This window comes from Pseudomonas sp. LLC-1 (assembly GCF_002992185.1).
Lineage (GTDB): Bacteria > Pseudomonadota > Gammaproteobacteria > Pseudomonadales > Pseudomonadaceae > Aquipseudomonas > Aquipseudomonas monteilii.
This window is the reverse complement of sequence record NZ_LUVY01000002.1, coordinates 169,862-285,204: the sequence shown is the minus strand read 5'-3', so window position 1 is coordinate 285,204 and position 115,343 is coordinate 169,862. Positions and strand designations below refer to the sequence as shown.

Below are 115,343 nucleotides of genomic sequence, written 5' to 3'. Positions count from 1 at the left end.
TTCGAGTCCCGTCCGCTGCGCCATCTTCGCCTCAAGGCCCCTTGAACGCCTTGAAGCACAAAAAAGCGACCTTCGGGTCGCTTTTTTCGTTTCTGCGGGCAAGCATTCCCGGCCTTTACCCACATTTACACCAACCTGACAGGTTCGTCACCGACCAGTGGTTCCTGTGCCTGCCTGCTGTGTTGCACAATAGGCACCTTCTCGACATACCCGGAATTCGCAATGACCAGATCTTCCGTCTTTGGTGCGCTCGGGCTGGCCCTGGTGCTGGCGGGCGTGACCGGTTGTTCCTCGAAAAAGGCCGCCATCTACGAGCACGAGAACTTCGACGACTCGGGCACCTTCTCGCGCAGCTTCCCTGTGAGCGATGCCGGCTCTTGCGAGGCCGCGCGGCGTGCCTTGCTCAGCCAGGGGTACATCATCACCAGCAGTGGCGCCAACCAGGTGGTGGGTAACAAAAGCTTCCAGCAGAACAGCGAGAACCACCTGCAAATCAGCTTCAACGTTACCTGTGCACCGGATGTGAGCGACGAGCAGCGCTCGACCATGTTCGCCAACGCGCTGCAGGACCGTTATGCGCTGAAAAAATCCAACACCTCTGCCAGCCTGGGGGTGGGCGTGCTGGGTTCGGTGTCGATGCCGATTGGCTCCAGTGACGATTCAATGGTCAAAGTGGCCAGCGAGACGGTAACGGCCGCGCAGTTCTATGACCGCTACTTCGCCCTGGTGGAGAGTTACCTGCCCAAGCCGAAAAAAGTTGCCAAGGCAAAGGCTGAGGCGCCCAAGGTCGAAAAGCCCGCAGTTGATCTGGGGCTGCCGGAACAGGCCGCCGCTAACCCTGTGGCCCCGACACCCGCACCGGCGACTGAGGTTGCGCCCGCGCCAGCGGCCGTTGCCCCGGCCAATGAGGCGGTGGCAGCGCCAGTGGTGAATGACAGCCAGGGCTCGCAGCCGGTGGCACCGCCGGTAGAGGCTGCGCCGATTCAGGTGCAGCAGGATGCGCAGCCTGCCGAAGCGGCGTCACCCTCTCTTTAATGGGCGCCTGTACCGGCCTATCGCCGGCAAGCCAGCTCCCACAGGTACAGCACAGATTTCGAAAACTGTGATCAACCTGTGGGAGCTGGCTTGCCGGCGATAGGGCCGGTACAGGTTAGACACATCCCCTGTTACAGAAGCCCTGCGATAACTTCCTGAACACCTGCTACGTTTACCACTCATACGCTTGTCATCATTCCTTCACCTCACCTGCTTAGGTTGAAGGCGACACCGACGAAGACATAATGAGTAAAGAGGACGCAGGGCTATGGATGAATACCAGGAAGAACTACTCGAAACCCAGGCTTACGAACTGGACACCCCGGAACCGGCTGACGACGCCACCGAGCTTTAGCCCACCCGCCGCTGGCTGCGGCGGAACTCTCCCGGTGTAAGGCCCGTCCAGCGCTTGAACGCGCGCTGGAAGGCCTCGGCCGATGCAAACCCCAACAGATAGGCAATCTCGCCAAAGGCCAGCGCTGTATCGCGGATATAGGTCTCGGCCAGGTCGCGCCGTGTTTCATTGAGCAAGTCACGAAAGCGTGTGCCTTCCTCGGCCAGCTTGCGGCGCAGTGTCCAGGTTGGCAGCTGCAGGTGCAGGGCCACTTCTTCCAGGTCGGGCTCACGGCCGCCATTGAGCAGCGGGCCCAGCAGGTGGGTGATGCGCTCACCCAGGCTGCGCACCCGCGTGCGCTGCAGCATTTCTGCTTCACACAGCTGCAGCAGGTGCTGCCAGGTGCTCGGGCAATGCCTGGGGTTGGCCAGTTGCAGCGTGGCGCGGCTCAGGCGCAGGCGGTTGCCGTCGGCGGCGAACTGCACGGGTGTGCTGCAAAGCGGTTGGTAGCGTGCGGCATACGCGGGTGCGGCAAATTCGATGTCCAGGCGTTCGGCCTGCACCGAGGTGCCTGCAAGGTCGGCTAGCTGGGCTAGCCAACCCGCGAGCAGCGAGTCGACCACAAAGCGGTTGTAGGCGTTATAGGGGCTGATGGAGTAGAAGCGCAGCCAGGCGCCCTGGGCGTCTTCGTGAAAGCTGGAGTGGCCACGGTAGTTGGCCGCGTACAGCGGTTCGAAGTGCAGCAGGGTGCGCGCTGCCTCGCCAAGGGTAGGGGCCTGGGCGGCGGTGACCCCGGCCAGGCCGGCATGAGCCAGGCGGCTCAGGCGCCCCATGTGCAGGCCCAGGGCGGGCTCGCCGCACAGTTCGATGGCGGCGTGGCCAAGGTGCATGTAGCGGGGGATCGACAAGCGCGCGCCGGCTTCAGCCAGGCGCGGCCCATCCAGGCCATAGCGCAGCAGCAGCGGTTCGGGGGCGTGGCCAAGTTCGCGCAGGGCCTCGCTCAGCGGTTGAACAAAGCCAACCGACAAGTCGCCCAGGCGCACGCGGGGGCGGGCCATGGTGTTACAGCCACAGGTTCAGCAGGCGGGCACCCGGGCTTGGGGTGCCCACCAGCAACTCACCCGCCTGGTGGGCGAAGCCTTGGCCATCACTGCCTTGCTCCCAGAACTGCCCACGCATGAACACGCTCATGCTGCTGACACTGGCCCCGGCCGCCTCGGTCAGGCGTTGCCAGGCGGTCTGTTCGCTGACTTCGCCGCGCTGCAGGGGCAGCCCGGCGGTGGCGTGCTGGTGGCGGTTGCCGCGCCATGGCGCTTCCCAGCTGCTCTTGCCGCTGAGAAACACCGGGTTGGCGACCAGTTGTACCGCTTGTTGTGCCAGTTGCCGATGGTTTTCCGGGTACCAGCTGTCACTGCCTATCAGCACACCCAGCCGCCCGGCAGGCGTTTGCACGACCTGCAACGGGTGCTTGCGGCCATTGTGGACGTAGCGGCGCATTTCGCTGTCAGGGAACTGCTGGTGTTGTGGCTCGCCCAGTAGCGAGCCATCGCCAGCAAACACCATGCTGCTATTGAACAGCGGGCCACTACCGGCGTGCAGCACGCCCTGTTTCACGTAGGGTGCAGGCAGCACGATGGAGCCGGCCACCAGGGTAACGCCGAATTCCTTGGCCAGGCCGCCGAACAACTGCTGATAGTCTGCGGCCATTTGCTCGGCCTTCATGCGCAAGTGCGCATCGGCGCGCCAGTCATCGCCGTCGGCGCCGAGCATGGCCAGGCCGTAGCGCAGCGGGTTGCTCAGCTCCAGCCATTGCAGGGCCTCGCGGCTCTGGGTCACCTGATACAGTTCGTTTTTCTCACCGCGCGCCCACAGCCAGGTGCCGATGTGCTCCGGCAGCACCACTACCGTGCGCGGGCTTATCAGTCCTTGTGCGCGAGCCTGCTCAAGGTAAGCCGCGAGCTTGCGGTGCAGGCGCTGCAGGTTCTGGTAGTCACCCGGGTACAGCAGCGGCTCGACGCCCAGCAGGTTGCCGTGTTCGCCTGGCACGCCGTGGTTCAGTGCCAGCTCGATGCGCAGGTCGGACAGGTAGTGGCCTTCCGGACGCTGTTGGGTCCAGAAGCCATAACCAAAGAGGGCGGCGAGGAAGACCAGCGCCAGGGCGCCAGCAAGCAGTTTTCGCATTGACCGTGTCTATCCAGTTGAAACTGTGACAAGGGTACGAGCAAACCGGCGCCCAGCGGAAGGTCAATTGTGCGATTTGGTTGTACCGGGGCCGCAAACGGCCCCGGCGGCGGCATCAGAACTTGCCGCTCAGGCTGACCAGGAAGCTGCGCGGCTCGCCATACAGGTTGCCATAGCCGGTGGAAGACACGGTGCTGTAGTAGGTCTTGTCGAACAGGTTGTTGGCGTTCAGGGCCAGGGTCCAGTGTTCGTCCAGATCATACGCGGCACGTGCCGAGTAGATGGCGTAGCCGCTTTCCACGAAGGAGTAGTCCAGCGATTCGCTACCGCCCAAAGGCACCACGGTGCCCGATTCACTGTGCTCGCTCTGGGCGATCACCCCGGCGCCAAGGCTCAGTGCCGGCAGGCGCTGGAAGCGGTAGTCGGTCCACAGTTTGAACAGGTGGCGCGGGGTATGGGTGCTGAAGCGGGCATCGCCTTTGCGCTTGTTCTCGTTGGCGTTGTAGGTATAGCCCAACGCCACTTGCAGCCCTGGCAGCACTTCGCCGTTCAGCTCAAGTTCGAAGCCCTGGCTCAGCTGGTAGCCATTGCCGACATAGCAGCATGAGGTGACAGACCCCCACTGACGTGGGTAGTCGGGATCGATCTGGCCTTCGCCCTTCTTCTCGATACGGTACAAGGCAAAGCTGGCCAGCAGCTTGCCGTCAGCCAGCTCCTGCTTGATGCCGACCTCGTAGTTGGTGCCGGTCAACGGCTCCAGGGCCTTGCTGCCCGGTGGTGGGCCTTGCAGCAGGGTAGCCTGCGACTTGTAGATTTCAGCGTGGCTGGCATACAGGCTGGTGGTTTCGCTGAGGTCGTAGACGATGCCGTAGTACGGCACGAACTGGCGGTCCTCATCGATAGAGTTGAGCTTCTGACCATTGGCACCGACATACTCGGTGTCTTCCATGAGCGTGTAGCGGCCACCGATGATCAGCGACAGGTTGTCCACCGGGCGGATGCGCAGCGAGGTGTAGGCGCCTGCCTTGCGCACATCGGTGCTGGTGTCCGGGAAATTCTCGGCCGTGGGGAAGCGGTCCGGCAGGGTTGGCGAGAAGATCAGGTCGTCGTAAAGGAAGTTCCAGTAGCTGCCGCCACGGCTCTTGAGCTTGCTGCCGTCCACCCCCACGGTCAGGTCGTGCATGTGGCCGAACGCGTCGAACGAACCTTGCAGGTTCAGGTCCAGGGTGGTGTTGGTGGTTTTGAAATCATGCTGGTTGTTCCACCACGAGCCCCCGGTGCCAGTGGCCGGGTCGATGGGGTTTTCCAGCTCCACCACATTCTGCGCGTTGCGGTTGATGTTGTGGCGCACGTTGGCCACGGCTTTCCAGTTGTCGCTCAGTTGCTGGTCGAGGCGGGCGAACACCGTGGTGTTCTCGATATCGTTCCAGCTCCAGGGCGTGGTCAGGTTGGTGCTGCGCGACAGGCCCAGATCGCTGCCGTCAGAGAAGCGGCCCAGGGTGTTGCGCACGCCATTGAGGTCGTCACGCTGGTGGCTGGCACCGAAGAACAGCAGGGTGTCGTCGCTGGCATCGAACTCGAACGACACATAATTGAGGTTGCGTTTCTTGTGGTCGTAGTCGACGAAGTTGTGTTTGTCTTCCAGCACGCCTACATAGCGCCCGCGCAGGCGCCCATCCATTGCCAAAGGGCCGGTTACATCGAATTCGCCACGGTAGTTGTCCCAGCTGCCGGCCGAGGTCAAGGTCTTGACCTGTGGCACTGCCAACGGGCGCTTGTAGCTGAAGTTGATCACGCCGCCCGGTTCACCTGCACCGTACAAACCGTCGGCACCGCGCAACAGGCCGACGCTGTCGAACTGGGCAAGGTCTTCGTAGCGGCTGCTGTCGAGCATGCTCGACGTGGCGCCACCTTCATAGCGCACATCGTTGATTTCGAAGCCACGGGACACATAGGTGTTCTTGGCCCATGCCTCCTTGCGGGTAACACCGGTCATCTGGTTCATCACCTGGTCCATGTTGCGCAGTTGCTGGTCCTGCAAGCGCTGATCGGTGATGACGGTTACCGATTGCGGAATTTCGCGCAGTTTCTGCGGCCCCTTGCCGCCCATGGTGGTGGTGCCCGGCGCATAGCTGCCGGTGTTTTCCGTGCTGGCGCCCAGCCATTGGCTTTCGACGTTGGTGGCTGACAGCTCCATGGGGGGGGATACGTGTTTGCCGCCATCCTTGGCAGCCTCCTGTGTCGTCGGGTCCAGTGTTTCGGCGCGCAGTACGCCGGTTGGCAGTGCAGCGGCGACGCCGAGGCACAGGTGCAGCGACAGGGGAGACAGCCGGGTGAGGCGGGTTTTGACCATGAAGGCAGCATCCAATTGGTAGTTATTATCGGATGAGAATTATTTACAATTGATTTACGTTTTCAATACGCTCATGAAAATATTTTTACAATTCATGACATAGCGTGAGGTCTTCCTGTTTGTTTTGATCATTAACTTGTCAGTTTCAATCATTGAGTCAATTCAAACGGCTGTTTAATGTCGCTGACAGACAAACGACAGGCCCCGCTGACCGGTGAGGTGCCTGCATACCGTGATCACGCCACCAGGGGACCTTTCCATGGCCGCCGACCGCTACCCGCACCTGCTTGCCCCGCTGGACCTGGGCTTCACCACCTTGCGCAACCGCACCCTGATGGGCTCGATGCACACCGGCCTCGAAGAGCGCCCCGGCGGTTTCGAGCGAATGGCGGCGTACTTTGCCGAGCGCGCCCGTGGTGGCGTTGGCCTGATGGTAACGGGCGGCATTGCGCCCAACGATGAAGGCGGGGTGTATTCCGGTGCGGCCAAGCTCAGCACCGAGGAGGAGGCCGACAAGCACCGTATCGTCACCGATGCGGTACATGCCGCGGGTGGCAAGATCTGCCTGCAGATCCTGCATGCCGGGCGCTATGCCTACAGCCCACGGCAAGTGGCACCCAGTGCGATCCAGGCGCCGATCAACCCGTTCAAGCCCAAAGAGCTGGATGAGGCGGGCATCGAGAAGCAGATTGCCGACTTCGTCAACTGCGCGGTGCTGGCCCAGCGTGCCGGTTACGACGGCGTCGAGATCATGGGTTCGGAAGGCTACTTCATCAACCAGTTCCTCGCTGCCCATACCAACCACCGTACCGACCGTTGGGGCGGTAGTTATGAAAACCGTATGCGCCTGGCGGTGGACATCGTCAGCCGGGTGCGTGGTGCGGTAGGGCCGAACTTCATCATCATCTTCCGCCTGTCGATGCTCGACCTGGTGGAAGGTGGCAGTACCTGGGACGAGATCGAGCTATTGGCCAAGGCCATCGAGCAGGCTGGCGCGACCTTGATCAACACCGGCATCGGCTGGCACGAAGCGCGTATCCCGACCATCGCCACCAAGGTGCCGCGTGCAGCCTTCAGCAAGGTCACCGCCAAGCTGCGTGGCGTGGTGAGCATTCCGCTGATCACCACCAACCGTATCAATACCCCGGAGGTGGCCGAGGCCGTATTGGCCGAGGGCGATGCCGACATGGTCTCGATGGCCCGGCCATTCCTGGCCGACCCGGATTTCGTCAACAAGGCGGCAGCCGGGCGTGCCGACGAGATCAACACCTGCATCGGCTGCAACCAGGCCTGCCTGGACCACACCTTCGGTGGCAAGCTGACCAGTTGCTTGGTCAACCCCCGTGCTTGCCACGAAACCGAGCTCAATTACCTGCCTGTACGGGCCGTGAAGCGCATTGCCGTGGTGGGGGCCGGCCCGGCGGGCCTGGCAGCGGCCACCGTGGCGGCTGAGCGTGGCCACGCGGTCACCCTGTTCGATGCCGCCAGCGACATTGGCGGGCAGTTCAACGTCGCCAAGCGGGTGCCGGGCAAGGAGGAGTTCTTTGAAACCCTGCGCTACTTCCGCAACAAGGTGAAAAGCACGGGCGTGGACCTGCGCCTGGATACCCGTGTCGATGTGCAGGCATTGGTGGACGGTGGCTACGACGACATCATCCTGGCCACCGGTATTGCCCCACGTACCCCGGCCATTCCCGGTGTCGAACATGCCAAGGTGCTCAGCTATCTCGACGTACTGCTTGAGCGCAAGCCGGTGGGCCAATCGGTTGCGGTGATTGGCGCGGGTGGCATCGGCTTCGATGTGTCCGAGTACCTGGTGCATCAGGGGGTGGCCACCAGCCAGGACCGTGAAGCGTTCTGGAAAGAATGGGGCATCGATACCCACCTGGAAGCACGCGGTGGTGTGGCCGGGGTCAAGGCTGAGCCGCTTGCCCCGGCGCGGCAGGTGTACCTGTTGCAGCGCAAGAAGTCCAAGGTGGGTGATGGCCTGGGCAAGACTACCGGCTGGATTCACCGCACCGGGCTGAAGAACAAGCGGGTGCAAATGCTCAATAGCGTTGAGTACCTGGGTATCGACGATGCCGGCCTGCACATTCGTGTGGCGGATGGCGAGCCGCAGGTGTTGCCGGTGGACAACGTGGTGATCTGCGCCGGACAGGATCCGCTGCGTGAATTGCAGGACGGGTTGGTGGCAGCGGGTCAATCGGTGCACCTGATTGGTGGCGCAGATGTGGCGGCTGAGCTGGATGCCAAGCGGGCGATCAACCAAGGCTCAAGATTGGCGGCTGAACTCTGAGATTGCCGGGGCCGCTGCGCGGCCCTTTCGCGACACAAGGCCGCTCCCACAGGGACCGCGCTAGGCATAAAGGTTATGCGGTCCTGTGGGAGCGGCCTTGTGTCGCGAAAGGGGTGCGAAGCGCCCCCAGGATTTCCCTGTAAACTGCGATCCATGCATGTATTCGACCTCCCCCAAGCCCCTCTGCAACCCCTGAACCTGCCTTGGCTGCAACAAGCCCAGGTCAAAGCCGCCATCCTGCGCCTGGACCTGATCGACCCACTGATCAGCGGCAACAAGTGGTTCAAGCTGCGCCATCACCTGCAGCAAGCCAGCACCAGCAACGCCCCGGGCCTTATCAGCCTGGGTGGCAACCATTCCAACCACCTGCATGCCCTGGCCGCCGCCGGCAAGCGCTTCGGCTTCGCCACCGCCGGCCTGCTACGGGGTCACGCCCAGGACACACCCACTGTGCGTGACGTGAAGGCATTGGGCATGGAACTGCACTGGCTGGGCTATGGTGGCTACCGCGCGCGCAACGAACCAGACTTCTGGACCCCGTGGCAGGCCCGCTATCCCGGCTGGCACTGCATTCCGGAAGGCGGCGGCGGGCTGGCCGGCGCACAAGGTTGTGCCCTGATCATGGAGCAGGCGCGCTCACAAATCGCGGTACTGGGCTGGTCGGATTACGACGCCTGGTGGCTGGCCGCTGGCACCGGTACCACGTTGGCCGGCCTGGTACTGGCCGAGGCGGGTGCACATGCCGTACATGGCGCATTGGCCGTACCCCGGGACCACGGTGTACCCGAGACGGTGGCAGCCTTTGCCGGCGGCCACGGCTACCAGCTTCACGACGCCTGCCGTGGCGGCTTCGGCAAGTTCGATGATGACCTGCTGGCCTTTATCGCCGAGTGCGAGCAACACAGCGGCGTACCGTTCGAAGCCCTGTACACCGGCAAGGCCCTGCTGGCCTTGCGTGAGCAGGTAGGGGCCGGGCTGTTCGCGCCCGGCACCCGCCTGATCGTCGTGCACACCGGTGGCCTGCAGGGCCGGCGCGGTTACTTGTAAGGCAGCATGCGCAGCAGCGTGTTGTCGCGCTGCACATAGTGGTGGTACAGCCCGGCCAGCGCGTGCAGGCCGATCAGCCAGTAACCCCAGCTGCCAACCCGTTCATGCCAGCCCTTGATGAACTTGGCCTGGTCCGGGTCCGGGCCGATCAGGTGTGGCAGTTCCAGGCCGAAGAACGGCACCGGTTTGTCGGCGGCGCTGAGGATCAGCCAGCCGGCCAGCGGCAGGCCGATCATCAGCAAGTACAGCGCCAGGTGCATCAGGTGCGCAAGCCCGGTTTGCCAGGCCGGCGGCTTGGGCACGATCGGCGGGGTCGGGCGGCTCAGGCGCACGGCCAGGCGCAGCCATACCAGCACGAACACACTGAGCCCGAGCATGAAGTGCAGGTCTTTCATCAGGTTGCGTTCAACGCTGTCTTTAGGGAACAGGCCGCGCAGTTCGATAAGGGCGTAGACAGCGGCCAGCAGCACCAGCATCAGCCAATGCAGGGCGATGGACAGGCGCGCGTAGTGGGTCGCGGGGGTGGATGAAACCATGATCGGTCCTCGTCATCAGGTCGGTTGTATGGCTTTATATTTTTTGTGCTTGTGAGATCGAGCGCCGCCTGCGCGGCGCATCGCGGATAAATCCGCTCCTACATTTGTTGCAACGTGCCGAGCCTGTTATGCCATGGTCGCCTGCCCTGGTGCATGACTTGAGTCGTGCAAACCGGCTGACAACCATGGCCTGACAGGCATGGCACGTTGCAACAAATGTAGGAGCGGATTTATCCGCGATGCGCCGCGCGGGCGGCGCTCGATCTTGAAACCTCCGCAAATCTTAAGATAAGCGCTAAGGCAAATGTGGCCAACTGTCAGCCACCAGAAACACCCGCTCCACCTCCTGCCAGGCACCATCAACCTCCTGCTCCAGCCTCACCAGCAACTGCGCCGGAGCCTGGCGCTCCAGCACATGCAACCACGCGGCAAACTGCTCCACCGCCCAGCATTCACCAGCCTCGACCCGCGCCGGTGCCAGCCAGGCATGCCGCTGCAATGGTTGCCAATGCTCACCCTCAGCCATGACCCAGTCCCGCCTCCGTACCCAGCGCCCACGCAAGTGCTGCGGGTTGGCGCCCGTCGGTGGCTCGGCATGCCCCGGCCACGGGTAGAACAGATAGCCCCCCAGCCATACATGGGCCTGTACCTGGCCAACCCCCAACCCGTTCAACAGCTCGCGGCTGTGGGCCCCGTTCGACATGGGCAACTGATGCCCCGCCAGGTGCGCAAGCTTGCTCCCCAGCCGGTCATGGCACCCAGGCCCCAGCCAGGCATGCGGGTCGTGCCCGGCGCCTTCCGGCCCCAGGTACAGCTTGATCGCCAGTTCCAAGTGGTGCACGCCGTCACGGTCGCGCAACACCATATCCAGTTCGCCCAGCGTGCGCCCGGCATCTCGGATCGCCAGGTTGGCTGCCAGCAGCTCGATGCCCGGCGCCTGACCCAGGGCGAATTGCCACAGGCGTTCGTAGTAATGCCCCAGCCGCCGGCTGCTCAGCTTCGCCAGCCAGTCTTGCAATGGCCGGTCATCTTCATCCAGCGCCCGTAACCACTGTTCAAGGTGCTGCGGCTGCTGCGCCCACAGGCTGCCCGCCAGCGGGTGGCGCTGGGGGCAGGGCGGGGCGCTGAGCAGGGGCGGCGACAGCATGGCCCAGGCCAGGTCGCGCACGGCGGGGCGCTGCAGTTGCCGGGGCAGGTCGTGAAGCTGGAGGAATGGCGTCATCCTGCGAGCATAGCCGGTTTGCCGCTACCCGGTGGTTTCGCCCATAATCGGCCCATCGTCACCCGCCGCAGAGCCTCGCAGGAGCCCCATGGAGCAATTTCGCAATATCGGTATCATCGGTCGCCTTGGCAGCTCGCAGGTGCTCGACACCATTCGCCGACTGAAAAAATTCCTCCTCGAGCGCCACCTGCATGTGATCCTCGAGGACACCATCGCCGAAGTACTGCCCGGGCATGGCCTGCAAACCTCCACCCGCAAGCTGCTGGGCGAAGTCTGCGACCTGGTCATCGTGGTCGGCGGCGACGGCAGCCTGCTGGGCGCTGCCCGCGCCCTGGCCCGTCACAACATTCCGGTGCTGGGCATCAACCGTGGCAACCTGGGCTTCCTCACCGACATCCGCCCCGACGAACTGGAAGAAAAAGTCGCCGAGGTGCTCGACGGCCACTACCTGGTGGAAAACCGCTTCTTGCTGCAGGCCGAAGTGCGCCGTCACCACGAAGCCATCGGCCAGGGCGATGCGCTGAACGACGTGGTGCTGCACCCGGGCAAGTCCACGCGCATGATCGAGTTCGAGATCTACATCGACGGCCAGTTCGTCTGCAGCCAGAAGGCCGACGGCCTGATCGTCGCCACCCCCACCGGCTCCACCGCCTATGCGCTGTCGGCCGGCGGCCCGATCATGCACCCCAAGCTGGACGCCATCGTCATCGTGCCGATGTACCCGCACACCCTGTCGGGCCGGCCGATCGTGGTCGACGGCAACAGCGAGCTGAAGATCGTGGTGTCGAAGGATCTGCAGATCTACCCACAAGTGTCCTGTGACGGCCAGAACCACTTCACCTGCGCCCCCGGCGACACCATTACGGTCAGCAAGAAGCCGCAGAAGCTGCGCCTGATCCACCCGCTGGACCACAACTACTACGAGGTCTGCCGCACCAAGCTCGGTTGGGGCAGCCGCCTGGGGAGCAGGGACGACTGATGTTCGATCCGGCGCGAAGTTTCGACATCATCGGTGACGTGCACGGTTGTGCGCTGACCCTTGAACGCCTGCTCGACGCCCTCGGTTACAAGCGCGTGGCCGGCGTGTGGCGCCACCCGCGGCGCATGGCGCTGTTCCTGGGCGATATCGTCGACCGTGGGCCACGCATTCGCGAGGCGCTGCATATCGTCCACGACATGGTCGAGGCCGGCCAGGCGTTGTGCATCATGGGCAACCACGAGTACAACGCCCTGGGCTGGGTGACCCCGGCGCTGCCCGGCAGCGGCAAGGCCTACGTGCGCGAGCACACGCCACGCCATGCCCGCCTTATCGATGAAACCCTGACCCAGTTCGCCCACCACCCCGGCGACTGGCACGACTTCGTCAACTGGTTCTACCAGATGCCGCTGTTCGTCGACGCCGGGCGCTTCCGCCTGGTGCACGCCTGCTGGGACCCGCGGTTGATCGAGCCGTTGCGCCAGCAGTACCCCGACGGGCGCATCGATGAACACTTCATCCAGGCCTCGGCGGTGAGCAACAGCTTTGCCGCTACCGTGTGCAACCGCCTGTTGCGCGGCACCGACATGCGCCTGCCGGACGGCCTGACCCTGACGGGCGGCGATGGCCTGACCCGCGCCTTCTTCCGCACCAAGTTCTGGGAAGAAGACCCGCAAACCTACGGTGACATCGTGTTCCAGCCCGATGCCCTGCCCGAAGAGGTGGCCAGCACCCCGCTCAGCCACAGCCAGAAGAACGCCTTGTTGCGCTACGACGAAGACGAGCCCTTGCTGTTCGTTGGCCATTACTGGCGCAGCGGCCGCCCGGCGCCGATCCGCGCCAACCTGGCCTGCCTGGACTACAGCGCCGTGCTCTACGGCAAGCTGGTCGCCTACCGGCTGGATGATGAAACCCGCATCGACCCGCACAAGTTCGTCTGGGTCGACGTCGACCGCCCACAGGCCAACCAATGAACATTATCGAAGTGATGCGCCTGCCGCTGTCGGTCGACCTCAGCGGCTTCGTCCACCTGTTGCAGCGCCTGCAAGTGCCGCACCGGGTGAGCGAGGAGGGCGATGCCCAGGTGCTCTGGGCCCCCGACACCCTCGCCGAAGACGTGCTGCAACTCTACCAGCGCTACCCCGACGGCAACGCAGATATCCAGGCAACAGAGGAACCTGTGGGAGCGGGCTTGTCGGGGCGCCGAACCGCCGCGAATGCCCCAACACAGCCCTCCCTGACTGAACAGGCCAAAGCTTGCAAAGTCACGACGCTCACCCTGCTGCTGTGCTTCGTCGTCGCCGGCCTCACCAGCCTGGGCGACAACTTCACGACCATCAGCTGGTTCACCTTCCTCGACTTCCGCGTCCAGGGCGACTACCTGTACTTCAGCCCGCTGGCGCAAACCCTGGACGCAGGCCAGTGGTGGCGCCTGGTCTCGCCCATGCTGCTGCACTTCGGCGTGCTGCACCTGGCCATGAACAGCCTGTGGTACTGGGAGCTGGGCAAACGCATCGAACTGCGCCAGGGCCCGTGGATGTTGCTGGGCCTGACCCTACTGTTCAGCCTGGTGTCCAACCTGGCCCAGCACTACACCAGCGGGCCGAGCCTGTTCGGCGGCCTGTCCGGCGTGCTGTATGGCCTGCTCGGGCATGTGTGGCTGTTCCAGTGGCTGGCGCCAAACCGTTACTTCAACCTGCCCAAGGGCGTGCTGGTGATGATGCTGATCTGGCTGGTGGTATGCCTCACCGGCGTGGTCGGCACCCTGGGCCTTGGCCAGATCGCCAACGCCGCCCACGTGGGCGGGCTGCTCATCGGATGCCTGACCGGGCTCTTGGGTGGGGCGCTGGCCCGGCGTAAACTGTCGGCTTGAATCAGGAGACACTATGTCCACTTTCGCGCAAATGATCGAAAACATTACCCCGGAAATCTACGAGAGCCTGAAACTGGCCGTGGAAATCGGCAAATGGTCGGATGGCCGCAAGCTCACCGCCGAGCAGAAAGAGCTGTCGCTGCAGGCCGTTATCGCCTGGGAGATCAAGAACCTGCCTGAAGACCAGCGCACCGGCTACATGGGCCCGCAGGAGTGTGCGTCCAAGTCCGCGCCGATCCCCAACATTCTGTTCAAGTCGGACTCGGTACATTGATCGAACTCGCTCGTGGCTCGTTGAGCAAAATGGCGGTAAGCCTGCAGGCACCGGTGGTGCAATACAGCTTCCGCCTGGATGACACGCAGGTGGCGGTCAACCCGTTGATCGGCCAGCGCCTGCGCCTGGAATACCTCGGCGCCATTCATTGCAGCCATTGCGGCAAGCGCACCAAGACCAGCTTCAGCCAGGGTTACTGCTACCCGTGCATGACCAAGCTGGCCCAGTGCGACGTGTGCATCATGGCCCCGGAAAAATGCCACTACGACGCCGGCACCTGCCGTGAGCCGTCGTGGGGCGAACAGTTCTGCATGACCGACCACGTGGTCTACCTGGCCAACTCGTCGGGGATCAAGGTCGGCATCACCCGCGCCACCCAGCTGCCTACCCGCTGGCTCGACCAGGGCGCCAGCCAGGCCCTGCCGATCATGCGCGTGGCCACCCGCCAGCAGTCCGGCCTGGTCGAAGACGTGCTGCGCAGCCAGGTGCCGGACCGCACCAACTGGCGTGCGCTGCTCAAGGGCGATGCCGAAGTGCTCGACCTGCCGGCCATTCGTGAGCAGATTTTCGATGCCTGTGCCGACGGTTTGAGTGAGCTGCAAGCGCGTTTCGGCTTGCAGGCGATTCAGCCGCTGCCCGACGCCGAAGTGGTACAGATGAATTACCCGGTCGAGGCCTACCCGAAAAAGATCGTCAGCTTCAACCTCGACAAAGACCCGGTGGCCGAAGGCACGCTGCTGGGTATCAAGGGCCAGTACCTGATCTTCGATACCGGTGTGATCAATATTCGCAAGTACACGGCCTATCAGCTGGCCGTGCTCCAGTAAAAGGACCTCTACATGCGTACCGAACAACCGCAAGTGATCTACCTGAAGGATTACCAGGCGCCCGAGTACCTGATCGACGAGACGCACCTGACCTTCGAGCTGTTCGAGGACCACACCCTGGTTCACGCGCAACTGGTGATGCGCCGCAACCCGGCGCGCGGTGCCGGGCTGCCGCCACTGGTGCTCGATGGCCAGCAACTGGAGTTGCTGCGCGCTTCGCTGGATGACCAGGAACTGCACGCGGCTGACTATCAGCTGGACGTCGACAGCCTGACCGTGCACCCCAAGGCCGAGCGCTTCACCCTCGACACCAGTGTGAAGATCCACCCCGAAAGCAACACCGCGCTGGAAGGCCTGTACAAGTCGGGCAAGATGTTCTGCACCCAGTGCGAGGCCGAGGGCTTCCGCAAGATCACCTACTACCTCGACCGCCCGGACGTCATGAGCACCTTCACCACCACGGTGATCGCCGAGCAGCATCGCTACCCGGTGCTGTTGTCCAACGGTAACCCGATCGGCAGCGGGCCGGCAGAAGATGGCCGCCACTGGGCGACCTGGGAAGACCCGTTCATGAAGCCGGCCTACCTGTTCGCGCTGGTGGCCGGTGACTTGTGGTGCGTCGAGGACACCTTCACCCGTCAGTCTGGCCGGGACGTGACCCTGCGCATCTACGTCGAGCCCGAGAACATCGACAAGTGCGACCACGCCATGGTCAGCCTGAAGAAGTCCATGCGCTGGGACGAAGAAGTCTATGGCCGCGAGTACGACCTGGACATCTTCATGATTGTTGCGGTCAACGACTTCAACATGGGCGCCATGGAAAACAAGGGCCTGAACATTTTCAACTCCAGCTGTGTGCTGGCCCGTGCCGAAACCGCTACCGATGCCGCGCACCAGCGCGTCGAAGGCGTGGTCGCCCACGAGTACTTCCACAACTGGTCGGGCAACCGCGTCACCTGCCGTGACTGGTTCCAGCTGTCGCTGAAAGAAGGCTTCACGGTGTTCCGCGATGCCGAGTTCAGTGCCGACATGAACTCGCGCACGGTCAAGCGTATCGAAGACGTCGCCTACCTGCGTACCCACCAGTTCGCCGAAGACGCCGGTCCCATGGCCCACCCGGTGCGCCCGGACAGCTTCATCGAAATCTCCAACTTCTACACCCTGACCGTGTACGAGAAGGGCGCCGAAGTGGTGCGCATGGTCCGCACCCTGCTGGGCGCCGAAGGTTTCCGCAAGGGCAGCGACCTGTACTTCGAACGCCATGATGGCCAGGCGGTGACCACCGACGACTTCATCAAGGCCATGGAAGACGCCAATGGTGTCGACTTCACCCAGTTCAAGCGCTGGTACAGCCAGGCCGGTACACCGCGCCTGGAAGTCAGCGAAGCCTATGACGCTGCTGCGCAGACCTACAGCCTGACCTTCCGCCAGAGCTGCCCGCAAACCCCGGACAAGGCCGAAAAACTGCCGTTCGTGATCCCGGTGGAACTGGGCCTGCTGGACGCCGAAGGCAATGACCTGCCGCTGCGCCTGGCCGGTGAAGCGGCTGCTGGCGGTACCAGTCGCGTACTGTCGGTGACCGAGGCCGAGCAAACCTTCACCTTCCAGGGTATCCAGGCCAAGCCGCTGCCATCGCTGCTGCGTGGCTTCAGCGCCCCGGTGAAACTGAGCTTCCCTTACGACCGCGACCAGCTGATGTTCCTGATGCAGCACGACAGCGACGGCTTCAACCGCTGGGAAGCGGGCCAGCAACTGTCGGTGCAGGTGCTGCAAGAGCTGATTGGCCAGCACCAGCGTGGCGAAGCGCTCAAGCTTGACCAGCGTCTGATCACCGCCCTGGGCACCGTGTTGGGCAACGAAGCGCTAGACCCGGCCATGGTGGCCGAAATGCTCTCGCTGCCGGGAGAGGCTTACCTCACCGAGATCAGCCAGGTGGCCGACGTGGATGCCATCCACGCCGCTCGCGAGTTCGCCCGCCAGCAGATCGCCGATCAGCTGTTCGACGCCCTGTGGGCGCGCTACAAGGCCAACCGCGAAGTGTCGCGCAAAACCGCCTACGTAGCCTCTGCCGAACACTTTGCACGCCGCAGCCTGCAGAACATCGCCCTGTCGTACCTGATGCAGAGTGGCAAGCCGCAAGTGCTGGAAGCGACCCTGGAGCAGTTCGACCAGTGCGACAACATGACCGAGCGCCTGACGGCGTTGGCGGTGCTGGTCAATTCGCCGTTCGAAGCCGAGCGGGCCAAGGCGCTGGAAACCTTTGCCGAGCACTTCAAGGACAACCCGCTGGTCATGGACCAGTGGTTCAGCGTCCAGGCGGCCAGTGCGCTGCCGGGCGGGCTGGCGCGGGTCAAGGCGCTGATGCAGCACCCGGCGTTCACCCTGAAGAACCCGAACAAGGTCCGTGCGTTGGTGGGTGCTTTTGCCGGGCAGAACCTGGTCAACTTCCATGCGGCGGATGGTTCGGGCTATCGCTTCCTGGCTGACCTGGTGATCCAGCTGAACGCGTTGAACCCGCAGATTGCCTCGCGCCAGCTGGCGCCGCTGACCCGCTGGCGCAAGTATGACGATGCGCGCCAGGCCCTGATGAAGGGCGAGCTGGAGCGGATTCTGGCTTCGGGTGAGCTGTCCAGTGATGTGTATGAAGTGGTGAGCAAGAGCCTAGCGTAAGCCTGGTAGATCTTGGGGCTGCTGTGCAGCCCATCGCCGGCAAGCCAGCTCCCACAGGTACTCCACTGCCTTCAAGGCCTGTGCAGTACCTGTGGGAGCTGGCTTGCCGGCGATGGGCCGCACAGCGGCCCCAGCTATACAAGGCCGACAACAAAACATAACACCCTGCCCGTTGTAATCCCGCAAACATCCCCGCTACGATCCCCTCAAGCTATTGCAGGCCTCTAGATCAGGCTTTTCGCAGTGCCTGCAGTGCATTGACCCACCAAGAAGAACACAACAGGGGGCAGTCATGAGGGAACAGCTACAGGCGCCAGCCAGGCGCGGTGCCTGGCCATGGGCAGCCAGCGCAGTGCTGGCACTGGCATTGGGGGTGTGGGCCGACAGCGCCCAGGCCGCCGCCGCCGACGAATACTCCACCGAATCCGCCAAGGCCAGCCAAAGCCTGCTGATCGGCGCCACCCATGCCGGCAAACGCCTGGTGGTGGTGGGCGATCGGGGTCACATCCTGTTCTCCGACGACCAGGGCAGCACCTGGACCCAGGCCCGCGTGCCCACCCGGCAACTGCTCACCGCCGTGTTCTTCCTCGACGACAAACGCGGCTGGGCCGTCGGCCACGATTCGCAAATCCTCGCCAGCAGCGACGGCGGGGCCACCTGGAACAAGCAGTTTGAAGACCTCGCCCGCGAAGCGCCCTTGCTCGATGTCGCTTTCCTCGACGCCCGGCACGGCTTTGCCGTGGGGGCCTACGGCGCCTTGCTGGAAACCACCGACGGCGGCCAGCACTGGCAGGACGTGGCCGAGCGCCTGGACAACCCCGACCAGCTTCACCTGAACGGCATTACCCGAGTGCGTGATGCCGGCCTGTTCATCGTGGGCGAGCAGGGCGGCATGTTCCGCTCCGCCGACAACGGCCAGACCTGGGCCAAGGTCGAAGGCCCGTACGAGGGCTCGCTGTTCGGCGTGATTGGCACCGCGCAGCCGCACACCTTGCTGGCTTACGGCCTGCGCGGCAACCTGTTCCGTTCCACCGATTTTGGTGACAGCTGGCAGCCGATCGAACTCAAGGCCGCGCGCGGCAACCTCGAATTCGGCCTGGCAAGCGCTACGCTTCTCGATGATGGCACCTTGGTGCTGGTCGGCAACGGCGGCAGCGTGCTGCGCAGTACCGATGGCGGCCAGACCTTCAGCGTGTACAACCGTGCCGACCGTATCGCCCTGGCCGGCGTCAGCGGCCTGGCCAACGGTGGCCTGCTGCTGGTAGGGCAGGGCGGTGTACACCTGGCGGATGCCCAAGGGGCCGAGGGGGCAAGCCGATGACCAGCAGGGAGAGCATTACCATGCACCCGCACCACCAGGACAAGGCCACGTTGCTCGAACGCCTGATCTTCAACAACCGCCCCGTGGTCATCGCCCTGTGCGTCCTGGTGAGCATTTTCCTGTTCTGGCAGGCCACGCAGATTCGTCCCTCTACCAGCTTCGAGAAGATGATCCCGCTGCAGCACCCCTTCATCGAGCAGATGATGGAGCACCGCAACGACCTGGCCAACCTCGGCAACACCGTGCGCATTTCGGTGGAAGCAGTGAACGGCGACATCTTCGACAAGGACTACATGGAGACCCTGCGCCAGGTCCATGACGAGGTGTTCTACATCCCGGGTGTCGACCGTGCCGGGCTCAAATCGCTGTGGAGCCCCAGCGTGCGCTGGAGTGAGGTCACCGAAGAGGGTTTTTCCGGTGGTGAGGTAATCCCCAACACCTACAACGGTTCGCAGGACAGCCTCGACACCCTGCGCGACAACGTGCTCAAGTCGGGCCAGGTAGGGCGGCTGGTGGGCAACAACTTCAAATCCAGCATCGTCGATGTGCCGCTGCTGGAGAGCTACCCCGACCCGCAAGACCCGGGCAAGCAGGTAAAGCTGGACTACCAGCAGTTCTCGCACCTGCTGGAAGAAAAGATCCGTGACAAGTTCCAGGCCCAGAACCCCAACGTGAAGGTACACATCGTCGGCTTCGCCAAGAAAGTTGGCGACCTGATCGACGGCCTGGTGATGGTGGCAATGTTCTTCGGCGTTGCTCTGGCGATCACCTGGGTGCTGTTGTACTGGTTCACCTGGTGCATCCGCAGCACCATCGCCGTGCTCATCACCACCCTGGTGGCAGTGGTGTGGCAGCTGGGGCTGATGCATGCGGTGGGCTTTGGCCTGGACCCGTACTCGATGCTGGTGCCGTTCCTGATCTTCGCCATCGGCATTTCCCACGGGGTGCAGAAGATCAATGGCATCGCCTTGCAGTCGAGCGACGCGGATAACGCCCTCACGGCGGCGCGGCGTACCTTCCGCCAGCTGTTCCTGCCGGGGATGATCGCCATCCTCGCCGACGCCGTAGGCTTCATCACCCTGTTGATCATCGACATTGGCGTGATCCGCGAGCTGGCCATCGGCGCCTCCATCGGCGTGGCGGTGATCGTGTTCACCAACCTGATCCTGCTGCCGGTGGCCATTTCCTACGTCGGTATCAGCAAGAAAGCCATCGAACGCAGCAAGAAGGACGCCACCCGCGAACACCCGTTCTGGCGCCTGCTGTCGAACTTTGCCAGTGCCAAGGTGGCGCCGGTGTCGGTGGTGCTGGCGCTGGTCGCCTTTGCCGGTGGCCTGTGGTACAGCCAGAACCTGAAAATCGGCGACCTCGACCAGGGCGCGCCAGAGCTGCGCCCCGATTCGCGCTACAACCAGGACAACAGCTTCATCATCAGCAACTACTCCACCAGCTCCGACGTGCTGGTGATCATGGTCAAGACCCCGCCGGAGCAGTGCTCGATCCACTCGACCATGGCGCCGATCGACGAGCTGATGTGGACCATGCAGAACACCCCGGGCGTGCAGTCGGCGATTTCCCTGGTGACTGTGTCCAAGCAGGTGATCAAGGGCATGAACGAGGGCAGCCTGAAATGGGAGACCCTGTCGCGTAACCCGGACATCCTCAACAACTCCATTGCCCGTGCCGATGGCCTCTACAACGGCGACTGCTCGCTGGCGCCGGTGCTGGTGTTCCTCAACGATCACAAGGCCGAGACCCTGGAGCGAGTCACTGCCGTGGCCAAGGCGTTTGCCGACAGCCACAACAAGGAAGGCCTGCAGTTCCTGCTGGCGGCGGGTAACGCCGGGATCGAGGCGGCGACCAACGAAGTGATCAAGTCGGCCGAGCTGACCATCCTGATTCTGGTGTACATCTGCGTGGCGGTAATGTGCCTGATCACCTTCCGCTCGTTTGCCGCCACCCTGTGCATTGTGCTGCCCTTGGTGTTGACCTCGGTGCTGGGCAACGCGCTGATGGCCTACATGGGTATCGGGGTGAAGGTGGCGACCCTGCCGGTGGTGGCGTTGGGTGTGGGTATTGGTGTGGACTACGGCATCTACATCTACAGCCGCCTGGAAAGCTTCTTGCGGGCCGGGCTGCCGTTGCAGGAGGCCTATTACCAGACCCTGCGCTCGACCGGTAAAGCAGTGTTGTTCACCGGCTTGTGCCTGGCCATTGGCGTGTGCACCTGGATCTTCTCGGCGATCAAGTTCCAGGCTGACATGGGGTTGATGCTGACCTTCATGCTGCTGTGGAACATGTTTGGTGCGTTGTGGCTGCTGCCGGCGCTGGCGCGGTTCCTGATCAAGCCGGAGAAGATGGTGGGTAAAGAGGGGGGATCCATTTTTGCCCATTGATTGAAGGGGGCCGCTTTGCGGCCCATCGCCGGCAAGCCAGCTCCCACAGGGACTGCACAGGCCTTGAGGTCGATGCGATCCCTGTGGGAGCTGGCTTGCCGGCGATGGGCTGCAAAGCAGCCCCAAGGCTATAATGCCGGCTCATTTCAACCTGGTACCCCCATGTCCCCCCTCGCCACCGCCCTGCAAACCTGCGACATGCTCCTGATCGACGGCCTGCACGCCTTCGACTTCACCGCCGATGAGTCCGGCCTCACCGTCGAATGCATGGACGGCCGCCAACTGCGCCGCTGGTCCTTCACTCCCGAGCAAGTCGCCGCCGCCATCGCCACGGGTGATGAATGGCAACTCAACGATGCTGATGGCGAGCATCGTCTAGTCTGTATGAGTGCCTTTCGTGCCCCGGACGATGACCAAGATGAACCGGACCTGGACGAGCCTGCTGACCGCTAGCCTGATGAGCCTGACCCTCCATGCCCACGCCGCTACCTTGCTGGTGGGCAGCTACACCGATGGCGCCAGCCAGGGCATCTACCGTTATCAGTTCGACGACAAGGCCGGCCATATCGACCCTACACCCCTGCAAGTGGTGAAAAGCGTCAGCCCTTCGTGGCTGGTGCTGTCGGCTGACCAGCGCCAGCTGTTCACGGTAAATGAAACCCCGCAGGGGCATGCCAGCAGTTTCAGCATCAGCACCAAAGGCGAAATCAAACCCCTCAACCAAGTGGCCAGCCAGGGCGACGAGCCTACCCACGCCAGTCTCAGCCGCGATCAGCGCTTCCTGTTCGTGGCCAATTACGCGGTCAACCCCGACCCCGGTGGCAGCCTGGTGGTGATCCCGGTGGCCAAGGACGGCAAGCTCAAGCCCGTGGTGCAACAGGCCCGGCACAAGCCGAGCGGGGTCAACCCCGAGCGACAGGCCGGTGCCCATGTGCATTCGCTGGTGCTGTCGCCGGATGGCCGGCACCTGTATGCCAGCGACCTGGGTGCCGACAAGGTGTTCATCTACCGCTACGACGGCGCCAGTGCGGACCACCCGCTGACCCCGGCGATACCCGCGTCGGTGGCGTTGCCGCCGGGCAGTGGGCCGCGTCACCTGCTGTTTGACGCCAAGGGCCTGCACGCCTATCTCACCCTGGAAATGAGTGCCGAGGTGGTGGTGTTCGATGTGCAGGATGGCAACCTCGTGGAACGCCAGCGCCTGCCACTGACCGAACGCCACGAGGCAGCAGCGAAGGCGGCGGGTGCTTTGCACTTGTCGGCGGACGGGCGCTTCTTGTACGTGAGCAACCGTGGCACGGCCAACGAGGTCGTGGCGTTCAGCGTGGGCAAGCAGGACGGCAAGCTGGCTTTTCTGCAGCGCCGCTCGGTGGAGGGCGATCACCCGCGTGAGTTTGCCCTGGACCCGAGTGACAACTTCCTGCTGGTGGCCAACCAGAAGAGCAACCAGATCGTGGTCATACGCCGCGATCCACGCAGCGGCAAGCTGCTGGAGACGGTGCAGACGTTGAAACAGGATGCCCCATCGGACCTGAAGTTCATCAAGTGATATCGATCGGCGTGATAATCGATACTGCCGCAATGAATTTTTGCGTTCGGCCTCGGCGGCGTAAGTTTGACCCAAGGCCCAAACGGGCCACCGTCAAACCACCGCCGTCGAGGTCAGCCCAGATGAACTTCAATCTCTTCCCGGTCATTGCCGCATCCGCCATTTCCGCTTCGGTCGTACTGCCGGCCCATGCCCATGCCGACAGCAGCGGCAAGGCTGCTGTCACTCACAGCTACACCGAGCAGTACCTGCGCCAGAGCGCGAACTTCCATGCGGCCTTGAGTGGCAAACAGCACCACTGAATCCTGTACTGGCCCTATCGCCGGCAAGCCAGCTCCCACAGGGATTGAGCATGCCTTAGGCCCAGTGCTGTACCTGTGGGAGCTGGCTTGCCGGCGATAGGGCCAGTACAGGAAACAGGTTTTACTTGGCCATGACCGATCTGAACAGCTCCGAAGCCAACCACCCCTCCAGCCAGCTCCGCACCCGCGGATAAGCCGCCTCGGCGAACCACTGCGGTTCGACCCCGGCAAACTGGCGCATCAGGGGCAGTAACGCGGCATCGGCAAGGCTCGGGTGATCAGCCAGCAGGTAAGGCCGGCCTTCAAGCAGGCCTTCGAGCTCCGCCAGCCAGGCTTCGGCCTGCTGACGGTAATGCTCGCGGGAATACTCCGGGTAACGCTCAGCATACTTGTACAGGTTCACCTGCGCCTTGAACGTGCTGTCGTTCCGCGCAATCAGCCCGTCAGCCACCTGCGCCGCCGCAGGGGCTGCCTGCAAGCGCCAGTCCTGCGGGTCGTTTTGCGCCAGCGCCCAGCGCATGATGTCCAGGCTCTCTTCCAGCACCCCGGCACCGGTATCCAGCACCGGCACCGTGCCCTTGGGCGACAAGGCCAGCAGCTCTGCCGGTTTGTTCTTCATCGCCACCTCGCAGATTTCTACCTCGCAGCCGGCATAGCGCAGGGCCAGGCGCGCACGCATGGCCCAGGGGCAGCGGCGGAATGAGTAGAGGATCACCCGCACACCTCCACGTCACTCAGGCCATTGCCCTGGCGACGCACCTGGATTTGTACCGGAATGCGTTCGTGCATTTCCTGCACGTGGGAGATCACTGCCACCTTGCGGCCTTGGGCCTGCAGGCCGTCGAGCGCGTCCATCGCCAGTTGCAGCGACTCGGGGTCCAGGCTGCCAAAGCCTTCGTCGATGAACAGCGATTCGATGCGCAGGGTGCTGGAGGCCATCGATGCCAGGCCCAGGGCCAGGGCCAGCGACACCAGGAAGGTTTCCCCGCCCGACAGCGAGTGTACCGAGCGCAGCTCATCGCCCATCTCGGTGTCCAGCACCAGCAGGCCAAGGGCGCTGCCGCCACGCTTGAGGCGGTAACGGCGGGCCAGCTGACGCAGCTGGGCGTTGGCGTGGTGCAGCAGCAAGTCGAGGTTGTAGCCTTGGGCGATCTTGCGGAACACATCGCCCGAGGCCGAACCGATCAACGCGTTCAGGCGGGCCCAGCGTTGCCACTGCTGGTGAGCCTGTTCGATTTCGGCCGCCAGTGCCTGATGGGCCTGCTGGCGACGCTGGTCGTCGGCCTGCTGGGCGCGCAGTTCGGCGCACTGCTGTTCGTGGTTGGCCAGGCGTTCGCGCAGCGCGGTCAGGGCTTGCTCCAGGGCTTCGGCCGAAGTGTCCACGGTCATGTGCGCGGCGTGCTGTTGCAGGCGTTGCTCACGTTCCTGCAGCAGTACGCGGCCTTGTTCGATGGCCTTTTCCGCGCCTTGCAGGCGTTGGCGCAATTCATGGACGTGCGTGTCATCCATGGCCAGCAAGCGATCCAGCCCGTCGTCATCCAGCTCCGGGTGCTCGCTGCGCCACTGGCTGATCTGGCCCTGCAACTGCTGGCACTCGGTGTCCAGTGCCTGTTGCTGCTGGATGTTGGCTTTGAGTTCGCTGGCCAGCTGCACGCCCTGGGTGCGCAGCGCTTGCAGGCGTTGGGCGGTATCGGCGTCGAGGGCGCGGGCCTGTTCCAGCGTGGTGTCCATGTGCTGCTGCCAGGCTTCGGCACTGGTGTGTTCGCCAAGCAGTTCGCCGAGGGAGGCCTGGGCCTGCTGGCGTTGCTCGTCGAGGGCGGTCAGTGTCTGCAGCAACTGCTGCTGGCCTTGTATACGTGCCTGTTGCTGGTCGCGCAGCTTGTCCAGTTGGGCCTGACGGGCTTGCTGTTCCTCCAGTTCGTCCTTGCGTTGCTCCAGTTGTTGCAGGCGCTGGGCGATCTGTTGGTCCAGGGCAAGGAAGGCATTGGCCGGGTCGTCGCTCAAGGCCTTGACGGCTTCGTCGGGCAATACGCCGGCCAGATCGTCGAGGCCTTGCTGCAGTTGCTGCTCGTCGTTGGCCAGGGCCTGGTGTTGTTGCTCCAGGTGGCGCTGGGCCTGCTGTTGCGCTTCGTGGGCGGCCTGCAGTTGCTGATTGAGGCGGGCTGCATCTTTTTGCAGGGCGAGCAGGGCGCTCTGACGCTTCTCGTCCTGGCCGATTTCTTCGTCCAGACGTCGCAACTGGCTGTCGAGCCAGGTGCTGCGGGCCTTGTCGTCCTGCGGGGCGAGAGCAGGCCACAGGCTATGCGCCTGCACCTCGGCTACTTGAGTCTGCAGTTGCTCGCCCAGTTGCAGTTGTTGCTGCTGATAGTCTTTGAGCTGGGCGTTGACCACACCCAACTGTGTGCGCAGCTCCACCAGTTTGCTGTTGAGGGTTTCCACCTGCTTCTGCGCGGCGTCCACCTCGGCCTGGTCGTGACGTCCCAGGCTTTGCAGCAGCGCTTCGGGTTGATGGAACGGGTGCTCGGCGCTGCCGCATACCGGGCAGGGTTCGCCATCGCGCAACTGGCCACGCAGTTCTTCAACGCTGGTATTGCGCGCCAGGCGCTGGCGCTCCAGCAGCTGGCGGGTCAGGTTCAGCGCCTGCTCGGCGGTTTCGAGTTCGGCCTTGGCAGCGGTACCCTCGGTAATCAGTTGCTGGCGCTGCTGCATGGCTTGCTGTTGCCGCTCGCGCACGGCATCCAGCTGCTGGCGCAGCTCCATTTCGCGGCCATGCAGGCGCGACAGCTGTTCAATGGCGCGTTGCTGCTTGCGGTTGTCCTGCAGCATGCCGCCCAGCAGGTCGATCTGTTCCGCCAGGGCGTGCGGTTCGGCCTTGGCTTCGCGGAACAGCAGGTCGTAGGTGTCGCGTTCGGCCTGCAAGTGCGCATTGGCCTGGCTGGCCAAAGCTTGCAGGCCAGGCAGTTCCTCGCGGCCCTTGGCCAGACGGCCGCCAATCAGCATCACCTGCTTTAGTTGCGGCAGGTAGGCATGCCAGGCATCGGCCAGGCCCGCCAGGTGCTGGCTGTCGGCGAGCGCGGTGTCGATCTGGGCCAGTTGCTGCACGCTGCGTTGCTGGTTGTGCTCCAACTGCTGCAACTGTTGCTGGCCGTCGGCAACGTGCTGTGCGGCCTGTTCGCTGCTGCTGCGCTGAGCGGCCAGTTCCTGGTCCAGGCGGGCCAGGTTGTCCTGTGCGGCAAAGGCCTGGCGCAGGCGCGGGGCGTTTTCACCGTGCCGGGCCTGGTTGTCGGCCAGCGCTTGGCGGGCATTGTCCAGTGCCTGTTCAAGTTCACGGGTACGCAGTTGCAACTCAGTTTGTTGCTGTTGCTGTTCCGCGATCGTCGCTGCGACTGGCGCCAGTTGAGCGGTTAGCGTTTGCTGGCGATGGAACTGGTGACGCTGCGGCGCCAAACGCTCCAGGCGAACGAGGTCCAGGCGAGGTTCGGCCAGTTGCTGCCAGTCCTGCTCGGCGGCCTGCAGCGCGGTGCCGGCTTCGGCGTGCTGGGCCTGCAGTTGGCGTTGTTCATTCAACCAGTTGCGCTGCTGCTCCAGCTGACGCTCGTCGGCCTGGTCGGCCTTGAACTGCTGCTGCGCTTGCACCAGGCGCTGGTCTAGCTCGGCGCGGGCTTCGGCGGCCATTGGCAGCAGGTGGCTGGCGCGGTCCTTCAGGGCGTTGTGGGCTTCACCGGCTTCACGGGCCTTGCTGAAGGCGCGTTGGCCCAAGCGGGTGTAGATGGCGGTGTTGGTGAGCTTTTCCAGCAGTTCGCTGCGCTCTTTGTCGTCAGCCTTGAGGAAGGCCCCGAACTCGCTCTGGGCCAGCATCACGGCGCGGGTGAACTGCTCGAAGTTCAGGCCGAGGCGGGCTTCGATGAGTTGCTTGTACTCGTTCTTGGCGCTAGCCAGCACTTGCTCGCTGTCCAGGTCATAGAAACTCTGGCGGCTCAGCTGAAGTTTGCCGTTGGCTTTGTCGCGGGCGCGGTTGGCTTCCCAGCGGGCGCGGTAGCGGCGGCCATCGATGCCGACGAAATCGACTTCGGCAAAGCCGCTGCCGGTGCCACGGCGCAGTAGGTTGCGCGGGTCGGACGTGGGGATTTCGCCGTCGGCGTCGGGCACCTTGGCTTCACGGCCGATGTCGTTCAGGCGTGGCACTGTGCCAAACAACGCCAGGCACAGGGCGTCGAGCAGGGTACTTTTGCCGGCCCCTGTGGGCCCGGTGATGGCGAACAGGCCAGCGCTGGCCAGCGGCTCGGCGGTGAAGTCGATTTCCACTGGGCCGGCCAGCGATGCCAGGTTTTTCAGGCGGATGGCGAGAATCTTCATGGCTGCTCTTCTTCCTGCTGCACGTCCTGCAACAGCAGGGCAAAGTCGGCCAGGGCCTGTTCGTCGGTGGGGTTGCCGTAGGCCTGTTCCCAGGCGCGGCTGAACAGGTCTTGCGGGGTCATCTGGGCCAGTTCGACAAAGGCCAGGTCATCGTCTTCGGCGTTGGTGCGGCCAGCGTATTCGGCGCTGATGCGGATCAGCCGCACGGCTTTGCCTTCCAGGGCGGTTTCGATCTGCTGGCGCAAGTCGGGTTGCGGCTCGTCCAGTATCACCCGCACCTCCAGCCAGGGCTGGCGGTTGGGGTCTTCGAGCAGGTCGACTACCGGCAGGTCAGCCAGTTGCTGCAGCAGTTCGCCCAACGGTGCCGGGCCAACCCGTTGCAGGGCCACGGCGCGCGGTACCGGGCGCGGTTCGACGCTGACCAGGCCGGTGCCGTCCAGCTCCACTTCCAGCACCTGGTGCGGGTAGTTGATTTCAGCGAACGACAGCGGGATCGGCGAGCCGCTGTAGCGGATACGTTCTTCGCGGTTGACCTTCTGCGGCTTGTGCAGGTGGCCCAGGGCAACGTAGCTGATGGCCTTGTCGAACAGCTTGGCCGGCAGCGCCTCGGCGTTGCCGATGATCAGGCTGCGCTCGGAGTCCTCCGACACCGCGCTCCCGGCCATGTGCGCATGGCTGATGGCAATCAGCGCCTGGTCTTTCTTGCGCTTTTTTTGCGCGGCGGCGATCAGTTGCTGGTGTACCTGAGTAATGCCTTGCAGGTAGTCGTCACCCAGGTGCGGGCCAGTCACTTCGGCCGGGCGCAGGAAGGGCAGGGCCAGGCACCAGGCGGCGACCTTGCCACGGCCATTGGTCAGCGGAATCAACAGGCGCTCGGCATCCAGCTGGCCTTCGTCCAGCCAATGCACACGGCCCAGCGCATGGGTACGCAGGCGGCGCATCAAGGCGGCGGGCAACTCGATGCGCGAGCCCGAGTCGTGGTTGCCGGCGATCATCACAATATCCAGCTTGGGCTGCTGCTCGTGGGCCTGGACGATGAAGTCGTAGAGACGTTCCTGGGCTTTGACCGGCGGGTTGACCGTGTCGAAGATATCGCCGGCGATCAGCAGCGCATCGGGTTGGCGCAGGCGCAGTTGGCCGAGCAACCAGTCGAGGAAGCAGGCGTGTTCGAAGTCGCGTTCCTGGCCGTGCAGGCTTTGGCCCAGGTGCCAGTCGGAGGTATGAAACAGACGCATGGATGACCTGTTGGTGTCGAGTCGGGCAAGCGGGGAAAGGGCGGTATGGTAACCCAAGCGCGGGGCTGCTGTGGGAGCGGGTTACTTGGTGCATGGCACCGGCTGCGCCGGTGTTCGCGGGCACGCCCGCTCCCACAGGTATTGCATGAAATTCAGGGTATGCGCGGTCACTGTGGGAGCGGGCTTGCCCGCGAAGAGGCCCGTGAAGGCGACAATTTACTTTGGATAGAGCGGCGGCAGCCCGCCATTCTCCCCGGCCGGCAACAACACTTGCTCGGCCGGCGGGATAGTGCCAATCGCCCGCCACAACTCCTCACCCTGCCAATACTGGCCACTCTCGCTGTACAGCGCCCCGTTCAACCCGTCCAGCGCATCCGACAACGGCACGAAGCGCGCCGCCATTTCGGCCAATGTCTCCGGCTGTTGCCGGGCCCAGGCGTCCAGCGCCTGGCGGGTGGCCTGAGGGTCGTTGGCCTGGCAGGCGCGCTTGAGGTCGTCCAGCAGGGTGCGTGGGCTTGGCCCGTTCTGCGCGGCGCGCAGCACCGCCGGTTGTGAGCGGGCGCGCCACCACAGGGCGAAGCCCAGCACGGTGGTGAGGGCGAACACCAAGGTGGCCAGCTGCCAGGGCCACAGCAGGGTACTGGCACTGCTGTTGTCACCTACCGGGGTGTCGGCGCTCAATGCCGGGTTGTCCTGCACGTTCAGGGTACGCGCTGGCAGGCTGGTGTGCTCCAGGTGGTCTTCGCGGGTGTTCCACCAGGCCACTTCCAGCGCCGGCAGGGCCAGCGTGCCGGCGTGGGTGGGCACCAAGGCTTCGCGCTCTTCGCGGTTAGCGGTCATGCCACGGTCGCTGATTTCGTTGCGTAGCAGCGGCTGGTCGGGGTAGCGGCGCAAACCGGTGATTTCGGTGGCCGGCAGTGGCGGCAGCTGGGTGCTGGACAAACCTTCGGCACGCAGGGTGATGTTGCGGGTCAGCGAGTCGCCAATCTGCACTTGCTGGTTGCCGGGGTCGGGGTTCCAGTGTTCTTCCAGCGTCAGGCTGCGCGCCGGCAACCAAGGTACGCCGGCGGGCCAGGTGGCCGGAATGGGGCGCACGGTCAGGCGCAGCGGCAGTGAACTCACCTGCACCTGGTGGCCGGCGCGGGCGGTGGCATTGGCCTGCGCGCTTTCGTCGCTGCTGGCGGCGGCTGTGGCGGTGAAGGTCAACGGCGGGATGTCGAGGGTGCCGCTTTGCTGGGCATACACGGCATAGCGGGTTTCGATCACGCCGTGGCGTACGCCGTTGATTTCCTTTTCATAGGTGCGCGATTCGCCCAGCGGCTCGACCTTGGCGTTATCCAGTTGCAACGGGCTCAGGCTGCTGTCGTCGTACAGCGCTACCGAGTGGTAGATGCGCAGGGTCAGCATGGCCTGGGCCTGGACATAGACGTCGGTACTGTCGAGGGTTGCCTCGATGAATACCTGAGAGGCGCTGTCGGGCCGGCTGGCATCGGCCTGCAGCACTTGCAGCTCGATGGCCTGGCTGTGCGACTGGCCCAGTTGCAGCTCAGGAATGCGCAGGCTGCCGCTGCGCCGTGGCAGCAGGGTAATGATCCAGCGGGTGCTGGCGCGGGTTTCGCCATCGAGGGTGTGCAGGCTGTTCAGCTGGCGCGTGCCGCGTACCTCGAAGTCACCTTCCAGGGCGCGCAGGTCGGGTTTGCCGAACTGGGTCACGTCCTGGCTTTCCAGGGTCAGCTCCAGGCTTTCGCCAGCTTCCAGGCGGGTACGGTCTACGCTGGCTTGCAGCAGCGGTTCGGCCTGGGCCAGCACGGCCCACAGCAGGGTGAGAAGCAAGACGCCGAAGCGACTCATCGTGGGGTTTCCTGATGCAATTGCTGTTCATACCAGAATTTGCGCCGCAGCAGCTCCGCCGGGTTGTCGGGGATCTCCCGCAGCCATTGTTCCAGGGCCTGGCGTTGCTCGGCATCGAGATTTGTCGATACCGGGCGCTGCGGCGGCTGGATCACGCTGTCGTCGCTGCCCGCTTGGTTACCCGGTGCAGCCTGGCTGTTGTTGCTGCCTTCGCCGGGTTGTTCGGCGCTGGCTTGTTCGTTGTTGCCGGGTGTGCCCTGGGCCGGGCTGCTGGCCGAGCTGCTGTTGCCCTCGGTTTCGCTGCCAGGTGTGCCTTGGGCATCGCTGCTGGCCGGTTGTTCCTCGGCTTTGGCCTCGCGCTGTTGCAGCAGTTGTTGCACCAGCGCCTGGTTGTCCAGCGCCGCTTGCAGGTCGGGCTGGCGCTCCAGGGCTTGCTCGTAGGCGTCCAGGGCAGCCTCCAGTTCACCGCTGCGGGCCAGGGCGTTGCCTCGATTGTAGTGGGCAGCTGCCGTGTCGCCTTGGGAAAACGCTTCGGCGGCACCGGCATAGTCGCCGGCCTGGTACAGCGCCATGCCGCGCCACTGTGGGTCTTGGAAGTGACGCGCGGCGCTGGCCGGGCGGCTTTGTTCCAGCAGGCGCTGGCCTTGCTGGTCGGGGCGCAGCCACAGGTCGTTGAACTCGAAGGCCTGGCTGGGCTGCGGCAAGGCCAGCAGCAGCGGCAGGCAGAACAGCCAGCCTCGTCGGCCAGCGCAGGCGGCCAGCAGCAACAGCGGGATCAGCAGCCAGTAGCCTTGGTCTGCCCAGCTGTCCAGCTGCAGGGTCTGGCCGTCGTTGCGCGCGGTGCGCGGGTTGTCGAACAGGCCCAGGCCGCGCAGGTCGAGGTCGTCGATGCGGGCATGCCGGTAGCGCCCGCCGGTACCGCTGATGAAGCCCTTGAGGCTGGCGCTGTCCAGGCGTGGCAGGAGGATGCCACCTTGGTTGTCTTTAAGGAATTCGCCGTTGGCCTGACGCACCGGGGCACCTTCGCGGCTGCCGATGCCCAACATCAACAGGCTGGGGCCCTGGCGGCCGAGGGCCTGGCTGATGCCCTGGCGCTCCGGCGCACTGAGCGACGAGCCGATCAGCAGCAGGCGGCCTTGGCCCAAACCACTCTGGGCGAGCAGCGCCAGGCCCTTTTGCACGGCCAGGTCGGCGCGCTGGCCCGCTTGCGGCATGATCGACGGGTCGATGGCCTCCAGCAGGTTGCGGGTGGTGGCCAGGTCATCGGACAACGGCACCAGCGTGTGCGCCGAACCGGCATACACCACCAGCGCTGTCTGGCTGTCGCGCCGGTGTTCGAGCAGGTCGAGGATTTTGCGCCGGGCCTGCTCCAGGCGGTTGGGCGGGCTGTCTTCGGCAAGCATCTGCGGGGTCAGTTCCAGCAGGATAACCAGCGGGTCGGCCGGGCGTTGGCGGTTTTCTTCGACGCGTTGCCAGCTGGGCCCGAGCAGGGCCAGGATCACCAGCGCCCAGGCCAGGCCCAGCGCCACCCAGGGCAGTTTGCTGGTGCTACCGCTGCCACCGCCCAGCAAGACGCCATGAAACGCTGGCGGCAGAATCATCTGCCAGCGCCCGGCGCGCTTGCGCCGGTGCCACAGCTTGTACAACAGCCAGCCGAGCAGGGGCACGGCCAGCAGCCAGAGCGGCCGTAGCCATTGGGGCCACAGGTCGATCATCGCCGCCTCCTTAAACGCAGGCGCTTCAGCCGCTGGCGCCATTCCGGGTGCGGTTGCAGAAAGCGCGGCTTGCGCAGCAGGCGTTGCAGCAGGTTGTCGGGCCATTGCACGGCCACCACCAGCAGCACGCTAAGCAGCAGCGCCAGCGCCAGGGGCCAGGCGTACAGGGCCTGGGCCGTGCGTGCCTGGGTCGGTTGCTGGGCCACCGGCTCCAGTTGGTCGAGGGTGTCGCCGATGGCGTCCAGTTCGGCGCCGTCATGGGCGCGGAAGTAGGCGCCGTGGGTGATGTCGGCAATTTCCTTGAGCGCAGCTTCGTCCAGGTCCAGGCTCGGGTTGAGGCCCAGCAGGCCAGGGGTGCCACTGGCTTCGGGGTTGGCGCCGATGCCGATGGTGTAGATGCGCACGCCTTCCTGGGCCGCCAGGCGGGCGGCGGTCAGAGGGTGGATCTGCCCACCGTTGTTGGCGCCGTCGGTAATCAGCACCAGCACCCGGCTTTGTGCCGGGCGTTGTCGCAGGCGCTTGACCGCCAGGCCAATGGCGTCACCGATGGCGGTGTTTTTACCGGCGATGCCGATTTGTGCTTCGTCGAGGAAGGTGCGCACGGTGCGCCGGTCGAAGGTGAGCGGCGCCTGCAGGTAGGCCTGGCTGCCGAACAGGATCAGGCCCACGCGGTCACCTTCGCGGTCCTGGAGAAAGTCGCCCATCAGCGCCTTGACCAGGTCGAGGCGGCTGATGTCTTCGTTCTTCCACTGCATGTCGGGGAAGTCCATCGACCCGGACACGTCCACCGCCACCAGCAGGTCGCGGCCGCTGGCGGCCACCGGCACCGGATCGCCCAGCCACTGCGGGCGGGCAGCCGCGCACAGCAGCAACAGCCAGATGACCACGAACGGTGCCTGCTGGCGCCAGGTCGGCAGGTTGAGCCGCGCGCGGCGCCCGGCCAGGCCTTCCAGTTCGTTGAGGAAGCCCACCTTGAGCACCGGCTCGCCGCTGTCGGCTGCAGGCAGCAGCAGGCGTGCCAGCCATGGCAGCGGTAGCAGCGCGAAGATCCACGGCCAGGCCAGTTCAAACATGCTTGCGGATCCAGGTTTCCACGGCCAGGCTGAGCCCGGCGATGGCTTTGTCGTCGAGCTTGCACTCGGGTTTGTAGGCGCCTTCGACCAGCACCATCCAGCGGGTCAGGCCGGCGGCCGGGCAGCGGTTGTCGAGAAACGCCAGCCATTGGCGGCCGTTGAGGGTGTGGCTGTTGGCGCCTGGATAGTGGTTGCGGCACAGGCGCTTGAGCAGGGCGTTGATCTGTTGCAGCCAGGCGCCGGCCGGTGCGCCATCGTAGGGGCGTGGCAGGAGGGCCAGTTCGGCCAGGGCGGCCACGCGCACCGGGTCGAGCGGTTGTTCGGCACGCACGATGCGGCGTTTGCCCGGGCGCCAGCGGCGCAGCCGCCACAGGCCCCAGCCCAGTAGCGGCAGTAGGGCCAGCAACAGCCACCAGCCCGGTGCCGGTGGCCATAAACCGATAGGTGCCGGGTCGATCAGCGGGTGCAACTGGTCGAGAGGGTTCATGACGCGCTCCGTGGCCGCTGAGCGTTCAGGTACTCGCGCAGTTGCTCGATCATTTCGCTTTGCGTGCTCAGTGGCATCAGGACCACACGCAGCTTCTGCGCCATCAGCTCCCAGCGCTCGATGCGGGCTTCGGCCTGCTGGCGGTAGGCCTGGCGGAGGTTGGCGTCGAGGGTGTCGAGCTCCAGCTGGGCGCTACGCTGGGCGAAGCGCAGCAGGCCGGCGGCCGGCAGGGCATGGTCGAGTGGATCGGACACCGGTAGCAACAGCAGGTCGCAATGGCGCGAGAGCATGGCCAGGTGCTGTTCCACCTGGGCGCTAAGCGAGCGTTCATCGCAAATCACGATGGCCAGGCTGCCGGGGCGCAGCACTTCGCGGGCGCGGCGCAGGGCCAGGCCTAGGCTGTCGGCCCCGGGCGTGGCTTCAGTGTGCAGTGCCTGGTTGACCTTGGCCAGGCGGTTGAGCAGTTGCAGCAGGCTTTGCTTGCTGCGCCGAGGTTTGATTTCGTGGTGTTCGTTGTCGCCGAACACCAACCCGCCGATGCGGTCGTTGTGGCCGAGCGCGGCCCAACCGAACAAGGCAGCGGCCTGGGCTGCCAACACCGACTTGAACATCAGCCCCGAGCCGAAAAACAGCCGCTGGCTTTGCTCGACGAGGATGAAGATCGGTCGTTCGCGCTCTTCGTGGAACAGCTTGGTGTGCGGCTCCTGGGTGCGCGCGGTCACCCGCCAGTCGATGTTGCGCACATCGTCGCCGGCCTGGTACACGCGCACCTGGTCGAAGTCCACCCCGCGCCCGCGCAGCTTGGAATGGTGCAGGCCCACCAGCGGGCTGCGCTGGCCGGGCTTGGAAAACAGCTGGATTTCGCGCACGCGGTGACGCATGTCGATCAGCTCGGCAAGGCCGATGCGGATGCCGGGCTCGGCCAGCTGCGCGGTGGGCATGGGCTCAGGCAACGGCGACGACGTCGAGGATGCGCTGGACCACGCGGTCCTGGTCGATCCCTGCCGCCTCGGCCTCGAACGAGAGGATGATGCGGTGGCGCAGCACGTCGAACAGCACCGCTTGGATGTCTTCAGGGCTGACGAAGTCGCGCCCGGCCAGCCAGGCATGGGCACGCGCGCAGCGGTCCAGCGAGATGGAACCGCGCGGGCTGGCGCCGTAGGCGATCCAGTCGGCCAGCTCGGCGTCGAACTTGGCCGGGGTGCGGGTGGCCATGACCAGCTGCACCAGGTATTCCTCCACCGCGTCGGCCATGTACAGGCCAAGGATTTCCTTGCGCGCGGCGAAGATGGCCTGCTGGCTGACCCGGCGCTCGGGCTTGGTCTCGCCGCCCAGGGCTTCACCACGGGCTTGCGCCAGGATGCGCCGCTCCACCGCCGCGTCGGGGAAGCCGATTTTTACATGCATCAGAAAGCGGTCGAGCTGGGCTTCGGGCAGCGGGTAGGTGCCTTCCTGCTCGATGGGGTTCTGCGTGGCCATGACCAGGAACAGCGGCGACAGGTCGTAGGTGCTGCGGCCCACGCTGACCTGGCGCTCGGCCATGGCTTCGAGCAGCGCCGATTGCACCTTGGCCGGGGCGCGGTTGATTTCGTCGGCCAGTACCAGGTTATGGAAGATCGGCCCCTGCTGGAACACGAAGCTGCCGGTTTCCGGGCGATAGATTTCGGTGCCGGTGATGTCGGCAGGGAGCAGGTCGGGGGTGAACTGGATGCGATGGAACTGCGCTTCGATGCCTTCGGCGAGTTCTTTGATGGCCTTGGTCTTGGCCAGGCCCGGTGCGCCTTCCACCAGCATGTGGCCGTCGGCCAGCAGCACGATCAACAGCCGCTCGACCAGTTTTTCCTGGCCTAGGATCTGGGAAGAAAGAAAGGTGCGCAGCGCGATCAGCGCTTCACGGTGTTCCATCGGCGACGGTTCCTGGTGTGGGGCCTGAGGCGGCTGACGGTAGCGGCCCTGGCAAGGGCTGATACTTTAATCTATCCGGGGGGGCGGCGACCAATGGCGGCGGGTAAATTTATCGTTACGGGGGGCTCGCCGGTACAGAAATGTCCCAGGTAGGGCTGGCCATTGTCTGATGGTCGGTGAAGGCGTGCTGGCGCCTGCTTGTGCTTTTCAGGCAAGCAGAAGGCACGATGATGAAAATGAGCAGCGGTAGCACGCCAATCCCCACACCCGCCACCCTGCGTTTTGGTGTGTTTTTCGATGGCACCGGTAACAACCGGCACAATGCCATGGCCGTGGATGAACCGCGCGGCAGCTATGGCAATGCCCTGAGCAATGTGGCCCTGTTGCATGCCCTGTATCCGGCGGGTGAGGCTGATGCCGATGGCACCCGGGTGTTTCTGAAACGCTACGTGGAAGGCGTGGGTACCCTGGCCGGTGAGGCGGACCATGCCTATGCCGCGGCCACCGGTTGTGGGCGCACGGGGGTTGAGGCGCGGGTCGCCGAGGCTTTGCAGGGGATGGCCGAACAACTTCAGGGCTGGTGCCGGGCACATCCGCAGGCAGCCGTGGCGCGGGTCGAGTTCGACCTGTTCGGTTTCAGCCGCGGGGCGGCGGCGGCAAGGCACCTGGCCAACCTGCTACAGGATGGCGCGGGCGGGTTGTTGCCGATAGCGTGCGACACTTCAATCAACTTTATCGGCCTTTTCGACACCGTGGCGGCGATCATCGCGCCGTTGCAGGGCGACTTCGACCCTGCCGATAGCCGCCAGGGCGGCCTGCGCCTGGGCCTTGGGGCAGGCATTGCCCGGCAGGTGGTGCAGCTGGTGGCGGGGGATGAGCAGCGGCATAACTTTCCGCTGGTGGGCAGTGGTCACGACATTGTGTTGCCGGGGGTGCATTCGAATATCGGGGGCGGTTACCCGGAAACCACGCTGGAGCAGGTGCTGCTGTGCAAGCCGCGGTCCCAGCGTGTACCGGTGGGCATGCGTGCCGAGCAAAGCCGTGTGTATGCCACGGTAAGCGCCTTGTTGGCGTCGGCGTATGCCGACAGGCGCGAGCCCAGGCCGCAGGTCGTGAGCTGGGAGGCGCCCCTTGCCGGCGGCCGGCCAAATGAGGCGCAAAAGCAGGTGTATGCGGCGTTGTACCGTGAACGGGAAGTGGCGGGGCAGTTGTCCCGGGTGTACTTGAGCGTGATGCGGGCGCTGGCGGTGCGGGCTGGCGTGCCATTCGCGCCGTTGGGCGAGCAGCCTGAGCACAGGCTGCCGGAGGATTTGCTGGAGATCAGCCGCAAGTTGCATGCGTATGCCTTGGGAGAAACGGACCAGCCCGGGTTGAGCGAGGCTGAACAGCGGCTGCTGTGCGAGAAGTACGTGCATGCCTCGGCAAACTGGAATGCGCTGAAGGGCTTGCGCAACAGTGTGCTGGATGTGCTGTTCGTCAATCGGCCGGGCGCAGGCGGGCGCGTGGTACATGCCAACCCGGCATCCTGAACGACCGAAATGACTGGCCAAGGCCGCACCTACACGGCGCGCGCCAGTCGCTCAGCGTTGCGGGCCCTGGCCAGGTACGCCTCTTGCGCCAGGGTCAGCAGCACCGTCAGCAGCATGAACACGACCGATGCAACGAAAATCCCGTTTGGCAGGCGCTGGTCGAGCATCCAGCCAAACGCCACCGGCCCGATGGCGCCACCAATGTTGAACCCGGTCGACACCAGCCCGAACGTTTTGCCCTCGGCGCCTTTTGGTGCAGCCGCCTTGACCAGCATGTCCCGCGATGGGGCGATGATCCCGGTCAGCAAGCCGATGGCACCCAGCACTATCACCAGTGCCCAGCCCTGCAGCAGCCCCAGGGCCACCAGCGCGGTCAACGCGGCCGCCGCCGCGAAAGCCAGTGCCGCCACCAGGCCATGGCGCCGGGTACGGTCGGCCAAGGCACCACCGCACAGCACGCCCGCTGCGCTGCACAGCAGAAAGGCGGTGAGCGCGGTGTTGGCCCAGGCCAGGGTCAGGCCTTGGCCTTGTACGAGTGCGGCGACGGAAAACTTTTCGATGGCGCTGGTGCTCAGGTTGAGCAGGATGAACAACACCGTCAGCACGCCGATCATGGGTGTGAACAAGCGCACGCGGCCTGTTGCTGCGACCGGGCCAGCGCCTGTTTGGTTGCCAGGCCCTGCGACCCGGTACACGCCACTGCCTGGTATCGAGATCAGCAGCAATGCCGCTACCCCGAATACCGCGCCCGCCGTCAGGGCCGCCCGCGTGCCGAACACGGCGGCGATACCGAGGAATACGGCCGGCGTGACCGCCGAGCCAAGAAACCCGGCAAAGGTATGAATCGAGAACGACCGCCCCAGGCGTGCGGGCTCGATGCCGTTGGCCAGCAGTGCGTAGTCGGCCGGGTGGTACACACCATTGGCCAGGCCAGCCATGGCCATCGCCACCAGCAATACCGCATACCCCGGGCTGGCCGCCAGCAGCAGGAAACTGAGGCTGCCCAGCAACAGCCCGGCCTTGAGCACGTTACGCGCCCCATAGTGGTCGACGGCGTAACCCAGCGGGGCTTGCACCAGGGCGGAGACGATGTTGAATACCGCCAAGGCAACGCCGAGCTCGACGAAGCCCACCCCCAGCAGGCCGGGAAGCACGGGCAATAACGCCGGGATCAGCATGATGTGCACATGGCTGACGAAGTGCACGGCAGCCACTTGGGTAAGCAACTTGGGGCCAGCTTGGGGCATGTCGATACCTGTTGTACGGCGTGCGCCGCTGGCGCACGGCAAGGTGAAGGGAAGCCCGCTCAGCGGGAGTTGCCGCTGAAAGCGGGGAGGCGGCCGTTCAGCGCGGCATGGGCCAGCAGGCCAATGACCAGGCCCCAGAAGGCCCCGCCAATGCCGAACAGGCTGATGTTGGCGGCTGCCGCCAGAAAGGTGATCAGTGCCGCCTCGCGGGCGCGGGCATCGGCCATTGCGCTGGCCAGGCTGGCACCGATGGTGCCCAGTAAGGCAAGGCCGGCCAGGGTGGTGATGAACGTGCCCGGGAGGGCCATGAACACACTCGCCAGGGTGACCCCGAACACCCCCACGAGGATGTAGCAGACACCGGCGGCGATCCCTGCCACCCAGCGTTTGCCTGGGTCTTCATGGGCTTCCTTGCCGGTGCAGATGGCTGCGGTGATGGCGGCGATGTTGAAGGCATGCGAACCGAACGGCGCCATCAGCAATGACCCCAGGCCCGTGACCGCGACGATCGGGTTGGCGCTGGTCGTGAAGCCATCGTTGCGCAGTACCAGCATGCCGGGCATGTACTGGCCGGTGAGGGTGATCAGGAACAATGGCAGGGCCACGCTGAGGGCAGCGTTGAGGGAGAAGGTGGGCGCGGTGAATACCGGAGATGCGAACTCCAGCTTGAGTGTGGTCAGGCCCACTTGCCCTTGCAGCAGTAAGTAGCCGAGGCCCAGTAGCAGAATGCCGACCACGGCGTAGCGGACGGTAAAACGCTTGAATGCCACATAGGCCGCAATCAGCAGCCCGGCCAGGGCCGGGTCCACCGACAGGCTGGCAAAGGCACCGATACCGAACTGCAACAGGATGCCGGCCAGAAGCCCGGCTGCAATACCGCCAGGGACGACCCGCACCAGGCGCTCGAAGCACCCGGTAATCCCCAGCACCACGAAGCCGGCGGCCGACAGCAGGTAGGCACCGATGGCTTCACTGTAGGGCACATTGGCCAAGGCGGTAACCAGGAACGCAGCGGCTGGCGTGGACCAGGCCGTGATCACCGGCGCGCGGCTGTACCAGGACAGCGCCAGGCCGCTGAGGCCGACGCCGATCGACACGGCCCAGACCCACGACGACGTCAGCTCGGGGCTCAGCCCGGCAACCTTGGCCGCCTGGAACACCAGGATGAAGGTGCCACCGTAGTTGACGATGACCGAAACGATCCCTGCCACAACGGGGTGAAGGATGTCTGCCAGCCGAAATGGGGTTGAAGAGCTTTGTACAGGCGCGTCCATGGTTGCCTCTGGTAAAGATCAGGTAGAGCAGCGCAAGGCTGCTTCTATAGAAATGCGCTGCCCGCCAGCGACAGGCTGACGGGCAGTTTTCAGGGTCAGCTGGCCAGCGCTACCAGCAGGTTTTTCAGGTAAGCGCTGCCTTGCGTATCCAGCTGCTGCAGGGGCAGGCGCGGGGCGCCGACATCCTGGCCGAGCAGTTTCAAACCGGCCTTGATGGTGGTGGGCAGGCCGCGGCGGGTGATGTACTCCAGCAGCTCGTACTGGCGGTAGAACAGCGTGCGGGCTTCGGCCAGCCGGCCTTGCTGCACGGCGTCCCACAGCGCCAGGTTCAGTGCCGGGATCAGGTTGGGGGCGGCGGTACACCAGCCGGTGGCGCCGGCCACCAGGGCTTCCAGGGTCAGCGGGTTGCAACCGTTATAGAACGCCACTTGGCCATCGGTAGCGGTGAACAGGCGGTGCATGCGCTGAATGTCACCGGTGCTTTCCTTGACCATGGTCACAGTGGGCACCTCGTCGAGGATGCGCAGGATCAGATCCACCGACAGGTCGGTGCCACTGGTGCCCGGGTTGTTGTAAAGCATGATCGGGATGTCGATGGCGGCGCCGACCGCCTTGTAGTGGGCGACCACTTCGGCTTCGGTGAGCTTCCAGTAAGAGATGGGCAGCACCATCACTGCCGTGGCGCCGCAGGCCTGTGCCAGGCGGGCACGCTGCACGGTGCGGGCAGTGGTCAGGTCAGAGACGCTGACCACGCTGGGCACACGCCCGGCGATGCGTGCCTGGCTGAAGCGCACCACGGTTTCCCATTCGCTGTCGGACAGGTAGGCCCCTTCGCCGGTGCTGCCCAGTGGTGCGATGGCGTGCACGCCGCCTGCAATCAGGCTGTCGATGGACGTGCCCAACGCATCCAGGTCGAGCGTGCCGTCTGCCGTGAAGGGAGTGATGGTGTAGCCGATAACGCCGCGAATTACAGGTGTAGACATGACCAGGCACCTTTGCCGTTGTTGAGGAAAGAGTACAGCTTCGATCAGCCCAGGCAGTCGCCATGGGCACGCAAGGCACGGCGTGCGTAGTAGCTGAACGCGGCGCCATGACGTTTGGGGGTGGAGATCCAGTCGTGGGCCTCTTTGCCCAGCGCTTCGGGGATGGGGCGTATGTCACCGGCGCCCATGGCCAGCAGTTGCATCTTTGCCGCGCGCTCGAACAGCAGGGCGAGCACGCAGGCTTCTTCAATCGAGCCACCGGCAATCAGCAGTCCGTGGTGGGAAAGCAGGATGGCGCGTTTGTCGCCAATCGCCTTCGCGATGATTTCGCCTTCTTCGTTGCCCACCGGCACGCCGGGCCATTCCTTGAGGAAGGCGCAGTCGTCGAACAGTGGGCACAGGTCCATGTGCGAGATGGCCAGCGGCACTTCCAGCATTGACAGCGCGGCGCTGTGCAGCGGGTGGGTGTGGATGATGCAGTTGACGTCGGGGCGCGCGCGGTACAGCCAGCTGTGGAAACGGTTGGCCGGGTTGGCCATGCCGCGGCCTTGTAGCACGGTGAGGTCCTCGTCCACCACCAGCAGGTTGGAGGCGGCGATTTCGTCGAAGCCCAGGCCCAGTTGTTGGGTGTAGTAGGTGCCGGGCTCCTGCGCGCGGGCGGTGATCTGCCCGGCCAGGCCTGAGTCGTGGCCGCCGTCGAAGAGGATGCGGCAGGTGAGGGCGAGCTTTTGCCGGGCGGTGTAGGTGTTGTCGGCCAGCGCGGTCAGCATTTGTTGCTGGGCGAGTTTGACCAACTGGTCCTTGGGAGCCTGCATGGTGGTCGTCATGGGCGGTACCTGCATGGGAAAGGGCAATGGGTTGCTGATGGACAGGTGGCTGTCATCAGGACACAGCGCGATACTAATGACACAAAGTGTCATATGCAAGCGATGTGTCATCGCTTTCCGGAAAAACAAGCATGCGCGAAAACCTGCTGCGTGGTGACGTTCGGGTTGGTGCTGGGGGCGTGGGGCAAAATGCGGATGGAGAAGGCGGCAGTCGAGGGTTTACAGGCGGGACAGGTTTCGGTGCGACGACAAGGCAGTCCAGAAGGATGAAGACCCGCAATTGCGGGTCTTATCACTCAATTTTCTAATGCCTTACCATCGCAAAAGCAATCAATAGCCAGGCCGAGCCAATGATGATGAGCCAACTCGAAGAAACCAGCTTGCGCTTTAACTTTGACGGAAAATTCTTAAGCTCATCAGGGCTCACCAGACCTATTCTTGAGTGAAGCCGAGGAAAAGTGAGTAGGCCGCAGGCAGCACAAGTCAGCATCCATCGTGCCCGATAGGTAGTAGTCCCCAGAAATAGCTTCATTTGCTCTAAATAGGCATTGCTTCGTATGGAGCTGTTGATAACGTCAAATTCACGAGACCAAGCCACATAACCACTAACTGCAAGGCCGGCAGAACTTAAGGCAAATGGCGCAACGAGGAAAATCAATTGAATTTTCAGTGGCCAGGTATTTATATCAATCAGCGATAGACTCATAGATCTTTTCTCCCACCATTTCCCCCACAGCCTCGCCAGCCACGCTTCCCGCCAGAGAGCCCGTTCCAACAACGGCAATACCACATATTGGTGCTCCAATTCCTGCGGTTCCAATAGCGAAAACACCGCAAATTGAAGTGGCCGCTAATCCTGTGATAAAGCCTCCCGCAGCCCCACCAACAACACCGCCACTGAAACTTCCAGCTTCCTTGAGGCGCACAGCCTTACAAGCTTCGGTTTCTCCTGCTTGACATGCCTCCTTTATTTTCAAATAGGAAGAAGTACCGCCGAGCCCAATCGCAGCATGCCCGCCATGTTTAAGATACCTGCCGAGCTTCGCCACCTTTTCCAGATGCGTCGCGTACCCCGGAATCTGCCCCGGTCCACCCGCTTTCGACCAATGATGCACCAGGCTCTTGGTCGAAATATTCAAGCTCTTCCTCAAGCGCTCATAATTCCCAAGGTTCAGTTGCTTGTTCAGAAATGCTGTTTTTAGCTGCCCATCCAGTTGCTGCAGAAGCCGCTGCCGTTCAGCGAAGAAACCTGGGCTGTTCAAGTGGCCGTGGCGCATGAACTCCCGCTGGTGCAGTTGCTCGATACTCGTCAATGTATGACTGACCTGTTTCAAGCCTTGATCCAGCATGTCCTTGCCCACGCCCATGGACAGGCTGGCGTTGCTGAGCAAGCCTGCGATTTCGGCCTGGTGCTCCATCATGAAATCCGCTTCGGCGTCGTCGAGCACTTCCAGCGCACGCCGCGCATGCTGCGCTGCGGCCATCAGTTCTCCCTCTTCGCGTGTGCAGGCGTCACCGTTGTCAGGATCACCGATGACGAAAATTTCCCCTGCTTTGAACCCTTGTTCAAACGTCGGATTGAGCCGCTGCAATCGGGAAATCGGTAACGTGGCATCATGCTCGGCCAAGTGCAGCAGCACCTCGGGGAACGACATGCGCCGGGGAACCACATAGAAGCCAGGCTCCAGCGTACCGGGCAGTGCACCTATTACAGGCTGGGAGAAACGCTCCGGGTAGGCCGCGTGTGACGGCTCGGCAAAGTGAGCATTGGCAAGCCCTGCTACGGGCTGCATGGGTGGCGGTGCTTGATACAGCGGTGCGACCACCCGATTGCTGCCCGGCGAACAGCCACAGACAACTAATGCACCATCCATGGCCACGCGCTGTCCATCGGAAATGAAGTGGTCCACACCTTCGGCGACCATTCCCACCTGCCCACAAAGAGGGCATGGCGTGGTCTGGTCGCCTTCACGGAGCACCATTCGGCCCTCGTCGAGATAGCCGGCCCCCGTCGCGATACAGATAGCTCCCGTTGTGGTCACATCGCCATCTACCGCCTGGCCTTTTCCCTCTAGACTGACGCGCATCCTCAAGCTCCCTGTGGGTGGATAGGGTTAGAAACCTAACACCCACGGGGCGGCCTCAAGCGCTTGGCACAGAGAATCAGAAGCGTCCTACAAGTCATCCGAATTTGTTCCATCTGAGCCGCCCTTGCGTGCGCCACGCTTGAGGCAAGGCGATGAAACCCCGTAATATTGCGAACGATTTGCAACTGCACTTTTCGGCAATATGGGATGAGGGATCACCGTGTCAGCACACGAGCCTGTCGATGCGCTTTACCGTGACCATCACGCTTGGCTGCTGAACTGGCTGCAACGGCGCCAGCCCCATGGCGACCAGGCATCCGATGTGGCCCACGACACCTTTCTGCAGGTGCTGTTGCGCCCTCAACTGATTGCCGGTTTGCGCCAGCCAAGGGCCTGGCTGAGTAGCGTGGCGAAGGGGCTGTTGATCGACCGCTTCCGTCGCCAGAAGCTAGAAGCTGCCTACCTGCACGCACTGGCGCAACTGCCCGAAGCCGAGGCTCCCTCTGCCGAGCGGCAGTTGATGCTGTTGCAGACGCTGATGCAGATCGACGCCCTGCTCGAAGGCCTGCCAGCCAAGGCGCGCATGGCGTTTCTGCTGTCGCGCCTGGAAGGCCTCAGCTACCAGGAAATCGCTCTGCGCCTGGGGGTAAGCCTGAGTAGCATCGAGAAGTACATGGCCAAGGCCATTCGCCACTGTTACCAGATTTCCCTCGAACCATGACCGACAAGGTGCTCGACCAGGCCATCGACTGGCTGGTGAAGCTGGAGTCGTCGCAGCATGCGCCGGCCTTAAGCGCTGCCTGCCTGGCCTGGCGACAGGCCGACCCCCGGCACGAAGCCACCTGGCAGGCACTGCAGGAAGCGCAAACTTGCTTTACGCACGCGCGTGAACTGCCGGCAGGGGTTGCGATGGGCGCACTGGCCGAGCCCGACCGCCGTACGGCACTGAAAACCCTGGCGCTCGGCTTGTTGGGCCTGGGTATGGCCGGGGGTGCCGTGCAGCAGTCACCCTGGCGTGTCAGCTTTGCCGATTACAGCACCGGCACTGGCGAGCGAAGGCGTTTCGAGTTGGCAGACGGTACGCAGGTGCGGCTGAACAGCAGGAGTGCAGTGGATGTGCGTTTCAGCCAGCGCGAACGCCTGATCGAACTGCGCGAAGGCCAGGTGCAGATGAAGGCGGGCATCGACCCGCTGCAACGCCCGTTGTGCGTCAGCTCGGCACAGGGCCGCTTCCTGGGCAACGATTTCGACCTGTGTCAGGAGCAAGGGCGTACAAGGTTGACCGTTGACCAAGGCGCTGTTGCCATTCACGTGCCTGGGCAGCCGCCTATATCCGCACAGGCGGGGGAGCAGTACCTGGTCGATGCCGCCGGTGGGCATTTCATTGAACACCCGACCTTCGAAGGTTCGGCCTGGACGCGCGGCTTGCTGATCACCCGGCAAATGCGGTTGCAGGAGCTGGCTGCGCACCTGGCCCGCCAGCGCAATGGCTGGGTGGGCTGCGACCCGGCTGTGGCCGGGCTGCAAATTTCCGGGGTGTTCCAGCTGGACGATACCGACAACGCCTTGCGCACGCTGGCCCATACCCTGCCGGTACGCCTGGTGTGGCGCAGCGCATTGTGGGTGCGCATCGTGCCTGCCTGAAAAAAGTGCCTGCCCGGTTACGGGGTTTTGCCGGGCTCTTCGACAAGAAGAAAAAACCAGCACTTTTCAGGAGCCTCCCCTCGATGGATCTGTTGTCCCGCTATCGCCCCACCTTGCTTGCCCAGGCCATTGTCTTTGGTACCGGCCTGAGCCTTTGCCACCAGGTGCTGGCAGATGAACCCAGCCGCCGCTACGACCTGCCTGCGGCACCACTGGGGCAGGCGCTTGACCGCTTCGCCGAACAGGCCGGCATCAGCTTGCCCTACGACCCGCAATGGGTAGCAGGCAAGCAGGCGCGCCCGGTAAGCGGCCAGTTGCCGGTCAGGATGGCGCTTTACTTGTTGCTGGAAGGCACCGGGCTGAGTGCGGTACAGGCGGCGGATGGCAACTGGTCGTTACAGCCTGCCATGCCAGACGCTGGCGCGCCGCTGTCATTGCAAAGCACAATGATCCAGGGGCAGGCGTTGGGAAATTCGACTGAAAACACGGGTGCCTACATCACCGGCGCCACCAGTGTTGGCAGCAAGGTTGCCCAGTCCATCAAGGATGTGCCGCATTCGGTGTCAGTGGTCACTCGCCAGCGTATCGAAGACCAGAACCTCACCACCCTGACCGATGCACTGGACAAGACCACCGGCGTCACGTTGCAGAAGAACGGCGCGACAGGTTCGTCGCTGGGCAACGACACCAATTTCTTCTCCCGCGGTTTTGCCGTGTCGAACATCCAGTTCGACGGTGGCGCCCCGATGGACACCGCCATCTCCGGCTACGGTTCGATCAGCCAGCTCGACCTGGCCCAGTACGACCATGTGGAGCTCCTGCGCGGTGTCGATGGCCTCTATTCGGGCAGCGGCAACCCCGGCGGTACCATCAACCTGGTACGCAAACGGGCGCTTGGCCACAACCAGCTGAAGTTCTCTGCTTCGGCCGGCAGTTGGGACACCTACCGCAGCGAGCTCGACGTTACCGGCCCGCTGACTGAAACCGGCAACGTCCGAGGGCGGGCAGGGGTGGCTTATCAGAACAACCGCTTCTACTACGACACGGCGAACATGGAGAAAAGTCTGTACTACGGCTCGCTGGAATTCGACCTGAGTGCAGACACCTTGCTGACCGTGGGGGCCAGCTACCAGGAAAGCGAAGGCATCCCCAACTTCGGTGGCCTGCCACGCTACAAGGATGGCAGCGACATTGGCCTGTCACGCAAAACGTCCTACCTCGCCGGTTGGGGCTCGGTCGAGGAAAAGACCCGGCAGGCGTACATCAAGCTTGATCACAACTTCAACGAAGACTGGTTGTGGACCACCGACCTCACCTGGATGGACATGGACCGCGATGGCAATTCGTTGTTTGCCAACGGCGCGGTCGACCCGCTGACCGGTACCGGGAGCACCTGGCTGAACTACCCGGCCAGGACGGGGCTGGAGCGCAAAGGCATCAACAGCTACGTGAAGGGTGGCTTCGACCTGTTCGGCTTGCACCACGATGTATTGCTGGGCGGCGACTATTCCCATTCGGACGGTTACACCGTGCAGCGCTGGGGCCTGCTTAACTTCACCCCGGTGGACATCTTCAACCCGGTCGAACCGGTCGACCCGGGCAGCACACCGAACAAGACCCATGACAACACGACCGAGAAGTACGGCTATTACGGCATGACCCGGCTGTCGTTGAGCGAACGCACCAAGCTGATTCTTGGCGCGCGGGTGTCCACCTACAAGTACCGTGATACCGAAGTGTTCTTCGACGATTTTGGCAATGTGCTGAGCGACCCGGCGCCCTACCATCGCGGCCTCAAGGAGCAGGGTGTTACCACCCCGTACGCCGGCCTCACCTTCGAGCTGACCCCGCAATGGACCACCTATGTCAGCTACGCCGAAACCTACAAACCGCAGTTCCTGCAGGTGGCGGCCGGTGGCAAGACCCTGGATGCCGCCACGGCAAAGAATTATGAGCTTGGCCTCAAAGGCCTGTTGTTCGATGAGCGGGTGAACACAAGCTTTGCCATCTACCGTATCGAGCAGGAAGGTGCGGCAATTGAAGACACGCGTTATCCGCCAACCTATGGTGCATCGAACTGTTGCTTCCTCAACAATGGCGAAGTGGTCAGCGAAGGTTTCGATGCAGAGGTCAGTGGCGAAGTGCTGACCGGTCTCGAACTGTTTGCCGGCTACACCTACAACCACACGGTCGACAAGGCCAACGACAGCACCCGTGCTGTCTACGCGGCGGTCACGCCCAAGCACCTGTTCAAGTTATGGGGGACCTACCGTTTGCCGGGTGAACTGAGCAAGTGGAAAGCCGGGTTGGGCGTGACCGCCCAGAGCAGCAACGGCCGCAGCGGTACGGTCACCCCTTACAACCCGGCCACCGGGCTGTACAACGGCGAAGCCGAGGATTTCAAGTTCGTCCAGGCGGGCTATGCCGTGTGGGCATCGAGCCTGGAGTATCAGGTCGACGCGCACTGGACAGCGATCCTGAATGCCAACAACCTCTTCGACAAGAAGTACTACCAGACCGTAGGTACCTCGGCCAACAGCAACTTCTATGGCGAGCCACGCAACTTCACCCTCACGGTGCGGGCTACCTACTGATCTGATTCGGCCGCGCACGCCGGGCCGCCTCGCGGCCCCGGTTAACTGACTTGCATCAGGGGCGTTCTCGCGGCATCCCTTTGCGGGTAATGCCGGAAAGCCTCCGAAATGGCGCTGATCAGCTGCGCATCCGTGATCGGGTCCAGCCCTGGAAAGCGCTTGCCATTACCGTCAACCCCAAGGGTAAGCACGGCCTCGACACTGGCGTCGTTTTCGCGATAGGCCTGCCTGATGGCCTGGGCCTCCAGCGCCTTTTCATCTGTGCAGCGCAGGGCATGGTGAATGGCCAGTGCCGCGCCAAACACCAGGGCCGGGGTTTCAATACCATGCTTGTGGGCCAGCTCGATGCTGCTGAAAATGCGTTCGTTGCGCTGAAGCTTGCGCAACGGGTCGCGCCCCACCCGGGCACAAGGGTCTTTGAACGAGGTTTTGCAGCGTTCCAGGAACGTATCGGCAAAACGGCTGACCACTTCCGCCATCTGCGGGTACTCCGCCACCAGCGCGGGGCCGACTTCCTGGCGAATAAGGCGCTCGGCCAGTTCGCTCACCTGTGTATCGCCCATACCTTGGCCTACCGAGTCATGGCCCAGCAGGCTGGCGTACCAGGCAACGATGGCATGCGGGCCATTCCACAAGCGGTTCTTGATGACCTGGATCTGGGTGATGTCAGGCACCGTTTTTACCTGGCGCAGGCGTTCGAGCAGGTCGCTGCCGTGCTCTACATACAGCGGCATGTCGGGTTCGCTGTTGAAAAGGATCAGGTGCAACTGGCTCATCGCACTGCTGGGCTGGGCAAAGGGCCTGAAGCGCCCGATCAGCCGTTCGTATTCAGGCACTGGCGTCGATGCCTTTGTTGCGACTGCCGGCTCGTCTTCCAGGCTGTTCTGGAACATCTGCGACTTGATGCGCAGTTGCCGTACCAGTGCGTCGTTGCTGAGCTTGGAGACGATGCGGCTGACCACCGTTTCGGCAAAGTGGGTCTTTTCCAGCACTTGCTCGCCGATTGTTGGCGGGCACAGCAATGCCAGCTCCGCTTGCACATGGCGGCGCACAAATGCGGCGCCGCCCACCTTGTTCAGCACGATCAGCAACGTCAGCTCACGGCCACGGCGTTCGAAACGCTTCAACAGGCCTTTGGCAATCACCTGCGCCTGGTTGCGGATGGCCTGCTCGGGCAGGCTGAGGCCGACAATTTCGGCAGCGGTGTACATGTGGACCAGTGCATCATCATCGTCCATGTCGATCATGCGCACATTGTCGATGGTCTGGTCGAACGAAGTGGCCCCGTAGCGCACGCTGTAACGGCCGAAGGCATTGACGCTTTCACGCAGCATGCGCGAGCGGGTCGCGGCAATGATCTCACAAGGCCGGGTGTAGCCATCCCAATGGGAAAAGACCTGCGTCAGGTAGCCACCCCCGATGGCGCCGAAACCATGAATGCCCACGCGGAACTGGTTCATGGAGGCCGGGAAGCTTTCGTTCAGTTCGGGCATGCCCAGGTCGGGAACGCACTCGCTCAAATCGGCCAGGAACTCGGTCATGCTGCGGTAGGCCTTGAGCGCGCCTGCCTTGATCTCGGGGGCCGGCGGCTTGATGTCTTCGATAAGGATCGCCTGCCCCTGAGCGCACATTGCCGAGAGCATGCCGTTCTCTGAGTCCTCGACCATGAAGCATTGGCCCGGCTCGCAATTGAGCGCGCGGGCGGCTTTCAGGAAAATCTCGGGGTGGGGTTTACCCTGGCTGACTTCATCGCCGCAGACGGTGATATCGAAGTACTTCAACACGTTGGCGTTGATCAGGTATTCCTCGGCAATGGCACGGCGGCTGGACGTGGCTACCGCCATGGTCAGGCCCGACTTGCGCAGGCGCTCCAGCACTTCCAGCAGGCCGGCCTTGATCGGTACGCCGTGATTGCGCACGTACTCCAGCTCAAGTTCATCCGCGCGTTTGCGGATTTCGGCGTACGGGAAGTCTTCACCGTTGTGCGCCTTGGCGAGGGCTTCGGCTTTTTTCGCGCTCAGGCCCAGCGAGCCGATCAGTGTGTGTTCGCCCAGTGCCTTGCCGAAGATTTCCAGCGAGGCTTGCTTGAGCGTTCTGAAGCGCAAGCGCTCGGTGTCGAAGAGGGTGCCATCCATGTCGAAGATGGCGCTGTGAATCTGTTTGCCTTGAAATAAAAGCATTGCGTGTTGCCCCTGTAATTGCGTCAGACATCCCGCCTGTAGCAAGCGAGAACGGCGTTGTGCGCTGCAGCGTTGGCAATCAGGTCGGGGGCAGGCGTTTGGCAGGTGCACGCTCGGGCGTGACACAGAGGTAAGGCGGGGCAGAGCGGGGCGTGCAGAGCAGTGTTGCGAGTTTGGAGGCGAGGCGGATGACGCGTTTGCCTTTGAGGTCACGCCCACTGGCTGCAGTCCGGTTTGCAGGCAGTGGGCGCAAGTAGCGATGGATACGTGTGATTCCTGGCATAAGGTGTTTTGCTTCCTTTTTCGTTGCGAGTGATCCTTTTTCAGCCTTGCACGTATGCGCGCCGCCATGCAAGGCTTGGGCTTCCGTTACCAGGTGAACCGCAATGACCCAAGCTACCGATCAGGCCTTTTACGACCGCGCCGATGCGCATATCGACCTGGCCAACCAGCAGATCGAAAAATTCGAAGACCTGGGCAAGGTCAGCGCCTCGCTCACCTTCGGCGCAACCCGTTTCAGCGCCTGGATGAGCGCCCGCAGCTTCAAGAGTGGCGCGGAGCTGGCAGCCGCCCGGGAAGAGATTCTGAAGTACTTCTGCGAGCAGTACCGGATGATGCTCGAAGACAACCTGGACGAGCACATCGAGCACTTTGATCGTTTTGTACTGGGCAAAGGCGACTGAGCCTCGTCACTCAACGGTTGGGCCACTGCTCCAGCAGAATTGAAACGAACTTCTCGGCGGCAGGCGACAACGACGCCCCGCGGCGGTAGACCAACCCCAGGGTGCGCGTGACCTGCGGCTCGGTCAGCGGCACGCTGACCAGGGTCGGGTGGTCGGCGCTGGGCATCGCCAGGCTGGGCATGGCCGATACGCCAAGGCCGGCCTCCACCATGCCCAGCGACGTGGACAGGTGCTGTACTTCGTAGAACCACTTCGGCCGCAGGTTGAGCCCCGACAGCGCGTGGTCCAGCAGCATGCGGTTGCCGCTCAGGCGGCCAACACCGATCAGGCGATGCTCGGCCAACTCCGTCCACGTCACGGCCTTGCGGTTTGCCAGCGCATGGTCCCGTCGGCAGGCCAGCACGAAGTGCTCCTGCACCAGTGAAACGAACTCGATGTCCGGGTGCTGGCCGCTCATCATGTTGATGCCGAAGTCGGCCTCGCCGCGCAGTACCGCTTCCAGCCCGTCGTTGGCGCTGAGGTCCAGCAGGCGAATGCGGATTTTCGGATAGCGCTCGTTGTAGTCGCGGATCACCGATGGCAGAAAGTAGAACGCTGCGGTGGGGATGCAGGCGAGGGTGACCTGGCCGGTCTGCCGCTCGGCCAGCTCGCGGATGCTGAGGATCGAGTCTTCGAAGTCATCCAGCAGGCGCCGGGCCTTGGGCAGGAAGTCGCGGCCCACGCTGGTCAGGCCGACCCGGCGCGTGGTGCGTTCAAGCAACGCAGTGCCCAAACCCTCTTCCAGCTTCTTGATCCGCCGGCTAAGCGCTGGTTGCGACAAATGCAGCGCCTCGGCTGCCTCATGGAAGCTGCCGAGTTCGGCGATTTTCACGAAAGATCGAATGTCTTGCAGCTCATATTCCATCAGAGGGCCTGCGCTGGCGTGGTGGTTTCAATTGTTTTGTAAAACGCAATAATGGCTACGATATTTGCATTGGATTGATTTATCCACCCCTGCCACTCTTTTGCTCACAGCATCAATGATGTCCATTGATCGACAAGAGTGCAAAATCATGCAGCGAATTCCTTGCGTCCTCATGCGCGGTGGCACCTCGAAAGGGCCGTTCTTTCACGCCTGGGACCTGCCTGCCAATGTGGTCGAGCGCGACGAGCTGCTGATCAACCTGATGGGCTCTGGCCATGAGCTGGAAATCGATGGAATCGGTGGAGGCAGCCCGCAAACCAGCAAGGTGGCGATTGTCAGCCCTTCGCTGCACCCGGATGCAGATGTCGATTACCTGTTCGTGCAGGTGATGGTTGCCCAGCGCCGCGTCGACACCGCGCCCAACTGCGGCAACATGCTGTGCGCCGTCGGCCCGTTCGCCATCGAGCAGGGCCTGGTGAAGGGTCAGGATGGCAAGACCCTGGTCCGCATCCGCAACCTGAACACCGGCACCCTGGTCAACTCGCTGGTGGAAACCCCCGGCGGCATCGTGCGCTACGAAGGCCGCACGTCGATCGACGGCGTACCGGGCACTGCCGCCCCGGTGCACCTGACGTTCCTCGATGCTGTCGGTAGCAAGACCGGCAAGCTGTTCCCCACCGGCGCGGCCACGGACGTGATCGACGGCGTACCGGTAACCTGCATCGACATGGCCATGCCCATGATGGTGGTGCAGGCCAGTCAACTGGGGGTGACCGGATCGGAAACCCCTGCAGAGCTCGATGGCAATTCCAGGCTGCTCAAGCGCCTTGAGGCGTTGCGCCTTAAAGCCGGCAAGGCCATGGGCCTTGGCGACGTCAGTGGCATGGTAATCCCCAAGCCGGTACTGGTGTCGGCGCCACGGTACGATGGCACGTTGCAGGTGCGTTACTTCATGCCGCACAACTGCCACCGTGCCTTGGCCATCACCGGGGCGGTAGGGCTGGCGACTGCCTGCGTCAGCCCCGGTACGGTAATCGGCGATCTGCTTGGCGAGGGCGTCCGGCAGTTGACCGAGGTGCGCCTGGAGCACCCGAGCGGCGGCATAGAGGTGGCGCTGTCGCGCGGTGGTGCCGACGGCACGACGACCCAGGTTTCAGTGGTAAGAACTGCTCGACGGCTCTTTTCAGGCTTCGTCTACGCCCCTACCTTGCGCAGGCTGGCAGGGTAGCCGCCACCTGCTTGATCCATGCACCAAGCGCATCCGCACAATTTCAACAATGGTGATGCCTCATGAAACTCGCCAAATCGCTGTACTTCCAGATCCTTTGCGCCGTTCTGCTCGGTGTACTGGTCGGCCACTTCTGGGCGCAACAGGCCGTTGCACTCAAGCCCCTGGGCGATGCCTTCATCAAGCTGATCAAGATGATGATCGCCCCGGTGGTGTTCTGCACCATCGTCACCGGCATCGCCGGCATGACCGACAAGCGCTCGCTGGGGCGCCTGATGAGCAAGACGCTGCTGCTGTTCCTGGGCCTGACGGTGGTCAGCCTGGCAATAGGGCTGGCGGCGGTGTACCTGTTCAAGCCAGGTGCAGGCATGAATATCGACCCTGCCACCCTCAGCACCGAAGGCCTCAGCCAGTACACGGCCTCGGCTGCCAAGCTGGGTGTGGTGGACTTCTTCATGCACATTATTCCCGACACCTTCATAGGCGCCTTCAACAAAGGTGAAGTGCTGCCGGTGCTGTTCATTGCCGTGCTCAGCGGCTTTGCCCTGTCGTCCATGGGCGACAAGGGCAAGCCGATGCTGGATGTGCTCGAATCCGCCTCGACCATGGTGTTCCGCATGTTCGGCTACCTGATGCGCTTCGCGCCGGTCGGTGCCTTTGGTGCACTGGCCTTTACCGTCGGGCAGTACGGCATCACCTCGCTGGGCGCGCTGGCCAAGCTGGTGGGTACGCTCTACGTCGCGTGCGCGTTCTTCGTGCTGGTCGTACTGGGCGGCATCTGCCGTGCCCACGGCTTCAGCCTGTGGAAACTGCTGCGCTACTTCCGTGAAGAGTTCCTGGTGGTGCTGGGCACCTCGTCCACCGAACCCGTGCTGCCGCGCATGCTGGAAAAGCTCGAAAAGCTGGGGTGCAAGAAAGGGGTCGTGGGCCTGGTGCTGCCAACCGGCTACTCGTTCAACCTCGACGGCACGGCCATCTACCTGTCACTGGCTGCCATTTTCATCGCCCAGGCCTGCAACATCGACATCAGCCTGGGGCAGACGCTGACCATGCTGGCGATCATGTTGCTGTCGTCCAAGGGGGCTGCCGGCGTGACGGGCAGTGGTTTCGTAGCCCTGGCCTCGACCCTGACCGTGATCCACGACATCCCCTTGGCCGGCCTGGCCCTGCTGATTGGCATCGATCGCTTCATGTCCGAGGCCCGCGCCTTGACCAGCCTTGCCAGCAACGCGGTGGCCACGGTGGTGATCTCGCTGTCCGAGAATGCCTGTGAGCGGGATACCCTGCTGCGCGCCCTCAATGGTGCGCAAGCAGCGCAGCCGGCTTCACCTGCGCCCGCTCAGGTCGACTGGCCCGCAGAACCACACCGCCACGTCTGATTGCCCGTCGCTACACCCACGCCTGACTTAAAATTCCATTCGGCATCGTTGCGATGCCGGGTGGGGCAGGGGGCTGCCTGCCTGGCGGGCGGCCACGCACAATAAAAACAAGAGAGAAAAACCATGCTCGCACTCCTGGGCCTGATCATGGTGGTGACGTTCACCTACCTGATCATGAGCAAGCGCCTGTCGCCTATCGTTGCGCTGACCGTTGTCCCCATCGTCTTCGCCATCGTCGGCGGTTTTGCGCCCGAACTGGGCAAGATGATGCTCGATGGCCTGAAGATGGTCGCGCCATCGGCAGCCTTGCTGTTGTTCGCCATCCTGTTCTTCGGCCTGATGATCGACGCCGGCCTGTTCGATCCGCTGATCCGCAAGATCCTCAAGCGGGTGAACGGCGACCCGATCAAGATTGCCATCGGTACGGCGCTGCTGTCGCTGCTGGTGGCGCTGGACGGTGACGGGACCACCACCTACATGATTACCTGTGCCGCCATGCTGCCGCTGTACAAGCGCATTGGCATGAACCCGATGATCCTGGCCACCGTGGCCATGCTGTCGCTGAGTATCATGAGCGGCCTGAGCCCCTGGGGCGGCCCGGCTACCCGCGCCATTGCGGCGCTCGGGCTGGATGCCAGCGAATACTTCATCCCCATGCTTCCGACCATGATCGGTGGCGCTGCCTGGGTGGTGTTTACTGCCTTCCTGCTGGGTCGGGCAGAGCGTCGGCGTATCGGCAACACCGCGTTGCAGGAAGGCGGTGGCAATTGCTACATCAAGGAAATCCTCGGCGACAACCCGCACAAGCGCCCGCGGCTGGCGTATGTGAACCTGTTGCTGGTGATTGCCGTGATGACGGCACTGGTGATGGGGCTGATGCATGCCGCCATCCTGTTCATGATCGGTTTTGTTGCCGCACTGATGATCAACTACCCGCAGCTGGAGTTGCAGAAAGAACGCATCCTGGCGCACTCGGGCAACGCGATGACCGTGGTGTTGCTGGTGTTCGCGGCGGGCATCTTTGCCGGCATTTTCTCTGGTACCAAGATGGTCGACGCCTTGGCGCAAACCCTGGTCGACTGGATTCCCGAGGCCTGGAGCCACTGGTTCCCGCTGGTGGTGGCGCTGACGAGCATGCCGCTGACCTTCGTGCTGTCCAACGACGCCTATTACTTCGGCGTAGTGCCAATCCTGGCCAACGCCGCAGCGGCCTACGGCATCGACCCGCTGGAAATTGCCCGCGCCTCGGTGCTGGGCCAGCCGGTGCACCTGATGAGCCCGCTGGTGGCCTCGACCTTGCTGCTGATGGGCATGGTCGACCGTGATATCGGCGACTTCCAGAAAGCCACCGTGAAATGGGCGGTGCTCACCTCGCTGGTGCTCACGGCGCTGGCCCTGCTCACGGGGGCGCTGTCCTTCTTCGTCTAAGCCCTGCCTGTACGCCTTCCAATAACAAGAACCGAGTAACGATCATGTCCCGAGTTGTATTCCGTGGGGCCACTTGTGGCCTGCTCTGCGGCTGGCTGCCTGTTGCCGGCGCGGCTGGTTTTGTCGATGACAGTACGCTGAAGTTGCAGTTGCGCAATGTCTACTTCAATGAAAATTTCCGCGATGAGCAGGGCTTGAGTGCACGTGCCGCCGCGACCGCCAAAAGTGAGCGGGTCGAGTGGGCGCAGGGCTTTCTGCTCGACTACCAGTCGGGCTATACGCCGGGCGCGCTGGGCCTGGGGGTTGATGCCCTTGGCTTGTTGGGTGTCAGGCTTGACTCCGGTCGCGGGCGCAGCGGCACGGGGCTGTTGCCGGTGCATGACGATGGCCGCGCGGCGCAAGAGTTTGCCAGCGCCGGGGTAACGGCCAAGGCTCGCTTGGGTAAGTCGGTGATCAAGCATGGCACGTTGCTGCCCAAGACGCCGGTGCTGGTCTACAACGATGCACGGCTGCTGCCACAGACCTATCAAGGCACGCAACTGACCAGCACGGACATCGACGGGCTGACCCTGAGCGCCGGTCACCTGGACCGCTTCAAGCAGCGGGACTCATCCGACAGTACGGGCCTTTATCTGGACGGTTACGGTGGTGCCAAGTCGGGTGATTTCACGTTTGCGGGTGCTGAGTACACCGTCAGCAAGCAGCTGCGCCTGAGCTACTTCCATGGCCAGCTTGAGCACTTCTACCGTCAGGACTTCGCCAGCCTGGTGCATGACCTGCCACTGGCCGGCGGGGTGCTGACCACGGACCTGCGCTACTTCAAGAGCCGGGACAGTGGGGCGGCCTATGGCGGTGCCATCGACAATGACATGTTCAGTGGCCAGCTGGCCTATGCGCACGCCGGCCATACCGTCGGCGCGGGCTACCAGGTACTCGATGGCGAGGCCGGGCTGCCGTACATCAGCGGTGCGACGGTGTATTCGTTCAGCAATGTCGGCATTGGCAAGTTCATCGAGGAGGAAGAGAAAACCTGGATGGCCAGCTATGGCTACAACTTCACCGCTGCTGGCGTGCCGGGGCTGACCTTCATGGCCCGGTACCTGAGCGGCGACAATGGCCGCTCGGGGGCTGCGGGCATCAAGGAGTGGGAACGTGACGCCGAGCTTGCGTACGTGGTGCAGGGGGGGCCGCTCAAGGGGGTGGGGGTGAAGTTGCGCAACTACGTCTATCGCTCGGACTTTGCCCGGGGGCGAGACAGCAATCGCCTTTACCTGACCTACGAAATTGCTATCTGGTGAGGGCGCAGCCAAAACTCAATGTTGGTGCAAATCCCTGTAGGAGCGGCTTTAGCCGCGAACACCGGCAACGCCGGTGCCATCCTGCGCGGTGTATGGCACCGGCTGCGCCGGTGTTCGCGGGTAAACCCGCTCCTACAGGTATAGCGTGTGCCTAGAACCTGTGTGAGCGCATGTATGCAGGCTACCGGGCGTTCTTTTCAAGGATCCGCGCCCCGGATCCTTCCTTGCCCAGCACATCCTCGGGGTTACGCAACGGGCAGTCCTCCAGCGACAGGCAACCGCAACCAATGCAGTTGTCCAGGCTGTCGCGCAGCGCCTCCAGCGTGCGGATGCGGGCGTTCAGGTCTTCGCGCCAGGCGGTGGACATCTCGCCCCATTGCGCTGCCGTAAGCTTGCTGTTGGGTGCATAACGGCTGAAGGCCTGCTTGATTTCCTCCAGCGGAATACCGGTGCGCTGCGCCACCTTGATGATCGCCAGCGTGCGCAGCACCAGCGAGGGAAAACGGCGCTGGTTGCCGGCTGTGCGGACACTGGCGATCAGCCCCTTGGACTCGTAGAAGTGCAGCGCAGAGACTGCCACGCCGCTGCGTTTGGCCACTTCGCCTACCGTGAGCATCCGCGTGTTGTCCGCTGCCATGCCTGTTGACCTCAAGTTAAGTTGAGCTCTTATAGTCCTGCCCGATCTCTCCCGCAACCGCTTTCCTGATGATCGGAGCACTGCATGAACAAAAGGACGTTACTGGCCTGTGCCGGCGCTGTGGCAGGTGTGCTGGCGGGCGCCTATGCGCTGGTGGGCAACAGCTCGACGCAACCCGCTGCCGCCGCATGGCCGGCAACCAAGGTGGCGCTGGCCACGGCCGAGCAGGTGCAGGTGGCGCGGCAGAACTTTGCCTCGGGGGAGCTGGAGGCCGTCAACCAGGTGCAGGTGGCGGCCGAGGTGGCGGGGCGCATTACCCGTATCGCGTTCGAGTCGGGGCAGACCGTCACGGCCGGGCAGGTGCTGGTGCAGCTCAATGACGCCCCGGAGCAGGCCCAGCGCGTGCAGTTGCGGGCCAAACTGCGCAACGCCGAAGTGGTGTTGCAGCGCAGCCGCAAACTGCTGGCTATGCATGCCGTTTCGCAGGAACTGTTCGATAACGCCGCCACTGCCGTGGATGTGGCCAGTGGCGAGTTGCAGCACGTCGAGGCGTTGATCGCGCAGAAGGCCATCCGGGCGCCGTTCGCCGGCAAGCTGGGTATTCGCCGGGTGCATCAGGGCCAATACCTGGGCGCTGGCGAGACCATCGTCAGCCTGGCAGATACCCGCCAGTTGCACGTCAACTTTTCCCTGGGCGAGCAGGCCGCGCCCGACGTGCAGGTGGGGCAGGTGCTGGCACTGGGTGTGGATGCCGTGCGCGGCCAAGGCTTCCAGGCCCAGGTAGTGGCGGTCGACCCGGTTGTCAGCAAGGCGCGCCTGGTGCAGGTGCAGGCCGCCTTGGCGAACCCGGACGGGCAGTTGCAGCCGGGCATGTACGCCAGTGTACGTCTGGACGCGGCGCAGCCATCGACCGTGCTGGCCGTGCCGGAAACCGCAATTACCTACACCGCCTATGGGCAGACGGTGTTCGTTGCCACCCGGGATGCGGAACACGGCACCCGTGTGAAACGGGTGCAGGTCACCACCGGTGAGCGCTGGCAGGGGCGGGTGGAGGTGACCTCTGGTCTTGCGCCGGGTGATCAGGTGGTGGTCTCTGGCCAGCTGAAACTGAACGATGGCATGTCTGTCGAGCCGGTGGCCCAGGACAGCCTGCAGGCCAGCCAGGGAGGGCGGCAATCGTGAAGTTCACTGACGTCTTCGTGCGCCGCCCGGTGTTGGCGCTGGTGGTCAGCAGCCTGATCATCCTGCTGGGGCTGTTTGCCATGGGCAAACTGCCGATCCGCCAGTACCCGTTGCTGGAAAGCTCGACCATCACCATCAGCACCGAGTACCCCGGGGCCTCTGCCGAGCTGATGCAAGGCTTCGTGACTCAACCGATTACCCAGGCGGTGTCATCGGTGGAGGGCATCGACTACCTGTCCTCGTCCTCGCAGCAGGGGCGCAGCCTGATTACCCTGCGCATGGTGCTGAACCGCGACTCGACCCAGGCGCTGGCCGAGACCATGGCCAAGGTCAACCAGGTGCGCTATCGCCTGCCGGAAAAAGCCTACGACCCGGTGGTGGAGCTGTCGGCAGGTGACTCCACTGCCGTCGCTTACGTGGGCTTTGCCAGCGATACCTTGTCGATACCCGAGCTGAGCGATTACCTGTCGCGGGTGGTGGAGCCGCAGTTCTCCGGCATCGACGGCGTGGCCAAGGTGCAGTCGTTCGGCGGTCAGCGCCTGGCGATGCGCCTGTGGCTGGACAGCGAGCGCATGGCCGGGCGCGGGGTGACGGCAGCCGATGTGGCGCAGGCAGTGCGTGCCAACAACTACCAGGCGACGCCCGGCCAGGTGCGCGGCCAGTACGTGCTGGCCGATATCCAGGTGGACACCGACCTCACCCGGGTCGAGGACTTTCGCGAACTGATCATCCGTAACGCGGGCACCGACCTGGTACGCCTGCGCGATGTCGGCACCGTCGAGCTGAGTGCGGCGGCCACCCAGACCAGTGCCACCATGGATGGCAAACCGGCCGTGCACCTGGGCTTGTTCCCCACGCCAACCGGCAACCCGCTGGTGATTGTCGAGGGCATTCGCCAGCTGCTGCCGCAGATTCAGCAGACCCTGCCACCGGGCGTGCATGTGGCGTTGGCCTACGAGACCGCACGCTTCATCGACGCCTCCATCCACGAGGTGCTGCGCACCCTGGTAGAGGCGATGCTGATCGTGGTGCTGGTGATCTGGCTGTGCCTGGGTTCGCTGCGCAGTGTGTTGATTGCAGTGGTGGCCATCCCGTTGTCGATGCTCGGCGCTGCGGGCCTGATGCTGCTGTTCGGCTTCAGCCTCAACCTGCTGACCTTGCTGGCGATGGTATTGGCCATCGGCCTGGTGGTGGACGATGCCATCGTGGTGGTGGAGAACGTGCACCGCCATATCGAAGAGGGCAAGTCGCCAGTTGCTGCGGCATTGGCCGGGGCACGGGAAATTGCCGGGCCGGTGATTGCCATGACCCTCACGCTGGCGGCGGTGTATGCACCAATCGGGCTGATGGGCGGGCTGACCGGCACGCTGTTCCGCGAGTTCGCCCTGACCCTGGCGGGGGCGGTGATCGTGTCTGGCGTGGTGGCGCTTACCTTGTCGCCGGTGATGAGCTCGCTGCTGCTGCAACCTGGTCAGCAGCACGGCGCAATGGCCAACCTGGCGGACCGGTTGTTCGGGGCGCTGACCGGGGCTTACGGGCGGGTGCTGGCTTACACCCTGTCTCATCGCTGGATCAGTGGCGGCGTGGCACTGCTGGTGTGCCTGAGCCTGCCCTGGCTGTACCTGCTGCCACAGCGCGAACTCGCCCCTCCCGAGGACCAGGCGGCTGTGCTCACGGCTATCAAATCGCCGCAGCATGCCAGCCTGGAATATGCGGAACGCTTTGCGCTGAAGCTCGACCAGGTGATGAAGTCCATTGCCGAAACCACCGACACCTGGATCATCAACGGCACCGACGGCCCGGCCGCCAGTTTCGGCGGCATCAACCTCAGTGCCTGGCAGGCTCGCGAGCGCTCTGCTGCGCAGGTGCAGGCGCAGCTTCAACAGGCAGTTGCGGACATCGAAGGCAGCAGCATTTTCGCCTTCCAGGTGGCCTCGCTACCGGGTTCCAGCGGAGGCTTGCCGGTGCAGATGGTGCTGCGCAGTGCCCATGACTACCCCGAGCTGTACCAGACCATGGAAGCCCTCAAGCAGCGTGCCCGCGACAGTGGTTTGTTCGCCGTGGTGGACAGTGACCTGGACTACAACAACCCGGTGGTGAAGGTGCGCATCGACCGGGCCAAGGCAGCCAGCCTGGGCATCAGCATGCAGGCCATCGGCGAGTCGCTGGGTGTGCTGGTGGGCGAGCAGTACCTCAATCGCTTCGCCCTGTTCGGGCGCTCCTACGACGTGATTCCGCAGAGCATTCAGGACCAGCGCCTGACGCCTGCGGCGCTGAACCGCCAATATGTGCGCGCCGAGGACGACAGCCTGGTGCCGCTGGCCACGGTGGTGCACCTGGATATCGAGGTTGCGCCTAATCGCCTGCTGCAATTCGATCAGCAGAATGCCAGCACCTTGCAGGCGATACCGGCGCCGGGTGTGTCGATGGGCAATGCCGTGGCATTTCTTGAGCAACTGGCCAGTGAGCTGCCGCCTGGCTTCAGCCACGACTGGCAATCGGAATCACGGCAGTACGTGCAGGAGGGCTTTGCCCTGATGTGGGCGTTTCTTGCCGCGTTGGTGGTGATCTATCTGGTGCTGGCGGCGCAGTACGAAAGCCTGGTGGATCCGCTGATCATCCTGGTGACCGTGCCGCTGTCGATCTGCGGTGCGCTGCTGCCGCTGGCGCTGGGCTGGGCCACGTTGAACATCTACACGCAGATCGGACTGGTGACGTTGATTGGCCTGATCAGCAAGCACGGCATCCTGATGGTGGAGTTCGCCAACGAGATCCAGGTGCGTGACAACCTTGATCGGGCGGCGGCTATCGTCCGTGCTGCGCAGATACGTTTGCGGCCTGTGCTGATGACCACGGCGGCGATGACCTTTGGCGTGCTGCCGCTGCTGTTCGCCAGTGGTGCCGGGGCCAACAGCCGCTTCGGGCTGGGAGTGGTGATTGTGTGCGGGATGCTGGTCGGCACCTTGTTTACGTTGTTCGTGCTGCCGACGGTGTATGGGTGGCTGGCGCGGGATCATCGGGTGGTGTCGGTGCGGAGCCAGCAATTGCTGGAGGCTGAACGGGTTTTGGGTATGTGAAACGTAGGCACAGGGCTGCGCGTTGTGTTTGTCGGTCAGGGCCATTGGGGCTGCTTTGCAGCCCATCGCCGGCAAGCCAGCTCCCACAGGGACCGTGCCTGGCTTGAGGGCTGTGCAGTCCCTGTGGGAGCTGGCTTGCCGGCGATGGGCCGCACAGCGGCCCCAATCGTTTGATCAGGCGGGTGAGCGGTCGCGGCGCATCTGGGTGACCAGGGTAAAGCGGTCATCCGGGTGCACGGTTTCGGAAACCGCCATCAAATCGCCGTTTTCCTCGCGATAATGGCGAATGATCTTCAACCCCGGTGAACCCGCCTCGGCCTTCAGCGCCCGGGCCATTTCCGCCGTCAGCAACACCGCCCGCACCTGCTGGTCGACCACCGCGATCGCCCGGCCATAGTGCTGTTCGATCAACCCGGCAATCAGTTGGTCGGGGTGCTCGCGGGCCAGTTCGATGACATCGGCGTAGTCCCGCTGCGCATACACGTCGGTCCAGCACAGGGGCGCCGCATTGTGCAGGCGGTCGACGCGGATGCTCGACACGCAGAAGTAGTGCTCACCCGGTACCAGCCCCAGCCGCGCCGCTTCGCTCAAATCGGCAACGAAGTGCCGCACGTCCTGAATTTCCCGCTGCTGGGTTTCGGCCAGGTGCGCAAGGTCGGCCACGCTGGCCAGCGATTGCGAGTAGCCACCGCGCGGGCTGCTGGCTTCCACCCGGGTACCCACGCGCTTGCGCCGCGACACCAGCCCCTGGTTGAGCAACTGGTTGATGGCCGCGCGCACCGTGTGCCGGCTTACATCGTAAAGGTCGCACAGCTCGAACTCGGTCGGCAGCAGGCTGCCCACCGGGTAACGGCCGCTGGCGATGCCTTCCATCAAGTCCTTTGCCACGGTGGTGTAGCGCGTCGGGTTCATACCTTTGGTCTGTCTCGCAAATTTCATCGGTTGACAGTGTAACAGCGACAGGGCAAGAATTATGTACGGACATAAACAATATGTCCGATCAAAAACAACATTTCAGGATCCCTGCCCATGTCCACCACCGTTTTCGATTCCACCCTGTTCCGCGACATGTTCGGCACCGCCGAAATGCGTGCGGTGTTCTCCGACAAATCGCTGATCGAGCGTTACATCGAAGTGGAAGTGGCCTTGGCCAAGGCCGAAGCCCGCTGCGGCGTGATCCCTGCCGAAGCCGCCGTGCAGATTGCCGAGCTGTCGCGCTACGAAGCGCTGGACCTGGCACTGATGCAGCACGAGACCGAGATCGTCGGCTACCCGATCCTGCCCTTGGTCGAGCAGTTGTCGAAGCTGTGTGGCGAGGCGGGTCGCTACGTGCACTGGGGTGCCACTACCCAGGACATCATGGACACCGCCGTGGTATTGCAGGTGCGCGCCGCACTGGCCATTGTCGAGCGCGATATCCAGGCCGTGCGTGGCCTGCTGGCCGAGCTGGCGCTGCGCTACCGCGACACCCCAATGGCCGGCCGTACCCACCTGCAGCACGCGCTGCCGATCACCTTCGGCTACAAGTGCGCGGTGTGGCTGAGCATGTTCGACCGCCATGCCGAGCGCCTGGTGGAGCTGCGCCCGCGGGTGGAAGTGGGGCAGTTCGCCGGTGCCGCCGGTACCCTGGCGTCGCTGGGCGACAAGGGCCTGGAAGTACAAGCCGCGCTGATGGACGAACTGGGCCTGGGCGTGCCACAAGCCACTTGGCACGTGGCCCGTGACGGCCTGGCCGAAACCCTGAACTTCCTGGGCCTTGTCAGCGCTTCGCTGGGCAAGGTGGCGCTGGACATCATGATGATGATGACCAGCGAGCTGGGCGAAGCCTACGAGCCGTTCGTCAAGGGCCGTGGCGCCAGCAGCACCATGCCGCAGAAGCGCAACCCTATTTCCTGCGAGCTGATGTACGCCGCCGCCAAGGGCGTGCGCCAGCAGGCCGGGCTGATGCTCGACGCCATGATCCAGGACTTCGAGCGCTCCACCGGCCCGTGGCAGGCCGAATGGATCGCTATCCCCGAAGCCTTCGCCCTGACCGGTGCCTCGCTGGCCCAGGCGCGCTTCATGCTGGCCGGCCTGGACGTACGCACCGAGCGCATGCGCAAGAACCTGGACATGACCCAGGGCCTGATCGTGGCCGAGGCAGTGATGATGGGCCTGGCCCCGGCGCTGGGCCGCCAGGTGGCGCACGACGTGGTCTATGCCGCCTGCCGTATGGCCAACGACCAGGGCATCAGCCTGCTGGACGCCTTGAAGGCCCAGGGTGAGGCCACTGCGCGCCTGGACCTGGCCACTCTGGAACAACTGTGCGACCCGACCAACTACCTGGGCCTGGCGCCGCAGATGGTCGACCAGGCCCTGGCCCGCCCGGGTGCCGTTGCCCGCTGATACGCCCGGGGCCCGGCATGCCTGGGCCCCGACCTGTGCATACGTACAATAACAATGAGAACGCTACCATGGCTTCCACTTCGAAAAAGCCGCTGTACAAGGACCTGACTTTCCAGGTGCTTGCCGCGATGTTGCTGGGCATCGCTTTCGGTTTCCTCGCCCCCGAGCTTGCTGCCAAGTTCAAGATCCTCGGGGACATCTTTCTCAAACTGATCAAGACCGCTGTTGCGCCGTTGGTGTTCTTCACCGTGGTGCACGGCATTGCCTCGGCCGGTGATATCAAGCGGGTCGGCAAAGTGGGCTGGCGTGCGCTGGTGTACTTCGAACTGCTGTCCACCCTGGCGCTGGCGCTGGGCCTGCTGTGGGGCAACCTGATCAGCATTGGTTCGGGCATGCACGGGGCACACGCCAGCAGTGCCGCATCGGCCGCGGCCAGCGCTGCGGTCGCCAAAGGCCATGCGCCGGCCTCGACCATGGACTTCATCTACAACATCTTCCCCGACAATTTCGTGGGCGCCTTTGCCGGTGGCCAGTTGTTGCAGGTGCTGGTGATCGCCGTGCTGTTCGGCTTTGCCTTGCTGGCCTTGAAGCATGAGCGCCGGGCGGTGATCGAGGACGGCCTGAACCGGGTGTCGGAGTGCTTCTTCGAGTTCATCAACCTGATCATGAAGTTCGCCCCGCTGGGTGCGTTCGGCTCGGTGGCCTACGCGGTAGGCAGCAATGGCTCGGCGGTGTTGATGTCGCTGGCCAACCTGGTGCTGATGTTCTACGTGGCGGTCGCCTTCTTCCTGTTCGTGGTGCTGGGTGCAGTGTGCCGGTTGTCGGGGTTCAGCCTGTGGCGCTTCCTGAAGTACATCAAGGACGAGATTTTCATCGTGTTGGGGACCGCTTCGTCCGAGAGCGCACTGCCGCGCTTGCTGCAAAAGCTCGAACGCTTCGGCTGTTCGAAGCAGAGCGTGGGCCTGGTGCTGCCGACGGGTTATGCCTTCAACCTGGATGGCACCTCGATCTACATGTCGATGTGCGTGCTGTTCATTGCCAATGCCTACGGCGTGCCGTTGGGTTGGGAGCAGCAACTGGGCATTTTGGCGATCATGCTGGTGACCTCCAAAGGTGCGGCGGCGGTGTCGGGTGGCAGCTTCGTTGTGTTCGCTGCGACGGTAACGGCCATTGGCGTGCTGCCGGTTGAAGGGCTGGCTTTGCTGTTTGGCGTGTACCGCTTCATGTCGATGGCCATGGCTACCTGCAACACCATCGGCAACAGCGTGGCGACGGTGGTGGTGGCCAAGTGGGCGGGGGAGTTTACCGAACAGAGTGCGCGTGAAGAATATTCGCGGGTGCTGGGCCGCGCGCCCGGAGCGGCACTCTAAGCACATAGGGGCGTTACTTATTACCTTGTGGGAGCGGGCATGCCCGCGAAACAGGCGCCGCGGTGGATGGCACGGGCTGCGCCCGTGTTCGCGGGCATGCCCGCTCCCACAGGTACCGCGTAATCCGGTAGTTTGGTATCAAGCCTGCTGCCTGGTCCGCAACAGCAACGCCGCCAGTGCGCACCCGACCAACGCCAGGCACGCAAGGTAGAACGCATCACTGTAAGCCATCAGGTAAGCCTCCCTGCGAATGGTCCCCGCCAACCCTTCCAGCACCTGCTGCTGGTGCGGCAACCAGCTCTGCACTGTCTGGTTGATACGCTCCTGCACACCAGGCTCGAACACCGTCACGTGCTCGTGAATACGCTCACTGTGAAAACGCTCACGGGTCGCCACCAGCTGTGTCAGCCCGGCGGTGCCAATGGCGCCGCCCAGGTTGCGCAGCATGGAGAACACCGCCGAAGCCGAGCCGGCCTCGCGCTTGTCCAGCCCGGCCACCGCCAGCACCGACAGCGCCACCATGATGAACGGCTGGCCAATGCCCCGCACCACCGTGGACGGGATGATCACGTTGTCGGCACTGTCGGCGCTCAGGCTCGCCCCCAGCCAGCAACCCAGCGCCATGATCAGAAAGCCACTGGCGACCATGAACTTGGCGCTGGTCCAGCCCATCAGGCGTGGCATCAACGGCGCCAGCAGCAGCTGCACCACACCATAGGCAATCAGCGCCACGCCTACGTCGTGCGCGCTGAAGCCCTGCAACTGCGACAGGTAGTTGGGCACCAGGAACACCAGGCCGAATGTGGCGGCGCCAAAGATGAACATTGCCACGCTGGCGACACCGAAGTTGTAACGGCCAAGCAGCCGCAGGTTGATGAAGGTACGCTGGCCGAACAGTTGCGTCACCACGAACACCAGCAGTGCGATACCGGCGATCACGCTCATGCCGACAATGAACGGCGAGCCGAACCAGTCCAGCCGGCCGCCTTCTTCCAGCACGATCTGCAGGCCACCCAGGCCGACCACCATGGCCGCGATACCCAGCCAGTCACCCTTGCGCAACAGTTCGAGCCTCATCGGTTTGGCCTCGATCGACCAGGCGATGGCGCACAGCAGCGCAATGCCGGGGAACAGTTGCAGGTAAAAGATCCAGCGCCATGAATAGGCGTCGGTCAGCCAGCCACCAATCGACGGCCCGGCCGCTTGCGCCACGCTGTTGGCCAGGCTGAACAGCGCCATGCCCATGGCCATCTTGCTGGCTGGCAGCTCGGTGATGATCAGCTGGAACGACAGCGGGATCAGCACCGCCCCCGCAGCGCCCTGGATAACCCGAATGGCAATCATCGCCTCCAGGTTGGGGGCCCATGAGCAGGCCACCGATGCCAGCAGGAAAACGAACGACCCCGTCCACATGACCCGGCGCAGCGAGAACACCTCCACCAGCCAGGCGGTCAGCGGAATCATCACGATTTCCGCCACCAGGTAGGCGGTGGAAATCCACGAGCCTTCCTCGAAGCTGGCGCCCAGCGAGCCGCGGATTTCCGGCAGGGCAGCGCTGGTGACGTGCACGTTCATGCCGGCCATGAAGCAGCCGAACAGGCCACCCAGCACCGCCACCCAGGCACGCAGCGAGACCGGTTGTTCAGTGCGCATCGGTAACCTCTGCGGGGCGGGTGTCGACGGTGGTGACCACCGACATGCCGGGCAGCACCTGTGGGCCATCCAGCGGTTTGTCGAGCAGGATGCGCACCGGGAAGCGCTGGACGATCTTGGTGAAGTTGCCGGTGGCATTGTCGGACGGCAGCAGGGCGAAGACATTGCCGGAGGCTGGCGAGAAACTGGCCACATGGCCGTGCAGTGGCTGGCTGGCGAAGGTGTCTACACGTATTTCTACCGGTTGCCCGGCGCGCATGTGGGCCAGTTGGGTTTCCTTGTAGTTGGCCACCACATAGGCCTGCTGCAGGGGCACCACGGCCAGTAGCGGCTGGCCCGGCACCACATACTGGCCGGCGCGCACGCGGCGCTGGCCAACCACACCGTCGATGGGGGCGCGGAGCACGGTGTCCTGCTCATCCTGTTCGGCCAGTCGCTGGCGGGCCAGCGCGTGGGCCAGCGCTGCTTCTTTCTGTTTCAACGTGGCGTCGGCCTGGGCGGATCGTGCCTTGGCCATGGCCAACTGCGCGCGCTGTTCGCGCAATGCGGCCTGCGCGCCCTGCAGTGCGGCCTGGGCCTGCGAGGCAGCGGCACTGGCGCTTTCCAGGCGCTGTACTGTTGCGGCATCGTCACGCACCAGGCCACGGTAGCGTTGCATGTCCAGCTCGCTGCGCAGATGTTCGGCTGCAGCGCCCTGCACGGCGGCTTCTGCCTGCAGGATGGCTTGCTGCTGTTGGTTGATGCGCTCGGCCGCCACCTGCTGGCTGGCCTGGGTGGCGGTCAGCGCCGCCCGGGCTTCGGCCACGCCGGCCTGGGCCTGGTCGAGGCGGGCCTGATAGTCGCGGGCTTGCAGGCGCACCAGTACATCGCCGGCGTTTACCGGTTGGTCGTCATCGACTTCGACCTTCGCCACGTAGCCGGCGACGCGTGGGCTAAGGGCCACCCAGTCGGCGCGAATGTAGGCGTCGTCGGTGGTTTCCAGGTAGCGGCCGGTGGTGAGCCAGTAGCTGGTGGAGGCCAGTAGTGCGATTACTGCGAGGCTGCCACCTGTGATGTATGCCAGGCGGCGACGGATTTTGGACTTGGCCTGCTGCTCATCGGCAGTAGGTACGATTTGTTCTGCGGCAACATTCATGTTCGGTTATCACTCTTGAATAGTGGGGCTGCTGTGCAGCCCATCGCCGGCAAGCCAGCTCCCACCTCGACCTTGTCGATGTCACGACATGCTTCAACCCATGGAACAACCATCAGGCATCCAGAGGCCTGCGCGGTCTCTGTGGGAGCTGGCTTGCCGGCGATGGGCCGCACAGCGGCCCCTGGGTTCTTGTTGGCTACCACCGCCCGCCCAAGGCGCGGAACAGGTTGACCTGTGCTTGTGCCAGGCGCCCTTGGGCCAGGACATGGCTACCCCGCAAGCGGATCAGTTCACGCTCGCTGTCGAGCAACGCCAACCCGTCCACGGTGCCGGCCCGGTAGTTGCTTTGGGCCAGGGCAAAGCCGCGCTGGCTGTGCGCCAGGGCCGCGTCCAGTGCCTGCAACCGCTGTCGCTCGCCGTCGTAACGCGCCAGCGTCTGGCGCACGTCTTTCAGTGCCCGCAACGCCACACCTTGGTAATGGGCCACCTGCGCTTGCTGCAATGCTTCGGCTTTGCCGACCCGAGCGCGGTTGGCCTTGACGTTGGGGAACTCCCAGCGGATCAGCGGGCCGATGCCGAACATCACCGCACGGCTGTCGCCCAGGTTGGCAAGGTGGTGGTCCGAGGACGTCAGCGACGCGCCGAAGCTGACCTTCGGGTACAGGTCGGCCCGGACGATTTCGGTCTCCAGCGTGGCAGCTTGCAGTTCCCGTTCGGCCTGGCGCACATCCGGGCGGCGTGCGAGTAACTGCCAGCCGTCGCCAACCGGCAAGGGCGCCGACAGCGAAGGGATGGACGTGCAGGTGCTGGCCTCGGCCAAAGAGGCCTGGCCGCTGAGCATGCCCAGCTCGTACAGCGCCATCTGCCGTCGGGCCTCCAGTATCGGCAACCGCGCCCGCACCTGTTCGCGCAGGCCCAGCAGGCGTTCGCTGTCCAGGGCCGTGGCAACGCCGGCCTGGTGCTGGCGCTCGCTGAGTTGCACGCTGTGGTCGAGGGTTTGCAGAGACTGGCGGGCTTCGACCAGGCGAGCCGTGTAGATGCACTGGTCGATATAGGCCCGGCTGGTCTGGGCCACCACCTGCAGGCGCAGCAGGTCCAGCGCGGCCTGGGTGGCTTCAGCCTGCACCTGTGCTCGCGCAATGGCGGCGCGTACCTGGCCCCAGACATCCACCTGGTACGCCAACTCGATGCCCGGGTTGAATTGCCATTGTGATGGCGCGTGGCTGTCAGTCGCTTCGGCCAGGGTCTGGTCATCGGCGCTCTTGCCGTACGTCGCGGCAAGGCCCACGGAGGTGGACGGCCAGCGCCTGGCATCGAATTCGCCGATGCCCGCCAGCATGGCCTGCACATTCGCTTCGGCCTGCTTCAGGTCCTGATTGTGCGCCAGGGCTTGCTGCACCCAGTGGTTGAGCTGTGAATCCCGGAACAGTGCCCACCAGCGCTCCGGCAGAGGTTGCTTGCTGGTGCCAGCCGGCAGGCTGGCCAGCGGGTCCGCTTGCAGTGCGGTGGGTGGCTCGGCCGGTGTGGGTTGCCGGGCGCAAGCCGCCAGCACGCTCAGCATGCCGATGGCGGCGCCAAGCCGGGCAGGAAAAGGGAATGATTGCAGTAGAGGCATCACACACGTCGCTTCAGGGGTGGTGATGCGAGGTTAACGATGGCGAGGCAGGCCTCGCTGCCGCAAGCAGGACAACCCTGCGCGCAAGTGGGACAACCTGTCAGTCAGTACCCGCGCGCGCAGCCGTTCTGCCAGTCGCTGGGGGCGTAACCGAGGATGCGCTTGAACATGGCGGCAAAGGCGCTGGCGCTCTGGTAGCCATGTTCCAGTGCCACATTCAGGATGGGCTGGCCGTTGGCCAGGCACTGCTGGCTGAGCATCACCCGGGCCCGGGCGCGCCATTCGCCATACGACATGCCCACCTCGCGCTGGAACAGCCGTGCCACGCTGCGGGCACTCATGTTCAGCTGTGCGCCGCATTGTTCCAGGGTCAGGTCCTGAGCCGGGTCCTGCAAGAAGCGCTCGCACCAGGCACGCAAACGCGCCTGGTGCGGCAGTGGCACAAAGGCATCGATGCGCCTGGCAGTGGCCAACTCACACTGGATCAACGCCCGCACGTGTTCGCCGTCTCGCAGGTCGAGCAGGCGCGCTGCAGCCAGGATCAGCTCGTGCAGCAGGCCGGACACCACGATCACCTGGCAATGCGCGACGCGTGCCTCAAGCAACAAGGTGCGCATGCTGACCACGCCCTCCATGCGAATGGCATGGCTGACACCGGCGGGCATCCATAACGCATGCCCGCCGGGGATCACCCAGCTACCGCCCTCGCTGCTGACCCGCATCACACCGCTGGCGGCGTAGATCAGCTGGTCTTCGGCGTGGCAGTGGCTGGCGACTTCATCACCGTGCCGGTAATCCATTCCCAGTGCTTGCATGTGGGCATCCTCGGTAGTGGATCCGAGTATACGGTGGTTGAGTGGTGCCCGGTTGCGAAGGGTTGCCGCATATTGGAAGTGGATTGTGCTTATGTTGCTATTTTTTTGTTAAATAAGACTTAAAATTGTTGGCGCGTAGGGATCTGCGAGTTTTCGTAGCAAAGAGTCCGACGCATTTGATGCGGCGTCTGTGAGATCGAGCGCCACGCGGGCGGCGCTCGTTTTCACAGGCGCTGGAGATGTTGTGGCAAGCATCTGCTGCGCGAAGGCGATATGGAGGACGACCACAAGTTCCTGGGCGCTGCCGATTAGCTCACAGCGTTGGCCAAGGCTTTGATGAACGAAATAGAGCTGACCAAAAATACCTTGCGCTGAACTGCTTTCCTTACGGCAGCAGCCTTGTCGGGGCCGCGTTGCGGCCCTTTTTTTTCACAAGGTGAGACCCCTTGCAACGCGTGCGTCGCAGTCACACCCTGTTGGGCAAGCCCATGTGCAGCAAGGGGAATGGCCGGCCCTCGCCATCCAGCGGCGAACGGCCTGTCTGGATGAAACCGTAATGCCGGTAGAAGCCCACAGCCTGCGGGTTTTGCTCGTTGACGTCGACACTCATTGAATGGCGCGATTGGCGGCCGAAGTCCAGCAGCGCGCGGCCAATGCCTTGCCCATGAAGGTCGGGGTCGACGAAGAGCATTTCCACGTGCTGCTCGTTGAAGCCGATGAAGCCCAGCGGCTGGTCATCCGTGTCGACTGCTACCCACAGCTCGACGGCCGGGAAGTAGATATCGCGCAGCTGTGGCAGCAATGCGTCGATGTCGGCGGGTTGCAGAAAGTGGTGCGTAGCGCGCACGGCGCGCAGCCAGATGTCCAGCAGCTGCGGGTAGTCGGCAGCGATGCCTTGGCGAATGATCATGAGGTCATCCTGAGTGGATTGATGGCGGGTGGGCGCGCCTGTGAGTGGCGGCCATGCAGGTGTCGGCATCATGAATGACCGCTTCGCGAATCAACGCCTGGGCGGTGCACGGCAGGGGAGGCCGGAAGGGAAGAGTGGGGAGGGTACCCGGATTGGGTTGTCTGGGCCAGCACCGGCGATACAAGTCTGCGCCTTTGACTCGGTCAGGATTACTGTCAATGCTGCAATTGAACCCGCAAAACAAGCATGGCCCCGGGAGCGCCAATGAACCGAAACGAACTGCGCAAAGCCGATATCAACCTGATGGTGGTGTTCGAAGCCCTGATGCAGGAGCGCAACCTCACCCGTGCGGCAGAAAAACTGTTCATCGCCCAGCCCACGGTCAGCGCCGCGCTGGCCAGGTTGCGGGCGATGTTCAACGACCCGTTGCTGATCCGTGTGGGCAACCGCATGGAACCGTCGGCCAGGGCCGAAGAGGTGATCAAGTACCTCACCCCGGCGCTGGATGCGATGTCCATCGCTCTCAGCCTTTCCCATGACTTCGACCCGGCGACCAGCAACATGACGTTCCGCATCGGTTTGTCCGATGACGTGGAGTCGGGCTTGCTGCCGCCACTGCTGCGGGCCCTGCGGGTGGAGGCGCCGAACGTGGTGGTGGTTGTGCAGCATGTGGATTACTGGCGCATACCGGATTTGCTGGCAGCAGGCGATGTTACGGTTGGCATCAGCCAGACCAGAGGGCTGCCAGCCAACGCCAAGCGCAAGGTGCTGCGCACCATGCAGGGCAGGGTGGTGCGGGCCGACAAGTCAGCCACCCCTCTGACACTGGATGAGTTTTGCGCCCGCCCGCACGTTCAGGTCTCGCCCACCGCCAATACGCAGGGCGTGGTCGACGACTGGCTGAAAGAAATCGGCCGTGAACGCAAGGTGGTGTTGTCGGTGCCGCAGTTCAGTTCATTGCCGGCAATTCTGGCCGGCACCGACCTGCTGGCCTGCTGCCCGGACTATGCCGCGCACGGCATGGAGCGCTGGGGCAACCTTCAGGCCGAGGCGCTGCCGTTCGAGGCCGCCGCGCTGGAATTGGCCATGGTCTGGTTGAGCACCACCGACAGCGACCCTGCCGAACGCTGGTTGCGCAGTCGCCTGGAGCAGTACATGGGCGGCGAGCGTGAGGTGGCCATCGGGCTCTGACTGCGACTGCCGGAATGTGGGGCCGCTTTGCAGCCCCAGTCAAATCAGCATTTGGCCTTGAACGCTGCCTGTGCCAACCCCTCGATCCAGTCCTGGTGACCATTGATCATGGGATTGGGCTTGGTACGGGCCAACTCCGCAGCCGGTTTTCCTTTCTGCGTTTCTTGCGTGAGGATGCGCACCCGGTTGCCGGGCAGGTCTTCGATCAGCCAGGCGTGATGCACGTCCAGGCGCGTGTCGATATCGCCCTCGACCCAGCCATGCCAGGCCACGCGTGCGGGTTGACCTGGGGCAGGTGGCACATGCTCGGTCACTTGAGCCTCGACCGGGAAACCGAACGTGGTGAAGCGAAAGCGTGCGCCGTTGCTCAGGTACGGGCCGGAGCCATCATGAAAACGGATGTCCGCTGCATTGCGGTAGTACGTTGGCCACGCCCGCGTGTCATCCAGTTGTTGCCAGACTGCTTCGGCAGTGAAGCCGGCGATGATGATTTCGTTCGAGGCAAAGTTCTCGGTGGTGCCGGGCAGGTATTCGTCAGGCCATTCGATGTGATGCATGGTTGATCCTCGGGTAAGGGGCGCCTTGGCGGCTTTGACGAAACCATGGTGCGCGGCCACAATCCATAACGCCAATCACATCTCCTGAGCTAACCCATAAGCATGCGTAATATCAGGAACCTCGACCTGAACCTGCTGCGCACGCTCGATGCCTTGCTCGACGAAGGCAGCGTGACCCGAGCAGCAGAGCGTCTGGCGCTGACCCAGCCTGCCGTCAGCGGCATGTTGACCCGCTTGCGCGACAGTTTCGACGACCCGTTGTTCGTCCGTTCGCAGCGTGGGCTGGTGCCCACAGCCCGCGCGCAGGCGCTGGCCCTGCCAATCAAGCGTGTGCTGGGCGAAATTGAAGGCCTGCTGCAACCGCCCGACTTTGACCCTGCCCAGGCCAGCCTCACGCTGGCCGTGGCCGCCACCGACTACGCCCAGCGGACGGTGCTGATGCCTTTGCTTGCCGCGTTGCGCGAGCAAGCCCCCGGTATCCGCCTTGCCGTGCGCGCAGTCGAAGCGTCGCGGGTCGCGCAGCAGTTGGCATCAGGGGAGCTGGACATGGCCATCCTCACCCCCGACAGCGTCAGCCCGGGTTTGCAGGCCATGCACCTTTACGATGAGCAGTACGTCTGCGCCATGCGCGTTGGGCACCCAGCCACCGGGCACCTGGACCTCGACACCTTCTGTACGCTGGAGCACGCAATCGTTTCGCTGGGCAGCGGTGCCTTTCACGGCGTCAGCGATGAAGCGCTGGCGCGTATCGGCAGGGCGCGGCGGGTGTGCCTGTCGGTGCCGAGCTTTCTGATGCTGCTGGAGGTGTTGCGCAGCAGTGACCTGATCGGTGTACTGCCCAGCCGCCTGGTGCAGCCGGGGGATCGCCTGCAGCTGGAGGAACCGCCGCTGGCCATTGCGGGGTTCAGCAAGGTGCTGGCTTGGCATGAGCGCACGCATCATCACCCGGCGCATCGATGGGTGCGGGCGTTGCTTGCGAGTATCGGCGAGCAACATCAAGGCCTCATGCGTAGTTGAGAATTGTTAGCAACAAGTGATACCGTGCCGCCCATTACTCCGCCGCTGCGCAGGATGCTTGGCGAATGCCGCAAGATCGCGACCCTCTGACATCGACATTCCTGGACAACCGCGAAGCGCTGAAGGCTTACCTGGTGCGGCACTTCGGCAGTGCCACGATTGCTGACGACCTCACCCAGGAAACCTGGCTGCGCGTGGCCAGCCGCAAGGTAGGCGAGCGTATCGGCAACCCGCGTGCCTATATCTTCCGCATTGCCCGCAACCTCGGCATGGACATCCGCCGCCGCGAGGCCTTGGGCATCGAGGTGCAGGCCGACCCGGTGCTGGTTGAAGGTGTACCCGATGCCAAACTGGACCCGGCCCGCAAGACCGAGTTGAGCCGCGAGTTGCAACAGGTCATGCAGGTGATCGCCGAGCTGCCGCCGCGCTGCCGCGAAGTGTTCATCCTGTGCCGTATCGATGGCCTGGACCACCAGCAGGTTGCCGAGCGCCTGGGCATTTCCAAAAGCACCGTGGTTTCGCAGATGGTCAAGGCGATGCAGCGCATCGAGAAGGCAATGTCATGAAAGGCTGGTTACACTGCGCGCGTTTTAACTGCCACCTGCCTGCACTTGCATGATGAACGAAAACGACTCGCATACCCCCCTGGACCAGGCGCTGGAGTGGTGCGTGCGCCTGCAGGACGCGGGCGTGACAGCGGCCGAGCGCGAAGCATTCGCACGCTGGCTTGCCGCCGACCCCAGCCACCCGGCTGCCTGGCAGCGTGCCCGGCAGGTATGGGGGGTAGCCGGCGTGGCGGGCCATGCCCATGTTGCCGCCAGCCACACCCCGCTTCGGCGTTTGCCCCGGCGTAGGTTTGTAGGCCTGGCAACCGCAGCGGCGTTACTGCTGGCCTTTACGGTATTTGCCTCTTCTCCCGCACGTTGGGCGGATTACCGCACCGAGGTGGCTCAGGTGCGCAGCTGGACCTTGGACGACGGCTCGATCGTGCAACTGGCGCCGCACACTGCGTTGGACGTGAGCTTCAGTGCCGATGAGCGGCGGCTGCGCCTGTACCAGGGGGAGGCCTGGTTCAAGGTGGCGCCCAACCCGGCGCGGCCCTTTATCGTCGAGGCCGCAGGCGGTGATGTGCGCGCCTTGGGTACCGCGTTCGACGTGCAGGTGCTGGAGGACGGCGCGAACGTAACGGTGACCGAGCACAGTGTGCGGGTCAGCCGTGCGGGGCAGCAGGCCGAAGCCGGGGAGGGCCAGGCACTGCACTACGACGCGCAGGGCATTGGCGCATTACGGCATGTCGACCCCGGCCAGCAGTTGGCTTGGCGCGAGCAACGCCTGGTGTTTCGCGATGAGCCGCTGACGCAGGTGTTGCAGCGTCTGCAACCCTATTCCCGCGCGCACTTGCTGCTGACGGACAGCAGCCTCGCCCAGTTGCGGGTGACGGCAGCGGTGCAAGCGCGTGAAGCCGACGCGGCGTTGCAGAGCTTGCAGGTCATTCTGCCGATTCGTGTCACCACGGTGGGCCCGTGGCTGACCTTGGTACGCCCCGTACAACACTGATTGAAAAAAACTTGAAAACCGCGTCGTTGTGTTTGGCCGGTGGTCCGTCTTTAGTCTTGATCGCAAACGAGAATGAATTGCGAGTATTGCCATCAGGACGGACTGGAAATTCGAATGCCCACCCCTAGCACCCCCATCAAACCCCTGCTGTTGGTCAGCGCCCTGAGCTGCGTTTTCACGCTCGCCGCCCTGCCGCAAGCACACGCGGCCAGCACCACCCAGGCGCAAACCCGCACCTACAGCATTGCCGCCCAGCCGCTGGAAGGCGCGATTGCGCAGTGGTCGGCCAGCAGCGGTATCCAGCTTTTTGCCGACGGCGCGCTGACCCGCGGCAAGACCAGCAGCGCCGTGAGCGGCCAGTACACGGCCAGCGCTGCACTGCAGCTGCTGCTGGCCGGTACCGGTCTGGGCTTTGTCATGGCCGATGGCAACCGCGCCTACCTGCAGCAACGCAATGACAACGAAACGGCGGTGCAGTTGGGTGCAACCACCATCCAGGGGCAGGGCCTGGGCATGACCAGCGAGCACACCGGCTCGTACACCACCGGTGCCATGCAGACGGCAACCAAACTGCCGATCTCACTGCGCGAAACCCCCCAGTCGGTTTCGGTCATTACTCGCCAGCGCATCGAAGACCAAGGCATGACGACGCTCAATGATGTGGTGAGGAACGCACCGGGGCTGACTTTGACCCAATGGGGCGCCGAACGGCCGCGTTTCAATTCCCGTGGCTTTGGCATCGAGAACATCTTGTTCGACGGGCTGCCCGTCGCGTATGAAGAGGCGTCCTTGTCCACCGGGGCGCTGGCCATGTACGACCGGGTCGAAATCGTTCGCGGTGCGGCGGGTCTCATGGAAGGGGCCGGATTGCCCTCGGGCTCGATCAACCTGATCCGCAAGCGCCCTACGGTTGAGCCGCAGGTCATGGTGACGGGCAGCCTTGGTAGCTGGGACAATCGTCGTTTCGAGCTTGATGCAGGTTCTGCGCTCAATAGTGACGGTACGCTGCGAGGCCGCACGGTGTTGAGCTACCAGAACAAGAACGCGTTCACCGACGATTCGGGCAATGAACGTACTTTGCTGTATGGCATTGTTGAAGCCGACCTGAATGACGACACTACGGTCAGCCTTGGCTTGTCCTACAGCGATGAAAACAACCCCGGTGCCGACTGGAACGGCCTGGGTACCTACCCTGACGGCAGCTTCCTGCCCATTTCCCGCTCCGACCGCATGAGCCCGTCCTGGTCCTACTGGAACAAGGAAAGCAAAACGGTTTTCGCCGATATCGAGCACCGTTTCGACAACGGCTGGAAGGCCAAAGGCGCGGCCACCTACATCACCAGCGAAATGAACATGATGGGCACCTTCCTGGCCAACCCTACGGTTGATGCCAGCGGCAACCCGAGCATGTCGCTGCGCGGCGGCAAGTACGATTACGAGCGTAACCAGTCCAGCGTCGATGGCTACCTGACCGGCCCGTTCGATTTTGCCGGGCGGACCCATACGCTGGTGGTCGGCGCCAGCCATCGTGAAAGCGACTGGGATGACCGTGGCGGGCCGTTCGTGACCAATGGCAATTACGAACTGGTGCAGTTCAACCCCATTACCTGGGACCCGGGCTCGGTGGCCAAACCGGTCGGTGTCGACATGTCGCTCTACAACCGCCAGACCGAGGTTGAACAGAGCGGGGTCTACAGCACGGCACGCTTCAGCCTTGCCGAGCCATTGACGCTGATCGTCGGAGGGCGTGTCGACTGGTACGAGCAAGAGATCAAGAACACCTCGCACTTCAAGGCAAACCGTGAGGTCACGCCCTATGCCGGCCTGGTGTACGACCTGAACGATACCTACTCGGTGTATGCCAGCTGGACCCGGATCTTCCAGCCGCAGAACCTGGAGACCGCAAGCGGCACCCTGCTGGAACCGATTCAAGGTACCAACTACGAGGTCGGCCTGAAGGGCGAGCATCTTGGCGGCCGCCTCAATACCAGCGTGGCACTGTTCCAGATCGACCTGGAGAACCTGCCCGACCAGCTTCCGGCCAGCCAGTGCCAGGGTGGCACTACCTTGTGCTATGAGTCGGCAGGTGAAATCCGTAGCCGTGGTGTCGAGTTTGAAGTCTCCGGGGCGCTGACCGAGAACTGGCAGATGTCGGCCAGTTACACCTACAACACGGCCGAGCGCGTCAAGGATACGACCTACAGCCCGATTGGCTCGTTCACCAAAGGCAAGCGCTACGGCACCAACCTGCCCGCCAACCTGTTCAAACTGACCACCAGCTATCAATTGCCGGGTGAACTGGACCAGTGGCGGGTGGGCGGCGCGGTGCGGTCCCAGAGCCAGACTTACACCCAGTACGGTGTGCAGCAAGGCGGCTACACGCTGTATGACGTGTTCACCCGCTATGACGTGACCGCCAACCTGCAGGTCAATTTCAACCTGAACAACGTGTTCGACAAACGCTACTACTCGTCGATCAGCTCCACGACCGGCAGCAACTTCTTTGGTGAGCCACGTAACTTCCTGGCGACTGCCCGCTACAAGTTCTGACGGCTCAGCTAAAAGGCGTACGCGTTTTCAAGGCGTTGTACAAGAAGACCGGAGGCTTCCATTTCAGTCAATACGGCGCGCAGCCGTCCAAGAATGCGCTGCGCAACAGGGTAATGGCTTCGTCCACTGAATACCCTTGTATCGCCGGTGGTTCAGGGCGCTCACAAAACTCACGCCAGACGTATAGCGTCAACTCGGCGCCGTCGGTTTGCGGTTGCACGCTATCGGTCCAGCCGAATGCCTGCAGCGCCCGGTATCGCTCGTCTGCCCAGAACAGCGCTTCGACCCAAGGGTAAACAGGGATGAAATGGAAGTGGATGGCATATCCCGCGTCATGGCCATACCGGCCCATGTACAAACGCGCCGGTTGCAGCCGTGCCTCCATCACCTGCTGCGTACGCGCCATGAGAATGCCCAGCTCGGCCTGGGCCTCCACGGGCAGGGCCGCCAGTGAGTTGACCGGCGCCCGTGCGCTGAGCATCAGGTAACCGGGCAGGGCGCTGTTCATGCGGTGGTTCAGCACCCAATGCCGGGTTTCGTGGATGATGAAGCGGGAGGGGATGTCCATATGGCTTTCCATGCGCGCCTTCGTCGCATCCTTTCAGGCCCCGAGGGCAAGGCAGTAAGGCTACAGCAATGCTGATGCTTTTCGCGATGCCCTGGTCGGTCAGCCTCAGAACGCCCCTTGCAACGTCACCATGAAGTTACGCGGTTCGCCATAGAAGTTGCCCCATGCCGGCGCGCCGATGGTGGAATAGTACTTCTTGTCGAACAGGTTGTTGCCGTTGAGGGCGACGGTCCAGTTCTGGTCAAGCCGGTATTGCACGCGGCCGTTCCACACGGTGTAGCCCGCCTGCTCGACGCGAGTGCCGCGCGTGGTGCGGAAGTTTTCGCTCTGGCTGTTCAGGCCGGCGCCGAGCGTCCAGCGTTCAAGTGCGCCGCCCAGTTGGTAGTCACCCCACACCTTGAGCATGTGCCGCGGGATGAAGCTGGAGGTGAAGGTCAGCTCGGTGGGGTCGGTGTCCTCGATGGTTTTCAGGTACTTGGTCTGGGTGTAGGTGTAACCCGCCAGCAGCTGCAGGCGCTCGATCGGCGAGCCGCTGATTTCGGCTTCGAAGCCCTGCGCACGGACCTTGCCGCTGTCGGTGTAGCAATAGCCGTCGCCTGACGGGCACGTCCCGACGAAATCGGTTTCCGCGCGGTGGTTCTCGATCGTGCGGAACAGGTTGAACGCCGTATTCAACGCACCCTCAAGCAGCTCGCCCTTGATGCCAATCTCGTAGTTGGCACCGGTTTTGGGCTGAAGTGACTGTTTTTCGGCGTTCTTCTTTTCGCTTTGCGGCTGGAAGATGTCGGCGTAGCTGGCGTAGGCGGTCCACTGGTCGTTCAGGTCATACAGCACGGCGGCGAACGGCGTGACCTGGCCGTTTTCCTGGCTGCGATTGTTTACCCAGTTTTCATAGCGCTGGGTGTAAGAATCGCTCTTGTTGCGGTACCAGCTGACTCGGGTGCCCAGTACCAGGGTCAGTGGTTCTGCCAGCTTCAGGCGCAGGTTGGCGTAGGTGCCATATTGGGTCGTGGTGGAGTCGGTGGGAATGCTACCGCCTCGCAGGGGGAGGACGAGGTAATCATCTTTGGACGGGTGCGGGAAGTCCGCCGATGGGGCGAACGGGTTCTGGCTACCGCTCAACCCCATCAGCGCGAAGTAGTCATGGGTTTTCTGACGGCTGGCGTTGGCACCGATGATCAGCTCGTGCTGCAGGCCGAAGGCTTCGAACTTGCCATCGACGTAGCTATCGAAGCCATAGTCGTCCTGGTCGTAGTCGAAACGGCCGGCATAGCGGCCGATGTTGGCGCTGGTGGCGCCGACCGGTACCGAACCTTCGGAATAGCCGTATTCGATGTTCTGGTTGTTGTGGGTGTAGACCGAGGCGAAGTTCAGCGTCCAGTCATCGTTGAAACGGTGCTTGAAGTCGGCAAAGCCGGTAATGCGCTGGCTTTGCAGGTCGTTCCAGCTAGCGCCCAGGCAGGTGGAGCGGGACAGCTTCAGGTCGCTGCCATCGGCATAGCGTGGCAGGCCGTGGTAGCACGGTGTGGCATCGACATCCTCGTAGGCCAGGCCAAAGCCCAGGGTAGTGTCGGGGCTGACATCCCAGTCGATGGCGCCGTACAGAATCTGGTCCTGGCGCTTGGCAATGTCATAGAAGTACTGACGGTCCTGCAGCGCCGCTACGGCGCGGCCACGCACCGTGCCGGATTCGTTGAGCGGGCCGCCCACATCGACCTGGCCGCGGTAGTTGTCCCAGCTGCCGGCAGACAGGGTGACGGTGGTAGCGGCTTTTTCCTGGCCGCGTTTGCGCACGAAGTTGACGCCACCGGCGGAGGAGCCCGAGCCCTTCATCATGCCAGCCGCACCCTTGAGAATTTCGACGCGGTCGTAGAACGCCATGTCGCTGGAAAAGCTGTTGGCCTGTACGTAGTTGCCACCCACATCCAGCGGCACGCCGTCGTACTGGTACTGGCCGTCCAGGTTGAAGCCGCGGGAATAGAAATACTTGCCGCCCATGGGCGAGTCGTACACGGTGATGCCCGGGGTCTTGTCCAGCACCTGTTCCAGGGTGTTGAGGTTCTGGTCGTCGAGCATCTTGCGGGTCATGACGGTGACCGACTGCGGGGTTTCCTTCAGCGTGTGCACACCCTTGCCGATGGTCACGGCGCGGGCGGTGTAAGACTCAGTGCCTTCGCTGGTCGCATCCAGCCGGTTGGCATCGATGTTCAGTGGCCCCAACTCCATTGCCGAGCCGTTGTCTGACGGCACCAGCACGTAACCGCCATTGCCCTGGCGCTGTGCCCGAAAACCACTGTTGCCCAGTAGGCGCACCAACCCTTCCTCAATGCTGTAGCTGCCCTCCAGGCCCGCGCTGTTCAGGTTGCGGGTTTGTTCGGTGTCGAACGAAATGGTGACGCCCGCCTGCACGCCAAACTGGGTGATGGCGTTGCCCAGTGGGCCTGCTGCAACATGGTAGGCGGTCTGACTCTGGGCCATTGCCTGGGCAGGCATCAGCAGCAGGCCTGGCGCGCTGGCCAGGGACATGCCGAACAGCACCAGGCGCACGGCCTGGCTCAGCGTGGTAGGGGTGGGGTGCAGGTGAGGCATTGGGTGATCCTTCCGTGTCATGGCAGAAAGTCGCTGTCGTCGCGGCTTGTGTCAGGGACGGACGAGAATCAAAATCAGCAAGATTTGAGCGAAAGTTTTTTCACCAGCCGTTCAGGCAGGTTCCACATTCACCCAGTAGCGGCTGAGGTAGCGCACCTTTACAGGCAGGGTTTTCGGCAGGTTGGCCAGCGCGATATCGGTATCGTCGATACGGAATGCGCCGGAAATGCTCATGGCCCGGATTGATGAGGCGCAGCGCAGCACGCCCGGCCGATAGCGGCCCAGCTCTTCGATGAAGTCGCCCAGGCGCCAGTCGTTCACGCTCAGCATGCCCTGTAGCCAGGCCGTGGAGTCGGCGGGCAGGGCATGGGCAAGGGTGAAGTCTTGCTGGTCAAAGCTGGTTTGCTGCCCGGCCTGCACGTGCAGCACCCGGTCAGGATGGCGCTGCGGGCGTACATCGACGCTGGCCTGCAACACGCCCACGCGTGTCTGCTGTGCCAGTTTGCGAACGCTGAACTCGGTACTGCGGGCCAGCACGCTGCCGTCGTCGGTGTGCACGATGAACGGGCGCTGCTGAATGTCGCTGGCCGGGCGCACGAGGATCTCCCCCTGGTACAGCTGGATTGCCCGCACTTTTCTGTCAAAGCGCACATCCAGCGCCGTACCCACGTTCAGTTCCAGCTGCGAGCCATCCGCCAGCCCTACAGCGCGCCGCTCGCCGGTACCGGTACGTTGTTGCGCCATCAAGGCGCGATAGGGCACCTGCTCGGTTGCCAGCCAGCCACCGCCGCCCATGGCCAGCAGCAGGCTCAGCACTTTCAGCACATCGCGCCGCTGCGTCTGCGCCGCGCCCAGGCTGGACAGCGCCGCGTGTGGCGGCACCATGGCCCATTGTTGCTGAAGCTTTTCAACGCGCGCCCAGGCAGCGGCATGCTGAGGGCTGGCCTGCAGCCACTGGCGCCAGGCGTGGGTGCGGGCTTCATTGCTGTCGCCATCGTTGAGCTGCACGTACCAGGTGGCGGCGGCTTCCAGGGTTTTGACGTCCATGCCGTTCAGCCTTCGACTGCCAGCAGGCAGCGGGTCATGGCCTTGATCAGGTGATTCTTCACCGTGGTGACCGACACACCGAAGCGCTCGGCCGCAGCACCGTAGGTCAGGCCTTCCAGTTGCACGGCGAGAAAGATGGCACGGGTCTTGGGGCCGAGTTCGTCGAGCAGGCTGTCCACGGCCATCAGCATTTCGATGATCGACAGGCGAACCTCGGGTGATACCTCCACCGGCTCCGGGCGCAGGGCCAGGGCTTGCAGGTAGGCTTTTTCGATGGCGCGGCGGCGCACTTTGTCGATCAGCAGGGAGCGGGCGATGGCGCTGAGGTAGCTGCGCGGTTCGCGAATGGGGAGCTGGCTGCGGGCCGTCATCACCCGCAGGAACGTATCGTGCGCCAGGTCGGATGCATCGGCTGCGTTTCCCAGGCGGGCGCGCAGCCAGCCTTTCAGCCAGCTGTTGTTTTCGCTGTAGAGCTGGTGAAGGGCCTGGTGATCGAGCGTCGACATGGCGTCAAATTCGCAATATGAATAGGAATTGATCGCATTGTCGCGATGAGCCAAGGTGATTGCAAGGAGGGTTTGTGTCATGGGGGCCGCTTTGCGGCCCATCGCCGGCAAGCCAGCTCCCACAGGTACAGCGCAAACCTCAGGATTTGTACATCCCTGTGGGAGCTGGCTTGCCGGCGATGGGCTGCGCAGCAGCCCCAAGTACGGTGATTTAGAACCCCGCCTCCAGGCCCAGCAGGTCCTGCATGGTCTGCCGCCGGCGAATCATGCGCAGCGCCCCTTCCTCGATCAGGAACTCCGGCAGCAACGGCCGGCTGTTGTAGTTCGACGACATCGACGCGCCATAGGCCCCGGCATCGTGAATCACCAGCAAGTCGCCCACCTGCGCCTGGGGCAGGTCCTGTGGGGTCAGTTCCTGGTCATCCTGGGTAAACACATCCCCCGACTCGCACAGCGGCCCGGCCACCACGGTCGGCTGGCGTGGTCGGTCCACTGGCTGGCCGTTGGCATCGAGCAGGGTCATGCCGTGGTACGCACCGTACATCGCCGGGCGCATCAGGTCGTTGAAGCCGGCGTCGATCATCACGAAGGTATTGCGCCCCACCTGCTTCACGGCGCGCACTTCGGCCACCAGGTAGCCGGATTCCGCCACCAGGAAGCGACCAGGCTCGATCTCCATGCGCACCGGGTGGCCGAGCATCGCTTCGATTTCCTTGCGTGCCACCGCCCAGGTCTGGGCGTAGCGCTGCAGGTCGACCGGTTTGTCGGTGCTGCGGTACGGGGTGGAGAGCCCGCCGCCGATGGAAAACGCTTCGATGTCCACGCCCAGGCGGCCAATCAGCTCGATCATCGAGCGAGCCACCTGCTCCAGGTGCTGGTAGTCCACACCGGAACCAATGTGCATGTGCACGCCCACCAGGTGCAGGCCATGGGCCTTGATGCAGGCCAGTGCCTCATCCAGCTCTTCGTGCCAGATGCCGTGCTTGCTGTTCTCGCCGCCGGTGTTGGTCTTGCGGCTGTGGCCATGGCCAAAGCCCGGGTTGATGCGGATCCACACACGGTGGCCGGGCGAGCGTTCACCCAGCTGGCGCAGCATGTCGATGGAACCGGCGTTGACTTCGATCTTCGAGGCCACCACGCGCTCCAGGGTCGGCCGGTCCAGCGCGTCGCAGGTCAGCACCACGCCGGCGGGGTCGCCGTCCACACTCGCACCGGCGGCAAAGGCCCGCTCCATCTCACCCAGCGACACCGCGTCCAGCACCAGGCCATGGGCACGCATCAGGCGCAGCACATGCAGGTTAGGGTTGGCTTTCTGGGCGAAGCGTACGGTGTCGAACACCTTCAGCTGCTCGACACGTTCGGCGATGGTGCTGGCGTCGTACGCCCACAGCGGCGAGCCGTGCTGGCGGACAGCTTCGGCCAGGAGGGAGAAAGGTGCGGTCATGGTGGCGCTACTCATATAAGGATGACCACGAGGATGAGCCAAACAAGGAATTCAGAAAAATAGCTATTTTTCTGACGGTCATTCATATCTGATATACCAATTGCTGACTTTGCCGGGTACTGCTGTGAAACTCTCCGTCCGCCATATCGAAGTGTTCCGCGCCATCATGGCCGCTGGCAGTGTGACCGGTGCTGCGCGCCTGCTGTTTACCTCGCAGCCCACTGTCAGCCGCGAGCTGGCGCGGCTGGAGCAGGTAACCGGGCTGAACCTGTTCGAGCGCGAGGGTGGGCGCCTGGTGGCGACTGCCCAGGCGTTGCTGTTGATCGAAGAGGTCGAGCGCGCCTACGTCGGGCTGGAGCGGATCGACCGTTTTGCCCAGGCCATTCGCAATTTCGAGCAGGGGAGGCTGGCCATCACGTGCCTGCCGCTGTTCTCCCAGACGTTGCTGCCCAAGGCTTGCCAGCGTTTCCACCAACAGCATCGGGGCGTGAGCGTGAGTATCCTGGCGCAGGAATCGCCATTGCTGGAAGAGTCTCTGGTGGCCCAGCAGCACGACCTTGGCCTGACCGAGGTCGAGCAGATACCGCGCGGTGCCTATGGCGAGCTGCTGTTCAGCGCCAACATGGTGTGCGTGCTGCCCGCGCATCACCCGCTACAGGCAAAAGCCGAGCTGGAACTTGCCGACTTTCATGAGGTGGACTTCATCAACCTGGCCTGCCTGGACACTTACCGCCAGCGCCTGGACCAGCACTTTCGCGCGGCGGGGGTAAACCGCCGCACGGTGATCGAGACCACCAGTGCCGCCTCGGTGTGTGCCATGGTCAGGCAAGGGTTGGGGGTGGCGATCATCAACCCGTTGAGCGGGCTGGAGGCGGCGCAGGGCGGGTTGCCGATTCGCAGGTTGCGGGTGTCGGTGCCGTACCAGGTGATGCTGATACGGCCGGATCACCGGCCGGCATCGGCGGCGGTGGAGCCGTTTTGCGAGGCGTTGCGGGTGCAGGCTAAAGAGATGCAACAAGCGTTGGCTTGAACCTTGTGGGAGCGGGCAAGCCCGCGAAGCAGGCGACGCGATGGATGGCACCGGCTGTGCCGGTGTTCGCGGGCACGCCCGCTCCCACAGAGACCGCGCTTGTGTTCAGGTAATCACAGCTCGCAGACGAAGGTCCCGGTCCCGGCCAGGATGTTCTCCAGGGTTTCTTTCACTTCATCCAGGTCGCTCAGGTCGCTGGTCAGGTTGATTTCCAGCACCTCATCCCCCTTCAGCGCATCGCGGTCGCCGGCGGCCACTTCAATCAGCAGGCGCTTGGCGCTCAGGGTCACTTTCAGCCCGTCCAGCGTCGATGGCTCGTCATCCAGGGTCAGGTCGACGGTGTCTTCGTCCGGGTAGCGGGTAAGCAGAAACATCTGGCCCTTGTCGCTGTGGCAGCACAGGGTCGCCATGTTGTCTTCCTCGTCATCGCAAGGGGTGGCGAAGAGCAGGGCGGTGTTGATTTGCATGAGCGGGCTCGGATCAAAGTGAATGGAAGGGAATTCTGACAGTCTTGCGTACAGGCATAAACGTAAAGTTACCGCCCCTTGACCGAAATTGTCGCAGCGCTGCAAGCCTTGATGACCGATCAGTCGTTAAGCTTCGGCGAGCCCTGGGCGTGCCCGCGCACGTTCAACGCCTGGTTTTACCGTCCGCCTTGCCACGGGTTGGCTATCGTTGATCCGTACACGGCGCACGCAGCGACGCTTCAACTATTACAAAGCCCAAGCGGAGTACCACAGATGGCGTTCTTCACCGCAGCCAGCAAAGCCGACTTCCAGCATCAACTGCAAGCGGCCCTGGCGCAGCACATCAGCGAACAGTCCCTGCCACAAGTGGCGCTGTTCGCCGAGCAGTTCTTCGGCATCATCTCTCTGGACGAACTCACCCAGCGCAGGCTTTCCGACCTGGCCGGCTGCACCCTGTCAGCCTGGCGCATCATCGAACGTTTCGACCCCGAATACCCGCAAGTGCGGGTATACAACCCTGATTACGAGCGCAACGGCTGGCAATCGACCCACACCGTGGTCGAGGTGCTGCACCACGACCTGCCGTTTTTGGTCGACTCGGTGCGCACCGAGCTCAACCGCCGTGGCTACAGCATTCACACCCTGCAAACCACCGTGCTCAGCGTGCGCCGTGGCGCCAAGGGCGAGCTGCTGGAACTGCTGCCCAAGGGTACCCAGGGCGAGGGCGTGCGCCACGAGTCGCTGATGTACCTGGAGATCGACCGCTGCGCCAATGCCGCTGAGCTGACCGTGCTGGCCCGCGAGATCGAGCAGGTGCTGGCCGAGGTGCGGGTGGCAGTCGCCGATTTCGAGCCGATGAAGGCCAAGCTGCGTGACGTGGTGGCCGAGGTGGAACAGACCGCCTTCGGCCCGGCGCAACACGAAAAGGGCGAGGTCAAGGCCTTCCTCGAGTGGCTGCTGGACAACCACTTCACCTTCCTGGGCTATGAAGAGTTCACCGTCAAGGGCGACGCCGATGGCGGCCAGATGGTTTACGACGAGCAGTCGTTCCTCGGCCTGCCGCGCCGCCTGCGCGTGGGCCTGACGGCTGAAGAGCTGCGCATCGAAGACTACGCCGTGGCCTACCTCAACGAGCCGCTGCTGCTGTCGTTCGCCAAGGCCGCGCTGCCTAGCCGCGTGCACCGCCCGGCCTACCCGGACTACGTGTCGATCCGCCAGCTGGACGCCGACGGCAAGGTCATCAAGGAACACCGCTTCATGGGCCTGTACACCTCGTCGGTGTATGGCGAAAGCGTGCATGCCATCCCTTACATCCGCGTCAAGGTAGCCGAAGTCGAGCGCCGCTCGGGCTTCGACCCCAAGGCCCACCTCGGCAAGGAACTGGCCCAGGTGCTGGAGGTGCTGCCGCGCGACGACCTGTTCCAGACGCCGATCGACGAGCTGTTCACCACCGTCATGGCGATCGTGCAGATCCAGGAGCGCAACAAGATCCGCGTGTTCCTGCGCAAGGACCCGTACGGCCGCTTCTGCTACTGCCTGGCGTACGTGCCGCGGGAGATCTACTCCACCGAAGTGCGACAGAAAATCCAGCAAGTACTGATGGAGCGCCTGAAGGCCAGCGACTGCGAGTTCTGGACCTTCTTCTCCGAATCGGTGCTGGCCCGTGTGCAACTGATTTTGCGGGTAGACCCGAAAAACCGCATCGACATCGACCCGCAGCAGCTGGAACGCGAAGTCATCCAGGCCTGCCGTTCGTGGCATGACGATTATTCGACGCTGGTAGTGGAGAACTTCGGCGAAGCCCAAGGCACCAACATCCTCGCCGATTTCCCCAAGGGCTTCCCGGCCGGCTACCGCGAACGCTTTGCCGCGCACTCGGCCGTTGTCGACCTGCAGCATGTGCTGGGCCTGTCGGAAAGCAAGCCGCTGGCCATGAGCTTCTACCAGCCGTTGACCCAGGTGGGTGAGCGCATCCTGCACTGCAAGCTGTACCACGCCGACACCCCGCTGGCGCTGTCCGACGTGTTGCCGATCCTGGAAAACCTCGGCTTGCGCGTGCTGGGCGAATTCCCGTATCGCCTGCGCCATGCCAGTGGCCGCGAGTACTGGATTCACGATTTTGCCTTCACCTACAGCGAAGGCCTGAGCCTGGATATCCAGCAGCTCAACGACACCCTGCAGGACGCCTTCATCCACATCGTGCGTGGCGATGCCGAGAACGATGCCTTCAACCGTCTGGTACTCACCGCTGGCCTGCCTTGGCGTGACGTGGCGCTGCTGCGCGCTTACGCCCGATACCTGAAGCAGATCCGCCTGGGCTTCGACCTGGGTTACATCGCCAGCACCCTGAACAACCACACCGACATCGCCCGCGAGCTGACCCGGTTGTTCAAGACCCGCTTCTACCTGGCGCGCAAGCTCACCCAGGATGACCTCGACGACAAGCAGCAGCGCCTGGAGCAGGCCATCCTGACTGCGCTCGACGACGTGCAGGTGCTCAACGAAGACCGCATCCTGCGGCGCTACCTGGACCTGATCAAGGCCACCCTGCGCACCAACTTCTATCAGCCGGATGCCAACGGCCAGAACAAGTCGTACTTCAGCTTCAAGTTCAACCCCAAGCTGATCCCCGAACTGCCCAAGCCGGTGCCCAAGTTCGAAATCTTCGTTTATTCGCCTCGGGTCGAGGGCGTGCACCTGCGCTTTGGCAACGTCGCCCGTGGCGGCCTGCGCTGGTCTGACCGTGAAGAAGACTTCCGTACCGAAGTGCTGGGCCTGGTCAAAGCCCAGCAGGTGAAGAACTCGGTCATCGTGCCGGTCGGCGCCAAGGGCGGTTTCCTGCCGCGCCGCCTGCCACTGGGCGGCAGCCGGGACGAAATTGCCGCCGAAGGCGTGGCGTGCTACCGCATCTTCATTTCCGGCCTGCTCGACATCACCGACAACCTCAAGGACGGTGGCGTGGTGCCGCCGGCCAACGTGGTGCGTCACGACGATGATGACCCGTACCTGGTGGTGGCGGCCGACAAAGGCACTGCCACCTTCTCCGACATCGCCAACGGCATTGCCATCGACTATGGCTTCTGGCTGGGCGATGCCTTCGCCTCGGGCGGCTCGGCCGGTTATGACCACAAGAAGATGGGCATTACCGCGCGCGGCGCCTGGGTGGGCGTGCAGCGCCACTTCCGCGAGCGCGGCATCAACGTGCAGGAAGACCCGATCACCGTTATCGGCGTGGGCGACATGGCCGGCGACGTGTTCGGCAACGGCCTGCTGATGTCCGACAAGCTGCAACTGGTGGCGGCATTCAACCACCTTCACATCTTCATCGACCCCAACCCCGAGCCTGCGTCCAGCTTTGCCGAGCGCAAGCGCCTGTTCGACCTGCCGCGTTCGGCCTGGAGCGATTACGACACCAGCATCATGTCTGAAGGCGGCGGCATCTTCCCGCGCAGTGCCAAAAGCATCGCCATCAGCCCGCAGATGAAAGAGCGCTTCGCCATCGAAGCCGACCGCCTGACCCCGACCGAGCTGCTCAACGCGTTGCTCAAGGCCCCGGTCGACCTGCTGTGGAACGGCGGCATCGGTACCTACGTGAAAGCCAGCAGCGAAAGCCACGCCGATGTCGGTGACAAGGCCAACGACGCGCTGCGGGTCAACGGCAATGAACTGCGCTGCAAAGTGGTGGGCGAGGGTGGCAACCTGGGCATGACCCAGCTTGGCCGGGTGGAGTTCGGCCTGAACGGCGGCGCCACCAACACCGACTTCATCGACAACGCCGGCGGCGTGGACTGCTCCGACCACGAGGTCAACATCAAGATCCTGCTCAACGAAGTGGTGCAGGGTGGCGACATGACCGAGAAGCAGCGTAACCAGCTGCTGGGCAGCATGACCGACGAAGTCGGCAACCTGGTGCTGGGCAACAACTACAAGCAGACCCAGGCGCTGTCGTTGGCGGCCCGCCGCGCCCGCGAGCGGATTGCCGAGTACAAGCGCCTGATGGCCGACCTGGAAGGCCGTGGCAAGCTGGACCGCGCCATCGAGTTCCTGCCGTCCGAAGAACAGTTGGCTGAACGCCTGGCTGCCGGCCAGGGCCTGACCCGCGCCGAGCTGTCGGTGCTGATCTCGTACAGCAAGATCGACCTCAAGGAGCAACTGCTCAAGTCGCTGGTGCCGGATGATGACTACCTGACCCGCGACATGGAAACCGCCTTCCCGCCGTCGCTGGTCAGCAAGTTCGCCGAGGCCATGCGCCGCCACCGCCTGAAGCGCGAAATCGTCAGCACCCAGATCGCCAACGACCTGGTCAACAACATGGGCATCACCTTTGTCCAGCGCCTGAAGGAGTCGACCGGCATGAGCCCGGCCAACGTGGCCGGGGCCTATGTGATCGTGCGCGACATCTTCCACCTGCCGCACTGGTTCCGCCAGATCGAGGCCCTGGACTACCAGGTGCCGGCAGAAATCCAGCTCACCCTGATGGACGAGCTGATGCGCCTGGGCCGCCGTGCCACCCGCTGGTTCCTGCGTAGCCGCCGTAACGAGCAGGACGCCGGGCGCGACACCGCGCACTTCGGGCCGAAGATCGCGCAGTTGGGGCTCAAGCTGGACGAGCTGCTGGAAGGCCCGACCCGCGAACGCTGGATGGTGCGTTACCAGAGCTTTGTCGACGCTGGTGTGCCGGAGTTGCTGGCGCGCATGGTGGCCGGTACCAGCCACTTGTACACCCTGCTGCCGATCATCGAAGCCGCCGACGTTACCGGCCATGAGCCGGCGCAGGTGGCCAAGGCGTTCTTCGCCGTGGGCAGCGCGCTGGACCTGACCTGGTACCTGCAGGAAATCAGCAACCTGCCGGTGGAAAACAACTGGCAGGCCTTGGCCCGCGAAGCGTTCCGCGATGACATTGACCTGCAGCAACGGGCAATCACCATCTCGGTATTGCAGATGGCCGATGCACCGGAAGACATGGACGCCCGCGTGGCGCTGTGGGCCGAGCAGCACCGGGTGATGGTGGAGCGCTGGCGCGCCATGCTGGACGACCTGCGCAATGCCACGGGCACCGACTATGCGATGTACGCGGTGGCCAACCGCGAGCTGGTCGACCTGGCCATGAGCGGGCAGGCGGCGGTGGTGCCGTCCTGAGCTTGAGTTGAAATAAAAAGCCCCGGCATCTATGCCGGGGCTTTTTATTTGGGCGCTTGCGCGGTCTATGTGGGAGCGGCCTTGTGTCGCGAAAGGGCTGCAAAGCAGCCCCAAATTTTCAGCAGAGTCGCACAAATTTCTGGGGCTGCTTTGCAGCCCTTTCGCGACACAAGGCCGCTCCCACAGGGGCGAGTGCTACTTGAACCTGCGCTCTACGCCTTTCTCCACCAGAATCTTCGCCGAAATCTCCTCCACCGAAAAATGCGTGGAATTGATGTTGGGAATGTTCTCCCGGCGGAACAGGTTCTCCACCTCGCGCACTTCGAACTCGCACTGGGCAAAGCTGGAATAGCGGCTGTTGGGCTTGCGCTCGTGACGGATGGCGGTGAGGCGATCGGGGTCGATGGTCAGGCCGAACAGCTTGTTGTGGTGCTTTTTCAGCACCGCCGGCAGCTGCAGGCGCTCCATGTCGTCCTCGGTGAGCGGGTAGTTGGCGGCGCGGATGCCGAACTGCATGGCCATGTACAGGCAGGTAGGGGTCTTGCCGCAACGCGACACGCCAACCAGAATCAGGTCGGCCTTGTCGTAGTAGTGGGTACGCGCGCCGTCGTCGTTGTCCAGGGCGAAGTTCACCGCCTCGATGCGTTCCATGTAGTTGGAATTACCGCCAATCGAGTGCGATTTACCCACGGAATACGACGAATGGGCGGTCAATTCCTGCTCGAGCGGGGATAAAAATGATGAAAAGATGTCGATCATGAAGCCATTCGACGTCGCCAGGATCTCACGGATGTCCTGATTGACGATGGTGTCGAAGATGATCGGGCGCACCCCGTCACGCTCGGCGGCGGCGTTGATTTGCTGGACCATGGTCCGCGCTTTGTCCGGCGAATCGATGTACGGGCGGGTAAATTTGTTGAACGGAATGCTCTCGAATTGCGCGAGCAAACTCTGGCCCAGGGTTTCGGCAGTGATACCGGTGCCGTCGGAGATGAAGAACGCGGTTCGTTTCATTTGCGATCTGGGCCTTAAGCTGATGACGTTTCTTGGATATGATAAGTTCGGTTTGCCGAATGCGGCTGTCGGCATTCTCACTTATTTTCCAGGTACAGGCCACAAACGCCCGGCCAAGTCACAGAAGACAGGCGGGCGCCTTTTTGAGCTTTTCCAACACAGTTAGTGGAGAGATCACCTTGGTAGAGTACGTAGTTTCCCTCGATAAGCTCGGCGTCCATGATGTGGAGCATGTGGGGGGCAAGAACGCATCCCTGGGCGAGATGATCAGCAACCTTGCCGGTGCTGGTGTATCGGTGCCGGGCGGCTTTGCCACTACGGCGCAGGCGTACCGCGATTTTCTCGAACAGAGTGGTCTCAACGACCGGATCCATGCCGCCCTCGACGCGCTGGACGTGGATGACATCAATGCCCTGACCAAGACCGGCGCGCAGATTCGCCAGTGGGTCATGGAAGCCGAGTTCCCGGCGCGTCTGGATTCGGAAATCCGAACCGCCTTCGCCGCGATGGCTGCCGGCAACGACAACATGGCGGTTGCCGTGCGCTCCTCGGCCACTGCCGAAGACCTGCCAGACGCCTCGTTCGCAGGCCAACAGGAAACCTTCCTCAACATCCGTGGCGTCGACAACGTGATCCGCGCGGCCAAGGAAGTGTTCGCCTCGCTGTTCAACGACCGCGCCATCGCCTACCGCGTGCACCAGGGCTTCGACCACAAGCTGGTGGCCCTGTCTGCCGGTGTGCAGCGCATGGTCCGCTCCGAAACCGGCACTGCCGGCGTCATGTTCACCCTCGACACCGAATCGGGCTTCCGCGACGTGGTGTTCATCACCGGCGCCTACGGCCTGGGCGAAACCGTCGTGCAGGGTGCGGTCAACCCTGACGAATTCTACGTGCACAAGAACACCCTGCAGGCCGGCCGCCCGGCCATCCTGCGCCGCAACCTGGGCAGCAAGGCCATCAAGATGGTCTACGGCGAAGAAGCCAAGGCCGGCCGTTCGGTCAAGACTGTGGAAGTGGACCGCGCCGAGCGCGCACGCTTCTGCCTGAGCGATGCCGAGGTCAGCGAGCTGGCCAAGCAGGCCATGATCATCGAGCAGCACTACCAGCGCCCGATGGACATCGAGTGGGCCAAGGACGGTGACGACGGCAAGCTGTACATTGTCCAGGCCCGCCCTGAGACCGTGAAGAGCCGTTCCAGCGCCAACGTCATGGAACGCTACCTGCTGAAAGAAAAAGGCACCGTACTGGTCGAAGGCCGTGCCATCGGCCAGCGCATCGGTGCCGGCAAGGTCCGCGTGATCAACGACGTTTCGGAAATGGACAAGGTCCAGCCGGGCGACGTACTGGTTTCCGACATGACCGACCCGGACTGGGAACCGGTGATGAAGCGCGCCAGCGCCATCGTGACCAACCGCGGCGGCCGTACCTGCCACGCGGCGATCATCGCCCGTGAGCTGGGCATTCCTGCTGTAGTGGGTTGCGGCAACGCCACCCAGGTGCTCAAAGACGGCCAGGGCGTGACCGTGTCCTGCGCCGAAGGCGATACCGGCTTCATCTTCGAAGGCGAGCTGGGCTTTGACGTCAAGCAGAACTCCGTCGACGCCATGCCGGAGCTGCCGTTCAAGATCATGATGAACGTCGGCAACCCGGACCGCGCCTTCGACTTCGCCCAGCTGCCCAACGCCGGTGTCGGCCTGGCGCGCCTGGAGTTCATCATCAACCGCATGATCGGTGTGCACCCCAAGGCGCTGCTGAACTATGCCGGCCTGCCTGCCGACCTGAAAGACAGCGTCGACAAGCGCATTGCCGGTTACAACGACCCGGTCGGCTTCTACGTCGAGAAACTGGTCGAAGGCATCAGCACCCTGGCGGCGGCCTTCTACCCGAAAAAGGTCATCGTGCGCCTGTCGGACTTCAAGTCCAACGAGTACGCCAACCTGATCGGCGGCAAGCTGTACGAGCCGGAAGAAGAAAACCCGATGCTGGGCTTCCGTGGCGCTTCGCGTTACATCAGCGAATCGTTCCGTGACTGCTTCGAGCTCGAATGCCGTGCCCTCAAGCGCGTGCGCAACGAGATGGGCCTGACCAACGTCGAGATCATGGTGCCGTTCGTACGCACCCTGGGCGAAGCCAGCCAAGTGGTCGACCTGCTCGCCGAAAACGGCCTGGCCCGTGGCGACAACGGCCTGCGCGTGATCATGATGTGCGAACTGCCGTCCAACGCCATTCTGGCCGAAGAGTTCCTGGAGTACTTCGACGGCTTCTCGATCGGCTCCAACGACCTGACCCAGCTGACCCTGGGCCTGGACCGCGACTCGGGCATCATCGCCCACCTGTTCGACGAGCGTAACCCTGCCGTCAAGAAGCTGCTGGCCAATGCCATCGCCGCGTGCAACAAGGCCGGCAAGTACATCGGCATCTGCGGCCAGGGCCCATCGGACCACCCGGACCTGGCCAAGTGGCTGATGGAGCAGGGCATCGAAAGCGTGTCGCTGAACCCGGACTCGGTACTCGAAACCTGGTTCTTCCTGGCCGAAGGCCAAGGCGCGGCCTGATGCAGTAAAACGCGGGGGGACGTCTGGCGTACCCCCGCCTGGTTTTTTCCAGGGCGAGTTCCAGCAATGGATCCCGCCCTTTTTTGTGCACCAAGCAACCTATGCAAAGCAGCAGCACTCTATTCCCCGTGGCCCTGCTCAGTGCCGAGCGCCGCGGCGACCTCAGCGAAGACGTGTACCGGATCAAGGCCGGCAACGGCCCGGACCCCAGCGTCGAGCTGGCCATCACCCGCCTGGGGCTGGCCGACCATGGCCGTGCCCAGGGCGTGCCGGTGATTCTTCTGCACGGCAGTTTTTCCAACCGGCGTTTCTGGTATTCGCCCAAAGGTATTGGCTTGGGCGCCTACCTCGCCCGTGCCGGTTTCGATGTGTGGATCCCGGAAATGCGCGGTCACGGCCTGTCGCCGCGCAACCATGCCTGGCAGCACAACAGCGTTGCGGCCTATGCCCGTGATGACCTGCCACTGATTGCCGCGTTCGTGCGCGAACAGTCGGGCCAGGCGCCGCACTGGGTTGGCCATTCCTTGGGCGGCACCACCCTGGTGGCGGCGCTTGGGGGTGGTTTCCTGGCTGCCGAACAGGTGGCCAGCGTGGCGCTGTTCGGCACCCAGATCAGCCGTGTCTACTGGCCGTTGAAGGTGCCACCGCTGGTGTGGGGGGCGAAGCTGGTGCTCAAGCGCTGGGGGCAGATATCCGGGCCACGCTTCAAGCGTGGGCCGGAAGACGAGCCGATTGGCCTGGCGCTGGAAAGCATGCGCTGGCATGGCCTGTTCGGGCGCTTTGGCGACAAGCAGCACGACTGGTGGGCGGGGCTGGCAGAGGTGGATGTGCCGCTGCTGGCGGTGGCCGGCGCGGGGGACTTCCAGGACCCGGTGTGGGCCTGCCGCAAGCTGTTCGAGCAGTTGGGGGGCGAGCGCAAGCAGTTCCTGCGGCTGGGGCGTGAGGAAGGTTTTGATGCCTTTGGGCATGTCGACATGCTGGTGAGCAAGGCTGCGCAGGCGCAGGTATGGCCGTTGGTGGAGCGCTGGTTGCGGGATCCATTGCTGCCGGTGCATGAATCCACGGTGGCTGTGGAGCCAGTGGCGGTCAGTTAATTTTGTATTGCCTGTAATGGCCCTATCGCCGGCAAGCCAGCTCCCACAAGTTCTCCACTGACCTCAAGGCCTGTGGTGTACTTGTGGGAGCTGGCTTGCCGGCGATAGGGCCGGTACAGGATGAATACAAATGACTGCCCGGTCCCGGATGACTGCAATGGCCTCCAAGGTGTAGCCTTGGCCGATACCCGCTTTCGTTGTGACTGACAGGAGCTTCCCATGCAGCATTACGTAACGCCCGACCTGTGTGACGCCTACCCCGACCTGGTACACGTGCTGGAACCCATGTTCAGCAATTTTGGCGGCCGCGATTCGTTCGGCGGCCAGATCGTCACCATCAAGTGCTTCGAGGACAACTCGCTGGTCAAGGAGCAGGTCGAACTCGACGGCAAGGGCAAGGTCCTGGTGGTCGATGGTGGTGGTTCGCTGCGCCGTGCGCTGCTGGGTGACATGCTCGCGGAAAAAGCCGCCAAAAACGGTTGGGAAGGCCTGGTGATCTATGGCTGCGTGCGTGACGTCGATGTGCTGATCCAGACCGACGTCGGCGTGCAGGCCCTGGCCAGCCACCCGATGAAAACCGACAAGCGTGGTATCGGTGACCTAAATGTGGTGGTGACCTTCGCCGGCGTGACCTTCCGCCCGGGCGAGTACGTGTATGCCGACAACAATGGCGTACTGGTTTCGCCAAGCCCGCTGAAAATGCCGGAGTGATGCGCCCCACGCGCTGATGGAGCTTTGATGTTCGAGGAAGACAACGCGCAGTGGGGGCTGGTGCATGCCTTGGTGCTCGATGGTAAAGGCGGCGCGCACTCGATTGCCCGTACCGAACTGGACAGCTTGCAACTGCAACCGGAGCAGAGCCTGTGGCTGCACTGGGACCGCAGCCATCCGCAAACCCGCACCTGGTTGCTGCAGGACAGTGGCCTGAGCGAGTTCGCCTGCGAGCTGCTGCTGGAGGAAAACACCCGGCCGCGCCTGCTGCCCATGGCGGACGAACAGCTGCTGCTGTTCCTGCGCGGGGTCAACCTCAACCCGGGTGCCGAGCCTGAAGACATGGTTTCGGTACGTATTTTCGCCGAGGCACAGCGGGTTATCTCGTTGCGCCTCAGGCCGTTGCGTGCCAGTGACGAAATTCTCCAGCAACTGGAACAGGGCAGGGGGCCGAAATCGGCCTCCGAACTGTTGCTGTTGATGGGCGAACTGCTGACTGAAAAGGTTCAGGGACTGGTGAGTGACCTGGCCGAACTGGTCGACCTGGAAGAAGAAAAGGTCGAAACCGACGAGCGGTACACCCCTGAGCATGGCAGCCTGCAGCAGATCCGCCGACGTGCCGCCGGCTTGCGCCGTTTTCTTGCTCCGCAACGGGAAATCTACGCCCAGTTGTCGCGCAGCAAATGGAGCTGGTTCGCCAATGCCGATGCCGATTACTGGAACGAGCTCAATAACAGCCTGATCCGCTACCTCGAAGAGCTGGAGCTGACCCGCGAGCGCGCTGCGCTGGTGCTGGAAAGCGAAGACCGGCGGCGCAGCGAGCGGATGAACCGCACCATGTACCGTTTTGGCATCATCACCTGCATCTTTTTGCCCATGAGCTTCATCACCGGGCTGCTGGGCATCAATGTCGGCGGTATTCCGGGGGCGGATAACCCGTTGGGCTTTCTGTTCGCCTGCATCGTCGTGCTGGGGCTGGCGGTGGGGCAGTGGTGGCTGTTCCGGCGGTTGCGATGGGTTTAGGTGTGTATTTTGAAACATTCGTACCAATGGGATGTGTGACCCATTGCCCGGCCATCTCGTCTCTTGCTGACACTGCGCGAGGTGCCCATGCACGATCCGTTTGAAGAATCCCTGCGCGACCTGCTCAAGGCGTCACCCTCCGGCAATGACCGGGACGACCGGGACGACGCCGCTTGCCTGGGTCGCGTACTGAAAACCGCCAACCGCCAGGTTGGCGCGGGTGATCTGTTCAGCCTGCTTGGCCGCTGGAGCCAGGCGCTGCTCATCGCCGTCAATAATGGCTCGGCGCATGTCGCGCCGGTGCGTCGACACTCTTCCCGCAACGCTGCCACCGGCAGCAAAGCAGATAAGGCCGATTGAATATGGAACTCGATCTCTGGACCCAGAGCCTGGTCACCGCAATGACTGCCCTTTGGACCAAGGTAGCGAACTTCATCCCCAACCTGTTCGGCGCGCTGGTCGTGGTGCTGCTCGGTTTCGTGGTGGCCAAGCTGCTCGACACACTGCTGTCCAAGCTGCTGGCCAAGTTTGGCCTGGACCGCCTGATGGCCGGCACCGGCCTCACCAAGATGCTTGGCCGGGTCGGCATTCAGGTGCCGATCTCGACCCTGATCGGCAAGATCGTCTACTGGTTCGTGCTGCTCATCTTCCTGGTCTCGGCCGCCGAGTCGCTGGGCCTGGAGCGGGTGTCGGCCACCCTCGACATGCTTGCCCTGTACCTGCCCAAGGTGTTCGGCGCGGCCTTGGTGCTGCTGGCCGGCGTGCTGCTGGCACAGGTTGCCAATGGCCTGGTGCGCGGCGCTGCCGAAGGCATCGGCCTGGAATACTCGGCAGGGCTTGGGCGCATTACCCAGGGCCTGGTGATCATCATCAGCATCTCGGTGGCCATCAGCCAGCTGGAGGTGAAAACCGACCTGCTGAACCACGTTATCGTCATCGGGCTGATTACCGTTGGTCTGGCCGTTGCCTTGGCCATGGGCCTTGGCAGCCGCGAAATCGCCGGGCAGATCCTGGCCGGCATTTACGTGCGCGAGCTGTATCAGGTCGGCCAGCAGGTGCGGATTGGAGAGGTTGAAGGGCACATCGAGGAAATCGGTACGGTCAAGACAACGCTGCTGACCGATGATGGCGAACTGGTGTCGCTGTCCAACCGCGAGTTGCTCGAGCAGCGTGTCAATAGCCGCTAACCGCACAAAAGCTGTTAATGTATGCCGCCGCGAAATTCGACCCACGGGGTCGCGCGGCGACATTGACCTGACTGTCGGCCAGATCCGTTTTGAATAAAGTTCATTCGCCGCCCATGCGTTATGACCCCCGCGAGCTCACCGACGAAGAGTTGGTGGCGCGTTCGCATGAGGAGCTGTACCACGTTACCCGCGCCTATGAAGAGCTCATGCGGCGCTACCAACGGACCCTGTTCAACGTCTGTGCGCGTTATCTGGGGAACGACCGGGACGCGGACGATGTCTGTCAGGAAGTGATGCTGAAAGTGCTGTACGGCCTGAAGAACTTCGAAGGTAAATCCAAGTTCAAGACCTGGCTCTACAGCATCACCTACAACGAGTGCATTACCCAGTACCGCAAGGAGCGCCGTAAACGCCGGTTGATGGATGCCTTGAGTCTGGACCCTGTCGAAGAGGCGTCCGAAGACAAGGCCCCGAAGCCGGAAGAAAAAGGCGGGCTGGACAAATGGCTGGTGCATGTGAACCCGATTGACCGGGAAATTCTGGTGCTTCGTTTTGTCGCAGAACTGGAATTTCAGGAAATTGCCGACATCATGCACATGGGCCTGAGCGCGACGAAAATGCGCTACAAGCGCGCGCTAGACAAGCTTCGGGAGAAATTTGCCGGCCTCGATGAAACTTAGTGGCGTGCAAATATCTCTAACGAATCGGCGAGTTCTGCTAGACTTGCCGTCGAGTTGTCCCCCGTGTTTGTGGTGGGACTGCTTAACTATCACCAGATGGGGATTTAACGGATGAAATTGAAAAACACCTTGGGCTTGGCCATTGGTTCGCTCGTAGCCGCCACTTCGATTGGCGCTATGGCACAAGGTCAAGGCGCCGTCGAGACCGAAGTTTTCTACAAGAAAGAATTCTTCGACAGCCAGCGCGACTTCAAGAACGACGGCAACCTGTTCGGCGGCTCGATCGGTTACTTCCTGACCGACGACGTTGAACTGCGTCTGGGCTACGACGAAGTACACAACGCTCGTGGCGAAGACGGCAAGAACATCAAGGGCTCGAACACCGCCCTGGACGCCGTTTACCACTTCAACAACCCGTACGACGCTATCCGTCCGTACGTTTCCGCTGGTTTCTCGCACCAGTCGCTGGGCCAGACCGGCCGTGGCGGTCGTGACCACTCCACCTTCGCCAACGTTGGCGCTGGCGCCAAGTGGTACATCACCGACATGTTCTACGCCCGTGCCGGCGTAGAAGCTCAGTACAACATCGACCAGGGCGACACCGAGTGGGCTCCAAGCGTTGGTGTTGGCCTGAACTTCGGCGGTAGCCCGAAGCAAGCCGCAGCCGCTCCGGCTCCAGTTGCTGAAGTCTGCTCCGACTCCGACAACGACGGCGTTTGCGACAACGTCGACAAGTGCCCAGACACCCCGGCCAACGTTACCGTTGACGCCGACGGCTGCCCGGCTGTTGCCGAAGTCGTTCGTGTTGAGCTGGACGTGAAGTTCGACTTCGACAAGTCGGTCGTCAAGCCAAACAGCTACGGCGACATCAAAAACCTGGCTGACTTCATGAAGCAGTACCCACAAACCACCACCGTGGTTGAAGGTCACACTGACTCCGTGGGTCCAGACGCTTACAACCAGAAGCTGTCCGAGCGTCGTGCCAACGCTGTCAAGCAAGTGCTGACCCAGCAGTACGGCGTAGAATCCAGCCGTGTTGACTCGGTAGGCTACGGCGAAACCCGTCCGGTTGCTGACAACGCCACCGAAGAAGGCCGTGCTATCAACCGTCGCGTTGAAGCTCAGGTAGAAGCTCAGTCCAAGTAATTGGCCTGATGTTTCATGAAAAACCCGGCCTCGGCCGGGTTTTTCTTTGCTCGGATTTTACCCGGCGACTGCCAACAGTCTCTGAACCTGTCGTTCGTCAACGACCTCGCCAATCACCAGAATCGCCGGGCTACGCAAACCAAATCCCTGCGCATCTTCGACCATCCCCCGCACATCGCTCCTGCACTCTCGCTGCTGCGGCAATGAGGCATTCTCGATCATCGCCACTGGCATTCCGGGTGCCATGCCACCCTCCAGCAACCCCTGGCGAATCTGCTCCAGTCGCGCAACCCCCATGTACACCACCAACGTTGTCCCGCCCTGGGCCAAGGCTGCCCAGTTCAGCTCGCTGTCGTCCTGCGTATGCGCCGTTACCAGCGTCACCCCTCGGCTCACCCCGCGTGAGGTCAGCGAAATCCCGCATTGCGTGGCGCCTGCCAGACCGGCCGTGATGCCGTTGACCAACTCCACCTCAATACCATGCCCCTGTAGCCACAGTGCCTCTTCGCCGCCACGGCCGAAAATGCACGGATCGCCGCCCTTGAGCCGTACCACGCAACGTCCTTGCCGAGCATGGCGCAGCATCAGGCGCTGGATGAACGCTTGTGGCGTGGAGCGGCAGCCGCCACGCTTGCCCACGGCAATCACCCGGGCCTGCGGGCAATGCTCCAGCACTGCCGGGTTGACCAGGTCGTCGATCATTACCACTGCCGCTTGCTGCAAGGCACGCACGGCCTTGAGGGTGAGCAGTTCAGGGTCGCCAGGGCCGGCGCCTACCAGCCAGACTTTTGCATTCATCGGGTATTCCTCGTTGGCAGGGTGCGCTCAGCCTTTGAGCAGGCCAAGCAGCAGGATCAGGTTGAGTAGCAACGACAGCAGGGCCAGGGTGCGCCATACCTTCAACGGCTCGCGTTCCAGCAAGGGGCGTGGCCTGTCAGGCAGCTCTTGGCGGTCGCCACGCTCAAGCAGCAACAACCAGTGTTCGGCCGTTTCGAAGCGCTGCGCCGGATCGGCCGCCACCGCCTGCTGCAGGTTGTGCTGCAGCCATTCCGGCAAGTCGGGGCGGTAGCGTGCAGCGTTGACCGGCTGACCGAAGCGCGGGCGCTGAAAGGCTTCCACCTCGCCATACGGGTAGTGCCCGGTCAGCAGGTGATACAGCGTCACGCCCACGGCATACAGGTCCTGGCGCGGGCTGGGTGGTTGGCCGTCGAACGCTTCCGGGGCGATGTACGAGGGCGTGCCGGGCACGTCGTGCGGCGAGTCTTCGGAAAGGCCGGGGCAATAGGCCAGACCGAAATCCAGCAGGCGCAGCTGGCCATCGCTGCCCAGGTGCAGGTTGTCTGGCTTGATGTCGCGGTGCAGCAGGTTGCGCCGGTGCAACACGCCAACCGCCTGCAGCAGTTGCCGGGCCATCTCCAGCCAGTGCGGCAGGGGCAGCGGGCCGTGCTCGGCCAGCAGGGTGGCAAGGCTTTGGCCGGGGTACTCGCGCATCACGTAGTACAGGTGTTGCCGCTGGCTGGCCGCATGCAACTCGGGGAAGTGGCGGCCTGCAACCCGGCGCAGGAACCACTCTTCGAGCAACAGCGCTTGCGCAGCACCGGGCTCTTGTTCGCGTTCGGCAGGCAGGGTCTTGAGAAGCCAAGGTTGGCCTTGGCTGTCGCGCACCCGGTACAGCAGCGACTGGCGGCTTTGTGAAAGCAGGCAGTCGGCCTGCCAGTCATCGATCACTTGGCCTGTTCGCAGCGCGCCGGGTACCGGCCACTGCTGCAATTGCGCCAGGGTATCGCCCAGGTTGGCGGTGCCCAACTGCTCGACGTGCACGAGCAAGGCACTGGCGTTGTCCTGGCTGCCATTGAGGTGCGCGCTGGCAACCAGTGTGTCGACGGCCAGTTGCAGGTTGGTTTGTTCGCGCAGCACGGCCTGGATGTGTTGGTCGCCCAGGCTGGCCCAGACCCCGTCGCTGAGCAGCAGGAAGCACTCACCCGGTTGCAGTTCGCCTTCGAGGTAATCCACCAGCAGGTGTTGGTCCAGGCCCAGCGCGCGTTTCAGCACATGCTGCATGCCCGGTTGATCCCACACATGGTCTTCGCTCAGGCACTGCAGGCGCCCGGCGTACCAGCGGTAAACCCGGCAATCACCCACATGGGCCAAGGTGAAGCGCCGGCCACGTAACACCAGTGCGCTGAGTGTGGTCAGCAAAGGCTGGCCGCTGCCCTGGGCGCGCAACCAGCGGTTCTGAGCCAGCAACAGGCGGTCCAGGGCCTGGGCCACGCTCCAGGTGGCGGGGGTGGCGTAGTAGTCCAGCGCCAGTGCCTGCAAACTGGCGCGTGCTGCCAGGCCACCATCGGCGCATTGGCTGACGCCGTCGGCGAGGGCGAACAGGTAGCCCTTGCTGGCGGCCAGCTCCGGCGCCGGGGTGACCAGGCGCAGGGCATCCTGGTTTTCCTCGCGAGGCCCGGTGGCGCTGGCTTGGGCGAACTTCAGTTGCAGGCTCATGGGTGTCCCTCAGACCCGTGCAGCGGTCGCGGCTGCCGAGCCCCAGGTGGTGCGCCAGCGTTGTTTCACGCCATGCAGGCCGAACCAGGCCAGCAGGCCCAGGCTGGCGAACAGCCACAACCCCAACTGGTAGTCACCGGTGTGCTGCTTGATGGTGCCAAGCCCGGCCGCCAGCAGGAAACCACCGATACCGCCGGCCATGCCGATCAGGCCGGTCATCACACCGATCTCCTGGCGGAAGCGCTGTGGTACCAACTGGAATACCGCACCATTACCGGCGCCCAGGCCAAGCATGGCGCTTACGAACAGCGCCAGTGCGGCGGCTGCGGACGGCAGGTTGAAACCGACTGCCGCAATGCAGATGGCTGCCACGCTGTACATGCCCAACAGGGTGCGGATACCGCCGAAGCGGTCGGCCAGGGCGCCGCCGAGCGGGCGCATCAGGCTGCCGGCGAATACGCAGGCGGCGGTGTAGTAGCCGGCGGTGACCGGGCTCAGGCCGTACTGGTCGCTGAAGTAGCCGGGCAGGGCGCTGGCCAGGCCGATGAAGCCGCCAAAGGTGACGCTGTAGAAGAACATGAACCACCAGCTGTCACGGTCGCCGAGGGCCTTGAGGTAGTCGGCCATCGCTTTTGGCTTGGGGCGTTGTGGCGCATTGCGCGCCAGCAGGGCGAACACCACCAGCGCCAGCGACAACGGAATCAGCGCGAAGCCGAACACATTGTTCCAGCCAAAGCCGGCAGCCAGCGCCGGGGCCAGCAGGGCGGCGAACACGGTGCCGGAGTTGCCGGCACCGGCGATGCCCATGGCCTTGCCCTGATGCTGCGGCGGGTACCACTGTGAAGCCAGCGGCAACGACACGGCAAACGACGCACCGGCAAAGCCGAGGAACACGCCCAGTAGCAGGGCCTGTTCGTAGCTGTGCACCCCCAGGTGCCAGGCGCACGCCAAGGCGACGATGACGACCACCTGGCCGATCAGCCCGGCTGTTTTGGGTGACAGGCGGTCAACCAGCACGCCCATGGCAAAGCGCAGGATCGCCCCGGCCAGGATCGGCGTGGCCACCATCAGGCCCCGTTGTTGTGCACTCAGCTGCAAGTCGGCGGCAATCTGCACCGCCAGCGGGCCCAGCAGGTACCAGACCATGAAGCTGAGGTCGAAGTACAGGAACGCGGCGAACAGCGTGGGCACATGCCCGGATTTCCAGAAGCTGGTACTCATCGAACACCTCACTCGGCAATGCAACGGAACGAAAAAGACGCCGCCACCCGCTCCACGGTTGTGGAGGGGAGAGCGACGTCTTTGTCGGGATTTAAGTGGGGCAACCGCCGTTGGCTACCGGTGTAAATACATCAGCAAGAGCCGGGCCAACTCGGTATCTCAAGAAGCGCGGACTTTGTGGGAGCGGCCTTGTGTCGCGAAAGGGCTGCGAAGCAGCCCCAGCAATATTTGTGGCGAAGCTGAAATGCCGGGGCCGCTACGCGCCCCTTTCGCGACACAAGGCCGCTCCCACATTGATGGCGCCAGCATTTAGAGTTTGAGCATGACAATAGGGAGTCAGCCCAGCATTTCGTGCATGGCAATGATCTGCTCGGCCACCTGGATCAGCTTCTGCTGCCGGCTCATGGCCTGGCGGCGCATCAGGGTGTAGGCCTGTTCTTCGTTGCAATCCTTCATCTTCATCAGCAAACCCTTGGCCTGCTCGATACGCTTGCGCTCGGCCAGCTGCTGGTCGCGCGCCAGCAGCTGCGCCCTAAGCGCCTGGTCACTTTCAAAGCGGGCCATGGCCACATCCAGAATCGGCTGCAGCCGGGCAGCATGGATGCCTTCGACGATGTAGGCACTGACGCCCGCCTGGATCGCCTGGCGCATCACGCCAGGGTCGTGCTCGTCGGTGAACAGCACGATGGGGCGCGGCTGGTCGCGGCTGACCAGCACCACCTGTTCCATCACGTCGCGGTCCGGTGAGTCGGTATCGATCAGCACCACATCCGGGCGCACCGTTTCGACGCAGGCGGGCAGGTCGATAGTCAGGCCTGGGGCTTCGGTAACCTCGAAGCCGGCCTCGATCAACGCCGCCTTGAGGCGGCCGAGTTTGTTCTGGGTGTCGTCGATCAGCAGAATGCGCAACATGTTGGTCCCCCTCACGCGCCGACGCGGGCATCGGGCAGGTCGCCCAGGGCATGCAGGCTGAAGCTGCGGGCATAGCCATAAGGATCGCTGCCGTCCCAGCGGATGCCATCGATCAGCAGGCTGTTGCGCATCGGCTGTTCGGGGCACGCGACGCCCAGGCTTTGCGCCGCCTCGCTGTACAGCCCCAACTGCTGAACCTGCCGAGCCACACCGAGGTAGTCGGGGTCTTCGCGCAACAGGCCCCAGCGGCGGAACTGGGTCATGAACCACATGCCGTCGGACAGGTACGGCAGGTTGGCCCGGCCCTGGTCGAACAGGCGCAGGGCGTGCGGGTCTTGCCACTGGTTGCCTAGGCCATCCTGATAGTGGCCGAGCAGGCGGGGCTCGATGCTGTCCAGCGGGGTGTCCAGGTAGGCGTTGCCGCTAAGCAGTTGCGCAGTGCTGCGGCGGTTTTCGGGGCTTTGCTCGATGAACCGGCTGGCGGCGAGGATCGCCTTGATGAGCGCGCGGGCGCTGTTGGGGTAGTGTTCGGCGAAGGCGCGAGCACACGCCAGCACCTTTTCCGGATGGTCTGGCCATATCGACTGGCTGGTGGCCAGGGTAAAACCCTGGCCCTTGGCCACAGCATCGGCGGCCCAAGGCTCACCCACGCAGAAGCCGTCGATGCGCCCCGCCTGGATATGCGCGGCCATCTGGGCTGGCGGCACCACGACGCTGTCCACGTCGCGCAGCGGGTGGATGCCCTGGCTGGCCAGCCAGTAATACAGCCACATGGCGTGGGTGCCGGTGGGGAAGGTCTGGGCGAAGGTCAGGCGTGCGCCATGCTGGTGCACCAGGCGCGCCAATGCTTCAGGGTTGGTCACGCCTTTGCGCTGCAAGGCAGGGGAGAGGTTGATGGCCTGGGCGTTCTGGTTCAGGCCCATGAGCACCGCCATGTCACTGGCCGGTACGCCACCGATGCCCAGGTGCACGGCATAGACCAAGCCATACAGGCAGTGCGCGGCATCCAGCTCGCCGCTGACCAGCTTGTCGCGCAGCCCGGCCCAGGAGCCTTGGCGCTTGAGGTTGAGGGTAAGGCCGTATTGCTGGGCGAAGCCCTGGGTGGCGGCGACCACCACCGAGGCGCAGTCGGTCAGTGCCATATAGCCGATGTTCAGGCTGGGCTTTTCCGGCGCGTCACTGCCATTGACCCAGGCCAGGGGCGTTGCTCGGGGTACGGTGTTCACAAGGTTCCTCGCCTGTACTGATAAGGCTGTGGGCCAAACCGGTGCAACCGATGTGCCAAGGGTGGCCGGGGCGCGTAGCGGCCCCACGATTTGCTGTCCTGCCAGCCCCAGGCTGGCTATAATCGCCCCCTCACTCACCCCGAGCCTTGCCCGCCCATGTATACCCTGGCCCGCCAGCTGCTGTTCAAGCTTTCCCCGGAAACTTCCCACGACCTGTCCCTGGACCTGATCGGTGCCGGTGGCCGTCTTGGCCTCAATGGCATGCTGTGCAAGCAGCCGGCGGCATTGCCGGTTTCGGTCATGGGCTTGAACTTCGCCAACCCGGTGGGCCTGGCCGCAGGTCTGGACAAGAACGGCGCGGCCATCGACGGCTTTGCCCAGCTGGGCTTCGGCTTTGTCGAAATCGGCACCGTCACCCCGCGTCCACAACCGGGCAACCCCAAGCCGCGGTTGTTCCGCCTGCCGGAAGCCACGGCCATCATCAACCGCATGGGCTTCAACAACCTGGGCGTCGATCACCTGCTTGGCCGCGTGCAGGCGTCGCGTTACAACGGTGTGCTGGGCATCAACATCGGCAAGAACTTCGACACCCCGGTCGAGCGCGCCGTGGATGACTACCTGATCTGCCTGGACAAGGTGTACACCGCCGCCAGCTACATCACCGTCAACGTCAGCTCGCCGAATACCCCGGGCCTGCGCAGCCTGCAGTTCGGCGATTCGCTCAAGCAGTTGCTCGATGCCCTGGCCGAACGCCGCGAGCAACTGGCGGCTACCCATGGCAAGCGTGTGCCGCTGGCCATCAAGATCGCCCCGGACATGAGCGACGAAGAAACTGCGCTGGTGGCTGCCGCGCTGATGGCGTCGGGCATGGATGCGGTGATCGCCACCAACACCACGCTGGGCCGTGAAGGTGTCGAGGGGCTGCCGTATGGCGGCGAGGCGGGTGGCCTGTCGGGCGCGCCGGTGCTGGAAAAGAGCACCCACATTGTCAAGGTGCTGGCAGGCGAGCTGGGCGGCAAGTTGCCGATCATTGCTGCTGGTGGCATTACCGAAGGCCGTCACGCCGCCGAGAAGATCGCTGCCGGTGCGAGCCTGGTACAGATCTACTCGGGCTTCATCTACAAGGGGCCGGCATTGATTCGTGAAGCGGTCGATGCCATTGCGGCATTACCGCGCGGTTAAACGGCAGGCATAAAAAAGGGCCCCGTCAAGGGGCCCCTGGGCCGCAGCCCGCCGCCCGGATAGGGCGCGCATGGTGACTCGAATTCAGTGTCCTCGTTCAGCCAAAGGCGTGATTTTCGGAGAGCCTGTGGATGCCAGCGATGCCGGTCTCGCCGGCGCACCTGGCATCAAAACCTTCTCGCCAGCCATTATTCCAGTTGAATTGTTTTTCACCCTCGTAAGGGCAAAGCTCTTTGGATTTGCCGGCCATCCCGTACAGGAAACCACGTTTATAAGCTCTTTCCAACGGATCACGCTTAAGTCTTCTCATAGGGTGCTGCCCTCACTTGTTGACTGTAATGTCCCGTCGGCCTCTCCGAGGCCGGGCAGAATCTTTCTGCCGGTGTGCGCCCGCTGCCGGCGTGGCGGGCTGAAGGTGCCGCCTCGTTGCGAAGCGACCTGAGACCAGTTCTAACGAATGCGAGTCACGGTGTGAATGATCGATTTGTCATAAGCACGTAACCTTTCCTAGGGTGAGGGGATAAGTAAATAAATGCGACTCAACCTTGTTTGGCGTTGAGCCCGCTGTGATCGGGGTTTGCTGAACATTGACGTCATTTCGCCAGCGTTGCTTGCGGATGACAGAAATAATTTGAAATGCGACGAAGGGTCACATCGCCCCGGTTATCGCCAGAATTTTTCATACTGCCTGATGATCTAAGCTGTCTTGGCCACCGGGCTGAGTGCAGATCGGTCAGGTGGCCTGGCCTTTCGCGGCACGTTCATGTGCCAGGAAGGGCCACCCGCACGCCTGCTGGAAAGGCCTGCGGGCAAACATCGCGGGGTGATGCGTCGCCTCGTCAGTCAATAGCCCAAGGCTCTGGAATACTCATGTCGGACCGTTTCGAACTCTACCTCACCTGCCCCAAAGGCCTTGAAGGCCTGCTTGCCGAAGAGGCCAAAGGCCTTGGCCTGGACGAAGTGCGTGAGCACACCTCGGCCATTCGCGGCGCCGCCGACATGGAAACCGCCTACCGCCTGTGTGTCTGGTCACGCCTGGCCAACCGGGTGTTGCTGGTGCTCAAGCGCTTCTCCATGAAGAACGCCGACGACCTTTACGATGGCGTGCACGCGGTCGACTGGGCCGACCACCTGGCAGCCGATGGCACCCTGGCGGTGGAGTTCAGTGGCCATGGCTCGGGCATCGACAACACTCACTTTGGTGCGCTGAAGGTCAAGGACGCGATCGTCGACAAGTTGCGCAACCGCGAAGGCCTGCGCCCGTCGGTGGAAAAGATCGACCCCGACGTACGCGTGCACCTGCGCCTGGACCGTGGCGAGGCCATTCTCTCCCTCGACCTGTCCGGCCACAGCTTGCACCAGCGTGGCTACCGCCTGCAGCAAGGCGCTGCGCCGCTGAAGGAAAACCTGGCGGCTGCGGTGTTGATCCGCTCCGGCTGGCCGCGCATTGCCGCCGAAGGTGGCGCGTTGGCCGACCCGATGTGCGGTGTGGGTACCTTCCTGGTCGAGGCCGCGATGATCGCCGCCGACATTGCGCCCAACCTCAAGCGTGAGCGCTGGGGCTTCAGTGCCTGGTTGGGCCATGTGCCGGCGCTGTGGCGCAAGGTGCATGACGAAGCGCAGGCGCGTGCACAGGCTGGCCTGGCCAAGCCGCCGCTGTGGATCCGTGGCTACGAGGCCGACCCGCGGCTGATCCAGCCGGGCCGCAACAACGTCGAGCGTGCCGGCCTGGGTGACTGGGTGAAAATCTACCAGGGCGAAGTCAGCACCTTCGAGCCGCGCCCGGACCAGAACCAGAAAGGCCTGGTCATCAGCAACCCGCCCTACGGCGAGCGTCTGGGTGATGAAGCCAGCTTGCTGTACCTCTACCAGAACCTCGGCGAGCGCCTGCGCCAGGCCTGCATGGGCTGGGAGGCAGCGGTGTTCACCGGTGCGCCGCAGCTGGGCAAGCGCATGGGCATTCGCAGCCACAAACAGTACGCGTTCTGGAACGGCGCCTTGCCGTGCAAGCTGCTGCTGTTCAAGGTGCAGCCTGACCAGTTCGTCACCGGCGAGCGTCGCGAAGCACAACCTGAGGGCGCGCAAACCCGCCAGCAACCCGCCGTTGCCAGCGAACCGGCACGCCTTTCGGAAGGCGCGCAGATGTTTGCCAACCGGTTGCAGAAAAACCTCAAACAGCTGGGCAAATGGGCTCGCCGCGAACAGGTCGACTGCTACCGCCTGTACGATGCCGACATGCCCGAGTACGCGTTGGCTGTTGACCTGTACCATGACTGGGTACATGTGCAGGAGTATGCCGCGCCACGCTCGATCGACCCGGACAAGGCCCAGGCGCGCCTGCTCGATGCGTTGGCAGCCATCCCGCAGGCGCTGGGCATTTCGCCGCAGCGCGTAGTGCTCAAGCGCCGCGAGCGCCAGAGCGGCACCCGCCAGTACGAGCGCCAGGCGACCGAGGGCCGTTTCCAGGAGGTGAACGAAGGTGGCGTCAAGCTGCTGGTCAACCTCACCGACTACCTCGACACCGGGCTGTTCCTCGACCATCGCCCGATGCGCATGCGCATCCAGCGCGAGGCTGCCGACAAGCGCTTCCTCAACCTGTTCTGCTACACCGCCACCGCCACCGTGCATGCGGCCAAGGGCGGTGCGCGCAGCACCACCAGCGTCGACCTGTCGAAAACCTACCTGGACTGGGCGCGGCGCAACCTGGCGCTTAATGGCTTCTCTGAGCGCAACCGCCTGGAGCAGGGTGATGTGATGGCCTGGCTGGAGGGTAACCGCGACAGCTACGACCTGATTTTCATCGACCCGCCCACCTTCTCCAACTCCAAGCGCATGGAAGGCGTGTTCGACGTGCAGCGTGACCACGTTCAACTGCTGGACCTGGCCATGGCCCGTCTGGCGCCGGGCGGTGTGTTGTACTTCTCCAACAACTTCCGCAAGTTCCAGCTGGACGAGCACCTGATGGCGCGTTATGCGGTGGAGGAAATCACCGCCCATACCCTGGACCCGGACTTCGCCCGTAACAACCGGATTCACCGGGCCTGGCGCCTACAGTTGCGCTGAACCGACGAGGTACATTGCGCGGCTAATGGCCAATAGCTATAAATGTGGGCAGGGCAAGATAATCCGCAGGACGCTGACGTGACGAGATGGGTGTATGTCAAAGTGTGGCGTGCGTGCGCGGTTATCTGGCCTGTGCACAGAGACGGTGTCCGCGTGGGCGGTGGCGCTGGTGGCCTTGGTGGCGGGCGGTCTGTTGACGGCCGCCTTGGCACTGGCCGCGCAGGCGTTTTACAAGCAGCAGTTGCGCCAGCGCTTCGAGTTGCTGGCCAGCGAACGCTACAGCCGTATTGCCGAGCGTTTTGATGAACAACAGCAGCGCCTGGATGGCCTGCGGCGGTTCTTCAGCTTTTCCAACGAAGTGACACCACGCGAATTTGACGGTTACGCCCGGCCGTTGCTGCAGCGTACCTTGGCCTACGCCTGGGCGCCGCGTGTGGAGGCCGCGCAGCGCGCCGAGTTCGAGCAGCATGCCCGCGAGCATTCCGGCCCGGGCTATGTGATCCGTGACCAGGATGCGCAAGGCCAGTGGCACCCCGCGCCGTTGCGCGACCATTACTTCCCTGTGTTGTATACCCAATCCGGTGAAATGCCCGGGCTGCCCTATGGGCTGGATCTTGCCGGCCAGGGTGAGCCCCAGGCTGCCCTGGCGCGGGCGCTCGGGCCTGGCAGCATGGCGGTGTCCGAGCCCTTGGCCATGTACGATATTCCTTCGTATGCGCGCGGCCTGGTGCTGGTAGCCCCCGTGTTTTCCGATGCCAACCCGCATGGCGCTGCAGTGGGCTATGTGGTGGCGTTGTTGAGCATGCGCGAGATGGTCAGCGATGGACGCCCTGTGGCAGCGGATGACAACCTGGTGGTGCGTATCGTCGACCCGTCCGGGTTGCAAGGGCCGCAAGTACTGTACGACTCGCAGAACCAGGTTGCCCCGTTGTCGCTGAGCAGCAACCAGCTGCTGCACCTGGCAGACCACCACTTCCAGCTGAGCATCCTGCCGAGCCAGGCCTTCGTGCGGGCCAATCGCTCATCGGCGGTACTGGCGGTCGGGCTGCTGGGCGGGTTGTTGAGCCTGCTGCTCAGTGCCTTGCTCTACAGCCTGTTCAGCCAGCGCCAGCGTGCCCTGGCCCTGGTCGAGCAGCGTACCGCCGAGTTGCGGGTCAGCGAGCAGTCCTTGCGCGGCACCCATAATCAGTTGCGCAGTGTATTGGAGGCCGCGACCCAGGTGGCCATTATTGCCACCAACCTCAAGGGTGAAGTCAGCACGTTCAACACGGGGGCCGAGCGTATGCTGGGTTACCCGGCTAACCAGGCCATCGGCCAGTTGCGCCTGGAGGACCTGGTGCTGCCGGACGAATTGAACCAGCGTGCGCATGCGCTCAGCCAGCGTTTTGGCCGGCACATTGCCGGTGGACAGGCGCTGTTTGCAGAAACCGTTTACGAGCGAGGCGCCGAGCCGGGTGAGTGGACCTTGCTACGCGCCGATGGCAGCCAGTTGGTGGCCAACATGCTGGTCACGGCCATGCTTGACGAACAGGGCCTGTGGGTTGGCTACCTGGCCATCTGCATCGATGTCACCGAGCGGCGTCGGGTACACGAGGCACTGGCGGCGCGCGACCGGCTGCTGGAAAAGCTCAGTGCCGAGGTGCCGGGCGGTATTTATCAGTATCGCCTGGATGCCGATGGGCATTCGTGTTTCCCCTATGCCAGCAAAGGCCTTTACGACATCTACGAAGTGGACCTGCAGCAGTTGCGCGAAGATGCCTCGGTGGTGTTCGAGCGTATCCACCCCGATGACCTGGAGCGCGTGCGCCGTTCGGTACGTTACTCGGCCGAGCACCTGGCACCCTGGCGCGAGGAATACCGGGTGTGCCTGCCACGTGCCGGCCTGCGCTGGGTGCGTGGCGAAGCGACGCCGGAAGTGGGTGAGCAGGGCTGTACCTTGTGGCATGGCTACCTGACGGACATCTCGGACCTCAAGGGTGTGGAGGAAGAGTTGCGGGCGCTGTCGGTGACCGATTCACTGACCGGCATTCATAACCGTCGGTACTTTCAGGAACGGCTCAAGGTCGAACTGGAGCGGGCTCAGCGTGATGGCTTGGCGCTGGCCGTGATCATGCTCGATATCGATCACTTCAAGCACATCAACGACCGCTTCGGCCATGCCGTCGGCGACCGGGTGCTGCGCAGCCTGTGCCAGCGTATCGGCCAGCGCTTGCGGCGCACCGATGTGTTCTGCCGGCTGGGCGGAGAGGAATTCATGGTGCTGTGCCCGGGCAGTGATGCCGAGCAGGCGCGGTTGCTGGCGCTGGAGTTGTGGCATGGGCTGCGCAATGTGCCGGTGGATGGCGTGGGCAAGGTGACGGCCAGTTTTGGTGTGGCGGGATGGCGGCCGGGGGAGGGCGCCGATGCCCTGTTGTTGCGGGCGGATGCGGGGGTGTATGCAGCCAAGCAGGCTGGGCGGGACAGGGTGGAAGGCGAGTCAGCCTGACTGTTTTTGGCTGCCCGTACCGGCCTCTTCGCGGCTAAAGCCGCTCCCACAGGATTTGCACAATCTTGAGGCCTGTGCAGTACCTGTGGGAGCGGCTTTAGCCGCGAAAGGGCCGGTACAGGCTAACCAATCAGTTGGCTGCAGTGCTGCCCGCCAGCTTCGGCTGGCGATACAGGTCCAGCAACACCTGGTCGAGCACCTGCGAAGCCCCCCATGGTTTCGGGTCGTTGAGGATTGCCGCCACTGCCCAGGTATGGCCGTTGCTGTCACGGCTGAAACCGGCAATCGCCCGCACGGTGTTCAGCGTGCCGGTCTTGATGTGCCCTTCGCCGGTCATGGCTGTGCGCTTGAGGCGCTTGCGCATGGTGCCGTCCATGCCCACCAGCGGCATCGAGCTCATGAACTCGGCGGCATAGGGGCTCTTCCAGGCGGCCTGCAGCATCTCGGCCATTTCCCGGGTGCTGACCCGTTCGGCACGCGACAGCCCCGAGCCGTTTTCCATCACCAGGTGCGGCGCGGTAATGCCTTTCTTCGCCAGCCACTGGCGGACCACGCGTTGCGCGGCACGGGCGTCGTCGCCGTCGGCATCGGTGCGGAACTGCGCGCCAAGGCTCAGGAACAGCTGCTGGGCCATGGTGTTGTTGCTGTACTTGTTGATGTCGCGGATCACTTCCACCAGGTCTGGCGAGAAGGCGCGGGCCAGCAGGCGTGCCCCTTTGGGCACATTCTCGATGCGGTCGCCACCCTGGATGTTGCCACCCAGCTCGTTCCAGATCGCGCGCACGGCACCGGCGGCGTAGGTCGGGTGGTCGAGCAGCGACAGGTAGGTCTGCGAGTTGCAGCCGTCACCCAGCTGGCCGCTGACGGTGACGCTGATGCCATCGGCCTGAGGTACCGGGTTGTAGCGCACATCACCCGTGCACTGCTTGGACGCCACGGCCTTGACCTGGTTGTCGATGCGAATGCTGGCAATCGGGGGTTCGACCGCGATGGTAACCTTGCCACCATCGTTGCGGGCCACGAAGCGCAGGGCCTTGAGGTTGACCAGCAGCGAGTCGGGTTTGACCAGGAACGGCTTGTTTTCATCGCCGCCGTCATCGTTGAACTGCGGCAGGTTGGGCTGCACGAAGTGGCTGCGGTCCAGCACCAGGTCACCGGTGATGGTGCGCACGCCATTGGCGCGCAGGTCACGCATCAGCAACCAGAGCTTTTCCATGTTCAGTTTCGGGTCGCCGCCACCTTTGAGGTACAGGTTGCCGTTGAGCACGCCGTTGCTCAGGGTGCCGTCGGTGTAGAACTCGGTTTTCCACTGGAAGGTGGGGCCGAGCAGTTCGAGGGCGGCATAGGTGGTAACCAGTTTCATGGTCGAGGCCGGGTTCACCGAAACATCGGCATTGAACACGGTCGGGGTACCTGGCCCGTCCAGCGGCAGCATTACCAGTGACAGCGCTGTGTCCTGCAGCTTGTTGGCTTTGAGCGCCTGCTGCACTTTGGCGGGCAGGGTGGTATTGACGGCGGCGGCGTGGCTGGGCAATGCGAGTGGCAACAGCAGGCCGGCAAGAACGAGGGGACGAAGCGTTTTGATCATAATGAATAAATACCCTGCAGCGAGGGAAAAGGGCATAGGGGCTGTAAGAGATGATGGCCCCAGGACGAAAGAGTACGCATTATGCCCCAAGCGCAGCGACGATGCGCCACGTTCGACGGAAAAGCATGGCGGATAAAAAGCATCGGCAATAAAAAAGGCCACCCATGCGGGTGGCCTTTTCAGCGATCAGACAGGCACGTATCACTCAGCCTTGTTGATC

90 protein-coding genes and 1 tRNA gene (2 of these 91 running past the window's edge) are annotated in these 115,343 nt (G+C 63.5%); 46 read left to right on the top strand and 45 right to left on the bottom strand.

What is annotated here, in order from left to right:
• Together A0O30_RS01315 and A0O30_RS01310 are read left to right on the top strand one after the other, a co-directional pair.
• A tRNA-Asp gene (locus A0O30_RS01315) sits at window positions 1-23 on the top strand (it extends 54 nt beyond the left edge of the window).
• A 199-nt stretch (window positions 24-222) separates the two neighbouring features.
• Window positions 223-1,035: a DUF2242 domain-containing protein gene (locus tag A0O30_RS01310; protein WP_105945322.1), complete on the top strand. Its 813-nt coding sequence runs from the start codon at window positions 223-225 to the stop codon at window positions 1,033-1,035.
• A 351-nt stretch (window positions 1,036-1,386) separates the two neighbouring features.
• Here the strand turns inward: A0O30_RS01310 and A0O30_RS01305 are convergent, their stop codons facing one another.
• The 3 genes from A0O30_RS01305 to A0O30_RS01295 form a co-directional block, all read right to left on the bottom strand.
• Window positions 1,387-2,427: an AraC family transcriptional regulator gene (locus A0O30_RS01305; RefSeq protein ID WP_105945321.1), complete on the bottom strand. Its 1,041-nt coding sequence runs from the start codon at window positions 2,425-2,427 to the stop codon at window positions 1,387-1,389.
• Window positions 2,428-2,431: 4 nt separating this feature from the next.
• Window positions 2,432-3,550 carry a carbon-nitrogen hydrolase family protein gene (locus A0O30_RS01300; RefSeq protein WP_105945320.1) on the bottom strand — a complete coding sequence of 373 codons (1,119 nt, stop codon included), beginning with the start codon at window positions 3,548-3,550 and terminating at the stop codon, window positions 2,432-2,434.
• A 115-nt stretch (window positions 3,551-3,665) separates the two neighbouring features.
• Window positions 3,666-5,903 carry a TonB-dependent siderophore receptor gene (locus tag A0O30_RS01295; RefSeq protein WP_146256286.1) on the bottom strand — a complete coding sequence of 746 codons (2,238 nt, stop codon included), beginning with the start codon at window positions 5,901-5,903 and terminating at the stop codon, window positions 3,666-3,668.
• Window positions 5,904-6,162: 259 nt separating this feature from the next.
• Between A0O30_RS01295 and A0O30_RS01290 the strand changes: the two genes are divergently transcribed.
• Both A0O30_RS01290 and A0O30_RS01285 read left to right on the top strand, forming a co-directional pair.
• Window positions 6,163-8,199, top strand: coding sequence for an NADPH-dependent 2,4-dienoyl-CoA reductase (locus A0O30_RS01290; RefSeq protein ID WP_105945318.1), 2,037 nt, complete (start codon window positions 6,163-6,165; stop codon window positions 8,197-8,199).
• A gap of 153 nt (window positions 8,200-8,352) precedes the next feature.
• A complete protein-coding gene (locus A0O30_RS01285) occupies window positions 8,353-9,246 on the top strand; it encodes a 1-aminocyclopropane-1-carboxylate deaminase/D-cysteine desulfhydrase (RefSeq protein WP_105945317.1) in 894 nt (297 codons plus the stop codon).
• On the opposite strand, the gene A0O30_RS01280 is transcribed toward A0O30_RS01285, so the two are convergent.
• On the bottom strand, window positions 9,237-9,782 hold the full coding sequence (locus A0O30_RS01280; protein WP_060498795.1) for a cytochrome b: 546 nt from the start codon (window positions 9,780-9,782) through the stop codon (window positions 9,237-9,239). The two genes, A0O30_RS01285 and A0O30_RS01280, sit on opposite strands and share 10 nt — an antisense overlap.
• 295 nt (window positions 9,783-10,077) lie before the next feature.
• Window positions 10,078-11,004 carry a DUF1853 family protein gene (locus tag A0O30_RS01275; protein WP_105945316.1) on the bottom strand — a complete coding sequence of 309 codons (927 nt, stop codon included), beginning with the start codon at window positions 11,002-11,004 and terminating at the stop codon, window positions 10,078-10,080.
• An 88-nt stretch (window positions 11,005-11,092) separates the two neighbouring features.
• On the opposite strand from A0O30_RS01275, the gene A0O30_RS01270 reads away from it, so the two are divergent.
• From A0O30_RS01270 to A0O30_RS01220, 11 genes are all read left to right on the top strand, one after another.
• Window positions 11,093-11,983, top strand: coding sequence for an NAD(+) kinase (locus tag A0O30_RS01270; protein WP_008090067.1), 891 nt, complete (start codon window positions 11,093-11,095; stop codon window positions 11,981-11,983).
• Window positions 11,983-12,954, top strand: a complete 972-nt coding sequence (locus A0O30_RS01265) for a metallophosphoesterase (RefSeq protein ID WP_105945315.1) — start codon at window positions 11,983-11,985, stop codon at window positions 12,952-12,954. Before A0O30_RS01270 ends, A0O30_RS01265 begins: the two co-directional genes overlap by 1 nt.
• Window positions 12,951-13,853 (top strand): rhomboid family intramembrane serine protease, encoded by a 903-nt coding sequence (locus tag A0O30_RS01260; protein WP_105945314.1) that lies wholly within the window; start codon window positions 12,951-12,953, stop codon window positions 13,851-13,853. The genes A0O30_RS01265 and A0O30_RS01260 overlap by 4 nt, the downstream gene beginning before the upstream one ends.
• A 13-nt stretch (window positions 13,854-13,866) precedes the next feature.
• Window positions 13,867-14,127, top strand: a complete 261-nt coding sequence (locus tag A0O30_RS01255; protein ID WP_016714809.1) for a YeaC family protein — start codon at window positions 13,867-13,869, stop codon at window positions 14,125-14,127.
• A complete protein-coding gene (locus A0O30_RS01250; RefSeq protein ID WP_105945313.1) occupies window positions 14,124-14,954 on the top strand; it encodes a DUF2797 domain-containing protein in 831 nt (276 codons plus the stop codon). Before A0O30_RS01255 ends, A0O30_RS01250 begins: the two co-directional genes overlap by 4 nt.
• A gap of 12 nt (window positions 14,955-14,966) precedes the next feature.
• Entirely contained in the window at window positions 14,967-17,624 is a 2,658-nt protein-coding gene (pepN, locus tag A0O30_RS01245; protein ID WP_105945312.1) for an aminopeptidase N, read from the top strand.
• A gap of 292 nt (window positions 17,625-17,916) precedes the next feature.
• A complete protein-coding gene (locus A0O30_RS01240; protein ID WP_105945311.1) occupies window positions 17,917-18,945 on the top strand; it encodes a YCF48-related protein in 1,029 nt (342 codons plus the stop codon).
• Window positions 18,946-18,965: 20 nt separating this feature from the next.
• Window positions 18,966-21,341 carry an RND family transporter gene (locus tag A0O30_RS01235; RefSeq protein ID WP_105945310.1) on the top strand — a complete coding sequence of 792 codons (2,376 nt, stop codon included), beginning with the start codon at window positions 18,966-18,968 and terminating at the stop codon, window positions 21,339-21,341.
• Window positions 21,342-21,503: 162 nt separating this feature from the next.
• Entirely contained in the window at window positions 21,504-21,794 is a 291-nt protein-coding gene (locus A0O30_RS01230) for a DUF5629 family protein (protein ID WP_016714876.1), read from the top strand.
• Complete coding sequence (locus A0O30_RS01225) at window positions 21,760-22,890, top strand: lactonase family protein (protein WP_105945309.1); 1,131 nt, start codon at window positions 21,760-21,762, stop codon at window positions 22,888-22,890. Before A0O30_RS01230 ends, A0O30_RS01225 begins: the two co-directional genes overlap by 35 nt.
• A 122-nt stretch (window positions 22,891-23,012) precedes the next feature.
• A complete protein-coding gene (locus tag A0O30_RS01220; RefSeq protein ID WP_105945308.1) occupies window positions 23,013-23,192 on the top strand; it encodes a hypothetical protein in 180 nt (59 codons plus the stop codon).
• A 121-nt stretch (window positions 23,193-23,313) separates the two neighbouring features.
• Here the strand turns inward: A0O30_RS01220 and A0O30_RS01210 are convergent, their stop codons facing one another.
• The 9 genes from A0O30_RS01210 to A0O30_RS01170 all read right to left on the bottom strand — a co-directional run bounded on the left by A0O30_RS01210 (window position 23,314) and on the right by A0O30_RS01170 (window position 35,814).
• Window positions 23,314-23,907: a glutathione S-transferase gene (locus A0O30_RS01210; RefSeq protein WP_105945307.1), complete on the bottom strand. Its 594-nt coding sequence runs from the start codon at window positions 23,905-23,907 to the stop codon at window positions 23,314-23,316.
• Entirely contained in the window at window positions 23,904-27,548 is a 3,645-nt protein-coding gene (locus tag A0O30_RS01205) for an AAA family ATPase (protein WP_105945306.1), read from the bottom strand. The genes A0O30_RS01210 and A0O30_RS01205 overlap by 4 nt, the downstream gene beginning before the upstream one ends.
• Window positions 27,545-28,783: an exonuclease SbcCD subunit D C-terminal domain-containing protein gene (locus A0O30_RS01200; protein WP_105945305.1), complete on the bottom strand. Its 1,239-nt coding sequence runs from the start codon at window positions 28,781-28,783 to the stop codon at window positions 27,545-27,547. The genes A0O30_RS01205 and A0O30_RS01200 overlap by 4 nt, the downstream gene beginning before the upstream one ends.
• Before the next feature lie 216 nt (window positions 28,784-28,999).
• Entirely contained in the window at window positions 29,000-30,634 is a 1,635-nt protein-coding gene (locus tag A0O30_RS01195; RefSeq protein WP_105945304.1) for a BatD family protein, read from the bottom strand.
• Window positions 30,631-32,349 (bottom strand): tetratricopeptide repeat protein, encoded by a 1,719-nt coding sequence (locus A0O30_RS01190; RefSeq protein WP_105945303.1) that lies wholly within the window; start codon window positions 32,347-32,349, stop codon window positions 30,631-30,633. The genes A0O30_RS01195 and A0O30_RS01190 overlap by 4 nt, the downstream gene beginning before the upstream one ends.
• Window positions 32,346-33,422 carry a VWA domain-containing protein gene (locus A0O30_RS01185; protein WP_105945302.1) on the bottom strand — a complete coding sequence of 359 codons (1,077 nt, stop codon included), beginning with the start codon at window positions 33,420-33,422 and terminating at the stop codon, window positions 32,346-32,348. Before A0O30_RS01185 ends, A0O30_RS01190 begins: the two co-directional genes overlap by 4 nt.
• Complete coding sequence (locus A0O30_RS01180; protein ID WP_105945301.1) at window positions 33,415-33,909, bottom strand: DUF4381 domain-containing protein; 495 nt, start codon at window positions 33,907-33,909, stop codon at window positions 33,415-33,417. The genes A0O30_RS01185 and A0O30_RS01180 overlap by 8 nt, the downstream gene beginning before the upstream one ends.
• Entirely contained in the window at window positions 33,906-34,850 is a 945-nt protein-coding gene (locus A0O30_RS01175) for a DUF58 domain-containing protein (RefSeq protein ID WP_016714823.1), read from the bottom strand. The genes A0O30_RS01180 and A0O30_RS01175 overlap by 4 nt, the downstream gene beginning before the upstream one ends.
• Window positions 34,851-34,854: 4 nt before the next feature.
• Window positions 34,855-35,814, bottom strand: coding sequence for a MoxR family ATPase (locus A0O30_RS01170; protein ID WP_016714824.1), 960 nt, complete (start codon window positions 35,812-35,814; stop codon window positions 34,855-34,857).
• Window positions 35,815-36,041: 227 nt separating this feature from the next.
• Here A0O30_RS01170 and A0O30_RS01165 point away from each other — a divergent pair, with 227 nt between their 5' ends.
• Window positions 36,042-37,343: a DUF2235 domain-containing protein gene (locus A0O30_RS01165; protein ID WP_105945300.1), complete on the top strand. Its 1,302-nt coding sequence runs from the start codon at window positions 36,042-36,044 to the stop codon at window positions 37,341-37,343.
• 29 nt (window positions 37,344-37,372) lie between these two features.
• Here A0O30_RS01165 and A0O30_RS01160 read toward each other — a convergent pair whose 3' ends face one another.
• The 6 genes from A0O30_RS01160 to A0O30_RS01140 all read right to left on the bottom strand — a co-directional run bounded on the left by A0O30_RS01160 (window position 37,373) and on the right by A0O30_RS01140 (window position 43,761).
• On the bottom strand, window positions 37,373-38,590 hold the full coding sequence (locus A0O30_RS01160) for an MFS transporter (RefSeq protein ID WP_105945299.1): 1,218 nt from the start codon (window positions 38,588-38,590) through the stop codon (window positions 37,373-37,375).
• A 59-nt stretch (window positions 38,591-38,649) separates the two neighbouring features.
• Window positions 38,650-39,864 carry a benzoate/H(+) symporter BenE family transporter gene (locus A0O30_RS01155; protein WP_105945298.1) on the bottom strand — a complete coding sequence of 405 codons (1,215 nt, stop codon included), beginning with the start codon at window positions 39,862-39,864 and terminating at the stop codon, window positions 38,650-38,652.
• A gap of 95 nt (window positions 39,865-39,959) precedes the next feature.
• The gene (locus A0O30_RS01150) at window positions 39,960-40,847 is read right to left on the bottom strand and encodes a dihydrodipicolinate synthase family protein (RefSeq protein WP_105945297.1); all 888 of its coding nucleotides are present in this window, start codon (window positions 40,845-40,847) and stop codon (window positions 39,960-39,962) included.
• Window positions 40,848-40,891: 44 nt separating this feature from the next.
• Window positions 40,892-41,674: an aldolase gene (locus A0O30_RS01145; protein ID WP_019097010.1), complete on the bottom strand. Its 783-nt coding sequence runs from the start codon at window positions 41,672-41,674 to the stop codon at window positions 40,892-40,894.
• Window positions 41,675-41,978: 304 nt separating this feature from the next.
• Entirely contained in the window at window positions 41,979-42,380 is a 402-nt protein-coding gene (locus tag A0O30_RS27610; protein ID WP_146232406.1) for a hypothetical protein, read from the bottom strand.
• Window positions 42,361-43,761, bottom strand: coding sequence for a PAAR domain-containing protein (locus tag A0O30_RS01140; RefSeq protein ID WP_105945296.1), 1,401 nt, complete (start codon window positions 43,759-43,761; stop codon window positions 42,361-42,363). Before A0O30_RS01140 ends, A0O30_RS27610 begins: the two co-directional genes overlap by 20 nt.
• A gap of 220 nt (window positions 43,762-43,981) precedes the next feature.
• Here A0O30_RS01140 and A0O30_RS01135 point away from each other — a divergent pair, with 220 nt between their 5' ends.
• The 3 genes from A0O30_RS01135 (at window position 43,982) to A0O30_RS01125 (ending at window position 47,999) form a co-directional block, all read left to right on the top strand.
• Complete coding sequence (locus A0O30_RS01135) at window positions 43,982-44,482, top strand: sigma-70 family RNA polymerase sigma factor (RefSeq protein WP_256589572.1); 501 nt, start codon at window positions 43,982-43,984, stop codon at window positions 44,480-44,482.
• The gene (locus A0O30_RS01130) at window positions 44,479-45,405 is read left to right on the top strand and encodes a FecR domain-containing protein (protein ID WP_105945294.1); all 927 of its coding nucleotides are present in this window, start codon (window positions 44,479-44,481) and stop codon (window positions 45,403-45,405) included. The genes A0O30_RS01135 and A0O30_RS01130 overlap by 4 nt, the downstream gene beginning before the upstream one ends.
• Before the next feature lie 83 nt (window positions 45,406-45,488).
• Entirely contained in the window at window positions 45,489-47,999 is a 2,511-nt protein-coding gene (locus A0O30_RS01125; protein ID WP_105945293.1) for a TonB-dependent siderophore receptor, read from the top strand.
• Between the two features lie 41 nt (window positions 48,000-48,040).
• On the opposite strand, the gene mtlD is transcribed toward A0O30_RS01125, so the two are convergent.
• Window positions 48,041-50,179, bottom strand: coding sequence for a bifunctional mannitol-1-phosphate dehydrogenase/phosphatase (gene mtlD, locus A0O30_RS01120; protein WP_105945292.1), 2,139 nt, complete (start codon window positions 50,177-50,179; stop codon window positions 48,041-48,043).
• Between the two features lie 386 nt (window positions 50,180-50,565).
• On the opposite strand from mtlD, the gene A0O30_RS01115 reads away from it, so the two are divergent.
• Complete coding sequence (locus A0O30_RS01115; protein WP_016714831.1) at window positions 50,566-50,862, top strand: DUF3144 domain-containing protein; 297 nt, start codon at window positions 50,566-50,568, stop codon at window positions 50,860-50,862.
• A gap of 10 nt (window positions 50,863-50,872) precedes the next feature.
• Here A0O30_RS01115 and A0O30_RS01110 read toward each other — a convergent pair whose 3' ends face one another.
• Window positions 50,873-51,766, bottom strand: coding sequence for a LysR family transcriptional regulator (locus tag A0O30_RS01110; protein ID WP_105945291.1), 894 nt, complete (start codon window positions 51,764-51,766; stop codon window positions 50,873-50,875).
• Window positions 51,767-51,914: 148 nt separating this feature from the next.
• On the opposite strand from A0O30_RS01110, the gene A0O30_RS01105 reads away from it, so the two are divergent.
• The 4 genes from A0O30_RS01105 (at window position 51,915) to A0O30_RS01090 (ending at window position 57,099) form a co-directional block, all read left to right on the top strand.
• A complete protein-coding gene (locus A0O30_RS01105) occupies window positions 51,915-52,994 on the top strand; it encodes a 4-oxalomesaconate tautomerase (RefSeq protein WP_105945290.1) in 1,080 nt (359 codons plus the stop codon).
• Window positions 52,995-53,056: 62 nt separating this feature from the next.
• Window positions 53,057-54,373 carry a C4-dicarboxylate transporter DctA gene (gene dctA / locus A0O30_RS01100; RefSeq protein ID WP_105945289.1) on the top strand — a complete coding sequence of 439 codons (1,317 nt, stop codon included), beginning with the start codon at window positions 53,057-53,059 and terminating at the stop codon, window positions 54,371-54,373.
• Between the two features lie 123 nt (window positions 54,374-54,496).
• Window positions 54,497-55,801, top strand: a complete 1,305-nt coding sequence (locus A0O30_RS01095; protein WP_105945288.1) for a CitMHS family transporter — start codon at window positions 54,497-54,499, stop codon at window positions 55,799-55,801.
• 44 nt (window positions 55,802-55,845) lie between these two features.
• Complete coding sequence (locus A0O30_RS01090; protein ID WP_105945287.1) at window positions 55,846-57,099, top strand: OprD family porin; 1,254 nt, start codon at window positions 55,846-55,848, stop codon at window positions 57,097-57,099.
• A gap of 181 nt (window positions 57,100-57,280) precedes the next feature.
• Here A0O30_RS01090 and soxR read toward each other — a convergent pair whose 3' ends face one another.
• Window positions 57,281-57,736, bottom strand: a complete 456-nt coding sequence (soxR, locus tag A0O30_RS01085; RefSeq protein ID WP_105945286.1) for a redox-sensitive transcriptional activator SoxR — start codon at window positions 57,734-57,736, stop codon at window positions 57,281-57,283.
• Window positions 57,737-57,820: 84 nt separating this feature from the next.
• Between soxR and A0O30_RS01080 the strand changes: the two genes are divergently transcribed.
• Together A0O30_RS01080 and A0O30_RS01075 are read left to right on the top strand one after the other, a co-directional pair.
• On the top strand, window positions 57,821-58,918 hold the full coding sequence (locus tag A0O30_RS01080) for an efflux RND transporter periplasmic adaptor subunit (protein WP_105945285.1): 1,098 nt from the start codon (window positions 57,821-57,823) through the stop codon (window positions 58,916-58,918).
• Entirely contained in the window at window positions 58,915-61,995 is a 3,081-nt protein-coding gene (locus tag A0O30_RS01075) for a MexW/MexI family multidrug efflux RND transporter permease subunit (RefSeq protein WP_105945284.1), read from the top strand. Before A0O30_RS01080 ends, A0O30_RS01075 begins: the two co-directional genes overlap by 4 nt.
• A 174-nt stretch (window positions 61,996-62,169) precedes the next feature.
• On the opposite strand, the gene A0O30_RS01065 is transcribed toward A0O30_RS01075, so the two are convergent.
• Window positions 62,170-62,907 (bottom strand): GntR family transcriptional regulator, encoded by a 738-nt coding sequence (locus A0O30_RS01065; protein ID WP_105945282.1) that lies wholly within the window; start codon window positions 62,905-62,907, stop codon window positions 62,170-62,172.
• A gap of 117 nt (window positions 62,908-63,024) precedes the next feature.
• Between A0O30_RS01065 and A0O30_RS01060 the strand changes: the two genes are divergently transcribed.
• On the top strand, window positions 63,025-64,380 hold the full coding sequence (locus tag A0O30_RS01060; RefSeq protein ID WP_105945281.1) for an adenylosuccinate lyase family protein: 1,356 nt from the start codon (window positions 63,025-63,027) through the stop codon (window positions 64,378-64,380).
• Between the two features lie 68 nt (window positions 64,381-64,448).
• Window positions 64,449-65,750 carry a cation:dicarboxylate symporter family transporter gene (locus A0O30_RS01055; RefSeq protein ID WP_105945280.1) on the top strand — a complete coding sequence of 434 codons (1,302 nt, stop codon included), beginning with the start codon at window positions 64,449-64,451 and terminating at the stop codon, window positions 65,748-65,750.
• Between the two features lie 138 nt (window positions 65,751-65,888).
• On the opposite strand, the gene A0O30_RS01050 is transcribed toward A0O30_RS01055, so the two are convergent.
• The 5 genes from A0O30_RS01050 to A0O30_RS01030 form a co-directional block, all read right to left on the bottom strand.
• Entirely contained in the window at window positions 65,889-67,403 is a 1,515-nt protein-coding gene (locus tag A0O30_RS01050) for a DHA2 family efflux MFS transporter permease subunit (protein WP_105945279.1), read from the bottom strand.
• Entirely contained in the window at window positions 67,393-68,538 is a 1,146-nt protein-coding gene (locus A0O30_RS01045; protein WP_105945278.1) for an HlyD family secretion protein, read from the bottom strand. The genes A0O30_RS01050 and A0O30_RS01045 overlap by 11 nt, the downstream gene beginning before the upstream one ends.
• 196 nt (window positions 68,539-68,734) lie before the next feature.
• Window positions 68,735-70,153, bottom strand: a complete 1,419-nt coding sequence (locus tag A0O30_RS01040) for an efflux transporter outer membrane subunit (protein WP_105945277.1) — start codon at window positions 70,151-70,153, stop codon at window positions 68,735-68,737.
• Window positions 70,154-70,257: 104 nt separating this feature from the next.
• A complete protein-coding gene (locus tag A0O30_RS01035; RefSeq protein ID WP_105945276.1) occupies window positions 70,258-70,968 on the bottom strand; it encodes a helix-turn-helix transcriptional regulator in 711 nt (236 codons plus the stop codon).
• 466 nt (window positions 70,969-71,434) lie between these two features.
• A complete protein-coding gene (locus A0O30_RS01030) occupies window positions 71,435-71,878 on the bottom strand; it encodes an acetyltransferase (protein WP_105945275.1) in 444 nt (147 codons plus the stop codon).
• 264 nt (window positions 71,879-72,142) lie between these two features.
• Between A0O30_RS01030 and A0O30_RS01025 the strand changes: the two genes are divergently transcribed.
• Window positions 72,143-73,069: a LysR substrate-binding domain-containing protein gene (locus A0O30_RS01025; RefSeq protein ID WP_105945274.1), complete on the top strand. Its 927-nt coding sequence runs from the start codon at window positions 72,143-72,145 to the stop codon at window positions 73,067-73,069.
• Between the two features lie 44 nt (window positions 73,070-73,113).
• On the opposite strand, the gene A0O30_RS01020 is transcribed toward A0O30_RS01025, so the two are convergent.
• Complete coding sequence (locus tag A0O30_RS01020) at window positions 73,114-73,626, bottom strand: SRPBCC domain-containing protein (RefSeq protein ID WP_105945273.1); 513 nt, start codon at window positions 73,624-73,626, stop codon at window positions 73,114-73,116.
• Between the two features lie 102 nt (window positions 73,627-73,728).
• Between A0O30_RS01020 and A0O30_RS01015 the strand changes: the two genes are divergently transcribed.
• From A0O30_RS01015 to A0O30_RS01000, 4 genes are all read left to right on the top strand, one after another.
• Window positions 73,729-74,643: a LysR family transcriptional regulator gene (locus A0O30_RS01015; protein WP_105945272.1), complete on the top strand. Its 915-nt coding sequence runs from the start codon at window positions 73,729-73,731 to the stop codon at window positions 74,641-74,643.
• A gap of 65 nt (window positions 74,644-74,708) precedes the next feature.
• Window positions 74,709-75,209 (top strand): RNA polymerase sigma factor, encoded by a 501-nt coding sequence (locus A0O30_RS01010; protein ID WP_105945271.1) that lies wholly within the window; start codon window positions 74,709-74,711, stop codon window positions 75,207-75,209.
• A 49-nt stretch (window positions 75,210-75,258) separates the two neighbouring features.
• On the top strand, window positions 75,259-76,200 hold the full coding sequence (locus tag A0O30_RS01005; protein WP_256589570.1) for a FecR domain-containing protein: 942 nt from the start codon (window positions 75,259-75,261) through the stop codon (window positions 76,198-76,200).
• A 114-nt stretch (window positions 76,201-76,314) separates the two neighbouring features.
• Window positions 76,315-78,750 carry a TonB-dependent siderophore receptor gene (locus A0O30_RS01000; protein WP_105945270.1) on the top strand — a complete coding sequence of 812 codons (2,436 nt, stop codon included), beginning with the start codon at window positions 76,315-76,317 and terminating at the stop codon, window positions 78,748-78,750.
• A gap of 67 nt (window positions 78,751-78,817) precedes the next feature.
• Here A0O30_RS01000 and A0O30_RS00995 read toward each other — a convergent pair whose 3' ends face one another.
• From A0O30_RS00995 to lysA, 5 genes are all read right to left on the bottom strand, one after another.
• Window positions 78,818-79,318 carry an HIT family protein gene (locus tag A0O30_RS00995; protein ID WP_105945269.1) on the bottom strand — a complete coding sequence of 167 codons (501 nt, stop codon included), beginning with the start codon at window positions 79,316-79,318 and terminating at the stop codon, window positions 78,818-78,820.
• A 105-nt stretch (window positions 79,319-79,423) separates the two neighbouring features.
• On the bottom strand, window positions 79,424-81,907 hold the full coding sequence (locus A0O30_RS00990) for a TonB-dependent receptor (RefSeq protein ID WP_105945268.1): 2,484 nt from the start codon (window positions 81,905-81,907) through the stop codon (window positions 79,424-79,426).
• Window positions 81,908-82,018: 111 nt separating this feature from the next.
• Window positions 82,019-82,954: a FecR domain-containing protein gene (locus A0O30_RS00985; protein WP_105945267.1), complete on the bottom strand. Its 936-nt coding sequence runs from the start codon at window positions 82,952-82,954 to the stop codon at window positions 82,019-82,021.
• A 5-nt stretch (window positions 82,955-82,959) separates the two neighbouring features.
• Window positions 82,960-83,460 carry a sigma-70 family RNA polymerase sigma factor gene (locus A0O30_RS00980; RefSeq protein WP_060498830.1) on the bottom strand — a complete coding sequence of 167 codons (501 nt, stop codon included), beginning with the start codon at window positions 83,458-83,460 and terminating at the stop codon, window positions 82,960-82,962.
• Window positions 83,461-83,671: 211 nt separating this feature from the next.
• A complete protein-coding gene (gene lysA, locus A0O30_RS00975; RefSeq protein WP_105945266.1) occupies window positions 83,672-84,904 on the bottom strand; it encodes a diaminopimelate decarboxylase in 1,233 nt (410 codons plus the stop codon).
• 124 nt (window positions 84,905-85,028) lie between these two features.
• On the opposite strand from lysA, the gene A0O30_RS00970 reads away from it, so the two are divergent.
• Window positions 85,029-85,934, top strand: a complete 906-nt coding sequence (locus tag A0O30_RS00970) for a LysR family transcriptional regulator (RefSeq protein WP_105945265.1) — start codon at window positions 85,029-85,031, stop codon at window positions 85,932-85,934.
• A 113-nt stretch (window positions 85,935-86,047) separates the two neighbouring features.
• Here the strand turns inward: A0O30_RS00970 and A0O30_RS00965 are convergent, their stop codons facing one another.
• Window positions 86,048-86,401, bottom strand: a complete 354-nt coding sequence (locus tag A0O30_RS00965) for a hypothetical protein (protein WP_009684028.1) — start codon at window positions 86,399-86,401, stop codon at window positions 86,048-86,050.
• 273 nt (window positions 86,402-86,674) lie between these two features.
• Here A0O30_RS00965 and A0O30_RS00960 point away from each other — a divergent pair, with 273 nt between their 5' ends.
• Entirely contained in the window at window positions 86,675-91,540 is a 4,866-nt protein-coding gene (locus A0O30_RS00960) for an NAD-glutamate dehydrogenase (protein ID WP_105945264.1), read from the top strand.
• A 195-nt stretch (window positions 91,541-91,735) separates the two neighbouring features.
• On the opposite strand, the gene A0O30_RS00955 is transcribed toward A0O30_RS00960, so the two are convergent.
• Window positions 91,736-92,554: a pyruvate, water dikinase regulatory protein gene (locus A0O30_RS00955; RefSeq protein WP_016714844.1), complete on the bottom strand. Its 819-nt coding sequence runs from the start codon at window positions 92,552-92,554 to the stop codon at window positions 91,736-91,738.
• A gap of 179 nt (window positions 92,555-92,733) precedes the next feature.
• Here A0O30_RS00955 and ppsA point away from each other — a divergent pair, with 179 nt between their 5' ends.
• From ppsA to A0O30_RS00915, 8 genes are all read left to right on the top strand, one after another.
• Window positions 92,734-95,109, top strand: a complete 2,376-nt coding sequence (gene ppsA / locus A0O30_RS00950) for a phosphoenolpyruvate synthase (protein ID WP_025754479.1) — start codon at window positions 92,734-92,736, stop codon at window positions 95,107-95,109.
• A gap of 101 nt (window positions 95,110-95,210) precedes the next feature.
• Window positions 95,211-96,203 (top strand): alpha/beta fold hydrolase, encoded by a 993-nt coding sequence (locus tag A0O30_RS00945; RefSeq protein ID WP_105945263.1) that lies wholly within the window; start codon window positions 95,211-95,213, stop codon window positions 96,201-96,203.
• Window positions 96,204-96,422: 219 nt separating this feature from the next.
• On the top strand, window positions 96,423-96,914 hold the full coding sequence (rraA, locus tag A0O30_RS00940; RefSeq protein WP_016714847.1) for a ribonuclease E activity regulator RraA: 492 nt from the start codon (window positions 96,423-96,425) through the stop codon (window positions 96,912-96,914).
• A 27-nt stretch (window positions 96,915-96,941) separates the two neighbouring features.
• Window positions 96,942-97,937, top strand: coding sequence for a zinc transporter ZntB (locus tag A0O30_RS00935; RefSeq protein WP_105945262.1), 996 nt, complete (start codon window positions 96,942-96,944; stop codon window positions 97,935-97,937).
• Between the two features lie 87 nt (window positions 97,938-98,024).
• The gene (locus A0O30_RS00930; protein ID WP_014591816.1) at window positions 98,025-98,297 is read left to right on the top strand and encodes a hypothetical protein; all 273 of its coding nucleotides are present in this window, start codon (window positions 98,025-98,027) and stop codon (window positions 98,295-98,297) included.
• A 2-nt stretch (window positions 98,298-98,299) separates the two neighbouring features.
• Window positions 98,300-99,124 carry a mechanosensitive ion channel domain-containing protein gene (locus A0O30_RS00925; RefSeq protein WP_004376138.1) on the top strand — a complete coding sequence of 275 codons (825 nt, stop codon included), beginning with the start codon at window positions 98,300-98,302 and terminating at the stop codon, window positions 99,122-99,124.
• Window positions 99,125-99,237: 113 nt separating this feature from the next.
• Window positions 99,238-99,804, top strand: a complete 567-nt coding sequence (gene sigX / locus A0O30_RS00920) for an RNA polymerase sigma factor SigX (RefSeq protein WP_003248665.1) — start codon at window positions 99,238-99,240, stop codon at window positions 99,802-99,804.
• Between the two features lie 111 nt (window positions 99,805-99,915).
• Window positions 99,916-100,950 (top strand): OmpA family protein, encoded by a 1,035-nt coding sequence (locus A0O30_RS00915; protein ID WP_016714850.1) that lies wholly within the window; start codon window positions 99,916-99,918, stop codon window positions 100,948-100,950.
• Between the two features lie 57 nt (window positions 100,951-101,007).
• On the opposite strand, the gene cobA is transcribed toward A0O30_RS00915, so the two are convergent.
• The 5 genes from cobA to A0O30_RS00885 all read right to left on the bottom strand — a co-directional run bounded on the left by cobA (window position 101,008) and on the right by A0O30_RS00885 (window position 106,805).
• Entirely contained in the window at window positions 101,008-101,748 is a 741-nt protein-coding gene (gene cobA, locus A0O30_RS00910; RefSeq protein WP_027615643.1) for a uroporphyrinogen-III C-methyltransferase, read from the bottom strand.
• A gap of 27 nt (window positions 101,749-101,775) precedes the next feature.
• The gene (locus tag A0O30_RS00905; RefSeq protein ID WP_105945261.1) at window positions 101,776-103,446 is read right to left on the bottom strand and encodes a bifunctional protein-serine/threonine kinase/phosphatase; all 1,671 of its coding nucleotides are present in this window, start codon (window positions 103,444-103,446) and stop codon (window positions 101,776-101,778) included.
• Window positions 103,447-103,455: 9 nt separating this feature from the next.
• The gene (locus tag A0O30_RS00900; RefSeq protein ID WP_105945260.1) at window positions 103,456-104,667 is read right to left on the bottom strand and encodes a NarK/NasA family nitrate transporter; all 1,212 of its coding nucleotides are present in this window, start codon (window positions 104,665-104,667) and stop codon (window positions 103,456-103,458) included.
• A 336-nt stretch (window positions 104,668-105,003) separates the two neighbouring features.
• Complete coding sequence (locus tag A0O30_RS00890) at window positions 105,004-105,579, bottom strand: ANTAR domain-containing response regulator (protein ID WP_019096172.1); 576 nt, start codon at window positions 105,577-105,579, stop codon at window positions 105,004-105,006.
• A gap of 11 nt (window positions 105,580-105,590) precedes the next feature.
• Window positions 105,591-106,805 carry a CmpA/NrtA family ABC transporter substrate-binding protein gene (locus tag A0O30_RS00885; protein ID WP_105945258.1) on the bottom strand — a complete coding sequence of 405 codons (1,215 nt, stop codon included), beginning with the start codon at window positions 106,803-106,805 and terminating at the stop codon, window positions 105,591-105,593.
• Between the two features lie 156 nt (window positions 106,806-106,961).
• Between A0O30_RS00885 and A0O30_RS00880 the strand changes: the two genes are divergently transcribed.
• On the top strand, window positions 106,962-107,987 hold the full coding sequence (locus A0O30_RS00880) for a quinone-dependent dihydroorotate dehydrogenase (RefSeq protein WP_060498843.1): 1,026 nt from the start codon (window positions 106,962-106,964) through the stop codon (window positions 107,985-107,987).
• 97 nt (window positions 107,988-108,084) lie between these two features.
• Here the strand turns inward: A0O30_RS00880 and rmf are convergent, their stop codons facing one another.
• A complete protein-coding gene (gene rmf / locus A0O30_RS27800) occupies window positions 108,085-108,297 on the bottom strand; it encodes a ribosome modulation factor (protein WP_177410239.1) in 213 nt (70 codons plus the stop codon).
• Window positions 108,298-108,857: 560 nt separating this feature from the next.
• Between rmf and rlmKL the strand changes: the two genes are divergently transcribed.
• Together rlmKL and A0O30_RS00865 are read left to right on the top strand one after the other, a co-directional pair.
• Complete coding sequence (gene rlmKL, locus A0O30_RS00870; protein WP_105945257.1) at window positions 108,858-111,050, top strand: bifunctional 23S rRNA (guanine(2069)-N(7))-methyltransferase RlmK/23S rRNA (guanine(2445)-N(2))-methyltransferase RlmL; 2,193 nt, start codon at window positions 108,858-108,860, stop codon at window positions 111,048-111,050.
• Window positions 111,051-111,144: 94 nt separating this feature from the next.
• Window positions 111,145-113,535: a diguanylate cyclase gene (locus A0O30_RS00865; RefSeq protein ID WP_105945256.1), complete on the top strand. Its 2,391-nt coding sequence runs from the start codon at window positions 111,145-111,147 to the stop codon at window positions 113,533-113,535.
• A 130-nt stretch (window positions 113,536-113,665) separates the two neighbouring features.
• On the opposite strand, the gene dacB is transcribed toward A0O30_RS00865, so the two are convergent.
• A complete protein-coding gene (gene dacB, locus A0O30_RS00860; RefSeq protein WP_016714859.1) occupies window positions 113,666-115,123 on the bottom strand; it encodes a D-alanyl-D-alanine carboxypeptidase/D-alanyl-D-alanine-endopeptidase in 1,458 nt (485 codons plus the stop codon).
• Window positions 115,124-115,324: 201 nt separating this feature from the next.
• A protein-coding gene (locus A0O30_RS00855) for a YggL family protein (protein ID WP_003248695.1) crosses the window boundary here: on the bottom strand, window positions 115,325-115,343 show its final stretch. It continues 326 nt past the right edge of the window; 19 of the gene's 345 nt are visible here — the last part of the coding sequence; the start codon falls outside the window, past its right edge; it ends in the stop codon at window positions 115,325-115,327.

Bases quoted from the DNA above. Each gene is read 5' to 3' on its own strand.
- A0O30_RS01310 (WP_105945322.1), top strand. From the start codon at position 223: ATGACCAGATCTTCCGTCTTTGGTGCGCTCGGGCTGGCCCTGGTGCTG.
- A0O30_RS01305 (WP_105945321.1), bottom strand. From the start codon at position 2,427: ATGGCCCGCCCCCGCGTGCGCCTGGGCGACTTGTCGGTTGGCTTTGTT.
- A0O30_RS01300 (WP_105945320.1), bottom strand. From the start codon at position 3,550: ATGCGAAAACTGCTTGCTGGCGCCCTGGCGCTGGTCTTCCTCGCCGCC.
- A0O30_RS01295 (WP_146256286.1), bottom strand. From the start codon at position 5,903: ATGGTCAAAACCCGCCTCACCCGGCTGTCTCCCCTGTCGCTGCACCTG.
- A0O30_RS01290 (WP_105945318.1), top strand. From the start codon at position 6,163: ATGGCCGCCGACCGCTACCCGCACCTGCTTGCCCCGCTGGACCTGGGC.
- A0O30_RS01285 (WP_105945317.1), top strand. From the start codon at position 8,353: ATGCATGTATTCGACCTCCCCCAAGCCCCTCTGCAACCCCTGAACCTG.
- A0O30_RS01280 (WP_060498795.1), bottom strand. From the start codon at position 9,782: ATGGTTTCATCCACCCCCGCGACCCACTACGCGCGCCTGTCCATCGCC.
- A0O30_RS01275 (WP_105945316.1), bottom strand. From the start codon at position 11,004: ATGACGCCATTCCTCCAGCTTCACGACCTGCCCCGGCAACTGCAGCGC.
- A0O30_RS01270 (WP_008090067.1), top strand. From the start codon at position 11,093: ATGGAGCAATTTCGCAATATCGGTATCATCGGTCGCCTTGGCAGCTCG.
- A0O30_RS01265 (WP_105945315.1), top strand. From the start codon at position 11,983: ATGTTCGATCCGGCGCGAAGTTTCGACATCATCGGTGACGTGCACGGT.
- A0O30_RS01260 (WP_105945314.1), top strand. From the start codon at position 12,951: ATGAACATTATCGAAGTGATGCGCCTGCCGCTGTCGGTCGACCTCAGC.
- A0O30_RS01255 (WP_016714809.1), top strand. From the start codon at position 13,867: ATGTCCACTTTCGCGCAAATGATCGAAAACATTACCCCGGAAATCTAC.
- pepN (WP_105945312.1), top strand. From the start codon at position 14,967: ATGCGTACCGAACAACCGCAAGTGATCTACCTGAAGGATTACCAGGCG.
- A0O30_RS01240 (WP_105945311.1), top strand. From the start codon at position 17,917: ATGAGGGAACAGCTACAGGCGCCAGCCAGGCGCGGTGCCTGGCCATGG.
- A0O30_RS01235 (WP_105945310.1), top strand. From the start codon at position 18,966: ATGCACCCGCACCACCAGGACAAGGCCACGTTGCTCGAACGCCTGATC.
- A0O30_RS01230 (WP_016714876.1), top strand. From the start codon at position 21,504: ATGTCCCCCCTCGCCACCGCCCTGCAAACCTGCGACATGCTCCTGATC.
- A0O30_RS01225 (WP_105945309.1), top strand. From the start codon at position 21,760: ATGAACCGGACCTGGACGAGCCTGCTGACCGCTAGCCTGATGAGCCTG.
- A0O30_RS01220 (WP_105945308.1), top strand. From the start codon at position 23,013: ATGAACTTCAATCTCTTCCCGGTCATTGCCGCATCCGCCATTTCCGCT.
- A0O30_RS01205 (WP_105945306.1), bottom strand. From the start codon at position 27,548: ATGAAGATTCTCGCCATCCGCCTGAAAAACCTGGCATCGCTGGCCGGC.
- A0O30_RS01200 (WP_105945305.1), bottom strand. From the start codon at position 28,783: ATGCGTCTGTTTCATACCTCCGACTGGCACCTGGGCCAAAGCCTGCAC.
- A0O30_RS01195 (WP_105945304.1), bottom strand. From the start codon at position 30,634: ATGAGTCGCTTCGGCGTCTTGCTTCTCACCCTGCTGTGGGCCGTGCTG.
- A0O30_RS01190 (WP_105945303.1), bottom strand. From the start codon at position 32,349: ATGATCGACCTGTGGCCCCAATGGCTACGGCCGCTCTGGCTGCTGGCC.
- A0O30_RS01185 (WP_105945302.1), bottom strand. From the start codon at position 33,422: ATGTTTGAACTGGCCTGGCCGTGGATCTTCGCGCTGCTACCGCTGCCA.
- A0O30_RS01180 (WP_105945301.1), bottom strand. From the start codon at position 33,909: ATGAACCCTCTCGACCAGTTGCACCCGCTGATCGACCCGGCACCTATC.
- A0O30_RS01175 (WP_016714823.1), bottom strand. From the start codon at position 34,850: ATGCCCACCGCGCAGCTGGCCGAGCCCGGCATCCGCATCGGCCTTGCC.
- A0O30_RS01170 (WP_016714824.1), bottom strand. From the start codon at position 35,814: ATGGAACACCGTGAAGCGCTGATCGCGCTGCGCACCTTTCTTTCTTCC.
- A0O30_RS01165 (WP_105945300.1), top strand. From the start codon at position 36,042: ATGATGAAAATGAGCAGCGGTAGCACGCCAATCCCCACACCCGCCACC.
- A0O30_RS01160 (WP_105945299.1), bottom strand. From the start codon at position 38,590: ATGCCCCAAGCTGGCCCCAAGTTGCTTACCCAAGTGGCTGCCGTGCAC.
- A0O30_RS01155 (WP_105945298.1), bottom strand. From the start codon at position 39,864: ATGGACGCGCCTGTACAAAGCTCTTCAACCCCATTTCGGCTGGCAGAC.
- A0O30_RS01150 (WP_105945297.1), bottom strand. From the start codon at position 40,847: ATGTCTACACCTGTAATTCGCGGCGTTATCGGCTACACCATCACTCCC.
- A0O30_RS01145 (WP_019097010.1), bottom strand. From the start codon at position 41,674: ATGACGACCACCATGCAGGCTCCCAAGGACCAGTTGGTCAAACTCGCC.
- A0O30_RS27610 (WP_146232406.1), bottom strand. From the start codon at position 42,380: ATGAGTCTATCGCTGATTGATATAAATACCTGGCCACTGAAAATTCAA.
- A0O30_RS01140 (WP_105945296.1), bottom strand. From the start codon at position 43,761: ATGCGCGTCAGTCTAGAGGGAAAAGGCCAGGCGGTAGATGGCGATGTG.
- A0O30_RS01130 (WP_105945294.1), top strand. From the start codon at position 44,479: ATGACCGACAAGGTGCTCGACCAGGCCATCGACTGGCTGGTGAAGCTG.
- A0O30_RS01125 (WP_105945293.1), top strand. From the start codon at position 45,489: ATGGATCTGTTGTCCCGCTATCGCCCCACCTTGCTTGCCCAGGCCATT.
- mtlD (WP_105945292.1), bottom strand. From the start codon at position 50,179: ATGCTTTTATTTCAAGGCAAACAGATTCACAGCGCCATCTTCGACATG.
- A0O30_RS01115 (WP_016714831.1), top strand. From the start codon at position 50,566: ATGACCCAAGCTACCGATCAGGCCTTTTACGACCGCGCCGATGCGCAT.
- A0O30_RS01110 (WP_105945291.1), bottom strand. From the start codon at position 51,766: ATGGAATATGAGCTGCAAGACATTCGATCTTTCGTGAAAATCGCCGAA.
- A0O30_RS01105 (WP_105945290.1), top strand. From the start codon at position 51,915: ATGCAGCGAATTCCTTGCGTCCTCATGCGCGGTGGCACCTCGAAAGGG.
- dctA (WP_105945289.1), top strand. From the start codon at position 53,057: ATGAAACTCGCCAAATCGCTGTACTTCCAGATCCTTTGCGCCGTTCTG.
- A0O30_RS01095 (WP_105945288.1), top strand. From the start codon at position 54,497: ATGCTCGCACTCCTGGGCCTGATCATGGTGGTGACGTTCACCTACCTG.
- A0O30_RS01090 (WP_105945287.1), top strand. From the start codon at position 55,846: ATGTCCCGAGTTGTATTCCGTGGGGCCACTTGTGGCCTGCTCTGCGGC.
- soxR (WP_105945286.1), bottom strand. From the start codon at position 57,736: ATGGCAGCGGACAACACGCGGATGCTCACGGTAGGCGAAGTGGCCAAA.
- A0O30_RS01080 (WP_105945285.1), top strand. From the start codon at position 57,821: ATGAACAAAAGGACGTTACTGGCCTGTGCCGGCGCTGTGGCAGGTGTG.
- A0O30_RS01065 (WP_105945282.1), bottom strand. From the start codon at position 62,907: ATGAACCCGACGCGCTACACCACCGTGGCAAAGGACTTGATGGAAGGC.
- A0O30_RS01060 (WP_105945281.1), top strand. From the start codon at position 63,025: ATGTCCACCACCGTTTTCGATTCCACCCTGTTCCGCGACATGTTCGGC.
- A0O30_RS01055 (WP_105945280.1), top strand. From the start codon at position 64,449: ATGGCTTCCACTTCGAAAAAGCCGCTGTACAAGGACCTGACTTTCCAG.
- A0O30_RS01050 (WP_105945279.1), bottom strand. From the start codon at position 67,403: ATGCGCACTGAACAACCGGTCTCGCTGCGTGCCTGGGTGGCGGTGCTG.
- A0O30_RS01045 (WP_105945278.1), bottom strand. From the start codon at position 68,538: ATGAATGTTGCCGCAGAACAAATCGTACCTACTGCCGATGAGCAGCAG.
- A0O30_RS01040 (WP_105945277.1), bottom strand. From the start codon at position 70,153: ATGCCTCTACTGCAATCATTCCCTTTTCCTGCCCGGCTTGGCGCCGCC.
- A0O30_RS01035 (WP_105945276.1), bottom strand. From the start codon at position 70,968: ATGCAAGCACTGGGAATGGATTACCGGCACGGTGATGAAGTCGCCAGC.
- A0O30_RS01030 (WP_105945275.1), bottom strand. From the start codon at position 71,878: ATGATCATTCGCCAAGGCATCGCTGCCGACTACCCGCAGCTGCTGGAC.
- A0O30_RS01025 (WP_105945274.1), top strand. From the start codon at position 72,143: ATGAACCGAAACGAACTGCGCAAAGCCGATATCAACCTGATGGTGGTG.
- A0O30_RS01020 (WP_105945273.1), bottom strand. From the start codon at position 73,626: ATGCATCACATCGAATGGCCTGACGAATACCTGCCCGGCACCACCGAG.
- A0O30_RS01015 (WP_105945272.1), top strand. From the start codon at position 73,729: ATGCGTAATATCAGGAACCTCGACCTGAACCTGCTGCGCACGCTCGAT.
- A0O30_RS01010 (WP_105945271.1), top strand. From the start codon at position 74,709: ATGCCGCAAGATCGCGACCCTCTGACATCGACATTCCTGGACAACCGC.
- A0O30_RS01005 (WP_256589570.1), top strand. From the start codon at position 75,259: ATGATGAACGAAAACGACTCGCATACCCCCCTGGACCAGGCGCTGGAG.
- A0O30_RS01000 (WP_105945270.1), top strand. From the start codon at position 76,315: ATGCCCACCCCTAGCACCCCCATCAAACCCCTGCTGTTGGTCAGCGCC.
- A0O30_RS00995 (WP_105945269.1), bottom strand. From the start codon at position 79,318: ATGGACATCCCCTCCCGCTTCATCATCCACGAAACCCGGCATTGGGTG.
- A0O30_RS00990 (WP_105945268.1), bottom strand. From the start codon at position 81,907: ATGCCTCACCTGCACCCCACCCCTACCACGCTGAGCCAGGCCGTGCGC.
- A0O30_RS00985 (WP_105945267.1), bottom strand. From the start codon at position 82,954: ATGGACGTCAAAACCCTGGAAGCCGCCGCCACCTGGTACGTGCAGCTC.
- A0O30_RS00980 (WP_060498830.1), bottom strand. From the start codon at position 83,460: ATGTCGACGCTCGATCACCAGGCCCTTCACCAGCTCTACAGCGAAAAC.
- lysA (WP_105945266.1), bottom strand. From the start codon at position 84,904: ATGACCGCACCTTTCTCCCTCCTGGCCGAAGCTGTCCGCCAGCACGGC.
- A0O30_RS00965 (WP_009684028.1), bottom strand. From the start codon at position 86,401: ATGCAAATCAACACCGCCCTGCTCTTCGCCACCCCTTGCGATGACGAG.
- A0O30_RS00960 (WP_105945264.1), top strand. From the start codon at position 86,675: ATGGCGTTCTTCACCGCAGCCAGCAAAGCCGACTTCCAGCATCAACTG.
- A0O30_RS00955 (WP_016714844.1), bottom strand. From the start codon at position 92,554: ATGAAACGAACCGCGTTCTTCATCTCCGACGGCACCGGTATCACTGCC.
- A0O30_RS00945 (WP_105945263.1), top strand. From the start codon at position 95,211: ATGCAAAGCAGCAGCACTCTATTCCCCGTGGCCCTGCTCAGTGCCGAG.
- rraA (WP_016714847.1), top strand. From the start codon at position 96,423: ATGCAGCATTACGTAACGCCCGACCTGTGTGACGCCTACCCCGACCTG.
- A0O30_RS00935 (WP_105945262.1), top strand. From the start codon at position 96,942: ATGTTCGAGGAAGACAACGCGCAGTGGGGGCTGGTGCATGCCTTGGTG.
- A0O30_RS00930 (WP_014591816.1), top strand. From the start codon at position 98,025: ATGCACGATCCGTTTGAAGAATCCCTGCGCGACCTGCTCAAGGCGTCA.
- A0O30_RS00925 (WP_004376138.1), top strand. From the start codon at position 98,300: ATGGAACTCGATCTCTGGACCCAGAGCCTGGTCACCGCAATGACTGCC.
- sigX (WP_003248665.1), top strand. From the start codon at position 99,238: ATGCGTTATGACCCCCGCGAGCTCACCGACGAAGAGTTGGTGGCGCGT.
- A0O30_RS00915 (WP_016714850.1), top strand. From the start codon at position 99,916: ATGAAATTGAAAAACACCTTGGGCTTGGCCATTGGTTCGCTCGTAGCC.
- cobA (WP_027615643.1), bottom strand. From the start codon at position 101,748: ATGAATGCAAAAGTCTGGCTGGTAGGCGCCGGCCCTGGCGACCCTGAA.
- A0O30_RS00905 (WP_105945261.1), bottom strand. From the start codon at position 103,446: ATGAGCCTGCAACTGAAGTTCGCCCAAGCCAGCGCCACCGGGCCTCGC.
- A0O30_RS00900 (WP_105945260.1), bottom strand. From the start codon at position 104,667: ATGAGTACCAGCTTCTGGAAATCCGGGCATGTGCCCACGCTGTTCGCC.
- A0O30_RS00890 (WP_019096172.1), bottom strand. From the start codon at position 105,579: ATGTTGCGCATTCTGCTGATCGACGACACCCAGAACAAACTCGGCCGC.
- A0O30_RS00880 (WP_060498843.1), top strand. From the start codon at position 106,962: ATGTATACCCTGGCCCGCCAGCTGCTGTTCAAGCTTTCCCCGGAAACT.
- rmf (WP_177410239.1), bottom strand. From the start codon at position 108,297: ATGAGAAGACTTAAGCGTGATCCGTTGGAAAGAGCTTATAAACGTGGT.
- rlmKL (WP_105945257.1), top strand. From the start codon at position 108,858: ATGTCGGACCGTTTCGAACTCTACCTCACCTGCCCCAAAGGCCTTGAA.
- A0O30_RS00865 (WP_105945256.1), top strand. From the start codon at position 111,145: ATGTCAAAGTGTGGCGTGCGTGCGCGGTTATCTGGCCTGTGCACAGAG.
- dacB (WP_016714859.1), bottom strand. From the start codon at position 115,123: ATGATCAAAACGCTTCGTCCCCTCGTTCTTGCCGGCCTGCTGTTGCCA.